This is a genomic window from Kitasatospora sp. NPDC085464 (genome assembly GCF_044541955.1).
Taxonomy (GTDB): Bacteria; Actinomycetota; Actinomycetes; order Streptomycetales; family Streptomycetaceae; genus Kitasatospora.
On sequence record NZ_JBITTM010000002.1, the window covers coordinates 1 to 111,257 of the forward strand.

Genomic DNA, 111,257 nt, shown 5'->3' on the forward strand with positions numbered 1-111,257 from the left:
CACCCACCCCCCCACGGCGCGCAGCCTGGGGGCGGGGCGGGGTTCGCCCGCGGGCCCCGGGGGGGCGGGTGGGTGGTATGGCGCCCCGCCCGACTCCCCCCCCACCGACGGCGCCCTCAGTGCGTCCGGCGCGTGACCAGCTCGGCGAGCGCCAGCAGTTCGTCCGCCGCGGACGGCTCCGGTACGGCGGCGGCCAGCTGCGCCATCGCCGCGGCCATCCGCTCGCAGGACTGCCCCTGCGCCCATCCGCGCCCACCGGCCCCCTCGACGGCCGCCGCACACTGCGCCAACTCCTCCTGGCTCAGCGGCCGTTCGAGCACGTACAGCTCGGCCAGCCGCGCACCGTCGACGGTCCCGGAACCCAACGCGGCGACCACCGGCAGCGACTTCTTCCGGGCGACCAGGTCCGCGCCGACCGGCTTGCCGGTCACCGCGGGGTCCCCCCAGATGCCGATCAGGTCGTCGATCAGCTGGAACGCCAGGCCGATCTCCCGGCCGAAGCCGTCCATCGCCTGCGCCGCCTCCTCGGAGGCGCCGCCGTACAGGGCGCCGATCGCGCAGGCGGCGCCGAGCAGGGCGCCGGTCTTGGCCTCCGCCATCGCCAGGCACTCGGGCAGCGAGACGTCGTTGCGCTGTTCGAAGGCGCAGTCGATCTGCTGGCCCTCGCAGAGCTCGACCACGCAGTCGGCGAGCCGGCGGATCGAGCCGTGGGCGGCGGGGTGGGTGTCCTCGGCGAGCAGCCGCAGGGCGAGGGAGTGCATGGCGTCCCCGGCCAGGATGGCCTCGGTGGTGCCGAACACCCGCCAGGCGGTGGGCCGGTGGCGCCGGGTGTCGTCCCGGTCGATGACGTCGTCGTGGAGCAGGGTGAAGTTGTGCACCAGCTCCACCGCGGCGGCCGCGGCGGCGGCCTCGCCGGGCGTACCGCCCAGGGCCTGGGTGGCGGCGAGGGCCATGGCCGGGCGGATCGCCTTGCCGGCGGAGGCGGTGGCGGGCGTGCCGTCCGCCTCCCACCAGCCGAAGTGGTAGCCGGCGACCTTGCGCATCGTGCCGGGCAGCGAGTCGACGGCGGCCCGCATGACCGGGTCGACCAGCGCGCGGGCGCGGGCCAGGATGTCGGCCGCCTCCTGTCCCTCTTTGTGGTCCCGCTCCAGCGTGGGACTCGTCATGGGTCTCCCCCTTCTTGGCGCCTGTCGTGGAATGGCCCGGCGCGGACGGGCCGGGGTCGCACTGCGGGTGTCGGCGGCGGCCGACTCGGTGGCCGCGCACGGCGCGGGCGGCGCGGGCCCGGGCATCCCCGGGCGCACCCGGACGTACGCGGGACGTCCCCGGACGCACGCGGACGTACGCGGGACGTCCCCGGACGCACGCGGGCGGCGCCGGGGCACGGCCGAACTGCGCCGGGACGCGCGAGGACACGCCGCCGGCCGGGGTGCAGCGGGCACCCCCGGCCGGACGGCGCGGATCCCCGATCGGGCCCGCCGGAGCCGTCAGTACTGCGCGATGTCCACGTTCTCCAGGACGCCGACCGCGTCCGGCACCAGGATCGCGGCGGAGTAGTAGGCGGTCACCAGGTAGGAAATGATGGCCTTGTCGTCGATTCCCATGAACCGCACCGAAAGGCTCGGCTGGTATTCGTCCGGAATTCCGGTCTGGTGCAGCCCGATGACACCCTGGTTGTCCTCGCCGATTCGCATCGCGATGATCGAGCTGGTGCTCCCGCCGACGATCGGGATCTTGTTGCACGGGAAGACCGGCACCCCGCGCCAGGACATGACGTGCCGGCCCTCGACCTCGACCGTGCCCGGGTTGATGCCGCGCTTGTTGAGCTCCCGGCCGAAGGCCGCGATGGCCCGTGGGTGGGCCAGGAACATCTTGGTGCTGCGCCGGCGGCTGAGCAGCTCGTCCATGTCGTCCGGGGTGGGCGGGCCGGAGTGGGTCTGGATCCGCTGGTCGTACGCGGCGTTCTCCAGCAGGCCGAACTCGGGGTTGTTGACGAGCTCGTGCTCCTGGCGCTCGCGTAGGGCCTCGATGGTCAGCCGGAGCTGGTGCTCGGTCTGGTTCATCGGCTGGTTGTAGAGGTCGGCGACGCGGCTGTGCACCTTGAGGATGGTCTGCGCGACGCTCAGCTCGTACTCGCGGGGCTTGAGCTCGTAGTCCACGAAGGCGCCGGGCAGCTCGTACTCGCCCTGGTGGCCGGCGGAGAGGTCGATCGCGGCCTCGCCGTGCTTGTTCTGCGCCTGCTGGAAGCCGTTCAGGTACTCGATGACCTGCAGCTGCAGCGCCTCGGAGCGGTCGTGCAGCTCCTGGAAGGAGGGCCAGGACAGCGCCATCACGGTGCCGGAGGTCGCGGCGCGGACGGTGTACGGCCAGGTGCCGCCGCCCTGCTGGACCGCCTCGTCACCGAGGTGGTCGCCGTCGGCGAGGGTGCCGACCACCGTCTCCTCGCCGTACTTGCCGGTGCCCATCCGGTCGAGCTTGCCGTGCGCGATCACGAACACCTCGGTGATCGGCGTGCCGGCCTCGACCAGGACGTCCCCCGGCTCGACCTCCCGCTGCACGAAGCGCGCGGCCAGCTCCTCCAGCACCGCGTCGTCCTGGAAGCCGCGCAGCACCGGCATCTCGCCGAGCGTCGGCGGGACGATCCGCACCTCGGCGCCGGTCTTGACGAAGCCCACCCGGCCGCGACCGACCGAGTAGCGCAGGCGGCGGTTGACCCGGTAGGTGCCGCCGGACACCTGCACCCAGGGCAGCTTCCTGAGCAGCCAGCGCGGGCTGATGCCCTGCATCTGCGGCGCGGACTTGGTGGTCGTCGCGAGGTTCCTCGCGCCCGCCGTGCTCAGACTCTGCTGCTGCCGGATCTCCGTCTGCGCGCCCGGCGCAGGAATACCGGCATTGGTTTCGGTCGACATGAGGGGAGCCCTTCGCATACCCGATACCCGATGAAGTGTCGCCTTGCACATTCGTGTTGCAGCTTCATGGTGGGCCCATTTGAGGGCAGCCCGCAATCACTCGTTCGAGTGGTTCGGAATAGCCAAACAAATAGTACGAATAGATCACCTGATCGATATTTGTTCGACTATTTATTCGAACATACCGGGATCCGGCACCCCATCTTCCCCCATCCACCCCCTCACCCGCCCCACCCCTTGACACTCGGAGCAGCGGCGTGGCTGCCCTTCCCCACACCCCCTCCCCCCGCTACTCCCGCTGCCCCCGCTACAACGGCCCGTTCCAGTCGAGCGTCGGCTCCAGCACCCCTTCCAGGGTGAGCAGCCAGCGCTTCACCTCGATCCCGACCCGGCCGCCGCCGAAACCGCCGATCCCGTCCGCCGCCACCACCCGGTGACAGGGCACCAGCAGGGGGACGGGGTTGGCGGCCATCATCTGCCCGACCGTCCGGGCGGCCAGACCGGGCTCGGTGACGTCCTCGAACACCCCGCTGCGGGCCGCCAGTTCGCCGTACGTCACGGTCCGGCCGTAGGGCACCTCGCGCCAGAGCGTCTGCAGGACGGCGCGGTGCGGGCCGGAACTCAGGCTCCAGTCGATCGGCAGGCCCAACTCGTGGGTGCGGCCCGCCAGGTAGGCGCCGATCCGCTCGGTGACGGCGGCGATCTTCGATTCGTCGGTGCACGGCGGCGCCTCGCCGTCGTGCCCGCCGTAGCCGGCTGCCGCCACGCCCCGCGGGGTCACCGCGACGTGCATCGGTCCGCTGGGCAGGGGCGTCGGCACGGTCAGCCAGGACATCGACCAGGACTGCGGCACGCTCGGGCCCCCACCCTCCGCCGGACCGGCCGCCGGCCACCCCGGCACCCGGGGGGCGTCCCCGCCCCGCGCGTCATCGTACGGCGGCCGGGCGCCCCCGCCCCGCGCGCCATCGGCCGGGCGGCCGGCCGGTCGGCGGTGGTCGGCTCCGGTCAGAGCCGTCCCTTCAGCTGGGTGGCGAGCGCCTGGGCCCAGTGCGCCAGCTCGGCGCGGTCGGGGGTGCGGCCCTCGCACAGCAGGGCGAGCTGCGCCTCGTTGATCCGGTTCGGCCCCGGGATCTCCAGCAGGTAGGCCATTTCGGCCAGTACGACGGCGAGCCGTTCGGCGTCCGTGTGGTCCAGGGTGACCGCGGACTCGTGGTGGCTGATGGTGAGCGATCCGGGCATTGGTCGACCTCCTCCGTCACCCCCCGCACCCTCCACGGTACGACCGGGTCGGCCGCCCCGCCCGCCGCGGAGGCGTGCGTGCGCGGGTGGGGCAGCCTGTTGCGCTCCGGGGCCGGCCGGGCGTGGTGCGCGGTGGGCCGCACCTGGGGCCGGGGGTGCGCCCCGGAGCCGTCCGAGGGGTTGGTCAGTACTCCGAGCCCTCCTCCCAGCGGCGGTTCCGTACGGCCGGTATGCCCAACACTACGGCTCCGGCCGCCAGTTGCCAGACTGATCCGAACACGAGTTGCGTGTCCACGCCAAATCGGCTCCCCAGCAGGCCCGCCAGCGCCAGGCCGAGCGGGCCGAGCGGGCCGAGCGCGAAAGGCCCGAGCACGCCGAACGAAGTCACCCGGCCGCCCGGTGCGGATGCTCCTCCGACTCCTCCTCCGACGGCTCCTCCGACTGCTCCTCCGGCGGCGGCACCGCGCGACGCCCGCGGTCGAGCAACTCGTCCAGGGAATCCGCCAGTTGCGGCAGGCTCGGCCGGTCCTCCGGGGCGAGGCGGAGGCAGCCGTCGATGGCGGCGGCGAGGGGGCGCGGGAGGCGGCGGCCACGGGTCACCGGGGGGACGGGGCCGTGCGGCGACGGTCCGGGGAAGGGCTCGGTGCCGGTGGCGGCCTCGTAGAGGGTGACGCCGATGCCCCAGACGTCGGTGGCCGCCGTGAGCAGACCCCCGGAGGCCTGCTCGGGGGCGAGGTAGCCGTCCGTGCCGATGCCGGGCGTGCCCGGTCCCGGGGGCCGGGCGATGCTGAGGTCGAGCACCTTGGCGTGGCGGCAGTCGATCACGATGTTGGAGGGCTTGAGGTCGAGGTGCAGCAGGCCCTGCCGGTGCAGGTAGCGGGTCGCCGAGCAGAGGTGCAGCCCGAGCACCGCCAGGTCGGTGGCGGCCGGCCGGCGCGGTCGGGTGTCCAGCAGGTGGGCGAGGGTCTCGCCGGTGAGGGTTTCGAGCACCGCGTACGGCTGCGGGCGCTCGCCCGTGCCGTAGCCGCGCACCAGGTGCGGGTGGGAGAACTCGGCCAGCCAGCGGCCCTCGCGGAGCAGGCGCTCGCGCAGCCGGCGTTCGCGGCGGCGGTCGGGCCGGAGCACCTTGACCACGCAGCGGCAGTCCCGCTCCTCGCTCCAGCAGTCGTACACGTCGAGCCAGCCGGTGCGGCACAGGTGCGCCAGGACCTGGTAGCCGGGGGCGATGGGCGCACCCGGGGGAAGCGGCTGACGGGTGCTCATCGGGGCACCTCCTGGAGTGGTGGGTGGTGCAGCCGGTCGAGCCGGGCGTAGCCGTCGTCGGTGGCCAGCAGCTCGCGGTGGGTGCCGCAGGCGGCGACGCAGCCGCCGCGGAGCAGCACGATCCGGTCCGCCTTCCGTACGGTCAGCAGGTCGTGCGAGATGATGATCGTGGTCCGACCGCTCATCAGCCGCCCGAGCGGCTCCAGGATCCGCCGGCCCGACTCCACGTCCAACCCGGTCGTCGGCTCGTCCAGCAGCAGGACGGGCGCGTCCCGGACCATCGCGCGGGCGATGGCGATCCGCTGCCGCTGCCCGCCGGAGAGCAGGCCGCCCTGCCGGCCCACCAGCGTGTCGTAGCCGTCCGGCAGCCGGCTGACGAACTCGTGGGCGTCCGCCGCCTTCGCGGCCGCGACGACCTGGGCGTCGGTCGCGCCCGGCCGCCCGTAGGCGATGTTCTCCCGGACGGTGCCGTGGATCACCAGGGTCTCCTGCAGCAGGACCCCGATGTGCTCCCGCAGGTCGGCCAGGGCGAATTCGCGCAGGTCGATGCCGTCGAGCCGGACGGCCCCGCGCTCCGGGTCGTAGAAGCGCAGCAGCAGCTTGGCGATCGTCGACTTGCCGGCCCCGCTCTCCCCCACCAGGGCCACCGTCTCGCCCGGTTCGGCGTGGAAGGACGCGTCGAACAGCGCCACCCTGGTCGTGCCCGGGTAGCGGAACCACACCCGGTCGAAGGCCACCGCGCCACGGATCCGGCGGGGGCGCAGCGGCGTCGGCGGGTCGGCCACCTGCGGCCGCTGGTCGAGCAGTTCGATGATCCGCTCGGCGGCGGCCGAGGCCGAGTAGAAACCGTTGCTGAGCCGCGAGATCCCCCGGATCGGGCCGTACAGCCGGCTCAACAGAGCGACGAAGACGAGGAGTTCGCCGAGCGTCAGGCGGCCGCTCGCGAGCTCCCAGGCGCCCAGCCCGAGCACGGTCAGCGCGCCGAACAGTTCCAGCAGCTCGACGATCGGTGCGAACAGCGCCCGCAGCCGGGTCGCGGCCATGGTCGCCCGGAACCGTGCCTGGCTCTCCCGGCGGAACCGCTCCTGCTCCCAGTCCTGCCGGTTGTACGCCTGCACCAGGGCGATGTTCTCCAGAGTCTCCTCGGCGAGCGCGCTCACCGAGCCGCTGCGCCGCCGCCGCTCCCGCGAGGCGGCCTTCACCCGCACCGAGAAGCGCCGCGCGGTGAACCAGAACACCGGCCCGACGACGAGGGCCGCGGCGGCGAGGTCCCACCGCAGGTAGAACAGCACGCCGAGGAAGACGGCGAGCTCGGCGACGTACGCGACCGCGTCGAGGATGCCCGAGAGGAGGAAGGTCTCGACCGCCTCGACGTCCCCGGTCAGCCGCGACAGGACGTCGCCGAGCCGCCGCCGCTCGAAGAAACCCAGCGAGAGGCCCTGCAGGTGTCGGAACACGTCCGTGCGCAGGGCGAGCAGGAAGCGCTCGCTGACCCAGGTGGAGGTCGTCTCGTCGGCGAAGCGCAGGCCCCCTGCCACCAGCGTCAGCCCGGCGTAGCCGAGCGCGACCGGCAGGAACAGCCCGAGCCTGCGCGGCACCAGCACCTCGTCGACGACGACCTTGAACAGCCAGATCGCGGCCGCGTCGACCACCGGCCCGAGCAGGACGAACCCCAGCAACAGGGCCAGCCAGCGCCGACCCCCGCGGGTGTAGGGCCAGAACCGTCCGAAGGTCCGCCGCAGCGGCACGACCGGGGCCTGGTCGACGACCGGGCCCGCCGGGCCGTCGCCGTCACCCGTGCCGACTGTGCCGACGGTGCCGGCGGTGCCCACGGCTGTCAGCCGCCGCAGTGACCACACGGGACGAGTCCAGCCCGAGGGAAGTGGCCGGGCCGTTGCCGGCCCGGCCCTGACAGGACGGCGGAGCCGTCAGTGCCGCGAGTTGCTTCCATGACGACGGCGACGACGGTCGTTGGTCTTCGAGGTCCTGGTCTCCTTGCCGGTACCGGTCCGCTTCCGCGGATGCCGCATCGCCGGCACCAGGTTGGCCAGCATGCTCATCACTGCCACCTCTCTGTAGGTCGTTCGATCCCCACCCAGGGATACGCGCCGGAGGGCGGGAGCACTCACCGGCCGTCGATGCGATTCGGCGGCCTTCGCGAACCGGACGTGACGGGACGCCCGGCGGCCGTTACACACCCGATGGGCCGCCGTGACACGACCGGCCGAGGACCGCGACACGGCCCTCCTACCGTCACTGTCGACGCCCCGGCCGAACAGGCCGACCGAACCAGCGGGGCCGGACCTGCCGGTCCCCGGCACCGGCACCCGGCCCACCGGCCGGAGGGCGTCCGCGACGAGGACGTGCGCGTCCGGCGCCGACCGCGAACGTCCTCGGCCACGAGCGCGACCGACGTACCCCACCGATGCAGATGGAGAACACCGCATGAGCAGGAGCCGTACCGACCGCACGCCCGCCCGCCGTGTCCTGGCGGCCTGCGCCCTGACCGGCGCCGCGCTGCTGGCCGCCGTCACCGGCGGCCAGGCCTGGGCCGACGGCGCGCCGAAGACCGCCACGCCCACCCCGGGCGTCGTCGCCTCGCCGGCTGCGGCCGCCGTGCCGACCGCCACCCCGGCACCGGCCGACCCGAAGGCTCCGGCGCCCGTCGCCACCCCCTCCGCGGCCCGCGGCGCCGAGTCCCCGAAGGCCGTGCCCGCTCCGCAGGCCCCCAACGGCACCCAGCCGCAGGTCCGCGAGGTGCCGAAGGGCGCCGCGCAGGCCGGCGACGGCTCCGGTGCGACCGACGGCTCCGGCCTGATGCTCGCCGGCGGCGGCGCCGTCGCGGCCATCGGTGCCGGGGCGCTGGGCTTCGCCGTCCTGCGCCGCCGCTCCGGTGCGCGCGGCTGACACCGGTCCCGAGTCCGCCGGGTACCCCGGCGCCGTCCCCCCGCATCCGGCCGGTCGGGGGGACGGCGCCGGGGCCGCCCCCGCGGCGGGGACCGGCAGCCGCGACCTCGCCGGAGCCGGGCAGCCCGCCTGCGGCGGAGCCGGGCACGGCCGCACACGCGGACACGGAGACCGACACGAAGACCCGCGCGAAGACCGGCACGCAGAGCAGCGTGCAGACCCGCGCGAAGACCCGCGCGACGGCCGGCACAGGCGCGCACGCGGGCGGCGCCGCGCCGCCCGACCCGCTCCGAGCGCCCTGCGCCGTACGGCCTTCGGCACGGCGGGACTGCTCTGCCTGGTGCTGGGCGCGTCGCTGGCCCTGTCCGGCCGGGAGACCCCGGTGGTGCGGATCGAGGCCTCCGGCCACGGCAGCACCGCCGACACCGCGCCGACGGCGCCCGCCACCGGGACCGCCGCGACGCCCGCCGCCACCGCCCCGAAGCCCCTCGCGCCCTCGCCCCCGACCCGCCTGCTGATCCCCACCGCCGGGGTGGACGCGCCGGTGGCCGACCTCGGTCTGAACGCCGACGGTACGGTCCAGGTGCCGCCGGCCGACCGCGGCGACGAGGTCGGCTGGTACCGCAACGGCCCGACCCCTGGCGAGACCGGGCCCGCCGTCCTGATCGGGCACTACGACACCGTGCACGGCCCGGCGGTCTTCCGGCAGCTGCCGAAGCTGCGGCCCGGCGACCCGATCCACGTCCGGCGGGCGGACGGCAGCACCGTGGACTTCAAGGTGCGGACGCTGCTCCAGGCCGCCAAGGACAGCTTCCCCACCGAGCAGGTCTACGGCGACACGACCGCTCCCGCGCTGCGGGTGATCACCTGCGGCGGGCGGATCGGTTCGGACGGCCACTGGACGGACAACATCATCGTGCTGGCGGACCCGGCCTGACCCGCGCCGGGGCCCGGCCACCCCGCCGGCCCGGCCGCCCCGGCCACCCCGGCCGCCCCGTCCATCCCGCCGAGGCCCGGCCATCCCGCCGGGGCCTTCCGCCCCGTCCGGAACCGCCGGCCGCCGTCCGGGCGACCTACCAGCAGGACGGCCACGGGGGCGACGAACGGCACCGCGCCGCAGACCAGGAGGACGAGCACCGACCGTGGCAGCAACACCCCCACCCCGCCGCCGGCCCGGCGCCGTCCCCGTGGCGGCCCTGGCCGGCCTGGCCCTCCTCCTCGCCCTCGCCGCCCTGGCGTTCGGCCGGGCCACCCCCGGTGACCTGCAGGACCACGGCCCGGCCCGGACCGTCACGCGGCCGCCCGTCCCCCGGCCGCTCTGGCCGAACCTCGCCGCCTCACCGGCGCCGGCTCCGTCCCCCACCGGGACCGGCGGCACCGCCCAGGCGCCGCAGCCCGTACCGGACCTGACCGTCCCCGGGCGCGACATCACCGCGGTCGACGTCCGCACCGTCCTCGCCAAGGACCCGTCGCTGAGCCGGGAGGAGCGCCAGGCGCTCGACTCCTGCACCGGGTGCGAGGTCCGCGCCCCCGAGTTCCGCGACCTCACCGGCGACGGCCGGCTCTCGATGATCACCACCGTCGTCACGCCCGGGCCGGTGGTGCTGCACGTCTACACCCTCGCCCTCGCCGAGGACCGCCTCCTGCCCGTCCTGCGGGTGCAGGTCCAGTCGGCCTTCAGGGCCGAGACCATCGGCTCCGACCTGTGGCTGTACGAGTCGACCAGCCTCTACGTCCGCACCAGCAGCCACTACCACTGGGACGGGCTCCGGCTCGTCCTGCAGGAGCGGAAGGACGTGGGGCTCGGCGTGCTGCCGCCCACCGGCGCCGACCCCGCCCCGCCCACCGCCACCCCCAAGTCCGCCGCGTCCCCGGCCGTCGGCCCCCGTCCGACCGGAACGCCGGAACCGGCCCCCGGCGCGGCCGTCCCGTCCCCGCGCGCACCCCGGACGACCGCCCAGCCCACCGCCCAGCCCTCCGCCCCCGCCGTGTCCCCGGAGCCGAAGCGATGATCCCCGCCGCCACCACGCCCGCGCACCCGCACATCCTCCTGGTCGAGGACGACGAGGTGATCCGGGAGGCCACCCGGATGGCCCTGGAGCGCTACGGCTTCCCGGTCACCACGGCCGCCGACGGCCTGGAGGGGCTGGAGGCCTTCCACGCCGTCCGGCCCGACCTGCTCCTGCTGGACGTCATGCTGCCGCTGCTCGACGGGGTCGGCCTCTGCCGCCGGATCCGCGAGGAGAGCCAGCTGCCGATCCTGATGATGTCGGCGCGCACCGACCCGGTGGACGTGGTCTCCGGCCTGGAGGCCGGCGCGGACGACTACGTCGTCAAGCCCTTCGAGAGCGCCGTCCTGGTAGCCCGGATCCGGACGGTGCTGCGCCGCATCCGCGTCGTCCCGGCGACCGACGCGCCACCCGCCCCGGCTGCGCCCTCCGCGGACGCACCGCCAGCCCCGCCCGCCGCCCACGCCCCGCTGCCGCCGGACGCCGCGGCGCCCGCGCCCTCCACCGCCGTCCGCAGCTTCGACGGGCTGCTGGTGGACACCGACAGCATGGAGGTACGGGTGGACGGCCGCCTCGTCCCGCTCACCCCCACCGAACTGCGGCTGCTGCTGGAGTTCACCGCCGCGCCCGGCATCGTGCTGGAGCGCTCCACCCTGCTCGAACGGGTCTGGGACTACGAGTGGGGCGCCGACACCCGGGTCGTGGACGTCCACGTGCAGCGGCTGCGCGCCAAGATCGGCTCCGGCCGGATCGAGACCGTCCGCGGTTTCGGCTACAAGCTGCGGCGCCCGGCATGACCCTGCGCCGCCAGATCGCCACCGCCGTCGCCGCCATCTCCGTCCTGGTCGCCGTGGCCGTCGGCCTGCTGGTCCACCAGGCGATGATCCGTCAGCACGTCGACCAGGCCCGCGCCGCCGCGCTCACCGCCCTCGACTCGACCCTGACCGGCTACGCCGACAACCGCGAGGTGGCCGGCCGGGCCACCGCGCCCGACGACCCCGCCCTCCCCGACCGGCTGCGCACCCTGGCCCGCAGCGGCCGGCAGGGCACGCTGCTCGCGGCCGACGGGACGGGCGAATCGATGTGGGCGGCCGGCCCGGTCCCGGACGGAGTGGTCTCCGTACGGGTGGACTTCACCCAGGACCGGCAGGCCATCGCCGACCTGGACCGGATCATCCTGCTCACCGTCGTCGCCGCGGTCTTCACCACCGTGCTGGCCGGCGTCCTCGTCGCGGACCGGATCAGCCGCCGCCTGCGCACGGCCGCCACCGCCGCCCGGGGCATCGCCGCCGGCGGGACGGACACCCGGATCGGCGAACTCGTCGACGGCAAGGACGAGGTCGCCGACCTCGCCGCCGCCGTCGACCTGATGTCCCGCACCCTGCACCGCCGCCTGGCCGACGAGCAGCGCTTCACCGCGGACGTCGCCCACGAGCTGCGCACCCCGCTCACCGGCCTGGTCACCGCCGCCGAACTGCTGCCGCCCGGCCGCCCCACCCAGCTCGTCCAGAACCGGGTCCAGGCCCTGCGCGTCCTGGTCGAGGACCTCCTGGAGGTCTCCCGCCTGGACGCCGACGCCGAGTCCCCCGACCTCGCCGCCGTCCCCCTGGAACGCGCCGTGCGCCGAACCGTCTCCCTCACCGGACTGGACGTCACCGTCGAGGTCGCCGCCGACCGGCAGGTCCGCACCGACCTGCGCCGGCTGGACCGCATCCTCGGCAACCTGCTCCTCAACGCCCACCGCCACGGCGGCGCCCCCGTCCACCTCCACGTCGAGGGCCCCCGCATCACCGTCCGCGACCACGGCCCCGGCTACCCCGACGACCTGCTCCGGCACGGCCCCCAGCGCTTCCGCACCAACGCCCCCGAGCGCGGCCGCGGCCACGGCCTCGGCCTCACCATCGCCACTGGCCACGCCCGCGTCATCGGCGCCACCCTCACCTTCACCAACCACCCCACCGGCGGCGCCCTCGCCACCCTCACCCTCCCGCCCGACTGACACCCCCTCCCCCGAACGCCGAAGGGCCGGCCCGACAACACGTCGGACCGGCCCTTCCCACACGGAGCCCCCTGTCGGGTTCGAACCGACGACCCCCGCTTTACAAGAGCGGTGCTCTGGCCAGCTGAGCTAAGGAGGCACGGTGGCCGTCCGCGAGGCATCACGGCGGCACCGGGGGCAGTCTACCGGGCCGGGGTGGCGGGGGGGTGGGATATCCGGGGGTTGGTGGGGCGGGGCGGGCGTGATGGAACCGATGCCGAAATCGGGCCGGTGGGGGCTGACAAGCCGCGGAACCGCAGGTAGCGTCGCCGGGAGTCGGCTTCGTGTGGTGGTTCAGACCACTGACGGGACGACGGACAACTACACCCCCCCTTTACTCGGATCGTCCGGCACGTTCCTGCCGGTGAAGGAGAGCAACAACCATGGCTTCTGTCACGTACGACCAGGCGACCCGCATCTACCCCGGGGCCGACAAGCCCTCGGTGGACGCGCTGGACCTGGAGATCGCGGACGGCGAGTTCCTCGTGCTGGTCGGCCCCTCGGGCTGCGGCAAGTCGACCAGCCTGCGCATGCTGGCCGGTCTGGAGGACGTCAACAGCGGCGCGATCCGGATCGGTGACCGGGACGTCACGCACCTGCCGCCGAAGGACCGGGACATCGCGATGGTGTTCCAGAACTACGCGCTCTACCCGCACATGACCGTCGCGGAGAACATGGGCTTCGCGCTCAAGATCGCCGGCGTGAACAAGTCGGAGATCCGCACCAAGGTCGAGGAGGCCGCGAAGATCCTCGACCTCACCGAGTACCTGGACCGCAAGCCGAAGGCGCTCTCCGGCGGTCAGCGCCAGCGCGTCGCGATGGGCCGCGCGATCGTCCGCCAGCCGCAGGTCTTCCTGATGGACGAGCCGCTGTCGAACCTGGACGCCAAGCTCCGCGTCTCGACCCGTACCCAGATCGCCGGCCTGCAGCGCCGCCTGGGCATCACCACGGTGTACGTCACCCACGACCAGACCGAGGCGCTCACCATGGGCGACCGGGTCGCGGTACTCAAGGACGGTCTGCTGCAGCAGGTCGACACCCCGCGCAACATGTACGACAAGCCCGCCAACCTGTTCGTGGCCGGCTTCATCGGCTCGCCGGCCATGAACCTGGTCGAGGTGCCGCTGGTGGACGGCGGCGTGAAGTTCGGCGGCTCGGTCGTCAACATCTCGCGCGAGAACCTGGCCGGCGCCGGCACCGACAAGACGGTGACCGTCGGCATCCGCCCCGAGCACTTCGAGATCGTCCCCTCGGGCGGCATCGAGGGCGTCGCGGTGACCGTGAACGTGGTCGAGGAGCTCGGCTCGGACGGCTTCGTCTACGGCACCACCAAGATCGGCGGCGAGGACAAGGAGCTGGTCGTCCGCGTCCCCGGCCGCCAGATCCCGGCCCGCGGCGAGACCATCCACGTGGTGCCGATCGCCAACGAGGTCCACGTCTTCGCGACCAGCACCGGCAAGCGCCTGAGCGTCTGCGACTGACGCAGCCCGCCCCGCGAGCGGACGCCACGCACGAACGCAACGAGCGGACGCAGCAAGCGAGCGATCAGCGAGCGGACCCCGCAAGCGAGCGATCAGCGAGCGGACCCCGCAAGCGAGCGATCAGCGAGCGAACCCACCGGAGCCCGTCGGACCCTCCCCGGTCCGGCGGGCTCCGCCCGTACCCCCGGCGTCAACACGGCGCGGGGACGAACCCGGACACCGTGTCACTCGATGGTGTAACGGAGGGCGATCCACCCCGTACCCACCGCTACTCTCCTGAGGGTGAAGCAGCTTGTGCGCCGTATCGGCCAGACCGTCGCCCTGACCCTGCCGGTCGTCCTGGTGACCACCGGCACCCTCGCCGTGACCCGGGTCCCGTGGGCCCCGCCGACCGGGCTCGACCAGCAGGTCGTGGCGGCGTCCAGCGGCGACGGCGCCGGGATCGGGCGCTCCGACAGCGCGGCCGCCACCGCGGCCAAGCCCGCCGACGGGCTCGCCCCGCAGGAGTCCCTGCGGGTGGTCCTGCTGGACGAACTGCGGGCGAAGAACCCGTCCGCCGCGCTGGACCTGCTGGAGCGCTCGATGCGCGAGCAGCCCTCGTTGACGCCGTACTGCACCTCGCTGGCCACCGAGTTGGGCAAGGCCGCGGTGCGCAAGTACCAGGGCGACGTCCAGCGGGCCCGCTCCTTCGCCCGTCCGGTCTGCGACGGGGCGTTCGCGGCGGGTGTGACGGGCTGACGCTCGCCGGTCCGTGGCCGGGGCGGCGGGCCTATCGTTCAGACATGACCGCTGACTCCGGCCCCACCGCCGACCCCGCGTCCCCCAACTCCCGGCTGTCCCAAGGCACCTCGCCCTCCGAGAGCTCCGCGGACGCCCCGGGCTCCGGGGGCTCCCCGGGCTCCCCGAGCGCTCCGCAGCCCCAGGGCTCCCCGCAGTCCCTCCCGCCCCGGCCGACCTCGACGCCGGTCACCCAGGCCGTCATCCTGGCCGGCGGCCAGGGCTCCCGGCTGCGCCCCTACACGGACGACCGCCCGAAGCCGCTGGTCGAGATCCCGGGCACCGGCACGCCGATCCTCGGCCACCAGCTGGCCTGGCTGGCCGAGGAGGGCGTCACCGACGTGGTGATCTCCTGCGGGCACCTCGCCGACGTGCTGGAGGAGTGGCTGGGCAAGGCGGACCTGCCGCTGCAAGTGCGTACGGTGGTCGAGGCGGAGCCGCTCGGGCGCGGCGGCGGGCTCAAGTACGCGGCCAGGGCGCTGCCCCGCCCGGACGAGCCCTGGTACGCCACCAACGGCGACATCTGGACCCGCTTCAGCCTGCGTGAGATGGCCGCCTTCCACCACGAGCGGGACGCCGTCGCGACGCTCGCGCTGGCCCGGCCGCGGATCCCGTGGGGCGCCGTGGAGACCGACCAGTTCGGCAACGTGCTGGACTTCATCGAGGCGCCGCCCTCGCCCTTCCTGATCAACGCCGGCCTGTACGTGTTCAGCCCGGAGTTCGCCGAGCTGCTGCCGGACGTGGGCGACCACGAGCGCACCACGTTCCCCCAACTCGCCCGCGGCAAGCGGCTGGCGGGCTACCAGCTGCCGCAGGGCGTGTACTGGCGCGCGATCGACACCGCCAAGGACCTCACCGAAGCGGCCAAGGAGCTCGCCGCCGGCGCCGGCCGCACTCCCCAGTAGCGACCGAAGCCCAGAGGCCGCCGCACCACCGGCAGCCACCGCACCGACGGCGACTGCAGCACCGACCACGGCGCCGGGAAACGCCGGTCGGCCGGGTGCTCCCCCGCGGAGCCCCCGGCCGACCGACGCGTCAGCAGCCTCAGGTCGCCGTCGGCGCCCCCGGACGGGAAGCGCGGCCGTCGCCCGACAGGTCGGCCAGCGGCGCGCTGCCCAGCACCCCGCCGAGCAGCCCGGGGCCGGAGCTCGGGCTGGACTTGGGCGCCGAGCCCGAGCCGCCGGGGCCCGGGGTGCTGCGCTGGGCGGGCGCGGAGCCGCCCGCCCCGGCGGACGGGGCGCCGGTCGCCGGGGAAGAGCCCCCGCCGGTCTCCGACTTGCCGGAGTGCCCCTTGCCGCTCGGCGTCGGGGTGGCCGGCTTGGAGGTCGGCGCGGTGGACGGGGTGGTCGCGCTCGGCGTCGGGGTGGCCGGGCGCGGGGCGGCGGGCGAGGGCGTGGTGGACGGCCCCTTGCCGGCCGGGGCACCGGACGGACTGCCGGACGGCCACACCGGGGTGCCGTAGTCGGTGGCCGGGCGGGTCGGTGCCTCGTGCGCGCGGGCGCCGGTGCGGACGGCGGCGCCGAGCATCGAGCCGAGCAGCAGGGTCAGGCCGACGACGACCGTGGTGACCATCGCGCCCCGGCGCAGCACCCGGCGGCGCAGCGCCCCGGAGGCGTCCGCGCCGAACCGCCGCCAGGCCTCCAGGTTGAGCCGGCCGTCCAGCGAGGCGAACGGGGCCCCGGCGATCAGCAGCGGGCTCCAGGCCGCGAGGAAGATCAGGTCGGGCGTGTCGTAGACCGGTACGGCCCGCCAGCTGACGGTGAACAGCAGCGCGGCGGAGAGCACCATCGCGGCCCCGGCCGCGAGCCGCTGCCAGAGGCCGAGGACGGTCAGCACGCCGACCACGATCTCGGTGAACGAGACGACCAGGCCGGCCCCCACCGGGTGCGCCATGGCGAAGGCCAGGAGCGGCTCGGCGACCTTCCAGGGGTGCAGCGAGGACAGCCAGCGCATCATCGAGCCGCGCTCGCCGCCGTCGAAGTACACCGGGTCGCACAGCTTGCTGAACCCGGCGTAGACCGAGAGCGAGCCGAGGACGGCGCGCAGCGGCAGCAGCACCAGGCCGAGGTCGACCCGGCGGCCCGGGTACCAGGGCTGCCGGCCCTCGGCGTCGGCGGCGGAGACCTCGGGCAGCTCGCCGCTCGGGGTCCAGCCGTGCGGCTCGCCGACCGGGCCGACGCCGGCGTCGGTGGCGGTGCCGTTGCCCTCCCGGGGCTGGCGCGGGACGGTCCGGGCGCCGGCCAGGGACGGGATCACCTGGGTGTCCGCCTCGGCCAGGCCGACGCCGCCGCGCCCCGGCGCTCCGCCGTGGCGCACGGCCTCCAGCAGTTGGGTGGCCGCGAGGTCCCCGGGGGGCGCCTGGCCGGTCCAGGTGACGGCGGTGACCCGGCCCTTGCGGCGCTGTGCGCCACCGGCCACGGCCCCGGCCAGCGCCGGGACGGCGGAGGCGGGCACGACGACCTGCGGGGTGACCAGCGGACGGCGGATCAGGCCCTGGTTGGCGTACGGGTCGCCGAACGCGGCGCCGGTGGACAGCAGTCCGACCGGTGCATCGATCAGCGGCGCCACCGGCGCGCCGAGCCGGAGCCGGAAGCTCGCCTGGGTGCTGCTGAGCCGCGCGGGGTCCGACTCCACCTTGACCGTGTTGAGACCGGGGCCCGCGTCTATCCCGGTACTGCCGCCGCCGAACAGGGGGCGCCGAGGTGTTCTGGTGTCCACGCCCGTCTAACCGGGTGACGGCCGCTTAGGACACTCTCCCGGGTGGATGTCCGGCGCACACTTGAAGTGATCATGAAAAAAGCGATCGGGCCCGGTCGGACCCGATCGCCTTCCATTCGGACTGCGGGCAATTCGGAAGATCGCCTGCGCCCCGGCCGTCACCCGTGCTCAGGGCCGCGCCCGCCACTCGCGCTCAGGGCCCGGCCCGTCACCCGTGCTCAGGGCCCGACGCGCACCGCCACCTTCCCGACCGCCTCCGCAGCCGCTCCGGCCGCCTCAGCGCTTGGCGCGCAGCCGAGCGGCCTCGTACAGCACGATGCCCGCCGCGACACCGGCGTTCAGCGACTCGGTCAGGCCCGACATCGGGATCCGCACCCGCATGTCGCAGGTCTCCGAGACCAGCCGGGACAGGCCCTTGCCCTCGCTGCCCGCGACGACCACCACGGGGCCGGTCAGCAGCTCCAGGTCGCCCAGCTCGGCCTCGCCGTCGGCGGCCAGGCCGACCACCATCAGGCCGGCCTTCTGGTAGGCCTCCAGGGTGCGGGTCAGGTTGGTGGCCCGGGCGACGGGCAGCCGGGCGGCGGCGCCGGAGGAGGTCTTCCAGGCACCGGCGGTCATGCCGGCCGCGCGGCGCTCGGGGATGACCACGCCGTGCGCGCCGAAGGCGGCGGCGGAGCGGACCACGGCGCCGAGGTTGCGGGAGTCGGTGACCCCGTCCAGGGCGATGATCAGCGCGTCCTGGCCGGCGTCGGCGGCGTCCGCCAGCAGGTCGTCGGGGTGCGCGTACTCGTACGGCGGGACCTGGAGCACCAGGCCCTGGTGGTTCATCCCGCCGGTCATCTGGTCCAGCTGGGCGCGCGGGGCCTCCATCAGCGGGATGCCGCGGTCGTTGGCGGCCTGGAAGGCGTCGCGGACGCGGTCGTCGGTGTCGATGAACTGCTGGACGTACAGCGCGTTGGCCGGCACGTCGCCCTGCAGGGCCTCGACGACGGAGTTGCGGCCGAAGACCAGCTCGGCGCTGCCCGCGCCGCCGCGGCCGCCCCGGCCGCCGGCACCGGCCCGGCGCATGCCGGCGCGGGCCTTGGCGTCCCGCTCGCGCTTGATCGCGGCGTTGGCGGCGCGCTGCTTCGGGTGGCCCTTGCGCTCCGCGCCGGGAGGGGTCGGGCCCTTGCCCTGGAGCGCCTTCCGGCTGTGCCCGCCGGTACCGACAGACGCGCCCTTCTTCGATCCGGGGTTGCGGCGGTTCCTGCGCTGGCTGTTGCCGGCCATGGCTGTACTTCCTGTCTGTCCGGCATGCCCGGCCGCCCCGCTTCTGTCCGGCGGCGGCCGACGGCATGCGCTACGTCATGCGGGAGGGCCGCACCGGTGCGGCACGGCCCACCCATCACCCCGATCGTCAGATGGGGTTACTGGCTGTTGATCGTCCAGCGCGGGCCGGACGGGGTGTCCTCGATGGCCAGCCCGGCCAGGCCGAGCTGGTCGCGGATGGCATCCGCGGTGGCGAAGTCCTTGCGCTGGCGCGCCGCCTGCCGCTGGTCCAGGACCAGGCGGACCAGCGAATCGACCACACCGTGCAGGTCCTCGCCGCGGTCCGTCCCGGCCCACTGCGGGTCGAGCGGGTCGAGGCCCAGCACTCCGAGCATCGCACGGACCTCGGCCAGTCGCGCCACCACGCTCTCCTTGTCGTCCGCGTTCAGGGCGCTGTTGCCCTGGCGGACGGCGGTGTGCACGACGGCCAACGCCTGCGGCACACCGAAGTCGTCGTCCATCGCCTCGGCGAAGGCCGGCGGCACCTCGGGCGCCGCGTCGACCGTGCCGCAGCGCTCGACGGCGCGCTGGACGAAGCCCTCGATCCGGCCGAAGCCGGCCTCGGCCTCGCGCAGCGACTCCTCGCTGTACTCGATCATCGAGCGGTAGTGCGGAGCCGCCAGGTAGTAGCGGAGCACGATCGGCCGCCAGGCACGGACCATCTCGGAGACCAGCACCGAGTTGCCCAGCGACTTGCTCATCTTCTCGCCGGCCATGGTGACCCAGGCGTTGTGCACCCAGAAGGCGGCGAAGTCGTCACCGTAGGCCTTGGACTGGGCGATCTCGTTCTCGTGGTGCGGGAAGATGAGGTCCAGCCCGCCGCCGTGGATGTCGAAGGCCGCGCCCAGGTACTTGTGGGCCATCGCCGAGCACTCCAGGTGCCAGCCCGGACGGCCGCGGCCCCACGGGGTCTCCCAGCTCGGCTCGCCGGGCTTGGTGGCCTTCCACATCGCGAAGTCGCGCTGGTCCCGCTTGCCGGTCTCGCCCTCGCCGCTCGGCTGGCGCAGGTCGTCCAGCTTCTGGTTGGAGAGCGCGAGGTAGTCCGGGTAGGACTTCACGTCGAAGTAGACGTTGCCGTCGGCCGCGTAGGCGTGGCCCTTCTCGATGAGGCCCTGCATCATCTCGATCATCTCGGGGATGTGCCCGGTGGCCCGCGGCTCGACGGTCGGCGCCAGGCAGCCGAGCGCGGTGTAGCCGTCGTTGAAGGCGCGCTCGTTCTCGTAGGCGATCTGCCACCACGGCGTGCCGAGCTCGCGCTCCTTGGCGATGATCTTGTCGTCGATGTCGGTGACGTTCCGGGCGAAGGTCACCTGGTAGCCGCGGTAGGCGAACCACCGCTGCATGATGTCGAAGTTGAGCCCGGAACGGATGTGCCCGATGTGAGGCGCCGACTGGACGGTAGCGCCGCACAGGTAGATCGAGACACAACCCGGTACAAGCGGGACGAAGTCGCGTACCTGGCGGGTGCTGGTGTCGTACAGACGAATGCTCACAGCGTCAAGCGTAGTGGGCAGCGGGGGGTGCCCCGCCACATTCCCCGGGACGGGGGTGCACGATCCCGGGGAACGGCAGGTCGCGGGCGGAACGGATCAGAGGCTGCCGACCACCTTGCGGGGGGTGAGCCGCACGATCACCCGGACGTCGTCCGGGCCGTCCCAGGTGTACTTGTCCACCCCGCGGTACTTGGCGGCCAGCTCGTCGATGAGGTCCCGGCCGCCCTCGGTGGTCATGGTGACCTCCCCGCGCGCCTCCAGGTACTCGTACGGGCTGTCCGCCGGGTTGAGCAGGATCGAGACGCGCGGGTCCCGCACCAGGTTGAGGTGCTTGCGACGGCCCTCGACGGTGGAGAACAGGATGTCGTCGCCGTCCCGCTTGACCCAGACCACCGAGGACTGGGGGCTGCCGTCGGGCTGGATGGTGGAGACCACGGCGAAGCTCTTGCCGTCGATCAACGCCTTGGCACGGTCGGAGAGTTGGGCGGTCATCTGGCGAACCTCATCTCGTCGGCGGCGGTAACGGCCCGAGGGGGAAGCCCCGCGCGGGCCCGAAGCCGAACAGTATCGACTCGGGCCCCCGCGCCAGCTGGTGAACACCCGTCAGGTGCGGATTTCCTCCGCGCCCCGCCCGCCCCACCGGTCCGCCCGACCACCGCCCCACCGGTCCGCCCCACCGGTCCGCCCGACCGGCCGGCCTCAACGCCGCTCGTACACCAGGGCGGTGGCGATCGCGGCCAGCCCCTCGGCCCGGCCCGTCAGGCCCAGGCCGTCGGTGGTGGTGCCGGAGACCGAGACCGGCGCACCGGCGGCCTCGGACAGCGCGGCCTGCGCCTCGGCCCGCCGCTTGCCGATCTTCGGCCGGACCCCGATCACCTGGACCGAGATGTTGCCGATCTCGAAGCCCGCCTCGCGGACCAGCCGGGCCGCCTCGCCGAGCAGCTTCACCCCGGAGGCGCCGGACCACTCCGGGCGGTCGGTGCCGAAGTGGGCACCCAGGTCGCCGATCCCGGCGGCCGAGAACAGCGCGTCGCAGGAGGCGTGCGCGGCCACGTCGGCGTCCGAGTGCCCGGCCAGCCCGACCCCGGCGTCCGGCCACTCCAGACCGGCGACCCACAGCGGGCGGCCGGCCTCGAAGGCGTGCACGTCGGTGCCGATCCCGACGCGGGGCATCACGACGGCGGGGGCGCCGGGGGCGGCGGGGGTCTGCGGGTCAGTAGGCATCAGCGGCCCTCCGGCGGGCGAGTACGGCCTCGGCGAGCACGAGGTCCAACGGACGGGTGACCTTGAACGCCTCCTCGTGGCCGGGCACCACGACGACCCGGTCGCCGTAGCGCTCGACCAGGCCGGCGTCGTCGGTGACCGGCGGTGCGCCGGCGGCGCCGGCGCTCTCCTCGGCCAGCGCCTTGGCGTGCACCTCGACCAGGGTGGCGCGGTCGAAGCCCTGCGGGGTCTGCACCGCGCGCAGGGTGGACCGCTCGGGCGTGTCGAGCACCGGCTCGGGGCCGCCCGGGTTCGGCTCGACCCGCTTCACGGTGTCGGCCAGCGGCACCGCGGGCACCACGGCCCGCGCCCCGGCCCGCACGGCGGCCGCGACGGCGTCCACCACCTCGACCGGCACCAGCGGACGGGCCGCGTCGTGCACCAGGACGATCTCCACGTCCTCCGGGATCGCGGCCAGGCCCAGCCGGACCGACTCCTGGCGGGTCGCGCCGCCGGCCACCACGCGGATGTCCTTGCCGTCCAGCCCGTGGCTGTCCAGCAGGGCGACCACCTCGGCCACCCCGTCGGCGGGTGCGGCGACCACGACCAGGCCGACCGCCCGGCTGCGGGCCAGTGCCCGGACGGCGTGCACCAGGAGCGGCACACCGCCCAGCTCCCGCAGGGCCTTCGGGGCCCCGGGGCCCAGGCGCTCACCGCGCCCGGCGGCGGGCACCACTGCTGCTGCGACTGCTGCTGACGCGTTCAGGTTTCACTCCTTCGGCGAAGTGGGTATGGCCATGGCGTGCCCGGCGGGCGCAAGGGCCCCTTCCGAAGAACCACGGTCCGCTGCCCGCCGCACAGCTCCGCAGGACCCGTGTCCGCGCTCCGCGGGAGATCCGCGAAAGGGCGGGTACGGGAACGGTCCCACAGGCCCCGGCCGGTTCGGTGGGCCCGGGCGGGAGGCGTCGTCCGGACACGCCTCAGCGCCCGGAGTGCCACTGCACCACTCCCGGACGGTTCGTCCGAGGAGCGGCGCGCCGGCACCGGGCGCTGTGAGCGTTGGGCGGCAGCCCGACCGCATGCGGTGACGCGTGCGCTACGAGGCGAGGACCTCGTCGAGCAGCGTTTCCGCCTTGTCCTCGTTGGTGTTCTCCGCCAGCGCGAGCTCGCTGACGAGGATCTGGCGCGCCTTCGCGAGCATCCGCTTCTCGCCGGCCGAGAGGCCGCGCTCGCGCTCGCGACGCCAGAGGTCGCGCACAACCTCGGCGACCTTGATAACGTCGCCCGAGGCGAGCTTCTCCAGGTTCGCCTTGTAGCGGCGGGACCAGTTGGTCGGCTCTTCCGTGTACGGTGCGCGCAGCACCTCGAAGACCCGGTCCAGACCCTCCTGGCCGACTACATCGCGCACGCCGACGAACTCCGCGTTCTCGGCGGGCACGCGGAGCGTCAGGTCTCCCTGCTGCACCTTGAGCACCAGGTAGGTCTTGTCCACACCTTTGATCTGGCGAGTTTCGATGGCCTCGATCAGCGCGGCCCCGTGATGGGGGTAGACCACCGTGTCGCCAACCTTGAACGTCATGTGACAGGACCCCTTCCGTGGCTTTCCAGAATAACACGCTTCTCGGCGCACCCGAAGGGCGTTTTCGCAGGTCAGGGCAGGTCTCGGGGCTTGACAAGCACCCCCATGACGTGCTGCGACCGGTGTTCGAGAGGGGCTTCCCGCAGGTCGGAGGCGGTTCCGGGGTTCGACGAAACCCTTGCGCAACACCCCCGCAACCATGATTGGATCTTGAGCTTTCACCCCTTTTCCGGTCGCGGCCCAATCGTTATTCGATTTTGGTCGAAGCTTGTCCGCGATGTGACCTGGACATGGCGGACGTACCGCCGGACGGCTCCCGGCGGCCCCCGGGAGTGCGACACGGGGACCACCCCGTGAGGAGCGCATAAGTGAGGTCGATAATCTGAGACCTGACCTACCGACACGTGACTTAGGAGAAGCCGCCGCCGTGAGCCGCAGCCTTCGACGCGGCAGCATCGCCGCCATCGCCGCCATCGCCATCGCCTCGCTGTCCTCCTGCGCCGCCGGCAACACGCCGGACACCCTGCAGGTCAAGCCCGACAACGCGGCGGCAACCATCGGGACGCACCTGAAGCTGAACAACATCGTGGTCGTCACCGGGGAGGGCACCTCCGGCGACTACACCGGGCCCGCCAACGTGGTCGTGAACATCGCGAACACCTCGGACGTCCCGGCCGAGCTGCAGTCCGTCACCGTCGACACCGCCGCTGCGACCCTGGCCGACGCCGCGGGCGCCCCGCTGACCGGCCTCGTCATCCCGGCCGGCGGCGCCGTCGCGATCGGTGGTCAGGGCAACCCGACCGCCACCGTCCCCAACGCCACCGTCCACGTCGGCGGCTTCGCCGCCACGACCTTCACCTTCAAGGACGGCCAGAAGGTCGACGTCCAGGCCGGCGTGAGCCCGGACGGCAAGGGCCTCTACAAGGGCTACGGCCCGACCCCCTCGCCGACCGTCGCGCCCGTCAAGACCACCCCCGGCGCGACCGCCCCGGCCGCCGGTGCCACCACCACCCCGGGCGCCACGACCACCCCCGGTGCCACCACCGCCCCGGGCACGGCCACCGGCACGGCCGTCCCGGCCGGCGCCACCACCCCGGCCGTCCCGGCCGCGCACTGACCCTGTGCACCGCCTCCGGCGGGCCCGCCCGGGCCCGCCGGAGCGACGCGAAGGCCCCCTCCGGCGACTGCCGGCGGGGGCCTTCCGCGTAGGACGCGCAGGAGGGGAGGCTACGGCTTACGGCTCGAACTTGTAGCCCAGGCCGCGCACGGTGACCAGGTAGCGCGGCGCGCCCGGGTCCGGCTCGATCTTGGCCCGCAGGCGCTTCACGTGGACGTCCAGGGTCTTGGTGTCGCCGACGTAGTCCGCGCCCCAGACCCGGTCGATCAGCTGCATGCGGGTGAGCACCCGGCCCGCGTTGCGCAGCAGCATCTCCAGCAGGTCGAACTCCTTGAGCGGCAGGTCGACCTTGGCGCCGTCCACGGTCACCACGTGCCGGTCCACGTCCATCCGGACCGGGCCCGCCTCCAGGGCGCCCGGGCCGCCGCCGTTGTCGCCCGCACCGCCGTCCTCGCCGCGGCGCCGCAGCACCGCGCGGATCCGGGCGACCAGCTCCCGGGTGGAGTACGGCTTGGTGACGTAGTCGTCAGCGCCTATCTCCAGCCCGACGACCTTGTCGATCTCGCTGTCCTTGGCGGTCACCATGATCACCGGGACGTTCGACCGCACCCGGAGCTGGCGGCAGACCTCGGTGCCGGGCAGGCCCGGCAGCATCAGGTCAAGCAGGACGAGGTCGGCACCGTTGCGTTCGAACTGCTCCAGGGCGTCGGGGCCGGTGGCGGCCACGGCCACCTCGAAGCCCTCCTTGCGGAGCATGTACGAGAGGGCGTCGCTGAACGACTCCTCGTCCTCGACCACCAGTACTCGGGTCACGATCAAGCCTCCGGGGCAAACTGCGGGGTTGTGTCTGACAGGTGTTGTTCCCGCTCCCCGGCGGGGAGCGAACGGCCGGTGCGGTCCGTGTGGGCCGTACGGTCCGTGGTGAGGGTCCGGGGTGCCGCGGCGGGCGCGGCGGCGTGCGGCTCGTGGTCGGGCTCGGCGTCCGTCCCGGCGGGCCGGTCGTGGTCGGCGGAACGGCCGTGGTCGGCGCGCTCCGCGGGCTCGTCGTGCTCGTCGTACTCGTCGGGCTCGTCGGCGGGCACCTGCGCGGCGGGCAGGCGGAGGGTGAAGGTCGACCCCTGGCCCTCGACGCTCCACACCGACACGGTTCCGCCGTGCGAGGCGGCGACGTGCTTCACGATGGAGAGGCCGAGGCCGGTGCCGCCGGTGGCCCGGGAGCGGGCCGGGTCGACGCGGTAGAAGCGTTCGAAGACCCGCTCGCGGTCCTTCTCGGAGATGCCGATGCCCTGGTCGGTGACCGAGATCTCGATGAGCTCGCCGTCAGCCTCCCCGAGCGCCGCGGCGCTGGAGATCCGGCGGGTGGCGATCGCCACCCGGGTGCGGGGCGGACTGTAGTTGACGGCGTTCTCGACCAGGTTGCCGAGCGCGGCGGCGAGCTGGCCGCGGTTGCCGTGCAGGTAGAGGCCGGCGATGCCGCCCGCCGCGATGAGGATCTGCTTGGCGGCCGCCTGCTGGCGGCAGCGGTCGATCGCCTCGGCGATCAGCTCGTCCACCGCGACCGGCTCGGGGTCGACCATCAGCCGGTCGTCCTGGACCCGGGAGAGGTCGATGATCTCCTGAACCAGGCTGGCCAGCCGAGCGGCCTCGACCTGCATGCGGCCGGCGAAGCGCTGCACCGCCTCCGGGTCGTCGGACGCGTCGACGACCGCTTCGGACAGCAGCGACAGGGCGCCGACGGGGGTCTTGAGCTCATGGCTGACGTTGGCGACGAAGTCCCGGCGGACCGCCTCCACCCGGCGCCGCTCGGTCTGGTCCTCGACCAGCACCAGCACCAGCCGGGAGCCCAGCGGGGCCACCCGGACGGAGACCGCGAGCGGCTCGGCCGCGCGGGCCGCGCCCGGTCGGGGCACCTCCAGCTCGACCTGGCGGATCTCGCCGTCCCGGCGGGTGCCGCGGGCCAGCGCGAGCATCTGGTCCACGGCGACCGCACCGCCGCGCACCAGGCCCATCGCGTACGCCGCCGAGCTGGCCTTGACCACCTCGTCGCCCTCGCCGAGCACGATCGCGCAGGAGCGCAGCACGGAGAGCACGGTGTCGACCCCTGGCGGCAGGGGCGGCTCGGGGTTGCCGGTGCCCAGTGCCTGGTACCGGCTGTGGTTCCTGCCGCTGGTGCCGCTGTACTTGCCCCTGGCCTGCTCGCGCTCGCTCCAGCGGAATGCGATGGAGGCGGTGAGGCCGACGCCGAGCCCGGCTATGGCGCAGGCAGCGGCGGCGGCCACGTTCACGTCCATGTGGCCAGCGTAAGCGCACGGCCAGGCCACTCCCCAAGGGCTGGATCAAGGCATCGATCACACGTTGCCGAGAATTCACCTTCATGTAGCTGTCGATTCACCGCACTGGCCGTGCTGCGTCGCCCTGGCGGCGGAAAGTTGGCCGGGCAGCCCGTGTGGGAGAGACCGGTGTGCCGTTCGACGGCCACCGGCTCAGGTGTGCGCGTACGATGCGCGCCACCAGCAGCGGTCGCCCGGACGCCGCAACGGCGGTCGGACGGGTCGACCGGTCGGCACCGCCACCGACACAGCTTCTGAGGAGAGAACATGCGCGACGCGTACCACGAGGAACTCGATGCGATCGGCGACAGCCTGGTCGAGATGGCCCGGCTGGCCGGCTCCGCCCTCGGCCGCGCCACCACCGCCCTCCTCGACGCGGACCTGGCGCTGGCGGAGAGCGTGATCGCCGCCGACGAGAACATCAACGAGTTGCACCACGAGCTGGAGAACCGGGCGATCGACCTGCTCGCCCGCCAGCAGCCGGTCGCCACCGACCTGCGGATAGTCGTCACCTCGCTGCGGATGAGCGCCGACCTGGAGCGCTGCGGCGACCTCGCCCGGCACGTCGCCAAGGTCGCGCGGATGCGCTACCCCGACACGGCCGTGCCGCGCGACCTGCACTCCACCGTCCTGGAGATGGGCCAGCTCGCCCAGCGCCTGGTGGCCAAGGCCGGCCTGGTGATCGCCACCAAGGACGTCGACAAGGCCCTGGAGATGGAGCAGGACGACGACGCCATCGACACCCTGCACCGCGAGCTGCTGTCGCACCTGATCGACGAGCGCTGGCACCACGGCATCGAGACCGCCGTCGACATCACCCTGGTCGGCCGCTACTACGAGCGCTTCGCGGACCACGCGGTGTCGGTCGCCAAGCGCGTGGTGTACCTGGTGACGGGCGAGCACGTGGCCGAGTTCGTGGCCGCCTCCGAGACCTCGGAGGCCGGCTCGGCGGAGTGAGCCCCGTTCCGAGGGCCACTCCCCGAGGGGCGGGTAAACCCGTGGCGGCGGTGGTGCGGGCGCACGGTCTTCCGTACGCCCCACCACCGCGCGCCCGTTGACGCTCCCTCCGTCCGGCGGTTTCACTCGACGTATCGGGCGCCGCAGTGCGCCCGCTTCACGGAGGGAACGCTCGATGAAGGCCAACCCGACCCGCCCGGCACCCGCCCGCGACACCGTCGAGCCGCCCGCCCCGAAACTGCTGCCCGTCCTCGCCGCCGGCTGCGGCTGCGGCCCGGGTTGCGGCTGCGGCTGCCAGTCCGGTGCGCCCTGCCAGTGCGGTGGCGCGGACGGCGGCTGCTGCGGCGGGCACTGACGGCCTCGGGTGCACGACCGCCGTGGGCGACGGCCGTGCACCCGGTGGCCCGCGCCCGGTCCGCACCGGACCCGCGCCTTACCCGCGTCAGGCGTCAGGCGTCAGGCGTCAGAACGTGACGTCGGTGCAGGAGTAGAAGGCGTTCCCGGTGTCGGCGATCTCCCAGACCGCGACGATCACCTGGTGGCCGGTGCGCCCGCCCGGGACGGTCGCGGTGTGGCTGAGCGTGCTCGGCACCTGCTTCCCGCCGTACGGGACGGTCAGGAAGGGCGTCAGCTCCAGGCTCGCCCGGGTGACCGGCCGGCTCGCGTCGTAGCCCGGCTTGGTCAGGTAGTACTTGAAGTTCGTGGTGGCGTGCCGGGCGGTGAACCGCCAGGTGAAGGTGAGCTGTCGGCCCGCCGTCACCGGTGTGGTCGGCCAGGCGCCGCCGTGCGGGTCGTCCAGCTCGGCGAAGCGCGCGTTGCCGCCGGCGCAGATGGTGCCGTCGGACGGGCCGGCCGACGGGAAGCCCTTCGGCCCCTCGACGCTCTGCGGCTCCCACTGGATATCGCCGCAGTCCCAGGCGACCGCGTCCGCGGCGCAGAGCGCGGCCCGGCTGGGCGGGGTCGAGATGTACCCGTGCGAGGACGCCGGGAGGGCGAAGGTGAGCGGGATCGCCAGTGCGGCGACCGCCGCCCCGACGATGTGACGTGTGCGCATGGTGCTCCTCCGTGGGGGTGGATGGAGAGTGCGCCGGGGCGCGGACGCGCACGTGGGGGTGCGGGCCCGGACGGGGAGGTCCATGGCATGCCCGCGCCGGCCCGGTGCCCTCACGGTAGGAGCCGCCGCCACCGCCCGTCAATGGTCTGAACCATTTTCGGATTCGCCCAACTCGCCTGCTGGACAAGCCCGTTGAACGCAAAGGCCCCGCCCCGGCGAACCGGGTGGCGGGGCCTGCTCGCCCTCTCGGGCGTGCTGCTCGGGCTTACTTCTTGCCCTGGTTCTTGACCGCCTCGATGGCCGCCGCGGCGGCGTCCGGGTCGAGGTAGCGGCCGCCCTTGGTGACGGGCTTGAAGTCGGCGTCCAGCTCGTAGACCAGCGGGATGCCGGTCGGGATGTTCAGGCCGGCGATGGCCTCGTCGGAGACGCCGTCGAGATGCTTGACCAGCGCGCGCAGGCTGTTGCCGTGGGCGGTGACCAGGACGGTCTTGCCGGAGGCGAGGTCCGGGACGATGGCGTCGTACCAGTACGGGAGCATCCGCTCGACGACGTCCTTCAGGCACTCGGTGCGCGGACGCAGCTCGCTCGGGATGTCGGCGTAGCGGGCGTCACCGGCCTGCGAGTACTCGGAGTCGTCGGCCAGCACCGGCGGCGGGGTGTCGTAGGAGCGGCGCCACAGCTGGAACTGCTCCTCTCCGAACTCGGCCAGGGTCTGGGCCTTGTCCTTGCCCTGCAGCGCACCGTAGTGCCGCTCGTTCAGGCGCCAGCTGCGGCTGACCGGGATCCAGTGGCGGTCGGCCTTGTCCAGGGCGATCTGCGAGGTGCGGATGGCGCGGCGCAGCAGCGAGGTGTGCAGCACGTCGGGGAGCAGACCCTCCGCGGCCAGGAGCTCGCCACCACGGGCGGCCTCCTTCTCACCCTTCTCGTTGAGGTCGACGTCGACCCAACCGGTGAACAGGTTCTTCTGGTTCCACTGGCTCTCGCCGTGACGGAGCAGGATGAGTCGGTACGTCGTGTCAGCCATGGGCCCCAGCTTAGTGGAGGGCCCGAAAACCCCTGGTGGGGACCTTACCGAGCTGTGTAACGTGTGCTCCGCGCATCTGCCACTTACATGCGTCGGCTGACCGGGCCTGCCCGCGCCGCTCAGCGGACGCCTGCCCTCGGGAGCCCCCACATGCTCGTCGCCGACCGGTTCCGACGAATGATCCAGGAGACGGCGGGCGGACTGCCGCGCCGGTTCTGGTGGCTCTGGGTCGCGACCCTGGTCAACCGGCTCGGCGCCTTCGTAGTCACCTTCCTGGCGCTCTACCTCACCAGCAGCCGCGGGTACTCCCCTGCCTACGCGGGCCTGGTCGCCTCCCTGTTCGGCCTGGGCTCGGCGGCCTCCTCGATCGTCGCCGGGGTGCTGACCGACCGGATCGGGCGCCGGCCCACCCTGCTCGCCGCCCAGCTCGGCACCGCACTGTTCACCGTCGTGCTCGGCTTCACCGACGGCCGGGTGGCGATCGCGGTGGTGGCCTTCCTGGTGGGGTTCTGCAACAACGCCACCCGGCCGGCCATCTCGGCGATCATCGCGGACATCGTCCCCGCCGCCGACCGGGTCCGCGCCTACTCGCTGAACTTCTGGGCGATCAACCTGGGCTTCGGCCTCTCCTCGGCGGTCGCCGGTCTGATCGCCACCCACGGCTACCTGATGCTCTTCCTGCTGGACGCGGTCTCCACGGTGCTGTGCGCCGTGGTGATCTTCCTCAGGATCCCGGAGACCAAGCCCGACACCCCGGCGGGCGCCAGGGCCGACGAGCCCACGGTCGGCCTCGTCACGGTGTTCCGCGACAGCCGCTTCATGGCCGTGGTCGGCCTCACCCTGCTGCTCGCCCTGGTGCTGCAGCAGGGCGCCACCACCCTCGCGGTGGACATGGACCGCCAGGGGATCACGTCCTCCGAGTACGGCCTGGTCATCGGACTGAACGGACTGCTGATCGTGCTGCTGCAGATCCCGCTCACCCGGTGGGTGGAGAGCCGCAGCCGCTCGGCCATGCTCGCGGCGGCCTCGCTGTTCATCGGCTGGGGATTCGGGATGACGGCCCTGGCCGGGTCGTCCGCGTGGTTCTACGCCTTCACGGTGGCGGTCTGGACGGTCGGCGAGATCCTCTACACCCCGACCCTGATGGGCCTGATCGCCGAGTTGTCGCCGACCCACGCCCGCGGGCGCTACCAGGGCGTCTACGGGCTCTCCTGGTCGCTCGCCTCGTTCCTCGGCCCGGCCGTGGGCGGTGTGCTGCTGGAACGGGCCGGCGGCGGGGCGCTGTGGGGCGCGTGCGGGGTCATCGGCACGGTCGCCGCGGTCGGCTACGTGACGCTGGGCGGGCGGACCGGTACCGCTGTCGCCGCCCGCTCCGGCGAGGTCGTCGCGGTCACGGCTCCCACGACGGAGGCCGTCCCGGCACCTGCCTCGGAGGCCGCCTCGGAGGCCGCGAAGGCCCCCGCGGGCGCCTGAGCCCCGGCGGCCGACCCGCCGTCAGCCGTCAGCCGGCGGCCGGGGCGGAGCCCGGAGCGCCGTCCCGAGCGTCGTCCGGGGCGGCGAGGTGGGCGAAGGCGGCCAGGTTGCGGGTGGACTCCCCGCGCTTGGTGCGCCACTCCCACTCGCGCCGGATCGCCGAGGCGAAGCCCAGCTCCAGCAGCGTGTTGAAGGGCTCGTCGGCGTTCTCCAGCACCGTCCCCAGCAGCCGGTCCACCACCACCGGGGTGAGCGCCTCCAGCGGCAGCCGGCCCGCCAGGTAGACGTCGCCGAGCGCGTCGACCGCGTAAGCGACGCCGTACAGCTTGGTGTTGCGCTCCAGGAGCCAGCGGTAGACGGCCTCGTGGTTCTCGTCCGGGCGGCGGACCACGAAGGCGTTCACCGACAGGGTGTGGTCACCCACCCGCAGGGCGCAGGTGGTGCTCAGCTTCCGGGTGCCCGGAAGGGTCGCCACCAGCGTGTACGGGTCGGTGGCGGCCGGCTCCCAGGCCACCCCGGCGTCGTCCAGGGCGGTGCGCAGGAGGGTCAGGGCCTCGTCCTTGGTGCGGATTGCCATGAAGGTGACGTTACTCGCCGGTACCGGGCGGGCGCAGCCTCAGGTGAGCCGGCGCCCGTCGGGCCCGGCCTCAGGTGAGCCGGCGCCGGGCGGCGGCCAGCCGACCGGCCGGGCGGGCCAGGCTGCCGGCGTACACCTCGGCGGTGGTCGCGGCGGCGGTGTCCCAGCCGAAGCCCGCCGCGTGCCGGGCCGCCGCCGCACCGCGCCGGGCCACCAGCGCCGGATCGGTGACGTACGGCTCCAGGGCGTGCGACCACTCCAGCGGGTCGTGGCCGCGCACCAGGCTGCCGGTCTCGCCCTCCCGCACGGCGACCGGCAGGCCGCCGACCGCGGCCGCCACCACCGGGGTGCCGCAGGCCTGGGCCTCCAGCGCCACCAGGCCGAAGGACTCGCTGTACGAGGGCATCACCAGGGCCGTCGCCGCGCGGTACCACTCGGCGAGCCGCTCCTGGCCGACCGGCGGGTGGAAGCGCACCACGTCGGAGATGCCGAGCTGGGCGGCGAGCTTGTGCAGGCTCTCCGGCCGGGCGAGCCCCGTGCCGGACGGCCCGCCGACGACCGGCACCACCAGGCGCTCGCGCAGTTCGGGGCGGCGGGCCAGCAGCGCGGCGACCGCCCGCAGCAGCACGTCCGGGGCCTTGAGCGGCTGGATCCGGCCGGCGAAGAGCAGCACGGCGGCGTCCTGCGGCAGGCCCAGTCGGGCGCGGGCGGCGGCCGGCGCCGCGGCACCGGCGGGGCGGAAGACGTCCAGGTTGACCCCGGGGTGGACGACGGCCAGCTGGTCCGGCCGGGCGGAGTAGTGCAGCGCCAGCTCGGCGGCCTCCTCGGTGGTGTTGGCGATCAGCCGGTCGGCCGCCTCCACCACCTGGGTCTCGCCGATCACCCGGGCCACGGGCTCGGGCGTGTCGCCCTCGGCCAGCGCGGCGTTCTTGACCTTCGCCATGGTGTGCATCGTGTGCACCAGCGGGACGCCCCAGCGCTGCGCGGCCAGCCAGCCGACCTGGCCGGAGAGCCAGTAGTGCGAGTGCACCAGGTCGTAGTGGCCGGGGCGGTGGCCCGCCTCCGTGCGCAGCACCCCGTGGGTGAAGGCGCAGAGCTGGGCCGGCAGGTCCTCCTTGACCAGGCCCTCGTACGGCCCGGCGGTGACGTGGCGGACCAGCACGCCCGGCGCCAGCTCGACCGTCGGGGCGTCGTCCGAGCAGATCGCCCGGGTGAACACCTCGACCTCGATGTTGAGGTCGGCCAGGCGCTTGGCCAGCTCGACGATGTAGACGTTCATCCCGCCGGCGTCCCCGGTGCCGGGCTGGTGCAGCGGCGAGGTGTGGACGCTGAGCATGGCTATCCGGCGCGGCCTGCGGCGGCCCGGGACGAGCGACTGGAGCCGGCCGCGCGCGGGCACGGCGGACTGGGCACGGCGTACCGAACGGACGGGGTGCTGGATCACCTGGCTGAAGCCTCCTCTGTGCGGCCCGTCTAGGCGGTCCGCGCCGGGCCGCCCGTTGTCCGGTGTGCGCTGCCCCGTCCGGGCACACATCACCACCAGTGTGCCAACCACGCGGGCGGCGCCCGGCATTCCCGCTTCGGCCCACGAGCATCACCGGACCGTCCGACCGGCCGAACGGACCGGCATCACCCCAGGTCAGCACGGTGCCGCCGGGCCCCGACTACCCTTCTGGGCATGGCTGCCTCCTTCGACCCCGCGACCGCCGCGCCCTCCCGCGGGCGGACCGGGCGCCCGGTGGGGACCGTCACCCGGGGCACCACCAACACCAACCGGCTGCGCCGGATGGACCGCTGGATCGCCCACACCCTGGGCCGCACGCTGCGCGCCGCCGCGCTCCCGCCGGTGGCGGTGGACCTCGGCTACGGCGCCGCGCCGTGGACGGCCGTCGAGCTGGCCGCCCGGCTGCGCGCGGTGCGGCCGGACGTCCGGGTGGTCGGGATCGAGATCGAGCCGGAGCGGGTCGCGGCCGCGCTGCCGTACGCCGAGCCGCCGCTGCTCACCTTCCGGCGCGGCGGCTTCGAGGTGCCGCTGGACGGCGGCGCGCCGGCCCGGCTGATCCGGGCGGCCAACGTGCTGCGGCAGTACGACGAGGCGGCGGTGGCCGGGGTCTGGGAGCGGCTGTGCGCGCGGCTCGCCCCGGACGGCCTGCTGGTCGAGGGCACCTGCGACGAGATCGGGCGGCGGCACGTCTGGGTCGCGCTCGGCCCCGAGGGGCCCCGGACGGTGACCTTCGCGGCCCGGCTCGGCGGCCTCGGGCAGCCCTCCGACCTCGCCGAGCGGCTGCCGAAGGCGCTGATCCACCACAACGTGCCGGGCCGGCCGGTGCACGCCTTCCTGGCCGACTTCGACCGGGCCTGGGCGGCGGCCGCGCCGTACGGGGCGTTCGGGGCCCGGCAGCGCTGGGTGGCGGCCTGCACGGCGCTCGCGGGCAGCTGGCCGCTGGTGGACGCGCGCGGGCGGTGGCGGCAGGGCGAGGTCACGGTGCCCTGGTCGGCGCTCGCCCCGTAGGCACCGCGGCTGCCCGTGGCGGTCGCGGTGGTGGCGGCCGCGGTCCCGGGTGTGGGCGTGGGCGTGGGGCCGCGGTGCCGGCGGGAGCTGGTGAGCGACCCGATACATTCACTCGAACGAGTTATCGAATATCTCTGGCGTGTTGACGCCTCGTCACGCCACGATGGACCCGACCGAGCGGCGACACCACACGCCGCCCGGTGCGCACCACGCCCCGCCGTCAGCCGTCAGTCGTCCCGCCCGAGCAGCTCCCGCCGGGCCCGCTCGAACACCTCGTACATGTCCGACCCGAACAGCACGAACCGCACCTCCACCGGCTGCGCGCCCGCCTCCGCGTCACCGCTGTCCAGCACCTCCGCGACGGCGCCCAGCGCGATCCGGGCCGCGTCCGCCGGCGGCCAGCCGTAGATCCCGGCCGACACGGCCGGGAAGGCCACCGTGCGCGCGCCCAGCTCCGCCGCGACGCGCAGCGACTCGCGATAGCAGGAGGCCAGCAGCTCCGCCCGCTCCTCGTACTCCTCCGCCCGGTACACCGGCCCGACGGTGTGCACCACCCACCGGGCGGGCAGCCGTCCGGCCGTCGTCGCCACCGCGCGCCCGGTGGGCAGCCCCTTGCCCCAGTGCGAGGCGCGCAGCCGGCGGCACTCCTCCAGGATCTGCGGCCCGCCCCGGCGGTGGATCGCACCGTCCACCCCGCCACCTCCCAGGAGGGACGAGTTCGCGGCGTTCACCACCGCGTCCACCTGCTGTTCCGTGATGTCACCCTCGACCAGGGTGATCCGTGTCACCACCGTCTGCCCCCTTCTCCGCCCCGCGCGGCAGCCGCCGCACCGGGCATCCGAGCCGTCGTCCGAGTCCGATCACCACACCGCCACCGGCGTGGCAATAACCACAACGGCGCCGGTCGGCCGAAGAAATCCCCGGAGATCACGTTATGGTCGCGAGAAGTTCCCCGACGCACGGTGCCAGCCGGGCACTGCGGACGGACGTCGACCGTTACGCAGTCGGGGAAAGGGAGGAACCACCGATGCCCGCAACGGGAGACGGGCGGGCACCTGGTGCCGCGGACCTGCCGGGCGCCCACGGCGCCCCCGTCGGCCATGCCCGCAAACGCCCGGCCACGACCGGCCCGGTGACGGCTCCCCCGATACCTCACCCCCGCTCGCAGGCGCTCCGGGCCGCGCACGCCGCCCACCCCTCCCACATCGCCGAGGTGGCCCCCGCACCGGGCCCGGAGGGCCCCGCCGACGGCGCCGCGCCGCTGCGGCTGCTGGTCATCGAGGACGACGCCTCGGACGCCCAGCTGATCAAGGCGGCGGCGGCCGACAGCGGCACCTCGATCGAGATCCACTGGGCCCGCGGGCTCGACCAGGCCATCGCCCAGCTGGCCCGGCCCGCGCTCGCGAACCGGCGCGGCCGCTCCCGCGGCCCCGAGTTCGGCTGCGTGCTGCTCGACCTCGCCGCACCGGCCGACCTGCCGCACCCGTCCGACTCCTCCGACGGACTGGAGGGCCTGCACGAACTGCTCCGCCGGGCCCCGCACATCCCCGTCGTGGTGCTCACCGACGCGGCCGGGGCCGAGCTCGGCGCGGCCGCCGTCGCCGCCGGCGCCCAGGACTTCCTGATCAAGCACGAGACGGACGGCCCGCTGCTGGCCCGCGCCCTGCGCTACGCCGTCGAGCGCAAGCGCGCCGACGAGTCGCAGCGACGCCTCGTCGAGGCCGAGCTGCGCGGCCAGGAGAACGCCCGCCTCCAGCGCCACCTGCTGCCCACCCCGCTGCTGGACGGCGCCGGCCTCTCCTTCACCCGGCGCTACCGCCCCGGCCGCCGCCGCGCCCTGCTCGGCGGCGACTTCTACGACGCCGTGCGCACCGACGACGGCACCGTCCACGTCGTGATCGGCGACGTCTGCGGGCACGGCCCGGACGAGGCCGCGCTCGGCGTCGCCCTCCGGATAGCGTGGCGCACCCTGGTCTTCGCCGGCCTCACCGGCGAGACCCTGCTCACCACCCTCCAGCACGTGCTGGAGCACGAGCGGCGCAGCGACGAGATCTTCGCGACGCTCTGCATGCTCGTCATCGCACCGGGCGGCTCCGACAGCGCGCTCGACTCGCTCGGCACCGGCGAGACGGCCCGGCTCTACCTCGCCGGGCATCCGGCCCCGCTGCTCCTCGGCCGCGACCACGAGCCGGTCACCCTGCCCGCCGACCTCGCCGGGCCCGCGCTCGGCCTGCTGCCGTGCCACGACGGGCAGGCCGCCTGGCCCGCCCACGAGATCGAACTCCGGCCCGGCTGGCGGCTGTTGCTCTACACCGACGGCCTGATCGAGGGCCGGGTCGGGGCCGGCTCCCGCCGCCTGGGACAGGACGGGCTCGCCGGGCTGGTCGGCGACCACCAGGCCGCCGGGCTGACCAGGGGGCGGCTGGTCGACAGCGCCATCGCCGAGGTCGAGGAGCTGAACGGCGGCGCACTGACCGACGACGTCGCGGTGCTGCTGCTGGAGCGCAACCCGGTGCAGCTGATCCTCGGCTGACGGGCCGGCAGCTCGACAGACCGGCAGCTCGACGGACCGGCGGACCGACGGACCGACGGGGCGCCGGACACGCAGCGGCCCGGGCGGGTGAACTCCCCGCCCGGGCCGCTGCGTTGTCGCTTTCCGGCCTACCAGGGGCCGTACGGGCCGGTGTTGCTCCGGCCGCCCCGGCCGCCGCCTCCGGTCAGCGCCCGGATCGCGGGGCGGACGTCCACCACGTAGACGATCGAGGCGACCAGACCGGCCAGCGTGCCGATGCCGGTGAAGAAGTTCACCCCGAACAGGAAGTCCCAGCCGAAGGAGATCGCGAGGATCGCGACCCAGAACCCCTTGGTCTTCTTGTCCGCCGCCCGGTACGCGTCCTCCCGGCGGGTGGCCGCGTCGACCAGGGCGAACAACTTGTAGGCCAGGATGGCGATCGTGGCCCACCAGATCGGGTTCAGGTAGGAAAAGGCCAGAATCTGGAGCACTCCGACCATCACGATCTCCTCAGTCTCTCGATTCCGGCGTCACGACCGCCGTCCATCCTGGCACGGCGGCCACCCGCACGGGTGTCAACGTTCCGTGGCCACCGGATGTGCCCTCCGTGGAGGGCCGTGCTCACTCCGCGTCGGCGGCGGCGGACTTGCGAGCCCGGGCGGACTTCTTCGGCGCCGGCTCGGCGGCCCCGTCCGCCACCGGTTCGGCCTCGACGACCGGCTCGTCCTGCACCGGCTGCGCGGCCGGTTCGGCGGCCTCGGCCGGCGCGGCCGGCGCGGCCGGGCGGGCCTTCTCCACCACGACCTTGCCGCGCTCGGCCAGCTCGTCGTACGTCTCCTTGGCCTTCACCGCCAGCTCGACCGCGCGGCCCACCTGCTGCAGGGCGAAGCCCTGGGCGCGCTCCTGCAGGGCCTTGAGGTCGGTGGGCAGGGCGTTGACGGCTTCGCCGACCTTGGCCGGAGCCCCGATCAGCAGCGACTGCGCCTCCTGGAGCCTGGCGCCGGCCTTCTCCTGGGTGCCCTTGCGGTCCGCCGCCAGCGCCTCGACCTTGCCCGGCACCTCGCGCAGCTTCTCGTACGCGAGGTCCCCGGCGCCGGCCAGGGCGTACAGCGGGGTCGGGTCGCTGAGGGTCTTCTTGATCTCGTCGGTGATCGGCATGGTTACCGGTCCTCCCGGTGGGTGTTCTGGGTGGCTGAGCCGTCGGTCGTCGCACCGGGGACCGGAGCGGCGTTCTCCTTGAGGAAGGCGTCGTAGACCGCGAGCAGCGCCTGCTTCTGCTGCTCGTTGATCAGCGGATCGGCCAGGATCGAGGCCCTCAGTTCCAGGCCCTCACCCCGCCGCTCCTCCAGGATCCCGGCCTGGACGTACAGCGTCTCCGCCGAGATCCGCAGCGCCTTGGCGATCTGCTGCAGGATCTCCGCGCTCGGTTTGCGCAGCCCGCGCTCGATCTGGCTGAGGTACGGGTTGGACACGCCGGCGGCCTCCGCCAGCTGCCGCAGCGAGTACTGCGCGCTGCGGCGCTGCTCCCGGATGTACTCGCCGAGCGAGCCGACGTTGAGTGAGGCCATGCGGACAGCGTGCAGCACCCTGCTTGCAAATGCAAGCAGGGTGCTAGCGCGAGCAAACGTGTCGGGCCGGCGGGCCGGTCAGGACAGGTGGGCGAGCAGCAGCTCGGTGAGCCGTTCGGGGGTGCGCAGCGGGAGGTAGTGGTCGGCGGCCGGGACGAGGTGGCCCCGGGCGCCCGGGATGTCGGCGGCGAGCCGCTCGGCGATCGCCGAGATCTCGGGGTGGTCCCGGTCCCCGTGGAGGACCAGGGTGGGGGCGCCGACCTCGCCGAGGCGGGACTCCGCGGACCGCTCGGGCGCGCCGGCCAGGTAGCGCTCGCTGACGATGCGGCGCGCCGTGTTCTCCTCGACCATCGCCGCGATCAGCTCGCCGCCCGGCGCCGTCCGGCCCATGGCGGCCCAGACGGACAGCTCCAGTTCGGCCAGGGCCGCCGCGTCGCCCCGCCGGCGGGCCTCGGCGTAGGCGGTGGTCCCGGGGGACGCCGGCCAGTCGTGGCCGCTGACCGAGGCGCCGACCAGCGCCAGGGCGGTCACCCGGCCCGGATGGGCGAGGGCGAAGTCCAGCGCCGTCTCCCCGCCCATGCTGAGGCCGACCAGCGCGGCGCTCGCCAGGGCGAAGTGGTCCAGGACGGCGCGCAGGTCCTCGACGTCGTCGAACGGCCGCTCCGGCTCGGTCGAGCGGCCCAGCCCCCGGGCGTCGTAGCGGATCACGTCGTGGTGACGGGCGAGCTCCGGGAGGACTGCGTCCCACAGCCGGGAATCCATGCCGGAGCCGTGCAGCAGCACCACCGGGCTGCCGGAGCCGTCGCGCGCCGCCCACAGCCGGCCTCCGCCGGGGGCGGGGACGTGGACCTCGGACCCGGGGCGACCGGTGCGCTGGCTCATGCGGCGATCCTCTCAGAGCCCCCGCGCGGCCGGACCGGTCCGGCCGGGCACCGTCGGCCGGGCGGGCACCGTCGGCCGGGCGGGCAGACAGGCAAACAGGCAGACAGGCAGGCAGTGCCTGACCGGTGCGGTCAGGCGGGCTCGGGAAGTCGGATGGGCATCAGGACGGAGAAGGTGCCCTCCCGGCCTGGGGTGCGGATCGCCAGCGGGGCGATGGGGCCGCCGAGTTCGAGCCGGAGCTGTTCGGGGCGCCCGGCGTCCAGTGCATCGAGGAGGAAGTCCCGGTTGACGGCCACCCGGAACCCCTCGGGGGCGTCGTCGTCGGCGACGGCCAGCCGGCCGTCACCGGTCAGGGTGAGGACGGTGACCTCGCACTCGGCGCCGTGCGGGCCCGAGGGCAGGGTCCGCGTGGCCCCGGCCTCGACGGCGGCGCGCAGGTCGGCGGCGGGGAGGGTGATCCGGTGTTCCGGTTCGAACCTGGTGACGGCCCGGTGGTCGGGATAGTCGAGGTCCGGGGCGGCGCCCTCGATGCGGTGCCCGCCCGTCTCGGCGCGGACCAGGCCACCGCCGAGGGTGAGCGCGACCTCGCCGTTCCCCGGGCCCAGCAGGGCGCGGAGCGCGTCCACCAACGGGGTGGGGACGATCGTGCCGGCCACGGGCTCCTCCGGCACGTCGCCGGAGGCGGGCACCTCGGCGAAGGCCATCCGGTAACGGTCGGTGGCGACCAGGCGCAGCACCGGGCCGTCCGGCTCGAACAGCACCCCGGCGAGGGAGGGCAGCTCGGGATCGCCGCCGACCGCGAAGCGGACCGCGTCCAGGGCGGCGGCCAGCGCACCGGCCGGGACGGTGAGGCACGGGGCGGCGGGGCACGAGGCGGCGGGGCCGAGGACGGTGGAACTCGGGGCGGCGTGGCCCGGGGCGGTGGAGCGGTGGTCGGCGGGGTCGGTGGTCATCGGCTGCTCCCTCTGGTCGATCATCGCGCGGATCAGGGAGAGCTCGCGGCGGGCGTCGGCGAGGCCGTCCTCCAGCCGCCGCAGGTGCGCGTCGAGCACCCGGCGGCCGTCGCCACTGCCGGGTGCGGCGCCGAGCACGGCGCGGATGCCGGCCAGCGGCAGGCCGACCCGGCGCAGCCGGGCCAGCAGCCGGGCGTCGGCGAGCTGGCCCGGCCGGTACCAGCGGTAGCCGGTCTGCGGATCGACCCAGGCGGGCGCGAGCACCTCGGCACCGTCGTAGTAGCGCAGGGTGCCGACGCCGAGGCCGCTGGCTCGGGCCAGCTCGCCGATGCTGTGCAGCTCGCTCTCCATGCCGGTGACTCTGCGGGCTCGACCTGGTCGAGGGTCAAGCCCGCTCGGCGCCGGCCCCGGGGACGGCCAGGTGGGTCAGCTTCTGCGGGTTGCGGACGGCGCGGATCGCGGAGATCAGGAGCGTGCCGTCCGTCCCCGCGACGAAGTCGAACACCGAGACGGAGTCGACCGCGCCGTCCACGGTGACCAGCAGGCCGGGCTCGCCGTTGACCAGGACCGGGTGCACGGCGGCGTCCTCGCCCAGCTGGCGGAGCACGCCGAGGGTGAAGCGGGCCACGTTCTCGGCACCGGTGACCGGGCGCAGCGCGGCGCGGATGACGCCGCCGCCGTCGCTCCAGGTGGTGACGTCCGGGGCGAGCAGTTCCAGCATCCGGTTGAGGTCGCCGCCGACACAGGCCGCCAGGAACCGGTCGGTGGCGCGCCGGCGCAGCTCGGGCGGGGCGTCGTAGCGGGGCCGGCGGGCGCGGACGTGCGCCCGGGCCCGGCTGCCGACCTGCCGGCAGGCGGTCTCGGTGCGGTCCAGGGCCTCGCCGATCTCCTGGTAGGAGAAGCCGAAGGCCTCCTTGAGGACGAACACCGCCCGCTCCAGCGGGGACAGGCTCTCCAGCACCACCAGCAGGGCGAGCGACACGGTCTCGGCCCGCTCGACGCCGTCGGTCGCGTCCGGCTCGGCGACCAGCGGCTCGGGCAGCCACGGGCCGACGTAGGACTCGCGGCGGACGACGGCCGAGTCCAGCCGGTTGAGGGCGAGGTTGGTGACCGTACGGGCCAGGAAGCCGCCGGGGCTCGCGACCTCGCCGGTGACCCGGCTCCAGCGCAGCCAGGTGTCCTGGACGAGGTCCTCGGCGTCGGCGACGCTGCCGAGCATCCGGTAGGCGATGCCGAAGACCATCCGCCGGTGCCGCTCGAAGTCGGCCAGCCGGGTGTCGGCCGGCCGGCCGCCGGACGGCCGGGTGTCGTTGCTGTCGGTCATCCCCGGGACGTTACCGCACGGTAGTGGCGGCCCTCAGTCCCGGAAGGCCTCGTACGCGGGGGCGAGCAGGACGGCGAGGTCCCGCCCGTGGACGGTGATGCCGGAGCGGCCGAGCCGGCTCGGCGAGGGCTCGTCCGGCCGGTCCGGGCCGTCCTCGGGCGGGGCCGGGTTCAGGGTGAAGTCGCCGCGCCAGTAGGCGGCGACGTTGACCACGGGGGCCGGCTGCTCGGTCACGCGTCCTCCTCCGTCATGGAACCCCGGGCTGCGCTGTCCCGAGCTGCGGCTCCCCGGGCTGCGGCGCCCCGGGCCGGAACGTCGAGGGCCGGGGCGTCGTCCTCGGCCACGGCGTCCTCCCGGGCGAGGGCGACCAGTTCGCGCAGCGCGTCGGTCGGCAGGTCGGTGAGCCAGTGCTCCCCCTCCCCCACCACCGTCTCGGCCAGCGACCTTTTGGCGGTGAGGAGTTCGTCGATCCGCTCCTCGACGGTGCCGACGCAGACCAGTCGGCGGACCTGGACGTCCCGGCGCTGGCCGATCCGGAATGCGCGGTCGGTGGCCTGCTCCTCGACCGCCGGGTTCCACCAGCGGTCCAGGTGGATCACCTGGTTGGCGGCGGTCAGGTTGAGGCCGGTGCCGCCGGCCCGCAGCGAGAGCAGGAACACCCGCGGCCCGTCCGGGGATTGGAAGCGCTCGACCAGCTCCTCGCGACGCGCCCGGGGCACACCGCCGTGCAGGTAGAGCACCTCCTCGCCGAGCCTGCGCTCCAGGTACGGGCGGAGCATCGCACCGAACTCGGCGTACTGGGTGAAGACCAGCGTCCGGTCGCCCTCGGCCGACGCCTCCTCCAGCAGCTCGGCAAGCCGGGCGACCTTGCCCGATCGCTCGCCCAACGCCGAGCCGTCGTGCAGCAGTTGGGCCGGATGGTTGCAGACCTGCTTGAGCTTGCCGATCGCCGCCAGCACCGTGCCGCGCCGCTCCACGCCCCGGATCCCCTCGACCCGGCGCAGCAGGTCGGCGACCACGGCCTGGTAGAGGCCGGCCTGCTCGGCGGTGAGGTTGCACCAGACGGTCATCTCCTGCTTCGCGGGCAGCTCGGCCGCCACCGCCGGGTCGGACTTGAGTCGCCGCAGCACGAACGGCGCGGTGCGGCGCCGGAGTTCGGCGGTGCGCTCGGGGCTGCGGTGCAGCTCGACCGGGATCGCGTAGCGCTCCTTGAAGCGCTCGGCCGGGCCGAGCAGGCCGGGGTTGGCGAAGTCCAGGACGGCGTGCAGTTCGGAGAGCCGGTTCTCCACCGGGGTGCCGGTGAGCGCGATCCGGTGGCGGGTGACGGGCAGGGCGCGGATCGCCCGGGACTGCGCGGTGCCGGTGTTCTTGATGTGCTGGGCCTCGTCGGCGACCACCCGGCGCCAGCGGATCGCCCGCAGGGCGGCGAGGTCGCGCTGGACCAGCCCGTAGGTGGTGATGACGAGGTCCGCGGACCGTACGGCGTCGGCGAGCTGCCCGGCGCCCAGGCGGCCGGCGCCGTGGTGGACGTACCGCCGCAGGGAGGGGGCGAAGCGCTCGGCCTCGCGCTGCCAGTTGCCGACCAGGGACATCGGGCAGACCAGCAGGGTGGGGCCGGCACTGCCCCCGGACGGCTCGGCCTGATCGGCCCGCTCGGCCCGCTCGGCCCGCTCGGCCCGCTCGGCCTGCTCGGCCTGCTCGGCCTGCTCTACGGCCAGCAGGGCGAGGGTCTGGACGGTCTTGCCGAGCCCCATGTCGTCGGCCAGGACGGCGCCGAGGCCGAGCCCGGACATCGTTCGCAGCCAGGCCAGCCCGCGCTCCTGGTACGGGCGCAGCACGGCCCGGAAGTCCGGCGGCAGCACCGGTGCGGGCGCGGCGTCGGCGCGCCCGGCGAGCAGGTCGCCGAGCGGGCCGTCGAGTTGCACGGCCACGACCGGCAGCCCGGCGACCGAGGCCTGCGGGTCGAGGGCGAGCCGCAGGACGTCGGCGGTGGCGGGCACGCCGTCGCGCCGGTCGGCGAGGAAGGCGAGCGCGGCGGCGATCTGGGCCGGGTCGGCCTCCAGCCAGGTGCCGCGCACCCTCACCAGCCCCTGCTTGGCGGCGGCCAGTTCGGCCAGCTCCTGCTCGGTGAGCGGGGCGCCGTCCGGGCCGAGCGCGGCCTGCCAGCGGAAGGCGACCACGGTGTCCCGGTCGACCTGGGCGGAGACCGCGAGCGAGCCGGGCGCGGGTGGGGTGGTGGCGCGCAGGGCGAGCCCGAGCCGGGGGCGGCGGCGCCACCAGGCGGGCAGCAGCACGCCGAAGCCGCCCTCGGCGAGTTCGGGCGCGCCGGTGCGCAGGAAGTCCAGTGCGCCCGCCCGGTCCAGCGGCAGCACGGACGGCCGGGAGCGGTGGCGCAGGGCGTCCAGGGCGGGCCAGCGGTGGGCGGCGCGGGCGAGTTCGGCGACCAGGACGTCGGCCGGGTCGTCGGCCTTGCGGGCGAGGGCGGCGTGCGCGGCCCCGCCCTCGTGCAGGTCCGCGGCGCGGACCAGCAGGGACGGCTCGTCCACCGCCTGGAGCAGGAACTCCAGCCGCCAGGCGTCGTCGGAGGGGCTGCCCGCGGGGTCGTCGGGGTCGGGGCCGAGCGGCTCGACCAGGCGGAAGCAGAGCCGCAGCGCGGGGTCGGTGGGCTCGGCGGCGGCGTACCAGGTGGCGACCCGGCGGCGCAGCTCGGCGAAGCCCTCGGCCGGGACGTCGCCGAGGAGGCCGTCGGGGGTGGTGAGGGCGTGCAGCCAGCGCTCGGCGACGGCTTCCCGGGGGGCCGACCCGCCCTTGCCCGGGAGGAGGGGCGGCGCGGAGGCCAGGGCGGCGCGGGCCTCGGCGTCCACCAGCGCACCCAGCGCGGCACCCAGCAGTGCCTCTCCGGTGCCGGCGCCGTGCGGCCACTCCCCCAGCAGGACTGGCGGGCAGCCGGCGGCGAGCGCGGCGGCCTCGCGGCGCCCGGCCGGGGTGGGGTCGGGCCGCCAGCGGGCCTGCGGGCGGCTGTCGGCCAGGACGGGCAGCGGCAGCACCCGGCCCCGGCCGACCGCCCGCCAGGCGAGGTCGTGCACCCCGGTGAGCCAGCGCAGTGAGGGGCCGTGGACGACCTCGACGCGCCCGGCACCGGGCAGGTCGGTGCTGGTGACGGCCCAGTGCGGGTCGAAGACCTCGCCGAGCAGCTGGGCGGCGGCGCCGGCGTCGAAGAGCAGGGCCGGCACCCGCCAGGGGGCGAGCACCGCGCCGCCGCGCGGCGGGGTGACGGGCAGGTCGGGCGAGGGCGCGGGGGCCGAGCCGACGGTGGGCAGCAGCAGGGTGGCCCAGCGCTCGGGGGCCTGTCCGGCGAGCCAGCCGAGGCCGGGGCCGATGCCGCCGAGCACGGCGGCCAGTTCGCCGGGCGGGCAGGCGTACGGGTGAGCGCGCGGGAGGCGCCGGTCGGGCGGCGACTCGGCGGTGCCGGGGTGGGCGGCGGCACCGGGGTGGGCGCGGGCGTCCTCGGCCCAGAGCGCCAGCTGCCCGTCCGTCCGCCAGAGCGCGTGCAGGACGAACATCGGGGGCCTTCCGGGCGGGTGGGGACCGTCCTTCGCAGCCTAGTCGGGAGGGCTGACAGAGCCGGTCCGCTGGGCCGTTCGGATGAAGTCCGGGACTCGCCCGAGACTCATGGTTGAAAGTTGAACGAAACTGCCCTACGCTGGAGCCAACAAGTTGAAGCCTAAACAAATGGCTTCGGACCCGAGGAGGAGCCATGGGCCTTTTCAACCGCACCAAGACCGCCGTTCCCGCCGCCGCCGCTGTCCAGACCCCGGCCGGCGCCGACCTCGCCCACCTCACCGGCGACTGGGCGGTCGACACCACGCACAGCGAGATCGGCTTCTCGGTGCGCCACGCCATGGTGACCAACGTCAAGGGCCGCTTCACCGAGTACGACGGCAAGCTGCACCTGGACGGCACCACGCCGCACAACTCCTCGGCCGACCTGGTGATCAAGGTCGCTAGCATCGACACCAACCAGACCCAGCGCGACGAGCACCTGCGCACCGGCGACTTCTTCGCCGCCGACGCCCACCCGGAGATCCGCTTCCGCAGCACCTCCGCCGAGCCGCTCGGCGACCACGCCTACCGGATGACCGGCGAGCTCACCATCAAGGGCACCACCCGCCCGGTCGTCCTGGACCTGGAGTACACCGGCAGCGCCACCGACGCCTACGGCGCCGAGCGGGTCGGCTTCGAGGGCAAGGCCGTCGTCGACCGCACCGAGTTCGGGCTGACCTACAACGCGGCGCTGGAGACCGGCGGCGTGCTGATCGGCGAGAAGGTCAAGCTCAACTTCGACATCTCCGCCGTCAAGGCCGCCTGACCCGGGCCCCCACCGGCGGGCCCAGCCCGCCCCCGTACGCCGCCCCTGCCCCTCCCCCCGAGGCAGGGGCGGTTCCCTTGTCCCGGTCGGGGCCCGTGCCCCCGTGCCCCCGTCGGCTCCCTCGTCCCCGCCGGCCCCCGCGTCCCGGTCGGGCCCGGCGCGGGCCGGCTCCCCGCGACAGGCCGAGCCGCGTCACCCGGCCGGGAGCAGCGCCGCGTCAGCGTCCGGCAGCCAGCTGCCCGGCGGGCGGCGCAGCCAGCCCTCGACCGCGCCCAGTCGGGCGGCCGCGTCGGCCAGCGCGCGCAGCCCCGGGTGGTGCTCGTCGGGCCGGTGCACCAGGCTGACCAGGCTCAGCGGCACCGGGTCCACCAGCGGCACGTTCACCGTGCCGGGGATCCTCGGCCCGCCGACCGTGGTCAGCATCGGATCGCCGTGCCGGGCGAGGTAGCGGGCGGTCTCGTCCACGCCGACCGGTGGGACGTACGGGTCCGCCGCCGTCAGGCCGTGTTCGCGCAGCAGCCGGGCGCCGAGGTCGGCCCACTCGGTGGTGGCCGGGTTGCCCGCGCAGATGTCGACGGGGTGCCCGACCAGGTCGGCCGGGCGCAGTGCCGGGCGGTCGGCCAGCGGATGGGTGTCCGCCATCATCACCGAGACCCGTTCCAACCGGACCGGCAGTTGGACGAGTCGGCCGCGCACCGGGGCGGGCAGCCCGGCGAACCGGCCGAACGAGGCGTCCAGCCGGTGGGCCAGCAGTTCGGCGGCGGCCGCGGCCAGGCCGCCGTGGAAGCGGGCCAGCAACTCGCCCTCGGGCCAGGCGGCGCGGGCCCGTTCGAGCACCCGGTCGGCGGTGAGGTCCGGGCCGGTGACGTCGCTGTTGAGGTCGAGCAGCAGCGGCCGGGCCGCGGTGCCTCCGCCGGCGTCGGCGAGGATCTCGTCGTGCAGGGCGAGGAGCCGGCGGACCCGGGGCAGCAGTCGCTGTCCGGCCGGGGTGAGGTCGACGCTGCGGGTGGTCCGGGTGAACAGCGCGGTGCCGAGCAGCCCCTCCAGGGCGCGGATGTCCCGGCTGAGCGCCTGCTGGGCGATGTGCAGCCGCTCGGCGGCCCGGCCGAAGTGCAGGGCCTCGGCGGTCGCGACGAAGCCGCGGAGCAGACGGGGGTGCAGGTCACGGGGCATGGGCGGCAGATTAACAACAGCGTGTTGTCAGTGCGGCGGAACAGGTGTTGGACGGCGCCCGTCCGCTGCCGCGAGGCTGTGGGGCATCCCCCTTCTTCCTGTTCAGGAGCCCGATTGCCCCCGCGCGCCGTCCCCGCCGGTCCCCGCCCCGCTCGTACCTCCTACCGGCGGCTGTTCGCGGCCCCCGGCGCCGCCGCCTTCACCCTGGCCGGGCTGTTCGGCCGGGTCGCACTGTCGATGACCGGCGTCTCGCTGGTGGTGCTGCTCTCCGAGCGGCGCGGCTCGTACGGGCTGGCCGGGACGGTCTCCGCGGCCGGACTGGTCACCGGCGCGATCGGGATGCCGCTGATCGGACGGCTCGTGGACCGGTACGGGCAGGCGCGGGTCACGGTGCCGGCCGCGCTGTACAACGCCGTCCCGCTCACCGGGCTGCTGCTCTGCGTCCGGTTCGGCGCGCCGGACTGGACGCTGTACCTCTGCTCCGCGGCCTGCGCCGCCACACCCAACCTCGGCGGCATGGCCCGCTCCCGGTGGGCGCACCTGTACCGGGACGACCCGGCCGCCCGGCACCTGGCCAACTCCTTCGAACAGGCGCTGGACGAACTCTGCTTCATGGCCGGGCCGGTGCTCGCGATGCTGCTCTGCACCACGCTCGCCCCGGAGGCCGGGCTGGTCACCGCCGGCACGCTCGGCACCGCCGGCGCCCTGCTGTTCGCCGCCCAGCGGCGCACCGAACCGCCGCTGCCCCCCGCCACGACCGCGCGGCGGACGCCCGCCGGGCAGCGGCACGGCTCCCCGCTGCGGGTGCCCGGGCTGCGCGTCCTGGTGCTGACCTTCCTGGCGACCGGCATGGTCTTCGGCGCGACCGAGATCACCACCGTGGCGTACGCCGACGCGCTGGGGCACAAGGCGGCGGCCGGCGCGCTGCTGGGCCTGGTCGCGGCCGGATCCTGTGTGGCGGGGCTGCTGTTCGGGTTGCTGACGCCGCGCCGGGCACCGGGCACGCGCTTCCTGGCGGGGGCGTCGGCGATGGTCGGGGTGCTGCTGCTGCCGCTCGCCGCCGGGCTGGGCGGGGCCGGGCTCGGCGTGCTCGGGGTGGTGCTGTTCGCGGCCGGCACGGCCACCGCGCCGACCATGGTGACCGGGATGACGCTGGTCCAGGAGCTGCTGCCGCAACGGCAGTTCAACGAGGGGATGGCGATGGCGGTGTCCGGCATCGTGGTCGGCATCTCGGCCGGCGCGGCGCTCGCCGGAACGATCGCCGAGCACGCCGCCCCCGGCACCGGCTACGCGCTGCCTGCCTCGGCCGCCGGGCTCGCGCTGCTGATCGCGCTCGCCGGTCGGCGACACCTGCGGACAGCCCGGCCGTCGACGGCGGTTCCGGAGGACTCGACTCCGGAGGACTCGACTCCGGAGGACTCGACTCCGGAGGACTCGACTCCGGAGGACCCGGCTCCGGAGGGCGCGACTCCGGGTCGCACGGCTGACGCCGCGGCGAAAAATCCCGAGCGGGTTGTCAGTGCCTCCGTCTAACTTCGAGTCATGGCGGAAATCACCTACGTCCGAGGCGATGCCACCACGCCCCTCGGCAAGGGCGTGAAGGTGATCGCGCACGTCTGCAACGATCTCGGCGGCTGGGGCAAGGGCTTCGTGCTCGCGCTCTCCAGACGCTGGCCCGAGCCCGAGGCCGCGTTCCGACGCTGGCACCGGGAGCGGGCGAAGAACGACTTCGGCCTCGGCGCCCTGCAGTTGGTGCAGGTCGAGCCGTACGTCTGGGTGGCCAACCTGGTCGGCCAACGCGGCATCCGGACGGGGCGCTCCTCCGGGGTGCCGGTCCGGTACGAGGCGATCGACACCGGGCTGGCCGCCCTGGCCGAGCACGCGCTCGGGCTCGGCGCCTCCGTCCACATGCCGCGGATCGGCTGCGGACTGGCGGGCGGGCGCTGGGCGAAGGTCGAGCCGCTGGTCACGGCCCGGCTGACGGCGCGCGGCGTGCCCGTGACGGTCTACGACCTCGACTGACCACCCCGCTCGGGGCCCTTCCCGGCCCTGAGCCCCGTCCCTGGACTCCCGAACTCCGCCCCTGTCCCCGTCGGCCCGGCTACGACTCCGACCGACCCGGCCAGGCGTACACGTACTCGGGCAGCAGGAAGCCGCCCGGGAAGACACCCTCCTGCGCCCGGACCCGCACGGCGCCCTCGCGCTCGTAGAAGGCGATCGCGCGGGTGTTGTCGCGCAGCACCTCCAGGAACAGCTCCGCCCCGGGGTGCCGCTCGGCGACGAAGGCACGGGCCGCAGCCAGCAGCACGCGGCCGATGCCGCCACCGGTCAGACCGGGGCGCACGTGCAGGTTGTCGATCAGCACCCGGCCGTCCGGCTGCGGGACGAGGTAGACGAACCCGGCCGGCTCCCCGTCCCGTTCGGCCACCAGCAGTTCGGGCGTGTTCTCCGGCTCGCCGTAGTCCGCGTCCAGGCGCAGCTCCCACAGTTCGCGCCGCTGGCCGACCAGCCCGTCGCCGAGCGCCTCCTCCGGGACGATCCCCAGGTAGGCGGTACGCCAACTGTGGGCGTGGAGCTCGGCGATCGACTCCGAGTCCTGCGTCCCGCCTCGCCGGATGAGGACCTCTCCTGCCCTGATCATGTGACCACCCTCCCACACAGATGGAGTTGAACATGTTCAACCGAAGCGTCTACAGTTCTGCCAGCCTTTTGAACGTGTTCGAATCACGGGGGGTGGTGGTCGTGGCACCGGGTACGGAGGGGACATCCGGTGCCACGAACACCGACACCGGCTGGAACCTGGTCTCCGGCTAGGCTCGTTCCCGTGGACGACCTGGCAGCGACGAACCGAACGGACGGCGAGAACGGTACGGCCGAGGATTCGGCCGCGCCCGGCACGGAGGGCGGGCCCATGCCCGGCGGCCGGGCGCAGCCGAAGACCGACAAGAGTGAGGCGACCCGGGCGCTGATCCTGGAGACGGCCATGCGGCTGTTCCAGGAGCGGGGCTACGAGAAGACCACCATGCGCGCGATCGCCACCGAGGCGGGCGTGTCGGTGGGCAACGCCTACTACTACTTCTCGGCGAAGGAATTCCTGATCCAGGGGTTCTACGACCGGATGACCTACGACCACGCCGAGGACGCCAGGCGTCGCATGGCCCACACCCGGGACTTCTCCGAGCGGCTGCAGATCGCGCTCACCTCCTGGCTCGACACCGCCGCGCCGTACCACGAGTTCTCCGCGCAGTTCTTCCGCACCGCCGCCGACCCGACCAGTTCACTGAGCCCGTTCTCCAACGAGTCCCACCCGGCCCGGGCCACGGCGGTCGCACTGTTCCGCGAGGTCCTGCAGGGCTCGGAACTGGCGCCCAAGCTGGACGCCGAACTGGTCGAGCTGCTGCCCGACGTGCTGTGGCTGCACCTGATGATCGTGGTGCTCTACTGGGTCTTCGACCGCACCCCGGACACCGAGCGGACCAGGGAGTTCGTCCGGCGCTCCACGCCGCTGGCGGCCCGGGTGATCAACCTGTCGCGCTACCGGGTCTTCCGACCGATCGTCCGGGACGCCAAGGGCCTGATCCAGGACTTCATCCTGCCGACCATCGGCAAGACGGCCGTCAAGTAGCGGCCGACGGAGGCGAATCGGAGACGACGGAGGCCGGCCCCACGGCGGGGCCGGCCTCCGTCGCGTCCCGCCTGATCGCCGGGGATGTCGCGTCCCGGGGATGTCGCGTCCCCGCGGATCGGGGCCGATCGATGCGGCTCAGAAGTTGTCCGGGTTCCAGGCCTGCAGCGGAGTGCGCAGCAGCAGGTCCGCTGCGGCGGCCGCCCCCGGGCGCAACTCGGTGACCAGCGCGGCCGCGGCCAGCCGCGGGGCCGTCTCCGCGCCGAGGTAGAGCGAGCCCAACTCCGTTGCCCCGAGGGCGAGGTCGGCGTCGTCCGTGGTGCGGGTGCAGCGGCCGGTGCCGTCCGCGGCGGCCTCCAGCGCCCAACGGCCGGACGCGAAGCCGAGCTTGTCGTCGACCTCCAGCACCACCCGGCCGGGGGCGGCGTACGTCCGGGCGGCGAAGGCGGCCTCGACGTCCAGCACGCGCAGCCACAGGTAGTCCGAGCTCTCCTCGTGCGGGGTGGCCGCGCGCCGGTCCCGGAGCAGCAGCGGCAGCGGGTCGTCCGGGGAGGCGTTGGCCACCGCGATCCGGGCCACCCAGTCGACGGAGAACAGGAAGCGCCAGAGCTCGACCGTGGTGGGCAGGTCGAGGGCGGTGAACTCCTCGACGGTGAGCGTGCAGTCGGGGTAGTCGCCGTCCCACTTGTCGTCGACCCGGTAGACCACCAGACCGGTGACCGCGCCGTCGGCGTCCCGGTGGACGGCCGCGAACGGCTCCTTGAAGTCGAAGCCGGGCACCCGGAGCTCGCCGGTGCTGCGCTGCCACCACAGCTCGTCGCGGTCGATCGCGCCCGGCTGGGTGCGCCGCCAGCGGTCGTGCAGGCCGGGGCCCAGTTCGCGCAGCTCCGCCATGGTGACGAAGTCGATCCGGCCGCCGGGGACGCCCGGCAGGCCCTCGCGCAGGCCGCGGGCGCGGCGCAGGTCGACCCGGAAGCCGGCGCCCCGGGTGGCCGGGCCGAAGCCGAACCGGCCGTAGATGCCGTACTCCGCGGCGATCAGGATGGCGACGGCCGTACCGCGCCCGGCGGCGGCCGCGAGGTCCCGGCGCATCATGGTGCTGAGCAGGCCCCGGCGGCGGTGGGTGGCGCTGACCGTGACGTGGCTGATGGCGTCGGCCGTGATGACGGCCCCGCCGGGGACGGTCAACTCGGCGTCGAAGCTGCGGAAGGTGGCGATCTGACGGTCGCCGTCGAAGCCGGCCAGCAGCCGGCCCGGCTGCCACTGCCGACGGCGCACGTCCGCCGCGCTCGCCACGTGCGGGCGCAGGAATCCGAGGGCCAGCGCGCGGTCCCAGGCCGGCACCTCGTCCTCGGAGACGGGCCGAACCCGGAGCCCGTCCACGGTGTCGACGGTCGCGTGATCGATGCTGTTGCCCATGGGGCCACGGTACGGCGGCCCCCCGGCGGCAGCACCCGATTTATTCCGTGTCCGACCCGACGTGCTCCCCCGGCACCACCACCCAGTGGCTGGTCCGCAGGATCCGGTCCGCGAAGCCCAGGTCCCGCTCGCCGAGCAGCCGGAAGCCCAGCGCCCGGCAGATCTCGTTGGACGGGCCGTTGGCCACCCCGGGGTTGGCGTGCACCTCGCCCCAGCGTCCGTCCTCGGCCGCGGCGTCCAGCACCCGGCGGACGGCCCGCTTGGCGAGCCCGCGGCCCTGGTAGGCGGGCAGCACCATCCAGCCGATCTCGGAGACCGTCCCGCCGTCCTCCTCGTCCGACCAGAGGTTGACCGTGCCCGCGGCCTCGCCGTCCCCGGAGCCGTCCGGGACGATCATCTTGACCCAGCAGCGGTCCGCCGCCGCCTCGACCACGTCCTTGCGCAGCCGCTCCTCCACCCTTTCCCGGGGCAACGGCCCGCCCAGCTCGGCCATCATCACCGGGTCGCAGCGCATCCGGATGTAGGCCTCGACATCCTCCGCCCGAACATCGCGCAGCAGCATGACGCCTCCTCAGAACGGTCGAGCGACCACGCTAACCCCGACCACCGACATTGGTGGCGGGGATCGCCTTCCTGCCATCCTCGTGCCCTCATCCACGTGACGGACGGACGATCTCCCGAGGGGGAGCCATGGACGACGAGTACCTCCGCAGGCTGAAGGAGTACGAGGGCCGGAGCGCCACCGTGAAGGCGCTGGGCGCGCTGACGCTCGCCGGCTGGCTCTGGGCGGCCTGGCTGCTCCTCTCCTCGGCCGGCGGGGACTGCGGGTCCCCGGCCTTCTACGCGCCGGGCAGCTTCCACCTGCAGGAGGTCTGCGACTCCGAGGTCATCGGCCGGATCGGCGGGGCGGTCGCGGTCGTCCTGCTGACGCTCCCGCTCTGCGCGGCCTGGATCTGGACCGGCCTCGGGCTGCGCGCCCGCCGGGAGGAACTGGGCGTCCTGCTCGACCGATGACGCGACCGACGACGCGACCGGTGATCACGGCCGATGCTCGCGGCCGGTGCTCACGGCCGGGCGTAGAAGTCCGGGGTGCCCATGATCCAGAGGCTGGCCTGCTTGATCGGCATGCCCGCCCGCGGGGCCTCGATCATCTGGTCGTCGCCGATGTAGAGCCCCACGTGGTAGATGTCGGCGGCCTGCCCGGTGTCCGTCCAGAAGACCAGGTCCCCGGGGCGCAGCTGGCGGTAGCCGATCCGGGTGCTCTGGGCGTACTGGTCGGCCGCGAAGTGGTTGAGCTGCCGACCGCCCTCGCGCCAGGCCATCATGGTCAGCCCGGAGCAGTCGTAGCCGCCCGGCCCCTCGCCGCCCCAGACGTAGGGCAGGCCGATCTTGGACTTGGCGAAGGCGACCGCCGCGGCCGCGCCCTCGGCGGACCACGGCCGCTCGGCCGGCGGTTCGGCGGACGGCATCGCGGACGGCTCGGCGGAGAGCTCGGCGGACGCCGGTGCGGGCGGAACGGCGGGCGCCGGTGCGGGCGGGAGTGCGGGCGCCGGTGCGGGCGGCTCGACCGGCGGCACGGCGGAGGCCTTGGCGGCGGCTGCCGCGGCGTCGGCGGCCTCCGCCTCCCGGGCGGCCTGCTCGGCGGCGGCTCGGGCGGCGGCCTCGGCCTCGCGGGCGGCGATCGCCTCCAGCGCCTCGCGGCGCCTGCGTTCCAGCTCGACGGTGGTGTTCCGGGCGCCGGCCAGCTCGGTGAGCAGCTGCTCGCGGTGCCGGGTGGCGGCGGCCACCTCGCCCTGCTGGGCGGCCAGCCGTTCCTCGGCCCGGGCCCGGGCCGCGCCGACCTCGGCGGCGGCCTTCTCGGCTGCCGCGGTGGCGGTGCGGGCGGCGGCGGAGGCGCTCCGGGCGGCGGCGGCCGTGGAGGTGGCGGCGTCCAGGACCTGCCGGGTGCGCTCGCTGGCCTGGCGGACCGCGGCGGCGCGGTCACCGGCCTCGCGCGCGCCGTGGGAGCCGAGCAGCGCGTTGAGCGCGGACAGTTCGGCGCCCGCGCCCTGACGGTACGTCTCGGCGGCGAGCCGGGCGGCGTCCTCGGCGGCGGCCGACCGTTCGGCCTCGGCGACGGCGGCGCGCCGCGCGGCGGCGCTCTCCTCTACCCGGGCCCGGGTGAGGGCGAGCCGGGCGCCGTTGTAGGCCTCGACGGCGTGTCCGGCGCTGCGCCCGGCCCGGTCCAGGTCGGTCCGGGCGGCGGTGAGCGCCGTCTCCAGGGCGGCGACCGAGGAGGCCTTGCCGTCGGCCTCGGCCCGGGCGCGGTCGATCGCCTCGGTGCTCGGGTACGGCTCCTCGCCCCGGGCCCGGCCGGCCGCCGGATCGCCGTCGGCCGCGACGGCCTGGGCGGTGGGGAGCAGACCGAACAGGGCGGTGAGCGACAACAGGAGGGTCGACAGGAGCCTGCGCGCCACGCGACGTCCCTTCTCACGGGTCCGGAGGGGACGGCGGCGGACGGCGCACGGCGCACGGGCGGCGGGCGGCCGGGAGTCCGGGAGTCCGGGAGTCCGACGAATCATCCCCTCATGTGACAGAACGGTCACACGACGTCATGTTCTCAATTCCGGCGGCCTGCGCACCGGCAAAGCGCTCCGCCGGTCGAGTGACCATCAGATGATCCGACCCGAACACGACTCCGACCGGACGCCCGCGGTGCACGAACTACCGGCGGACCCGGCGGGTGTGCGTCCGCAGCCGGGGGTGTCGCTCGGGACGGCGCTCCAGCCCGGTCGGAGCGACGGCGTAGGTCCGGCTGCGCCCGGCCCGGACCGTACGGCGGCGCTGCTGCGCCCGGTGGGTGCGGACCGGACCGGCCGCGGACGTCTGGCCGTCGCCGGTCGGCGGCTTGGCCGTGGCGCCGGCGGCGGCCGCCGAGCGGCGGTCGGCCAGCCTGGCCCGGCGGCGGGCCAGCCCCCGCGCGGCGTGCGCGTCGAGGTGGGCGGTGGCCCGGGCGGCCATCCGCTCGGCGACGCGGTGGGCGGCGGGGTGGTTGGCGGGCACCTTGTCGGGGGCGCCGGCGATCAGGTCGAAGAGCCAGGTGCGCGCCCGGTCGGCGCGCCGGTGCAGCAGGCGCTCGCGCCGCAGCGCGCGCGCCCGGCGGCGGGGGCGCGCGGAGTACCGCCAGCGGGCCCAGGGACTGCTCGGCCGGGCCAGCCGGATCGCGCCGATCCAGGACAGACCGGGGACCATGATCCCGAGCAGGCCGGTCCACATCTTCCCCTTGATCAGGGTGATCACCGAAGCCAGCGCGTTCACCGAGATGACCGCGATCAGGCCCCACCTGGTGTCCTCGCCGGGCAGCGCGCCGAACGGCACGTACCCGATCAGCAGCAGGGCGGTGAACAGGATCCCGAAGATCACCGCGTCCACCGACTTGCGGCCCTGCTCGCTCCAGTACACGTCGTCCAGGTGCAGGATCAGCGCGAACTCGTCCAGCACCAGGCCGCAGCCGATGCCGAAGGCCAGCCCGAACCAGTCCATCCACGGCTGCCCGCCGTAGGTCGCGAACACCCCGATGCCGCCGAGCAGCAGGAAGCCCAGGCCGAACACCATGTGGTGGATGTGCAGGCCGCCGGGGGTCACGTTGCCGGGCCACCAGCGCACCTGGGCGCGGATCATCCGGACGCTGAACCGGATGAAGACGAACGACGTGATGAAGCCGACCAGCAGCAGGAACAGCGGTTGCTTGTGCGCGTTGACGATGTGCTCGCGGTAGCTGTCCAACAGTGTGGTCATGCGACTTACCTTCGTTCCTGGTCCTGCGTCCTGCCTGCGGTGACATGGCCCGGGGCCCAACGGGCCTCCAACACGGGTCAACGCACGGTCAGAACCCCCGGGTGCGCTTGGCCGCCCGGCGGGGCACCGCCGGGTAGAGCGACGGGAGCTCGGCACCCACCGGCAGCTTCAGGAACAGCCGGGCTATCTCCCCGCCGAGGTTCACCCCGACCGCCAGCGCCATCGCGATCGCCGCCGCCCGGAAGACCGACACCAGACCGGCGCTGGAGTGGCCCTGCGCGAAGGCGAGCATCCCGAGGTAGAGCGCCGAACCCGGCATCAGCGGGCCGATCGCGGCGGTCACGTACGGCAGCGCCGAGCCGTTGCGGTAGCGCGCCATCAGCTGCCCGAAGAGACCGACCAGGCCGGCCGCCACGCCGGTCGCCGCGATCGGGTTGACGCCCGCGTTGTAGACCAGCGCGCCGTAGCTGGCCCAGCCGATGCCGCTGTTGGCCGTGACCAGGGCGAGCGTGCGGCGGTCGGTCTGCAGCAGCATCGCGAAGGCCAGGGTCAGCACCATCGCGGCGACCATCTGCACCGGCGGGTAGCTGATCCCGACCAGGCTCTCGTCCGGCCGGAGCTTCGCCTCGAAGCCGACGCCCAGGTAGAGGATCACCATGACGCCGATCACGATGCCCGCGACCAGGTAGATCACTTCCAGCAGGCGGGCCGCGGCGGTGATGTAGAAGCCGGTCAGGCCGTCCTGCACGGCGGCCACCAGGGCGCGCCCGGGCAGCAGGGCGAACAGGCCACCGGTGATCACGACCGAGCCGCGCAGGCCCCAGTCGTTGAAGGACAGGATGATCCCGGAGGCGGCGGCCGGCATCGCGGCCGCCACGAACTGGTAGAACTCCGGCAGCCGGCGCCGGGCCAGCCCGGAGGCCATCCGGTCGCCCAGGACGGCCGCGATGAAGGCGCTGGCGAAGACCAGCCAGGCCTTGTCGTCGAGCCGGCCGCCGACCAGGAAGGTCGCCGCACCGGCCAGCAGACCGGTGGTCAGGGCGAGCAGCCAGGCCGGGTACGGGTGCCGGTTGCGGCGGATCAGGGCGAGCCGGCGGTAGGCGTCGTTGACCGACGTCTTCTCCGCGGTGATGTCCGCGACCAGCTCGTACACCGCGTTCAGCCGGGTGTAGTCGGAGGTGCGCCGACGCACCACGCGGTCGGCGGTGACCGGCGGCTCGACCAGCGAGGGCTGGTGCGAGATGCCGATCAGGGTGAAGGTCACCTGCGGCTCGCAGCGGTCCAGCCGGTAGGCGTGCGCGATGCCGAGCATCGCCGCCTCGACGTCCTCGGCGGCCTCACCGCTGGCCAGCAGCAGCTCGCCGAGGCGCAGGGTCAGGTCGAGGATGCGGGGGACGTTGCGGGCGGTGCCCGCCGAGGGGTGCAGCTCGCGGGCGGTCCGCTCGAAGGACGGGCGCTCGGACATCGGGGTGCGCAGCAGCGTGCGCATCCGGTCCGGCCAGGGCGCCTCGCCGGGCGCGCCGGCGGTCAGGTCGGGGATCGGGATGCCGGTCGGCGGGGTGTACCCGGCCGCCCGCCACTCCTCGGGCGTGAGGGTGTCCTCGGCGACCGAGCGGCGGCGGGCCGGGCGGGCCGCGCCCCCCGGGGCGGCCTCCCCGGGAGCCGCGGCCCGGTGGGCCGCCTCCCGGGGGCGCACGTCGACGGTGAGTTCCGGGTGCGGCCCGGCGGACGCCGGGGGCCCGGGGAGCGGCGCGGGCTCGACGGGCGGCGCGGGCTCGACGGGCGGGGCGGGCTCGACGGGCGGGGCGGGCTCGGGCGCCAGCAGGCCCTTGGTCTCCGGGACGGGCGGGAGGAGCGGGACGACGGTGGTGTGCTCGACGGGCGGGGCGGGGTGGCCGAGCAGGCCCTCGGTGGGCGGGGCGTCGGCGGGGTGCACCGGATTCGGGGGTGTCTGCCGCGCTTGGCGGACCGCCCGGCCTCCCCTCGCCCGCTTGCCCGCACCCGGTCGGCCCCGCTTAGGCACTTCCGCTCCTTGCCGCCCCTGGGGGCCACCGGCCACCCACCGCTCGATCTCGGGTTACACCTTGCCTGATCGAACAGCCGGACGCACATGTACGCGACGTCCCGTGGCCCGGGCCACGGGCGCCTACCCGGCGCGCTGGCGGGTGGCGGGTGCCGTGCCGGACCGGCGGGCCCGCAGCAGCTCGATCGCCACCGGGACCACAGAGAGCAGCACGATGCCCACCAGGATCGCCTCGATGTTGTCCCGGACGAACGGGATCTGCCCCAGGAAGTAGCCGAGCACGGTGACCCCGCCGCCCCACAGCACGCCACCGACCAGGTTGAACACGACGAAGCCGCGGTAGTTCATCCTGCTCACCCCGGCGACGATCGGGGTGAAGGTGCGGACGACCGGCACGAAGCGGGCCAGCACGATCGCCTTGGGCCCGTGCCGGTCGAAGAAGGCGGCGGCCTTCTCGACGTTCTCCTGCTTGAAGACCCGCGAGTCGGGGCGGCGGAACAGGCTCGGGCCGACCTTGCGGCCGAAGAGGTAGCCGACCTGGTCCCCGGCCACGGCCGCGGCCACGATCAGCACGCAGACCAGCCAGAGCGGCTGGTGCAGGTAGGTGCCGCCGGCCACCAGCAGGCCGGTGGTGAACAGCAGCGAGTCGCCGGGCAGGAAGAACCCGATCAGCAGGCCGGACTCGGCGAAGACGATGGCCAGGATGCCGAGCAGGCCGAAGGTGGAGATCAGGGTGGTCGGATCGAGCCAGGACGGGCCGAGGGCGAGGCTGGTCACGGTGCGGGCACTCCCGGAGGTCGAGTCTTGGCAATGCAACGGTAAAGCATTGACAATGACTCGGGTGGGGGCCGGATAGTTCCCGGCAACCGCCGAGGCCAGGACCGCACGACCGAGCCCGGCGCCGGAACCGCCCGGCGAAGGCCGGAGCCGGGAATGCCCGCGGCCCCGGCGGGCCCCGGAGGGCCGGCCCGCCGGGGCCGGGTGGTCGTACGGAGTCGTACGGAGTCGAGTGGAGTCGTGCGAAGTCGGTACGACGGGTCAGAGGCCGTAGCGCTCGACGATCTCCTCGTGCCGGGCGACGTCCGCGCCGGCCGCCTCGGCCAGGGTCGGCCAGGCGAGCGGGTGCGGCCAGTCGCCGGTCAGCCGGTGCAGCAGGGCGTCGGCCTCGGCGGCCGAGGCGGTCGGCGGCACACCGACGGCCGCGTAGATCCCGGGCAGCGTCGCGTCCTCGTCCCCGTCCGCCGGGTCGGTGATCCGGTAGTGGTCCCCGCTGTACGCCCACAGCGCGTAGCCGGACTCCTGCAGCCGCTCGCGCAGGGCGCCCCACGGTTCGTCGCCGGGCCAGCCGCCGTCGATCCAGTAGGTGGTGTACCCCGCCGGGTCGAGTATGGTGAGCAGTTCGAACACCGGGCGCCAGCGCCGCTGCTCCTCCTCCGGGGCGTCCTCGGCCGGCGGGCGCTCCAGCAGGGCCGGGGCGAAGACCACCACGTCGCCGTGGTTGAGCGTCAGGTCGTCACCGAGCACCGGCAGGATGCGGGCGGTGGCCGGTCCGGTCCGCACCGCGGGCAGGTCGACCGTCGCACCGTTGGTCCGGGCCGCCCGGACGGTGACCAGCTGCCACTCCTCGTCCACCGGGCCCTCGGGCTCGTCGAACTCGATGTCGAGCAACGCCCCGGCGGAGCGCACCACGGCCCAGTCCCGGTTGGCACTGGCCGCGGTGATCAGGTGCCAGAGGTCGGGCTCCCGGACCACCCGGTGGTCCTCGTCGTCCGGGGCGCCCTCGGCGGGCAGCGCCCGCTCCAGCAGTTCCTGGTAGAGCCGCTGCGCACCGGCGTGGTCCCCCAGCTCGGTGGCGGCCCGGGCGGCGAGGCGCCGGGTGTTGAGCACCTCGTCGTCCAGCGCCAGGATCGCCTCGCACCGCTCCAGCACCTCCGTCCACCGGCTCTCGGCGGCGGCCCAGCGGGCGCGTATCCAGTGCCCGTCGGCCGGTGCCGTGGCGGCCAGCCGGTCGGCGAGGCGAAGCACGCCCTCGGCGTCCCGGGCGGCGATCAGCAGCTCGCCGAGCGTACCGGTCAGCTCCCGGTCCTCCGGGTCCGTCTCCAGCCGCTGCCACAGCAGGTCGGCCGCGGCCCGGGCGTGGCCGAGGCCGCCCAGCACGGTGGCCAGGAGCACCGTCAGCCCGGTGGCGCCGGCCTGCTCACCCCGGTACCGGTCCAGGGCGACGGAGAGCAGGTCGGCGCCGGTCTCGAACGGCACCTCGGCCTCGGCCAGGTACGCCGTCAGCTCGCCCGGCGGGACGGGCAGCCCGGGCTCCGGCAGCGCCTCGGCGGCCGCGCGCAGGGCGGCGACCTCCGCGGACACGCCGTCGGTGCGACGCAACCGGGTGAGCTTACGCTCTCCGGTCGTGGCCAGCGTCAGCGCCACCGTGCGGGCGCCGCGCGCGACGGCGAGCCGACCCGCCGCCAGCAGCAGGTCCACGCACGGGCGGTGCGCACCGGCGTCGTCCAGGTACCCGACCCAGCCGGCCAGCACGGCACCCAGCTCGGCGTCGTTCTCCCACGCGCCGGCCGCGACCAGCAGCTCGACCGTCTGCGTCCAGGTGGGCCGCAGGTCGGCGTGCTGCTCGGCCTCGGCCCGCTCGGGGAGCAGGGCGAGCGCCTCGTCCGTGCGACCGAGCGCGGCGAGCGCGCGGGCCCGCAGCAGGGCGCCCCAGCGCTGGTCGCGCTCGTCCAGCTGCTGCCCCGGCTGCTGCTCGGCCCGCTCGGCGGTGTCCAGCAGCTCCAGCACCTCCTCGTACCGGCCGAGCAGGTGCAGGGTGCCGGCCCGGGCCTGGTGGAAGCGGAGCGAGACCCGCTGGCCGGCCGCGCGCATGCGGTTGGCGGCGCCGTCCAGGTGGTCGAGCGCCTCGGCGGCCCGGCCGTCGTCCTCCAGGGCGTCGGAGTACTCGCGGGAGAGGCAGTCGTAGCAGGCCCGGCCGGGCTCGATCCGCTCCAGCGTCTCGCCGACCACCTCCAGCCGCTCGGTCACGTACCCGGGCCCGTCGACCCGAGCGTGGCAGATCGCGAAGTCCTGCACCACGCAGACGGACTGCGGACAGCCGGCCGTCTCGTCCCGGTGGGCGAACTCCAGCAGGTCGATCACCTCGGGCATGACCGCCTCGCCCTGCTGGCGCTTGTTCAGCAGGTTCTGCATCCGCCAGTGCCGCAGGTAGACCTCGACCCAGGGCAGGTCGAGCGACCGTGCGGCGGCGACCGCCTCCGGGTACAGCGCGTCCAGCTGGTCGTTGCGGCCCTCGGTGGCGTGCTCGGGCAGCTCGACGATGGCGTCGGCCAGCCGGTGGTGGCCGGCCTCGACCAGCTGCCGGTGGGCGTCCCGCACCCAGGACCAGATGTCGGTGGTCATGCTCGTTCCCCCTGCGTCGTGCTGATGAGTTGTCTACCGCGGACCACTGACAATCCGTCCGTCACGCTTCGTCCGACAGCGCGCCGGGGCTGTCCGGGACGTCCGGCAGCCCGGCCGGGACGACGGCGGTGAGTGCGGAGACCGCCGTGCCGATACCGGTCAGCGCGGCGGTGAGGTCACCCTCGGCGGGGCCGGAGGAGGCCGCGGCCATGATCACCTTGAGCGAGCGGAGCAGCCCGGCCGCGGTGGCGCTGCCGGTGTGCCCGCCGCGGTAGGCGGCGAGCAGGTCCTCGACCGCCGGGCAGGCCAGGTTGAGGTAGAGCCGGGCCTTGACCTCGCCGTCGGTGCGGGCGGTGAAGGCGCGGGCCAGCCGCAGCGCGGCGGACGGGATCCGGGCGTCGGCCTGGTCGTCCTCGATCCGGGCCTTCAGCTCGGCCTCGCGGTCCGGGACGACCACCAGCGGCAGGCCGGGCGGGTCGAAGCGGGCCGGGACGAGCTGCTCGCCCGGGTCGGCGAGGGCGGCGGCCAGCCAGGCCTCCTCGCCCTCCGGCAGCGGCCGCTCCGGGTCGCGGAACAGCTCGCGGTTGCCCTGCTCGCTGCCCAGCTCGACCAGTCGGCAGCCGCGCAGCCCGGCGTAGCGGCGCAGGAAGGGCAGCACGGCGTAGCGGTCGCCGCGGGCGATCGGCACCCGCATCGCCCGGTAGAGCATCTCCTCGAAGCCGCCGCCGGTGCCGAGCGCGACGTGCACCGCTCCGCCTCCCGCCGCGCGCAGCGCGCCCGCGGTGAGGTCGCCCTGCGAGGTGGGCACCGGGACGTCGTCGGCGAGCAGGGTGAACAGCCGGTCGTCGCAGAGCGCGGCGCCGAGCAGGTCCTGGCCGTGCCGGGTGAGGATGCGGCGCCAGGCGGCGGGCCGCAGCCGGGCCGTCTCGTAGAGGCCGTCCACGATGGCGTCGGTCAGGGCCTTCTGGAGCGCGCGGTAGTGCTCGTCGCGCTGGAGGTCCTCGCGGCTGGCGGTGGGGGTGAGCCGGCCGGACTCGACCACGCCGCCGATGAAGCCGGCCCAGCCGGGCAGCAGGTCGCGGGCGTCCTCGGCGAGCAGCATGCCGCGCAGGTACACCGCGAGGTCGCGGTTGTCGCTGCTGCCGTAGGTGCCGCCGTCCTGGACCCACAGCAGGCCGATCGCGTCGGTGGCGCCGTCGACCGGCTGCACCGGGAAGGCGGTGAGCGGCTCGAAGCGGCGGCCGAAGGCGGTGGCGAAGCGCATCCGGGCGGCGTGCTGGTCGCCCCCCACCGCCTGGCGCCAGGGCACCTCGACGGAGTTGACGGGCTGTTCGTCGTCACCGACGTGGACCGGGATCGGGAGCAGCACGCAGTACCGGGCGAGGACCTCGCGCAGGGTGTCCTCGTCGGCGAGGTGGGAGTGCTCGGCCTTGAGCGCCAGCTCGACCACCGTGCCGGGGCGGGGCCGGGCGGGCACCGGCTCGACCCGGTACTGCTCGCCGCCGCGGCTGCGGTAGCGGTGGCCGAGCTGCGGCTCGCGGTGCGAGGTGGTGGTGACGGTCACCTCGTCGGCGATCGAGAACGCGGACAGGAAGCCCAGCCCGAAGGCGCCGATCAGCTCCTGGTTGCCGGTCAGTTCGCGCAGCATGCGGGTGTAGCCGGTGCCGACGGTGGCGAGGTAGGAGTGGATCTCGGGCTCGGTCAGGCCGGCCCCGGTGTCCTCGATGGCGACGGTGCGCCGGGCGGCGTCCGCGCGCACCCGGATCAGCGGGCGGTGCTCGCCCTCCGGGTCCTCCAGGAGCCGTCGGGTGTGCGAGTCGTGCGCGTTCTGGACGAGTTCGCGCAGGGCGACCAGCGGGGTGGAGTAGAGGTGGGTGGCGAGGACGTTCACCAGGCCGCCGAGATCGACCTCGGTCGTCCGCAGTTCCTCGACGGGGGTGGGCTCGGACTGGGCACCTTCAGACATGGGTCCTCAGTGTGCCAGTGCGACAATCTGCCCACCATTTCTTTCTTCTCGACGGAATGACGGATTGCGGTCAACTCGCAATTGACCGGGCCTCCACCATCGGAGGAATTGCCACCCGTTCGGTGGAGTTCGCGCGATCACTGGTGAATGCTGACCGGGCGACGTCAGGCAACGGCGCTCCGGAGCGGCCACTCCGGAACGCGCCACAATTCGCACGTCCAGTCAGGGAGATCAGCGTGTCCCGTATTCGCGCAGCCGCCGCCGTCACCGCCCTCGGCGCGTTCCTCCTCGTCGGCTTCGGTGCCGCCACCGCGCACGCCGACAACGGCGCCGGCGCGATCGACCACTCCAACGGCAGCGTGGTGAGCAACGTCGGCTCCGGCAACGTCATCGGCACCGTCCACGGCAACGTGGTCAACACCCAGCAGACGGCCACCGGTTCGGGCGCCTCCAACCAGAACAACGGTCTCGCCGTGGCCGGGAACGGCGGGAACGTCGACGCGCTGCAGGGCAACGGCAACGTCGACGCCCGGGTGTACTACCCGCACGTCCTGTACTAGGGCCCGCAGCTCCGGCACCAGGGCCTGCCCGCCGGGCCGGGTGCCCGTCCCGTCACCGCGGGGCGGGCACCCGGCCCGTTCCGCGTCTCAGGACAGCCCCAGCACCGCCCGGCCGAGGCGCAGCAGGCAGTCCTCAAGGTCCGGCCGGGCGCTGTGCGGGCGGTTCCGCACCCCGTCGTTGACCAGCGCGAACAGGGCGTGCACCCGGATCCGGGCGGTGGCCGCGTCGCACTCCGGGCGCACCTGCCGCAGCAGACCGACCCAGGTGCGCAGGAAGTCCCGCCGGAAGTCCACTGCGGCCCGCCGGTCCGGCGGCGCCAGCCTCTCCGTCTCGCTGAGCATCGCTCCCAGGTAGTCGCCGTTGCGCAGCGCGAAGCCGACGTACGCGCCCAGCCCGGCCGCCAGCGCCGCACCGGGCCCGGCCGCGGCGGTGATCGCGCCGTCCACCTCGTGCCAGAGCCGCTCGCGGCTGCGCACCAGCGAGGCGGCGAGCAGGTGGGCCTTGCTGTCGAAGTGCCGGTACACGCTGGGGCCGGAGATGCCCACGGCGGCGCCGAGTTGGTCGGTGCTGACGTTGTCGAAGCCGCGCTGGTGGAACAGCCGGACGGCGGCCGCGAGCAGTTCCTCCCGGCGCGCCTGCGGCCTCGGCCCCGACACCGGTCCGGCTGCGGGCACGGACTCGGGCTCGGCCTGGGACTCGGGCCGGGGCACGGTGGCCGTGCCGGCCGGCGTGACCGCGAGGACGGCCGCGACCAGCTCGCGCAGCAGCGCCTCGGCGCGACGGGGCTGCGGCGCCGCCGACTGGTAGGAGAGCCCGGCGCAGGCCGAGAGCGCCGCCCAGCAGAGCAGCTCGGCATCGGCTGCCGGGAGTTCGGGGCGCTCCGCGCGCAGTACGGCGGTCATCAGCGCGACGTCGGCGCGCAGCTCGCGGCGCAGCGCGGCGCGCCGGGCCGGCGGCAGCAGCCGGGCGTCGCGCTGCACCAGGGTGCCGAGCGGGCGGTGGCCGACCGCGACGGCGGCCAGCACGGCTCCGACCTCCTCCGCGGTGCCGGCCGCACGCAGTCCGCCGGCGAGCTCGTCGAGCCCCAACCGGACGGCACGGTCGAGCAGTTCGGGCTTGCCGCGGAAGTGCCGGTAGAGCGCGGGCGCGGTGATGCCGACCCCGGCGGCGACCTCGGTCATCGACACCTGGTGGTAGCCGCTGCGGTGGAATCGGTCGGCGGCCACGGCGAGGATCTGGGCACGCCGCCCGGGCGGCCGTCGGACCACCATGGCGCACCTCCCTCCCGTCCGGCCGGGTACCCGCCGCCCGGTACCGGCCGAGCGCCGATCCGGGCGCCGATCCGGGCGTCGAGCGGTCGCCGAACGGGCATCGGAACCGGTGTGTCACCGCCCGCGAAGCGGCGTCGAAGCGGCGTCGAACGAAGGCTAGCAAGGATTCACTCCGCACCGCCGCCGACCGTGTCCCCCATGCCCGTCGACTCTGGACAGCCGAAGCTACCCGGGATTAACTTGTGGGGCCATCACCTGGCACGTTCCGCCCCGCCGGCAGCTCCGGCCGGCACCGTCGAAGGGAGCGCCGCCGTGCGCCGCACCGTGTTCAACGAGGACCACGAGGCCTTCCGGGAGACCATCCGGGACTTCATCGCCAACGAGGTCGTCCCGGTCTACGAGGGCTGGGAGGCCGAGGGCCACCCGCCGCGCGACTTCTACCGGCAGCTCGGTGCGCTCGGCGTGTACGGCATCGAGGTCCCGGAGGAGTACGGCGGCGCGGGCGAGAGCGGCTTCAAGTACCAGGCGGTGATCGCCGAGGAGACCGCCCGGGCGGGTGTCAGCTTCGGCTCCTCCGGCGTGCACACCGGGCTGGTGCTGCCGTACCTGCTGGAGTACACGAACGACGAGCAGAAGCGGCGCTGGCTGCCCGGCTTCGTCTCCGGCGACATCATGACCGCGATCGCGATGACCGAGCCGGGCGCCGGCTCCGACCTCGCGGGCATCACCACCACCGCGCGGCTCTCCGAGGACGGCACCCACTACGTCCTGAACGGCGCCAAGACCTTCATCACCGGCGGCGTGCTGGCCGACCTGGTCCTGGTGGTCTGCCGCACCGCCCCGTACGACCCGGCCGACCGCCGGGCCGGCCTGTCCATCCTGTGCGTGGACACCGCCTCCCCGGGCTACACCGTCGGCCGCAAGCTGCAGAAGATCGGCCTGCGCACCTCGGACACCGCCGAGCTGGCGTTCAGCGACGTCAAGGTGCCGGTGGAGAACCTGCTCGGCGAGGAGGGCAGGGCCTTCGCCTACCTGACCCACAACCTGGTGCAGGAGCGCCTGGCGATCGCCGTCGGCGCGTACGCGGCGGCCGCGGCGGCGGTCCGGTTCGCGGTGCAGTACGTCAAGGACCGCAAGGTGTTCGGCAAGGCCGTGGCCGAGTTCCAGAACACCAAGTTCACCCTGGCCGACTGCGAGGCCCAGGTGGTCGCGCAGCAGTCGATGGTGGACCGCGCGCTGGAGCTGTACCAGCGCGGCGAGCTGACCGTGGCCGACGCGGCCGCGGCGAAGCTCTTCTGCACCGAGTCGGCCTCCACCGTGATCGACAAGTGCCTCCAGCTGCACGGCGGTTACGGCTACATCCTGGAGTACCCGATCGCCCGGCTCTACACCGACAACCGGGTGTTCCGGATCTACGGCGGCACCAGCGAGGTCATGCGCAGCATCATCGCCAAGTCGATGGGCCTGTAGGCCCGTCCGGGCAGGACGGCGCGGCGGGCCGCACCCCCATGGCGGCCCGCCGCGCCCTTCCCGGTCCGGTCAGTTCGGCGATGCCTGCTCGGCTCGCCAGGCATCCCAGCCCGCGGCGGACGCCACCTTCGCCCCGTGGAACGCCCGGTGGGCGATCGCGGTCGGCGGCGCGTCCATGTTCCGCATCCAGTTGCGGCCGGCCGTGGCCAGCGCCGCACACACCATCACGGTCCCGGCCGCACCGAGCGCCGCACCGATGCCGGTGAGCACCACGCCACCGGCCAGCAGCGAGCGGTTGACCTGGAACCCGCTGAAGAAATTCTCGTTGGTCGCCATGCCTCCACGATGAGCGCAGTGGGCGCAGGCTGCACGTCGAGCGCCTCCGGGTGCGCGACCCGGGTGCGTCCGCGACCCTGGCAGCAAGGGTCAGGAGGACGCGCGATGTCCGATCTCGAACAGCTCGCCGTGGAGCACGCCGCCCTCGCGGCCGAGAGCCCGCACGGGCGCAGCGCCCACCTGGTGCTGCACGACGGCGTCCTGCGGCAGACCGTGATCGCGCTGACCGCCGGGACCGCGCTGGACGAGCACAACCCGCCCACCGCCGGGAGCGTCCAGGTGCTGCGCGGCCGGGTCTCGCTGACCATCGCCGGCCGCCGGCTGGAGCTGTCGGCCGGGCGCCTGGAGCCCGTACCGCAGGAGCGGCACGGGCTGCTGGCGCACGTCGACTCGGTGGTGCTGCTCACCGCCGTCACCACCTGACCCCCCGGCGGGCGGCTCAGCCGGGGTTGAGCACGCTGCCGCTGACCAGCCGCAGCCCGCGCAGGAAGTCCTGCCCGCTGGGCGCGAGGTCGGGCGCGGCCAGCCACTGGGCGGCGTAGCCGGCCAGCAGGGTCTGGTAGAAGGCGCCGCGGACCTCCTCCTCCTCGGAGTCCACCACCTCGGGCAGCCCCTGGAACAGGGCGGAGAGCCCCAGCCGGCCTTCCTTCTGCGCCCCCGCGAAGGCCTGCGCCAGTTCGGGGGCGTGCGCGGCCTGCGCGAGGGCCTCGAACTGGGCCGCCCAGAGTCCGCGGTGCTCGACGAAGACGTCGCGGAGGCCTTCCCAGACGGCGGCGAAGCGCTCCTCCGGGTCCTCCGACACCTGGTTGGCGGCCACCACCACCTCGCCCAGGGACGCCCCCATCTCGCCGATCGCCTCGATCATCGCCGCGTTGAGCAGCGCGTCCTTGGAGCCGAAGTGGTAGCCGATGGCGGCCAGGCTGACACCGGAGGCGGTGGCGATGTCGCGGGCGGTGGTGCGCCCGTAGCCCTTCTCGTACAGGCAGCGCTTGGCGCCGGCCATCAGGTCTTCGCGGTTTCCCATGCCCCAGATCCTACGGAAGGACTGGACAGATGTCTTGCACGATCGTCTTGCACGAGCGATTTACACATCTGTACTAGACAAGTGTCTGACACGCTCGTACTGTCTTCCTCATGACCGCAACCACCGGCCGCGCAGGCCGTCGCGAATGGATCGGCCTGGCCGTCCTCCTGCTCCCGACCCTCGTCCTCTCCATGGACATGGGCGTGCTCTTCTTCGCCGTCCCGTTCATCTCCACCACGCTGGCGCCCAGCGGCACCCAGCAGCTGTGGATCATGGACATGTACTCGTTCCTGCTGGCCGGACTGCTCATCACAATGGGCTCGCTGGGCGACCGGATCGGCCGCCGCCGGCTGCTGGTGATCGGCGCCACCGGCTTCATCGGCGCCTCGCTGCTGGCCGCCTGGTCGCACGACGCCGACCAGCTGATCGCGGCCCGCGCCCTGCTCGGCGCCGCCGGGGCCACCGTGATGCCCTCGACCCTCGCGCTGATCCGCAACATGTTCCACGACCCCAAGCAGCGGCAGGTCGCCCTCGGCGCCTGGGGCGGCGTCCTCACCGCCGGGGCCACCCTCGGCCCGGTCGTCGGCGGCCTGCTGCTCGAACACTTCTGGTGGGGCTCGGCCTTCCTGCCCGCCGTCCCGGTGATGGCCCTGGTGCTGCTGTCCGCGCCCGTCCTGCTCCCCGAGTACCGCTCCACCGCCCGCACCGGCCGCTTCGACCTGCTCGGCGCCGCACTCTCGCTGGGCGCGATCCTGCCGCTCGTCTACGGGGTCAAGACCATCGCCGTCGACGGCTGGAGCCCGCTGCCCGCGCTGGCCGTCGCGGCCGGCCTGCTGCTCGCCGCCGCCTTCGTGTGGCGCCAGCGCACCGCCGCGAACCCGCTGCTCGACCTGAGCCTGTTCAAGATCCGCACCTTCAGCGGCGCGATCAGCGTCAACACGATCGCGATGTTCGCGATGATGGGCTTCTCCCTCTTCACCTCGCAGTACCTGCAGCTGGTCAAGGGCATGAGCCCGCTGACCGCCTCGCTGTGGTCCCTGGTGCCGAGCGTCGGCGTCGGCGCGGCCGTCGGGATCAGCTCCGCGCTGGCCGGCAAGGTCCGCCCGGCGGCCCTGATGGGCGGCGGGTTCCTGATCGGCGCGGCGGGCTTCGCGATGATGACGCAGGTCGGCGCGCACTCCCCGCTGGCGCTCATCCTCACCGCGGCCGGCGTGCTGGCCGCCGGGACCGTCGGCACCATGACGATGACCGCCGAGATGGTCGTCTCCGCCGCCCCCGTCGAGCAGGCCGGCGCCGCCTCCGCCACCTCGGAGACCGCGGTCGAGCTCGGCAGCTCGCTCGGCATCGCCCTGCTCGGCGCGGCCGGTGCCGCGGTCTACCGCCACCAGCTCGACGGTGCCGCCCTCCCGGCGGGCGTCCAGGGCGAGGCCGCCCACGCGGCCCAGGACACCCTCGGCGGCGCGGTCGCCGTCGCCGCCCAGCTGCCCGGCCGGCTCGGCGCCGACCTGCTGGAGACCGCCCGCACCGCCTTCACCGACGGCCTGCACGTCGCCGCGGGGGTCGGTGTGGTCCTCGCCCTCGGTGCCGCGCTGCTGGCCTACCGCCTGATGCGCCACCTCCCGGCCGCCGCTCCCGCCCCGGCCCCCGAAGCCGAACCCGCCACCGTCTGACCCCGTCCCGGCCCGATCCACGCGAGTCATCGAGAGCCCCCGCCCATCCCGGGCGGGGGCTCTCCGCCGTTCGGGGCACTCCGGTCCCCGAGGCACCGCAGCAGAGCCCTGCGACGGTCGCGGGGCACGGCGGCCACCCGGCACTCGCCCGCGACGACGCGCCCCGGTCCGGCCGGCCTTCTTCCGTCGACTCGCACCCGTCGCGGGCCCGGCGTGCCAGGGTGGGCACATGGGTGCTGATCGGGCGCGGGTGCGCGGGAGTTACGACACGGTGGCCGAGGAGTACGCGGGGCGGATCGGGGGTGAGCTGGCGCACAAGGCGGTGGACCGCGCGCTGCTGGGGGTGGTCCTGGAGGAGGCGGCCGGCGGGGTGGTGGCCGACCTGGGGTGCGGGCCCGGGCACGTGGCGGGGTGGCTGGCCGGGCACGGGGCCGAGGTGGTCGGGGTCGACATCTCGCCGCGGATGGTCGAACTGGCCCGGCGCGCGCAGCCGAAGGCCACGTTCCGCACCGGCGACCTGCTGGCGCTGCCCGCCGCCGACGGGGAGTTCGCCGCCGCCGTCGCGCTGTACTCGGTGATCCACCTGGAGCCGGACGAGCTGGCGCCCGCGTTCGCCGAGGTGCGGCGGGTGCTGCGGCCCAGCGGGGTGCTGCTGGTCTCCTTCCACCTCGGCACCGAGGTGCGGCGGATGGCGGAGTGGTGGGGCCACCGGGTGGACGTGGACTTCCACTTCCTGGAGACCGGGGCCGTCGCCGACCACCTCGCCCGCGCCGGATTCGGCGTCGAGGTGCGGATGGAACGCGAGGGCCTGCCCGAGGAGGCCCCGACCCGGCGCGGCTACCTGCTGGCGCGACGGACGGAGTGACCGTCCACCCGGGGGTGGACGGGGCCGCGTCCACCCCCGGGTGCGTGCCCCGGTGGCCCCGGGGGAGGACCGTGAAGGGGTCCCTCCGACCGACGGGAGCCGCCCCGTGTCCCTGCCCGCCCTCCTCTCCCTCCTCGGCGTCCTGTGCTGGGTCGCCTACGAGCTGCTGCTGCGCCGACGCGAGGACGCCGCCGCCGGCACCTGGCGAGCGGACCGCCGCGACCGCGGCTCGACCCGGCTGCTGCTCGGCTGCTACCTGGCGTCGGCCCTGGTCGTGGTGGTGTTCGACCGCGGCTCGATCGGCCGACTGCCGCTCCGGGCAAGCTGGTTCGGTGTCCCGCTGGTCGCCGCCGGGCTGGCCCTGCGGGCCTGGGGCATGCACACCCTGGGCGCGTACTACACCCGTACGCTGCGCACCGTGGACACCCAGCACGTCGTGCGCACCGGCCCGTACCGGCTGATCCGCCACCCCGGCTACGCCGGCAGCCTGCTGGTCTGGATCGGCTACGCCCTCGGCACCGGCAGCTGGGCGGCCGCCCTGGTGGTCGCCGGGCTGCTGTTCGCCGCGTACGGCTGGCGGATCACCGCGGAGGAGCGGCTGCTGCTGGCGGCGCTCGGGAACGAGTACGCCGAGTACCGCCGGGTGACCAGGCGACTCGTGCCGTTCGTCCACTGATCGCACCGGGGCGGGCCGCGGAGGCCGACTCCGTCCCGCCCCGGGCCGCCGACCGTCCTCGATCTCGCGGCCCGCTTGAGCGGCACCTGGTTTTTGGCCAGCGTTTCCCGGCCGGTGTATCCGTTCGCCGTGAGGGCCAGGCATACTGGCCAACACGGGCGCGCGCGCCCCCCGTGACTCTAGACAAGAAGGGACCGGTGGCCAGGGATGCTGCGGAACGGTCTTGAGCCCTGGCACATCTTCGTGGTGCTGGCGGTCGTAATCCTGCTGTTCGGATCGAAGAAGCTGCCGGAGATGGCTCGCGGCCTGGGCAAGTCCATGCGCATCCTGAAGGCCGAGACCAAGGCCATGCGCGAGGACGAGACCCCGGCGGACGCCGGCACCGCCCAGAGCACCGCCGCTCCCCAGCAGAGCGCGGACCGTCCGGCCGTCACGCCGACCAACGTGACCAAGGCCACCGAGAACAAGCGGCCCGAGACGACCGCCTGATTCTCCCCCGTCTTTCGGAACGCCCCCGGTGAACCCACCGGGGGCGTTCCGCTGTCCGGGGGTTCCTCCGTCGTCCGGGCCCTCGCGTTCCGACGGCTCCCGCGGTCCGACGGATCCGCGCCCCGTCGGCCGCCGGGCCGGTTCGTCCGGTCGGCGTAGGCGGGCGGGCGCCCGGGGCTCCGTCGGCACACGCTGGGCGGGATGTCCGACAACTCGCCACCGTCCGCCGACGTACGGGCCTGGTGCTGGCTGCTGCTGGCATTCACGCTGCTGATGGTCGGGTACTTCACGCTGCCGCTCGGGTGGTTGGGCGATCGCCACCCGGTCGTCAGCTGGACGGCCTTCACCTGCGCGCTGGCCGGACTGACCTGGCTGATGCTGGCCAAGATCATCGGGGTGATGCAGGGGACGGCGAAGCGGCCGGTGGTCTGGCTGGTGTTCCTGATCGGACTGACGGCGACCATCTTCTCCGCCACGTACTACGCGATGGGCGCCAACAAGTCGGAGTTCGCCGGGCTGGAGACACGCCTGGACGCGCTGTACTTCACCGTCGTGACGATGTCGACGGTCGGGTACGGGGACATCACCCCGGCGGGGCAGTCGGCACGGCTCGTGGTGATCCTGCAGATCCTGTACAACTTCGTGATCCTGGCGGCGGCCGCCGGGACGGCGTCCCGGGCGGTCCGCAGCAACGTGGAGCGACGGATCAAGCGCCAGGACTGAACCCGCGCGGGCACACAGGATTCTCCACAGGCTGTGGACGACGCCGCCCCGCCGACGGACCGGCCGGAGGCCCGACGCGATCGGACCGGGAGTCAGCAGGCCGCCGCTGCCGCCGTCCGGGCGCCGCCGCCGGGCCCGGGAACGCACCGGCCCCCGCCCGGAACGGACGGGGGACCGGGTGGAGCGTCAGGGAACCGGTCGGTCCCGTGTTGCAGCCGACGACCGTGGTGCCGGACCGCGGCACGGGCCCGTCCCGGACGGTGCCGACGGATGTCGCCCCCCGGGGGAACGGCGGCCGTCAGCCGTCCTGGAGGTCGGCGGCGGTGTGCAGGGTGGCGAACAGGGCGGAGAGCCGGGCGTTCCAGTTGGCGTAGGTCGGCGGGTTGATGGCATGCCGCTTGGCCATGTCCTTGACCACCTTCTGGGCGCTCTTGAGCTCCTGCGCGGCGGCGTCCGGGTCCCCCGCGTCGAGGCGGGTGGAGGCGGTGTCGAGGATCCTGAGCAGTTCCGCCTGCTTGTCCCGGTCCTTGCCCACGTCGGCCTGGGCCACGGCCTGCCGGAACGACTGGAGCTGCAGCTCCGCCGGCTGGTTGCGCGGGACGGCCTGGGTGGGTGTCGGGGGCGCCGACGGGGTGGCGGGGGCGGCGGAGGTGGCGGTCGCGGCGGGCTTCGGGCCGGTGGCGGGCGTCGTGACGGGCGCCGTGGCCGGGCCGGAGGACACGGCCGGTCTGGCGGCCGACGGGTTGCCCGCCGGGCCGTCGAAGGCGGTGAGGGCCAGTGCGGCGACGCCCGCCAGGCCCGCCACGCCCAGCGCGCCGAGCACGAGGGGCTTGCGGCGGCCGGTCCGGGCCGGCGCCTCCGGCCCGGGCCCGGCCGGCGGGGCCGCGGGAACGGGCGCCATCACGGAGGTCGCGGCCGGGGGCTGCGGCGGGAGCAGGGTGGTGTGCTGGTGGTCCGAGGACGCCGGGGGCACGGCCCGCGGGAGCGCCTGGGTGGCCGCCGCGGTGGTCGCGAGGAGTTCGGCCGTCGGATCGCCGACGATCAACCCCGGTACGGTGGCGAGCAGTTCGGCCCGGGCGGCGGAAGCGTCGGCGGGCCGCCCGGCCGGGGCCTTGGCGAGCAGGCGCAGCACCACCGCGTCCAGGGCGGGCGGCAGGCCGGGGCGCCGCGCGGACGGCGGCAGGGGCTGCTCGTTGACGTGCTTGAAGGCGATCGCCACCGGGGTCTCGGCAGTGAACGGGGCCGCGCCGGTGAGCATCTCGGTCAGCACGCAGCCGACCGCGTACAGGTCGGTCCGCCCGTCCAGGGCCGAGGCCGTGGCCTGCTCGGGCGAGAGGTAGGCGGCCGTGCCGAGCACGCTCGCGGTCCGGGTCAGGTTGTCGGAGGAGGCGGCCCGGGCGATGCCGAAGTCGACGACCTTCACCCCGCCGTCGTCGGTGATCATGATGTTCCCGGGCTTGATGTCCCGGTGCACCAGCCCCGCGGCGTGCGCCACCGCCAGCGCCTCGCAGACCGCCGCCGCGATGCCGACGGCCCGTTCGACGGGCAGGGCGGGCTGCTGCGCCAGCACGGCGGCCAGCGAACGTCCGATGACCAGCTCCATGACGATGAACGGGGTGCCCTCGTCCACGCCCGAGTCGAAGACCATGGCGATCCTCGGGTGCACCAGCATGGCCGCGTGCTGCGCCTCGCGGCCGAAGCGCTCGGCGAAGCGCGGGTCGTCGGCGAGGCCCCCGTTGAGGACCTTCACGGCCACCTGGCGGCCCAGCACGCGGTCCACGGCACGCCAGACGGTGGCCATGCCGCCGACGCCGAGCATCTCGACGAGTTCGTAACGCCCGTTCAGCGCCCGTCCGATCACCTGGAGCTCCCCTCACGTGCCCTGCCCGGGGTTCCGGGCCGCCTCGTGCACCTGTGCACGATAGCCGTACGGCCGTGCGACCCGGCCGGGGGCGGAGGGGTGGCGGTCGGGGGACCGGGCAGCGGTCCCCCGGCCGCCGGCGCGGGGGTGCGGCCCGCCCTGACTGCGGGAGGGCGGGCCGCACGTTTCCGGGCCGGCCGGGCCGGCGGCGCGTCCGGGGTGACGCCTTGCCGGTCCGGCCGGGGCCGGCCGGGTGGACGGTGGGCACGGGGGAGCCGACCGGCCACCCGGGGTCTTCGGGTGGTACTGCTTCCTGCTGTCCCGCGGGTGGTGGTGCGTCCCGCGGGTGGTGCGATCCGGGTGGGCGGCGAGCCCGGGGGGAGTCGCTCGCCGCTCACCCGGAGTTCTCGGGGTTACCTCTCGGTGTTCTGGTCGTCGGCGTGACCGGGCTTGCTCGCCCGGACGTCGGGTACCAGGGGTGTGGCGGGCACGGCCGGTACGGGCACCCCGCCCTTGCCGGGCTTGACGACGCCGCCGGTGTCCTCACCGTTGCTGCCGCCGTTGGCGTTGCCGCCTCCGCCGTTCCTGCCGTCGGTGTTGCCCTTGCCGGGGCCGGTGCCGGGCGCGGCACCGGTCCTGGCGGGGTCGCGCGGCTGCGCGCCGGTGCCCTGGTGGTCGTCGTCCCCCGCGCCGGCGGCGCCGGCGCAGAAGTCCGCCACCCGGTCCGCGCCCCCGGCCGCCGCGACCAGCGGGCCGTAGACCGGATCGGTGACCAGCCGGGCCTGGCGCTCGCCCTTGGCCGTCCGGTCGGCGAAGCTCCGGCACAGGCCGAGCAGCGCGGGCGGGACGACGGGACGGTCGCCGCGACCCTCGGCCGACGGGGTGCCGGGGGTCGGGCTGCCGGACGGGGCGACCATCTGCGGGCCCGCGGAGGCACCACCGGACGGACGGGCCGACCCGGACCCCGGGGCGAACGGGGCAGCGCCGTGCGAACCGGCGGCCGACGCGCCCGGCGAGCTGCCGGAGGCGCCCTGGGCCCCGAGCGTGTGCTCCGGCTCGGCGAGTCCGCCGCCCAGCGCGGACGACAGGTTGCCGGTGCCGGCGGCGACCGCGACCCCGCACAGCGCGGTGGCGCCGAGCACGACGGCAGCGGCCTTCGTGCTGAAGGCCCTGGCCAGCGCGGCGGTTGCCATCGATCGTCTCCGGACGGGGGTCACTACGGGTGCGGGCGTGAGACTCGCCTCCCGGAACGCGGCCAGCGCGGCCTCCTCCCCGGCCAGTTCGCCGACCGTCGCGGGAGCGGCGGCCGCGGCGAGCACCCGGGCGAGCTGCCCGGGACCTCCGTCCGGTCCGGTGAGCGAGGCGCCCTGCCCGGCCGACGGGGCGGCCACGGCACCGCCGAGCAGCTGCTCGGCGGTATCACGGTCGATCCGACGGGATCGGTTGGTGCTCATCTCATGTCCTTCAGCGTCGCGGCCCGGCGTTCTGTCACACCCTGCGGAGAAATCTTTTTCGGCGGTTTCCCCGCGGGTTGTCCGGAGGCCTTCCCGACGCTCCCTCCGGCGGTCCCGCCGGGGGCCGGATCCCGGCCCCCCGGCCGCGCGGCCGGGATCCCGCCCCCGGACGCGAAGGGCTGCTCCAGCAGCTTGGCCAGCCGGCGCAGCCCCCGGTGGGCGGCCATCCGGACGCTGCCGGCCCGCTTGCCGAGCACCCGGGCGGCGCTCTCCGCATCCAGCTCCATGACCACCCGCAGCAGGACCGCCTCGGCCTGGTCGCGCGGCAGCCGGGAGATCAGTGCCAGCGCGTCGGCGGTGCCGACCGTGGCCAGCGCGGCGCCCGCGGTGTCGTCCCCGGCCGCCAGCTCGACGAGGTACTCGAAGGGCAGGTCGGCGACCGGACGGCGGCGGCGGGCGCGCAGGTGGTCGAGCGCCCGGTGGCGGGCGATCGTCGCGGCCCAGCCGCGGAAGCCGTCCCCGTCGCCGGAGAAGCCGCGCAGGTCGCGGGCGATCTGCAGCCAGGCCTCCGAGGCGATGTCCTCGGCGTCCTGCATGTCCTCCGGCCGGCCGCCGACCAGCACCCGCAGGTAGCGCAGCAGGCCGGGCTGGACGGTCCGGAACAGCAGCCGGAACGCCTCCTCGTCCCCGCCCTGCGCGGCTCGGACCGCCTCGGTCAGATCGACGGGAGCGGCGACCGGTCCCGGGGGTGGGCCGGTGGTCGGTACTGGTCCGGACCGGCCGACGTGGCTGCCGGTGCCCGCTCCGGGGCGCTCTGCACTCTGCACCCGCCACATGATGCGCCATTCGGACGATCAGGTCGGCTCCGACCGAAGGACCGGACCACCCCGGGGCCGGGCTCCCGCGTGCTGCCGCCCCTCGTCCGCAGCCCCTGTGGGCATGCCCTGACCGTGCCGTCCGTGGACGAATCAGTCCGGGCCGCCGCCTCGGCCGGGGGCGGGACGCCGGAAGCCCGGTCCGGCCACGCGCCCCCGCGTGCTGCGACCCGCCCGCAGCGCCCTGCCCGCCGGGGTCCGCCCGCCTGGATCCGACGCTCCCCGCCGCCGGCCGGGTGCCGCCCGCCTTCGCTCCCAGCCCGGTCCGGTCCGCCGCTGCCGACCCGACGGCCGCCGCCCTGGCCGCCGGGGACGAGCGGTTCGACACCGTCCGCCGCCCGGCCCCGTGCGCCACGAGCAGTGGACCTCCCCCGGGGGTCGGCCGGAAAACCGCAGGTGGGGCGGGGTGTCACGGCGGGCGCCATGACAACTGTCATGCGGATCCCGCAACGGACGGCACTGCTCCGGCGGAGGGTCGGACGGAAAGACTGGAGGCACGACGCGGGCAGCAGCCCGCGGCCACCAGCCGGGGAGGAACCCACCGTGAGCCAGACCGTCAGCGCCGCCGCCGTCACCGTCGCCGCTCCCGCGCAGGCCGCCACCGCTGGCGCCGCCCACGCCAAGGCCCCCAACCCGCTGGCCTCCGGCCTCCGTCCGCTGGCGCTCGACGTCGCCGCACCGCTGGCCGGCTACTACCTGCTGCACTCGGCCTGCGGCCTGAGCGAGTTCGCCGCACTGGCCTGGAGCAGCGCCTTCCCGGCCGCCCGCACCGTCGTCGGCCTGCTGCGCGAGCGCAAGCTCAACCTGTGGGCCACGCTGATGCTGACCGTCAACCTGGCGGGCCTGGCACTGACCTTCGTCACCGGCGACGCCCGGCTGATGATCGCCAAGGACGGCGGACTGAGCGGCACCGTGGCGCTCGCGATCCTGGTCTCCGCGCTGATCGGCAGGCCGGTGATGAGCCCGATGCTGATGCCCTTCGTCACCAAGGGCAAGCGGGACCGCGCCGCCGCCTGGCAGCGGCTGGCCGAGGGCCGGGCGGCCGCGTCGCGGTCCTTCCGCCGCCATGAGCGCCTGTTCTCGGGCATCTGGGGCACCGCCCTGCTGGCCGAGTGCGTGGCCCGGGTGGTCGGCGCCTTCACCCTGCCGGTGTCGACCATGGCCTGGCTGTCCACCGTGTTCCTGATCGGCGCGATCGTGGCCGGTTCGATGCTCGGCCGGATCGCCGTCGAGCCGATGGAGAAGCTGGTCGGCGCCGAGGCCGAGACCCCGACCGCCGCCTGAGCACAGCCCCGGCCGGCACGTGAACAAACGGTTCCGGGCGCTCGAACGGCCAGGAACCATCCGGATCTCCCGGGAGTCCTTACATAACGAGGGGGTAACGGGACCCCCGGCGAGGAAACGGGGAGCCCCATGCACCGGACGACGGACGCGCTGACCACCATCGAGGACCGCACCCTCGTCTGGGACGGCTGCCTGAACGTCCGCGACCTGGGCGGGCTGCCCACCGCCTCCGGCCGGCTCACCGCCCGCCGCGCGATCGTCCGGGCGGACAACCTGGACCGCCTCACCGCCGAGGGCTGGGACGCCCTCCTCGACCACGGCGTCCGCACCGTGATCGACCTGCGCAACACCGAGGAGTACAAGCCGCTCCTCCCGCTCCCCGACGGCGTCGACCTGGTCCGCGTCCCGCTGGACGAGCTCGCCGGCCCCGCCTGGTGGGAGGCCCACGGCCGGCTGGACGGCACCCCGCTCGCGCTCCGCCCGTACCTGGACCACTGCCCGCACGCCGCCGCCGCGCTGATCGCCGCGATCGCCGGCGCCCGCCCCGGAGGCGTGGTCGTGCACTGCGGCGCCGGCCGTGACCGCACCGGCCTCGCCGCCCTGCTGCTGCTCGCCCTGGCTGGGGTCGACCGGGCCGCGATCGCCGAGGACTACCTGCAGAGCGCCCCCAACGTCCGCCCGCTGTACGGGATGCTGGGCCTGCCCGACCCGTACCGCAGGATCGACGCGGTGCTCGCCGAGGCCGGGACCACCGCCGAGGCCGCCCTGGAGGCCGCACTCGACGGGTTCGACCCGGCCGGCTACCTGCTCGCCGCGGGCGTCACGCCCGCCCGGATCGCCGCCGCTCGCGGCCGGCTGCTGCCCGCCGCCTAGGACGGTCGCCGGACGCCGCCCGAGCGGACCGCCGGGAACTCCACGACAATCGTCAACCGATGGTTGACGGCCTCCGGGTCGACAACCTACGGTTGACGCATGGAGAATCCCGTTGTTCCCAACACCACTCCGCTGCGCCTCGACGACCTGATCGCGGCGATCAAGCAGGTCCACACCGACGCGCTGGACCAGCTCTCCGACGCGGTCATCGCCGCGGACCACCTCGGCGAACTCGCCGACCACCTGATCGGCCACTTCGTCGACCAGGCCCGCCGCTCCGGCGCCTCCTGGACCGACATCGGCCGCAGCATGGGCGTCAGCAAGCAGGCCGCCCAGAAGCGCTTCGTCCCCAAGGACCCGGCCACCCCCAACGACCTCGACCCCAGTCAGGGCTTCAGTCGCTTCACCCCCCGGGCCCGCAGCGTCGTGGTCGCCTCCCAGGAGGAGGCCCGGAAGGCGGCCAACGCCGAGATCACCACGGCCCACCTTCTGCTCGGCCTGCTCGCTGAGCCCGAGGGCATCGGGATGAAGGCGCTCGCCGCCCAGGGCGTCACCTCCGAGGCCCTGCGGGCGGCGGCCACCGCCGCCCTGCCGGCCGCCGCCGACGAGCTGCCCGCACTGATCCCGTTCGACGCGGGGAGCAAGAAGGTGCTGGAGCTGACCTTCCGCGAGGCGCTCAGGCTCGGCCACAACTACGTCGGCACCGAGCACGTCCTGCTGGCACTGCTGGAGCAGGACAACGGGCAGGACGTCCTCACCTCGCTCGACGTGGACAAGTCCGAGGCGGAGACCTTCGTCTCGGAGGCCATCGCCGCCCTCGTCGCCGCCCGGAACACCGAGTCCGAGCAGCAGGGCTGAGGACCCGGCGCCGCGCCCCGGACGGAACTCCCGACCGGGGCGCGGCACTTCCTCCCGAAAACCGGATCCGGCCGGAAACCGGATCGGATCAGAAACCGGAGACGTTGGTGGTGACGATCCGGACCCGGCCGTCCTCGGCCGCCTCCAGGGCCGCCCGCAGCCGGGCCGAGCGGGCGGGGCCGAGCAGCTCCAACGCCTCCTCGACCGGGGCCCAGCGGTGGTCGTCCAGCTCACCGGCCGGGACGGTCACGGGGGTGCCGTCCGGGACGGTGCCGAAGTCGAACATGAAGTGCTCGGCGGGGTGGTCGAGTTCGCCCGACGGGTGGGTCCAGGAGATGGCCAGCAGCTCGCCGGCCTCCCCGACGATCCCGGTCTCCTCCTCCAACTCCCGTACGGCGCACTCGACCGGGCCCTCGCCGAGGTCGATCGTGCCGCCCGGGAACTGCCAGTGCTCGCGGTACCCGGCCTTCACGATCAGGACCCGGCCGGACTCGTCCCGCAGCAGGCAGCCCGCCGCCGCGTAGATCCTGGGCAGGGACGCCAGCCATTCCTCGCGGGACTTCAAGGGCTCTGTCGTCACGGTGGTCCTCCTGGGGCGCGTGGGTTCGACGACCCCACTCTGCCACCGGATTTCGGGCCGGACCGATGAGTCGGCGCCCTCACGCCGGTCCAACCCGCATGACGACCGCCACCGGGACGACACCCGGCACGACACCCGGCCCCACACCCGCCGCGACCGTACTGACCTGCGACCTGGGCGCGCTGAGCGCCCCCGACCTCGCCGTCGTCGACGCGCTCGCCAGGCTGAGGCTCGCCGCCGCCCGGCACGGGGTGGGCGTGGTGCTGCTGAACGCGAGCGGCCAGCTGCGCGAACTGCTCGCCTTCAGCGGGCTCACGGCGCTGCTGCCGGACGCGGCCGATCCGCTCGGCCCGACCGATCCGCTCGACCCGGACGGACTACGCGACCCCGCCGGACTACTCGGTGTCGCCCTCCTCGGCGTCCAGCCGGGGCGGCATGCCGAACAGCGGGAAGAGCACGTCGGTGTCCAGGAAGTTGGTGAACCCGGTGATCCGGCCCCCTGACACCTCCGGCACGATCAGCGCCCACGGCTCGTGCCCGCCCGCCGGGCTCGGCCGGTACTGGGCGAAGGCCGGCCCGCCGTTGGCCGTGACCGGGAGCAGCCGGGAGCCGCGGCAACCGTTCCCGGGGCCCAGCATCCAGGCCCTGATCTCGTCCTGCCCCTGCAGCCACATCGCGAACGGCGGCATGTTGAGCGTGACGTCCTCGTGCAGCAGCGCGGCCAGGCCGTCCATGTCGTAGGCCTCGAAGGCGCGGACGTAGCGGTCCAGCAGCGCGCGGTGGTCCTCGTCCAGCGCGGGGGCGGGCCGGGCGGCCGGGGCGTCCGAGGCGAGCACCGCACGGGCCCGCTGCAGTGCGCTGTTGACCGAGGCCACCGTGACGCCGAGGAGTTCGGCCACCTCGGCGGCCTTCCAGCCGAGCACCTCGCGCAGGATCAGCACCGCGCGCTGCCGGGGCGCGAGCCGCTGCAGCACGGCCACGAAGGCCAGCTTCACCGATTCGCGCTGGGCGGCCACCTCGGCCGGGTCCCCCGTCTCGGGCAGCACCCGGCCGTCCGGGGCGGGGCCGATCCACGTCACCTCGGGCAGCTGCGTGCCGTGCGCCGCGGCCACCGTGACCGGGCCCGCCAGGTCCATCGGACGGGCCCTGGCGTTGCGGCCGTTCAACGCGTCCAGGCAGACGTTGGTGGCGATGCGGTACAGCCAGGAGCGCAGCGCCGCCCGGCCCTCGAAGCCCCGGTGCCCGCGCCAGGCCCGGACCATGGTCTCCTGCACCGCGTCCTCGGCCTCGAAGACCGAGCCGAGCATGCGGTAGCAGTAGCCGGTGAGTTCGGTCCGGTACCGCTCCAGCTGGAGCTCGACCGGCTCCTCCGTGATCACGTCGGCCATGGTGTGCCCCCGTCGTCCTGCCGTGCGTACTGAACGGGACGAACCTAGCGCAGGGCACCGACAGTCCGGTCCGCCGCGCTCCGGCCGCCCCCGCAACGCCCCTGACCGCGCATCAGGGGCGGGCGCCGACGGCCCGGCACCCGCCCCTCGGCGGAACGGCGCGCCGGGCGGCCGCTCAGTGCGCGGAGTGCTTCTCCGCGCCGCGGTGCCGGTGGCCCTTGAGCTCGCCGTGCATCGCGGGGGCGGCGTGGACGGCGGTGGTCGGCGCGTCGCGCCCACCGTGGCGGAACGCGTCGCCGCTGCCGTAGCCGGTGCCGGCCGCGGACGTCGCACCGGTGCGCAGCTTCGGCGCGATCCGGGTGGGTGGGCTCGCCATGCCGCGGCGTTCGAGCAGTTCCTGGGTGCCCTGACGGAGCTGGGCGGTGCTGCCCGGGGCTCGCTTGGTCATCGTCGGCCTCCCTTCGGCGGTCACCGGCCGGACGGCTGTCGACCGGAGGGGCCGCGCGGTCGCTATGTCCGGATTTTATCCGGCTTGCGCGCCCGTGCCACCGGGGGCGGCCCGCAGCCCGCGACCCGTGCGAGGGCCCGCCCCGGCCCACGGCCTCCCCCGACCCACGGCCTCCCCCGACCCACGGTCTCCCTCAGCCCATGACCTCGTGGACGAAGCACCAGCGCCAGTCCTCCCCCGGCTCGTACGAGCGGATCACCGGGTGGGAGGTGTTGTGGAAGTGCGCGGCGGCGTGCCGTTGCGGCGAGAAGTCGCAGCACCCGACGTGGCCGCAGTCCAGGCAGATCCGCAGGTGCACCCAGTCCCTGCGGCCCTGCGCCAGGCACTCGGCGCAGCCGCCGGCGGGCGGGAGCGGCTCGATGTCCTGAGGGGCCAGAGCGAGGTCTTCGCAGGCACTCATGAGTGCAGGCTAAGCCGCTCGGGGCCGCTCCGCCCGCTCAGGGACGGGCCGCTCAGGACGCCTCCGACACCCCGGAGGGGCCGGCCGCCTCGGACACCCCGGCCGGGGCCGTCCAACTCGCCAGCAGGGCCAGCTTCTGCGCGGTCGGCGACCCCACCGGGGCGGTGTAGACGACCAGCAGTTGGTCCGGCGAACCGTTGACGCCCAGGGTCTCGTAGCCGAAGTCCAGGTCGCCGACCAGCGGGTGCCGGACCAGCTTGACGCCGTGGGTCTTCTCCCGGACCAGGTGGTCCGCCCAGAGTCGGCCGAACTCCTCGCTGCGCACCGACAGTTCGCCGACCAGCGCGCTCAGCACCGGGTCGTCGGGGTGCAGTCCGGCGTCCCGGCGCAGGTAGGAGACGGTCTCCGCGGCGACCGCGTCCCACTGCCGGTAGTACTCCCGGGCCGCCGGGTCGAGGAAGGCGTGCCGGGCCTGGTTGGGCGGGCCGTCCGCGCCGCCGTCCGGACGCGTGGAGAAACCGTTCACCGCCTCGCCCAGCGCGTTCCACGCCAGGACCTCCATCCGGCGGCCCAGGACGAAGGCGGGGACCTCGGTCATCAGGTCCAGCATCAGCCTCGTCCCCGGCCGGACCTGCTGCCGCGCCCGTCCCCGGCCGGCTGCCGTCCCGGCCGGGGCCTTGGGCGGTCGGGCGAGCGAGCGCAGGTGCGCCGTCTCCACCTCGTCCAGCCGCAGCACCCGGGCCACCGCGTCCAGCACCGCGTCCGAGGCGCTGCCGCCCCGGCCCTGCTCCAGCCGGACGTAGTAGTCCACGCTGACGCCCGCGAGCTGCGCCACCTCCTCCCGGCGCAGGCCCTGCACCCGGCGGCGGCCGTGCGAGGGCAGGCCGACCTCCTCGGGCAGGATCCGGGCCCGGCGCGAACGGAGGAAGTCCCCCAAGGTGTTCTCCATGCCCGGCAGGTTAGTCGCGTGCGGCGGAGCGAGGGTGGTACTGCCGTTCCCAGGAAAGGCCGTCCCCGGAAGGGAGTTCCCAGGACGGCGGTACCCGGGAAGCACACGGCCCTGGGTCGGCCGTCACGGTCCGCGCAGAGTGGTCGGCGTCAGCCCGACCGCACCAGGAATCCGGAGCCCCCGATGAGCCTCGCTCCCCTCACCGCCCCCCTCGCCGCTCGCACCGCCGTCGTCACCGGAGCCGCCAGCGGCATGGGCGCCGCCACCGCCCGGACGCTCGCCGCCCAGGGCGCCCGGGTCGCCCTGCTCGCCCGCCGCACCGAGCGTCTGGACGCCCTCGCCGCCGAGATCGCCGCGGCGGGCGGCCAGGCGCTCGCCGTCACCGCCGACATCACCGACCAGGCCTCCGTGGACGCCGCCGCGAAGGCCGTCCACGACGCCTACGGGCAGGTCGACCTGGTGGTCAACAACGCCGGGGTGATGCTGCCCAACCCCCTGGCCGACGGCCGGATCGACGAGTGGACCCGCATGGTCGACACCAACCTCACCGGCGCGCTGCGGATCGTCCGCGCCTTCACCGCCGACCTCACCGCGGCCGCCGCCGAGGGCCGCACCGCCGACCTGGTCAACGTCTCCTCGATCGCCTCGCACGTGGTCTTCCCCGACTACGCCGTGTACGGCGCCACCAAGGCCGCGCTCACCCAGCTGTCGGCCGCCCTGCGCAGCGAGCTCGGGCCGCGCGACGTCCGGGTCAGCGCCGTCGAGCCCGGCCTGACCGACACCGAACTCGGCGGGCACATCGACAACCCGGTGCTGCGCGACCAGCTCGGCGGCATGTTCGCCGCCATCCCGGCGCTCGCGGCCGAGGACATCGCCGACCTCGTCGCGTACACCGTCAGCCGCCCCCGGCACGTCAACCTGCGCCACCTGGTCGTGCTGCCGACCCGGCAGGCGTGACCGGCCCACCGGCGTCCCCGCTCCGCGTCCACGGGTGGCATGGGAGCATGCCACCCGTGGCGATCGTGACGGGGAGAACGAACGGCGACACCGACGGTGGCGACACCGGAGGTGTGCCTGCGCAGCGCAACGGCGGCGCGGGGGCGCCGGACAGCCGGGCTGCGGGCAGTGGCGCTGCAGGTGGTGGCGCTGCAGGTGGTGGCAAGGCGGGCGGTGGCGCTGCGAGCGGTGGCGCTCCGGGCAGTGGCCCGAGAGGCGCCGACGCGAGAGGTGCCGGCGCGAGTGGCACCGGCGCGAGTGGCACCGGCGCGAGGGGTGCCGACGGCATACCCGGGCAGCCCGGACCGGCCCGGTTCCTGGCCCGGACGATGCCCGCCACCGGTCGGCTGCGGCAACCCGTCGCCCTGATCCGGCTGCTCGGCGGCCTGCTCGCCATCGCGCTGACCCTGCTGCTCGCCGACTACGCCCGCGCCACCACCGGCGGCATCGCCGCCGACGTCGCCGAGGCCGCCGGCCTGGTGCCGCGACCGCTGGCGGGCCTGGCCGGCGGTCTCACCACCGCCGCCGTCCTGCTGCTGCCGGTCGGCCTCGCCGTCCGGCGCCTGTTCGGCCCCGACCGGCGGCGGGCCCTCCAGCAGGTCTCCGACGGACTGCTCGCCGCCGTCCTCGCGTACGGCGCCACCCTCGGCGTGGACCTGTGGGCCGACAGCCTCGCCCCGCACTCGCTGCTCACCGCGCTCACCCAGCCGCTGCCCGGCAACGTCCTCGGGCGCACCGAGCCGGTCTACGGCTACCTCGCCCCTGTCCTCGCCTTCATGACCGCCTCCGGCAGCCGCGAACGCCGCCTGCCCTGGACCGTCCTCGCCCTCTCCGGCCTCGCCGGACTCGCCTGCGGCTTCGCCACCCCCACCGCGCTGCTGCTCGGCCTGCTCATCGGCTGGACCGGCGCCCACGGCACCCTGTACGCGGTCGGCAGCCCCGACCCCTGCCCCCGGCCCGGCGAGATCCTGCGCGCCCTGCGCGAGAGCGGCCTGCGCCCGGTCGAGGCCCAGCCGACCGGGCCCGACCGCTACCGGGTCCGGCAGACCGACGGCCGCCCCGACCTCGACGTCCAGCTCCTCGACCGGCAGGCAGTCACCGCCGCCGCCGTCCAGCGGGCCTGGCGCCGGCTGCGCCTGCGCACCGCCCCCGACCCCCGGGCCCTGCGCTCCCCGCGCACCGGGCTGGAGCACGAGGCCCTGGTCACGTACGCGGCCCTGGCGGCCGGCGTCCGCACCCGCGACATCGCCGCCACCGCCGGCCTCGGCCAGGACACCGCCCTCATCGCGTACGAGCGGCTGGACGGCCGCACCCTGGACCAGCTCGCCGACGAGGAGATCACCGACGAGCTGCTCGTCGACGCCTGGGGCCAGCTCGCCCTCCTCCAGCGCCGCGAGATCGCCCACCGCGCCCTCGTCCCCTCCTCCCTGCTGGTGGACGGCTCGGGCGCGGTGCACCTGGTCGACTTCGCCGACGGCGACATCGCCGCCACCGAACTCGTGCTGCGCTGCGACGTCGCCCAGCTCCTCACCACGCTCGCCCTGCGCACCGGCGCCGCCCGCTCGGTCCGCACCGCCACCGCCGTCCTCGGCCCCGACCCGATCGACGCCGTCCTCCCCCTCCTCCAACCCATGGCGCTCACCCACACCACCCGCCGCGCCCTCAAACGCCACGGGAAGCCCGCCGAACCGGCCCCGGCCCACCCGGAGCCGTCACCCGCCGGCGCGGGCTCCCGCCCCAGCGCCGGCAACCGTGCGAAGACCGTCACCGCCACACTCACCGCCACATCCGCCACCACGTCCACCGCCCCGGCCGCCGGCCCCGGCCACCCGACCGCCGGCTCCGGCAGCGACGGCGCGCAGGCCGAGCACGCCCCCGCGCCCGGTGGGCTGCTGGAGGAGATCCGGGCCGAGGTGCTGCGGGCACGCCCGCAGGTGGTGGGCCGGCCGGTGCGCCTGGAGCGGCTGCGGCCGCGGACGCTGCTGGCCGTCGTGGGCGGCGTGGTGGCCGGGTGGCTGCTCATCCCGCAGCTGTTCGCGGCGGAGGACAATCCGGTCTCCGCCCTGGCCGACGCCGATCCGTGGTGGCTGCTCCTGGCACTGGCGGCAGCGGCGACCAGCCACGTCACGGCGGCGATGGGCTTCGTCGGCTTCGTGCCGGAGCGCCTGGACTTCCGCAACGCGGTGCTGGCGCAGGTGGCCGGGTCGTTCGTGAAGCTGGTGTCACCCGGCGGGGTCGGCGGGGTGGCGCTGAACACCCGGCTGCTGCAGAAGGCGGGCATCCCGACGGCGCAGGCGCTGTCCAGCGTCGGCGTGGGGACGATGATCGGGCTCGTGCTGCACCTCCTGCAGCTGGGCGCCTTCGTCTACCTGCTGGACCTGCAGCCGGGCGGCTCCGAGCTGGACGCGCTGCCCGCGGTGGTGGGCGGACTGGCGGGCGCCGCGGCCCTGCTGGCGGTGGTGTCGGCGATCCCGGTGGCCCGGCGGTGGCTGGCCGCGCGGCTGCGACCGCTGACGACCGAGGTGCTGCCCCGACTGCTGGACCTGCTGCGCAGCCCGACCCGCCTGGCGGTGGGCGTGACCGGCCAGCTGCTGGTGTCGATCTGCCTGATCTCCTGCCTCTACTGCTGCGCCCGGGCGATCGGCCGCGAGCCGTCCTTCGCCTCGGTCGCGGTGGTGTTCCTGGTGGGCAACGCGGCGGGCAGCGCGGCGCCGACCCCGGGCGGGGCCGGCGCGGTGGACGGGGCACTGATCACGCTGCTGCAGCAGACCGCGTCGATGGAGAAGGGCGGCGCACTGGCGGCCGTGGCGCTGTACCGGCTGCTGACGCTGATCCTGCCGGTGCTCCCGGGGTGGGCCGCGATGGCCTGGCTGCAGCGCCGCCGCGCGCTGTAGACCCCGGGGGCCACCGCCCCGGGGACCACCGGCCCGGTGGCTACTCCCGGTACTCGTCCTCGTCGAGCTGGACCACCCGGGACTGCTCCGCGGCGTCCGCGACGTCGGTGGCCGGGTCGGCGCCGAGGGCGCGGCGCTCGGCGACCTCGTCGTACTCGTCGACCTGCGGCGCCTCCTCGTCCGGCTCGACGGTCTCGACGGTCTCGTCGATCAGGTACTCCTCGTGATCCTGCGGCATGGCGTCCGTCCTCACTGTTCGGAGGCTCCCACGGGCTCGGGTGGCGTACTGGAAGTATCCGCCGCCCGGCGCCCCGACGCGAAGCGCCGGGTCCGCCCCGGCGTGTTGCCGGAGGCCGCGCGACGCCCGGCCCGGACGCGGCCCGGACGTGGCCCGGACGTGGCCCGGACGTGGCGCGAACGTGGCCCGGACGCGGCGCGAACGTGGCCCGGACGCGGCCCGGGCCCGGCGCGCGAACCCCCTGATTGGCCCGCGGATCATGCGCCCGAATGACCCTGATGACGGGTGCACTCCGTCCCTAGGGTCGTGGCCATGACGACGAACGAGACCACCGGATCCCCCGCCCGCCTCGACTACGCCCGCACCGTCCCGAAGGTGTTCCGCGCGATGATCGCCCTGGACGCCGCCGCCCGCGAGGGCCTGGACCCGGCGCTGGTCGAGCTCGTCCAGATGCGAACCTCGCAGCTGAACAAGTGCGCGTACTGCCTGGACATGCACACCAAGGACGCCCGCAAGGCCGGCGAGAGCGACGAGCGGATCTACCTGCTGCCGGTCTGGCCGGAGGCCCCGGCCGGGGTGTACGGCGAGCGGGAGCGGGCCGCCCTGGCGCTCGCCGAGGCGATCGCGCGGGTCGGCGACGGGGTGACGGACGCGGTGTACGCCCGGGCCGCCGAGCACTTCGCCGAGGCCGAGCTGGCGCAGCTGATCTCGGTCTGCTTCACCATCAACGCCTGGAACCGCCTCAACGTGGCCACCCGCAACCTCCCCGGCGCCGCCTGAGCGGAGGACCCGCGGTCCGATCCGCCCCGGGGCCCGCCGCAGCGCCTGCCGACCCGCCCGCCCGGAACGCCGCCGAGGCCGCCAGGGGTACGATCGGTGCCGTACAAAGGGCTTACCCACACCCACCCGGTGGCCCCGAGGCCCATACGAACGACGGGGAAAGCATGTCCGGCTCGCACTACTTCACCGGTGCACCCGAGGTCGCCAGCGACCGCCGGCCGATCACGGTCTCCCTGCCGGACCTCACCCTGGAACTGACCACCGACACCGGGGTGTTCTCCCGCAGCCGGCTCGACCCGTGCACCCGGATCCTGCTGGAGCACGCACCCGCGCCGCGGGTGCGCGGCCCGATCCTGGACATCGGCTGCGGGTACGGTCCGATCGCGCTCACCTGGGCGAGCCGGCGCAAGCGCCTCCCGGTCTGGGCGGTGGACGTCAACGAGCGCGCCCTGGAGCTGGTCCGGCTGAACGCCGAGGCGCTGGGGCTCGGGAACGTCCACGCCGCCCTGCCCGACGACGTCCCCGAGGACGTCCGCTTCGCCACCATCTACTCCAACCCGCCGATCCGGATCGGCAAGGCCGCGCTGCGCCGCCTGCTCACGCACTGGCTCGGCCGGCTGACCCCGGACGGCTCGGCGTTCCTGGTGGTGCAGAAGCACCTGGGCTCGGACTCGCTCCAGAAGTGGCTGAACGAGCAGGGCTACCCGACCAGCCGGGTCACGTCGGTCAACGGGAGCCGGATTCTGGAAGTGCGGCCCCGCCCCGAGGCGGGCGAGGGCTCCGAGAGCGGACGAGGGACGACGACGTGAAGCAGCTGCGCGGGACCGAACTGAAGCGACTGCACCGATCCTGGCGGCGCAGCAACGCGTTCCGGCTCGCGATGATCCTGGAGAACCTGCAGTCGCCGTTCAACGTCGGCTCGGTGGTCCGGACCGGTGCGGCGATGGGTGCCGAGAAGCTGTACCTGACCGGGGACACCCCGTCGGTGCGCTCGTCCGGCGCGCAGAAGGCCGCGATGGGCACCGACAAGTACCTGAAGGTGGAGCACTTCCCGACCGTCGCCGAGGCGGTGGCGGCGGCGAAGGCCGACGGTTTCAAGGTGGTCGGCCTGGAGCTGGCGGACGAGGCCGTGCCGATGTTCGCCGCCGAGCTGACCCCGGCGGTGGCCTTCGTGCTCGGGCACGAGGACCGCGGGATCACGCCCGAGGCGCTGGCGCTCTGCGACCAGGTGGTGTTCGTGCCGCAGCTGGGCCGGGTCGGCTCGCTGAACGTGTCGGCGGCCGCGACGGTGGCCTGCTACGAGGCGCGCCGACAGGGGTACGCGATCAGCGGCACCCCGGACGGCGACCTCGCGGGCGACCTCGGCGACTTCGGCGGCGACGAGGACTGAGTCGTGTGAACGGCGGGAGGGGTGTGCCGAAAGGCCCACCCCTCCCGCCCTTTCCGCCCGGAAACCCCGCGCATCTCTGCCGAACGGCAGATGTGCGAACGGGCCCCGCCCGGAAGCATTCCGGTCGTGACCGAACTCCGGATCCTCGACCTGACCAAGGAGTACCGCGGCGGCAAGCGCGCGGTGGACTCCTTCTCGCTGACGCTACGGCCCGGCGTGCTCGGCCTGCTCGGCGCCAACGGCGCCGGCAAGTCGAGCCTGATGCGCATCCTGGCCACGGTCACCCGGCCCACCTCGGGCCGGGTGCTCTGGGAGGGCGTCGACACCGCCCGCCGCCCCGGGCCGCTGCGCCGTGCCGTCGGCTACCTCCCGCAGGACTTCGGCGTGTACCCGCAGCTCACCGCCCGCGAGTTCCTCGGGTACCTGGCCGCCGCCAAGGGGATGCGGCGCCGCCCCGCGAAGGCCCGGATCGACGAACTGCTCGACCTGGTCAACCTGTCGGGCGCGGCCGGGCAGCGGCTCGGGGCGATGTCCGGCGGGATGCGCCAGCGGGTCGGTATCGCCCAGGCGCTGCTCAACGACCCGGCACTGCTGATCGTGGACGAGCCGACGGTCGGGCTGGATCCGGAGGAGCGCCTGCGCTTCGGCAGCCTGCTGAGCGCGCTCGGCGCCGACCGGATCGTCGTGCTGTCCACCCACATCGTCCCGGACGTCGCCGCCACGGCGGACCGGATCGCCGTCATGGGGCACGGCCGGCTGCTGCACCACGGCACTCCGGAGGAGCTCCTGGGCCGTGCGGAGGGCTCGGTGTGGGAGCTGACCGTCGCCGCCGACCGACTCCCGTCGCTGCGTTCGCGGTTCCTGCTCGGCGGCACCACCCGCACCCCGGACGGCGTCCGGGTGCGGGTGCTGTCCGGGGGCCGGCCCGCACCGGAGGCGCAGCCCGTCACGCCCCGGCTGGAGGACGCGTACCTGCTGCTCACCGCCGCGCCGGCCGGGGCGTCGGCCTCGGCTTCGGCTTCGGCCTCGGCCGAGGAGGTGGCGACGTGGTGACGCGCGTCGGGGCGCTCGCGCTGGCCGACTTCCGGGAGCGCCGGCGGCGGCCCGGGTACCTGGTCGTGCTGCTCGGCACGCTCGCCCTCGGGCTGCTGGCCGCGCCGGTCGGCGACTCCCGGTGGGAGGTGTTCCAGGTGACCGACCTGCACGGCCGTTACACCAGTGGCTACGTGGGAACGGTGACCGCGCTCGGCGGCGCGGTCTGGCTCTCGCTGGCGGGCTTCGGCATCGCGCGGGGGGCGATCCCCCGGGACGAGCAGAGCGGCGTGGGCCGACTGCTCGCCGCCACGCCGACGGGCCGGATCGCCTACCTGGCGGGCAAGTTCGGCAGCAACCTGCTGCTCTTCGGCTCGATGCTGCTCGCCCTGGCCGGGACGGCCCTCGGGGTGCAGCTGCTCAAGGGGGACTCGGACCGGGTGGACGTGGTGCGGCTGCTGCTGCCGTACGTCCTGATCACGCTGCCGCTGCTGGCGGCGGTGGCCGGGTGCGCGGTGCTCTTCGACACCGTGCCCGGGCTGCGCGGCGGGCTGGGGTCGATGGTCTGGTTCGCGGTCTGGCTGGTGTTCGTCCTGGGCGCGCAGACCACCGGCGGGCTGGACCTGCTGGGCATGCGCCGGATCACCGCGTCGATCCGGGAGGTGCTCGCGGCGGGCGGACGGCCGGTCGACGGCGTGGAGTTCGGGGTCGGGCTGACGGCGGACAACCGGGTGCTCGGCACCTTCGACTGGCCCGGTCTCAGGCCGGGCGAGGCGGGCGGGCCGGCCGCGACGGGGCTGCTGCTGATCGCGGCGGCGCTCGGGCTCGCGCTGCTCGGGGCGCTGTGGTTCCGGCGCTTCGACGGGCCGGAGGCCCGCCCGGCCCCGACGGGGCTCCGCCCGGGCGCGACGGGGGTGCGTCCGGGCGGATGGGGCCGCAGCGGGGCGCGGGACGGCGAACGGGCCGGCACGGCACCGGAGCCCGGAGCGGCCGCCTTCGCCCTGGCTCCGGCCCGGCTGACCCCGGCCCGCCAGGGCCGCACGGTGGCCGCCGCGCTCACCGGCGAGCTGCGGATCCTGGTGCAGGGGCAGCAGTGGTGGTGGGCCGGGGCCGCCGTCATCGCCGCGGCGGCACTGAGCGTCGCACCGGACGGTCCGAGCCACGCGGTGCTGCCGTTCGCGATGCTCTGGCCGGTGCTGCTCTGGTCCCGGATGGGCCACCGGGCAGACGGCGGCAGCACCGCCGAACTGCTCGGTGCCTGCCCGTCCCCGCTCCGCCGGGGGCTGGCCGCCCTGCTCGCGGGGATCGTCCCGGCACTCGCGGCGGTGGTCGGATCGGTCGTCCGGCTGTTCGGCGCCGGGGAGCCCCGCGCCGCCGCGGGCGCCCTGGCCGGCGCACTGCTGATCCCCGCCCTGGCCATGCTCTGCGGCACCGTCACCCGCGGCCCCCGACTGTTCCAGACCGTCTACCCGCTGCTCTGGTACGGAATGATCAACCACGTCGGCGGGCTGGACTTCCTCGGCGTCTCCGGGGATCGCGCCCCGGCACCCGCAGCCGTCGCCGGCCTCGCCGCCGCGCTGGCGCTGGGCGTGCTCGCGGTGGACGCGATACGCCACGCCACCCGCTGAGCCGCCGGGCGGGTGCACAAAGCTGCCGGTCAACCGGCAGATTGGGGCCGGACCGGGGCCGGAGCGCCGGAGTACGATGGCCCGGTCCCGGAGGCGCCGAACACCCGAGCGCCCTGGCAGGCCCGCCCCTCGCCGAAGCGATCCTCCCGGCACACGGTGAGCCAGGGCCGCGCGCGCCCAGGACCGTCAACCGCACCACAGCACCAGGCAAGGCCCAGAACGACGGCCCGTCGTGCTGCGCAGGCAGGGCGACGGGCCGCGCCACGCCCCGATGCCCGTCTGTGAGGACGCACCCATGACCCCTGCCCTGTCCAGCACGAGCCCGGACACCGGCGGACGCCCGACCGGGATCACCGACTCCTCCGACTCCTCCGGCTGCTCCGACCCCACCGCCCCCTTCGACCCCGCCGAACTCTCGACCTACAGAAGACTGTTGGGCCTCCTGGCGACCAACCCCGCCGCCTACCGCACGATCTGCCACGAGCCGGAGGGGAACACCGCCCTCGCCAGCGAACTACGCGGCCACCCACTGGCACAGGCCGCCAAGTCCATCGTCCTCCGAGCCAAGCGAACCAAGCAGGACGGCGGCGGCCGCTACGCGCTCGCCGTGGTGCCCGGCGACCGCCGGGTCGACCTGGACGCCGTCGGCCACGCCCTGGGATCCGACCGGGTCGGCTTCGCGGACCGCACCACCGCCGAACGACTGAGCGGCTGCACGAGCGGCTCGATCATCCCCTTCTCGTTCCACCCCGACCTCGAACTCCTCGTGGACCACGACCTCTTGACCCACAGCCACCTCTACTTCAACGCAGCACGACTCGACCGCTCGATCGCCCTGTGCACCGCCGCCTACCGAACCCTGGCCCACCCCCACATCCTCGCCATCGCCGCCTGACCCACCCATCCGTCGGCCGCCCACACCCCCACCGACCCACTCCCCCGCCCGCGGACGCAAAAGGCCCAGGCCGGACGACCCCCGACCTGGGCCCCACCCGATCAGCCCCGGCCGGGGCCCCCGAACAGCAGGTTGTCGGGCCAGTGCGGCTTCGGCAGTCCCAGCTCCTGCAGGTAGCCGATCCGCGCGTTGATGGCGGCGGAGAAGTGCCTCCAGTCCAGGCTGGCGACCGGCTCGTTCGGCTTCGGATCGGTCGCGGACGACGTGACGTAGCAGACCGCGTCGTACAGCTGCTCGACCATCAGTCGCTGGCAGAAGATGCCGAACCGTGCCTGGTAGGACTTGCCGTGCCAGATCTCCTCGACGGGGAGCGCTCCCGCGGCCGGCCTCACCGGCCGCCTCGATCCCTCCTCGTCCTGCATGATGAAGAAGTAGCCGAGCCAGGGCTTCTCGCCGGGGTAGAGGTCGGCCAGCGCGGCCCTCCGGAGGTCGACGGCGCTGCCGAGGGCCTCCTCCACCCGGTTGTTGTAGTTGTTGCCGAACGACGGCCCACCCAGGGCCTTCAGCTCGAAGGCGGCCACCAGCGTGTTCTCGTACGCGACGACGACGTCCCACTGCTTCTGGGGCCTGTAGTAGCCCGGGAGTTCCAGCCCCTGGGACTTGGCGATCCGGATGCTCCCGGGCGGGTAGCCGGCTTCGAGGAAGAACTTCGCCAGGAGGGTCGCGATGGAGTCGAAGTGCTTGCCGCCCCGCACGGAACCGGCGGTGCCGGCACCGACCGCCGCCTTGATCGCGGACTGTTCGTTCTGGGCCTGCTTGACACCCCAGTACGCCGCGACGGCGTCCTCGAAGTCCTGGCGGCTGACCGTCAAGGTCGGTTCCTCCTAATCGGGAAGCTCGGTGAGCCCGTAGACACGCAGCGCTGCCTCGGTTGCCGCCTCCACGTCCCGCTCGTCGAAGGCGCGCGCCAGGGCGGTCCGGTCCTCCTCGGCGATGGCCGCCGGGTCCGGCACGCGGATCCTGCGGAGGTACTGCGCCTGGAAACGGAGCGTGCCCCCACGCATCTTGACCGCGTACGCCTCCACGAACGCCTCAGCCACCTTGGAGAGGAGCAGGCCCCCGAGCACCCGCATGTTCCAGACGTCCGAGACGATGAAGTACAGGTTGTGGTGAGGGTACAACCTGCCCTTGTCGAGGACCGGATGGATGGTCAGTTTCATGTCCGGGAACAGGAGTTTCTGCCGACTCGTCAGTCCGTGGTCGACCTTGTCGATGGTCTTGTACCAGCGCTCCGGCTGCTTGACCGCCACGTACCGCTTGCGCAGGACCCCGCTGTGCCGACGGAAGTGGGCAGCGAGCTTCGGATAGGCGGCGAGGTCGACGAGTCGGCCCTCGGAGTCCCACGGATTGACCAGACGGGAGCCGCTCCAGTCGATGGAGCCGCTGGTGGTGTCCCGCACCATGGCCAGGGGCAGGAGACGGTCCGCCTCCACCAGTTGGGGATCGTCGGTGATGAAGACCTTGTCCGCACCGGTGGCGATGCCGATGCCGACGCGCGTGCCCGTGACGCTGTCCTCCAACGGCCGGAACCGGTCGCTGAGGTCCTCGAGAACGGCCAGCCTCGCGGGTGAGCCCGCCGGCCAGGAGTCCTCGCCGGGGAACCAGTGCGGCAGCGGAGCGGCCTGGTACGCGGCCGTGGCGATCGGCTCCCGCTCCTCAGCCTCGTACCAGGCGAGGAAATCGCGGGCCTCCGGCTCCCCGAACGCCCGGGTCGTGTCGGCGGCAACCGCTCCGCCCTGCTCCCGGCGGGAGACGACCGTGATCGCGGGGTAGGCCGAGACCTGTTCCTGGAAAGCGTCCACGTCGTGCATCACCAGCGCCAGGTCCATGCTGAACTCCCGCGTCACCAGCTGCCGGAGCTTGCGGCCGTACTGGTTCCGCATCCAGCGGTCCGCGCAGATGAACCCGAGCCGGCCGCCCGGCGCCAGGCTCCGGAGTGCCACCTCGTAGAAGCCGATGTAGATGTCGGCACGGCCGCCCATCGTGGCGCAGGCACTGCGGTAGGCGTCCATCCGCCCCTCGGGGACGTCCTCCAGCCTGATGTAGGGGGGATTGCCCACGACGAAGTCCGCGCGCTGCCCGGAATCGGCCCGGAGCAGGTAGTCGTCCTGCCTCACCCAGCTCGAAGCGACCTTCCGGGCGTCACCCCGCTCCCAGCCGTCATCCTTGAGCCGCTGCTCGACGAGCCCCCGGCTCTCGGCCACGTTCCGCCCGAGCAGGTCGAACGCACGCACGGCGCCCACCGCATCGGTGATCGACCGACCGTGGGCCCGGCACGAGGCGCTGATCCGGGAAGCGATCACACCGAGGAACGCTCCCCCGCCGCACGCCGGCTCGACGACCGTCAGCCGCGCGAGGTCCTTGTCCGCCGTGTACCCGAGCAGATCGAGGATGAGCTCGACGACCCAGCGCCTCGTGAACACCTCGCCGTGCTCGACCGCCTCTTCAGGGACCTCGGGCAGAGCCTGCTTGTCGATGCCGAAGGGCGGGAGAGTTGCCACCGCTCGACCATACAGCGACCCCGCCACGTCCGAGCGCGCCCACGAACGACAAAAGGCCCAGGTCACGGGCTATGTGACCTGGGCCTTCACTGAGCCGCCTGCGGGATTCGAACCCGCGACCTACGCATTACGAGTTTGCCCAATTACTGTCCGTGATTGTCCGCCTCCGTCCGCACCGCAGGTCAGCGGACGGCGCGGGACGGTCGTGGGCCACCACGGACAGGATGGACTGAGACCAGAACTGAGACTGAAGGTCCGGCCGACCGTTGCGCCGGTAGTGTCGCCAGCATGGGCACGATGAGCACCAAGCCGATCATCGGCATCCTCCATCCCGGAAGCATGGGCGCCGCCGTGGCGGCCTGCGCTCGGCCGAATGCCGAGCGCGTTCTCTGGTGTCCGGCGGGTCGGAGCCCGGCCACGGCCGGGCGAGCCGAGGCGGCGGGCCTGGAGCCCGTCGGCAGCCTTGAAGATCTGCTCATGCAAGCCGATGTCGTCCTCAGCATTTGCCCGCCGGCTGCTGCTGAGGACGTCGCCCGCGTCGTAGCCGAGCATCACTTCGGCGGCGTCTACGTGGAGGCCAACGCCATCAACCCGGAGCGGGCGCGGCGTATCGCCGACCTGGTGGGCTCCGATGCCCGCGCGGTCGTGGATGGTGCCGTCATCGGCTCGCCACCGGTCGGGACCAAGCGGACCCGCTTGTATCTGTCCGGGGCCGAGAGTGCCGTTTCCCTGGTGGAGCAGCTGTTCATCGGCAGTGCGGTGACCACTCCCGCTCTAGGGCCGGAGATTGGGCAGGCGTCGGCCCTGAAGCTGGCATACAGCTCCTATCAGAAGGCGTCCCGCGTGCTCGCGGCGGTTGCCTTCGGCGCGGCACGCGCGCACGGTGTGGACGATGCGCTGCTCGACGTCGCCAGCAAGCGGCAGAGCAGCTACCTCCCGGAGACCGGGTACATAGCCAAGACCGCCGCCCGGGCGTGGCGTTGGGGCCCGGAGATGGACGAGGCCGCCGACATGCTGTCCGGCGTCGGGTTGCCCGACGAGGTGCTGCGGGCCGTGTCGCAAACCCTCGTTCGGTGGGAGAACAGCAAGGACCTCGCCGAGCTGACGCCCGACGAGGCCCTTGACCGTCTGTCCCGGCCGCAGTGAGCGCAGGCCGCTACCGGTTTCCGCAGGCATGGTCGCGCGACAAGAGGTCGTTGATCAGTCGTGCTGCTTCAGCCGGTTCGACGTTGCCGGTGTCCACAGTGAGGTCCCATGTCTGCCCGGGGTGAGCGTCGACATCGGCCTGTGTGGCATCCCATGCGGACAGTCGATCCGCGGTGTCGGCGTCGCCCCGCCCGGCTGACCGGGACGCCGTCGACTCACGCGAGCACCAAAGCAGGACGACGGACCAGTCGGCCGGGTAGCCCTTGGTGAGCGCGTTGATGCCCTCGACCTGGCCCAGGTGGACGACCGGGATGCCCATCATGAACGCCTCGTCCATCCCCGGACGGTCGATCACGTACGTGTTGCCGTACCGGCGGTTCAGGTAGATGACATCGCCGGCGGCCTCCAGCTCGGCCAGTTGCTCAGCAGTGCCCATCCGGTAGCCGGCGGACTTCCCGGAGCCGACCTTGAGTCGAGAGAAGAGCCGGTATTCCGGACTGATGTCCCTGAGGGCCCGGGTGACGGTGTCCTTCCCGGCGGCCGGCGGGCCGTACAGGATGAGGCCATGCGACGTCACAGCCCGCCTCCGCTCAGTACGTCGCGGGCCTGGTCGGCGGCAGCGATCGCCGCACCGAGGCGGTTGTCCACCACGAAGTGCGGGCCTTGAGGCCGGAGCTTGAGGTCAATCGTGGCCAGGTACTCATCCCACGACTCCATCTTCCAGATGTCCCGGGCCGCGCCTCGGAACTCGATGTACTCCCTCATCGAGTCAGGGTCGCACTCGACCCAGATAGCGGCCACGGTGGCTCGCTTCGCCTTGCAGCGGTTGTAGAAGCGCTGCATCCAGTCGGCCTGCGAGAACTCCGCCAGGAACGGCGCGTCGAGGATCACGGACGTACCGCAGTCGACGTTGTCCCATGCGGCCTCCATGAGGCATCGGTATTCGAGCGGCCGGACCTTTTCGCGGTAGAGCGCAGAACTCCGGTCGTTCACCTCTCCGCCGAGCGCCATCAAGAGCTGATCGACCAGCGGGCGCGTCAAGGAATCCTTGTCGAGCACCGGCCACCCGGTGAGACGGCCGATGAATTTGGCGAACTCACTTTTCCCGGAACCGGCATATCCGCCGACGAGGAGAACCATCGGGCCGGAATTCTCACCGCCATTCCGACGCTTCCACTCGTTAATGACCCGACTGCGGAACGCTTCGGCGTCGACGTTGTCCGCGCCCTCGCGGATGCTGCCGAGAGCCTCGCGGATCGCCTGGTCCAGGTCGGGGACAGTTTCTGCTGCTGGACGCTGGTTGGGCACCGTGGTGACCTCTCCGGGGAGCGGTCGGCGAAAGCCCAGTTCGGCCTCGTTCATGCGGTAGAGAAGGCAGTAGGCCCGGCGGTAGTCGGGGCGCGGGTACGAGGAGCCCGCCTCGTGTGCCCAGACCGTCTGAAAGTTGGCAGCAAGGTTGAACTTGTGCCGCTCGCCGATTTCCCGAAGCTTCTCGCCGACTTCCTCAAGGGTAAGTTCGTGGGATTCCCTGACCTTCTTGAGAATTGCCGGATTCCATCCTGGGCGTTGCCGAGCCATATTCCCCTCCTAGGAAACTGCTCGTGCCGCGAGTGTAGCGGCTCGTTGAGTCACCCGAAAATCGCGATAGAAGTCGTGATAGTAGTCGTGTAAGGATCCGCTGCCGAATACCGGTAAGGCTCCGTGATACAGATGCCGCCCCGATGGGTGTGAACTGATTCCTGTCCACCCCAGGAGGCATCAGTGAAGCGTCACCCGCCCCGATATGCAGTCAGGGGACCGCAGCACAGCCGCGATCCCCTGATCCCCCCATCCGCCCGTCACCGGGCCTCAAGCTCCGCGACCCGGGCTTGCAGATCGCGAAGTTCCCCGCGAACCTCCGCAAGCTCACGTCGGAGCTGTCCGGCCTCGCTGCCGGCGACGGCAGCAGCCTTCGACTCCGCACCTTCGGTCAGGAACGCCGCCTTGCCCTGGTGGCTCACGACGAGCCCGGTTTCCCGCAGGTGGCCGACGGCGGCGCGCGCAACGGTTGGGCTCACGTCGTAGTAGGCCTGGAGCTTCGCCAATGACGGGATCTTCCCGTCGGCAGCGAACTCACCCTTCGCGATCCGTACGCAAAGGTCATCGGCCACCTGCCGGTAGGCAGACTTCTCGCCGGTCCACTCGACCATCACCACTCCACATCCCTCTGCGTCTCTGCCTCATAGTGCCGCACCCTCCGGCCGGAACCAATGCTTCCGCATGTCGCCCGGCCGATGGACTTGCCAACTCTGCTTCTCTGCCCCACAGTGTTCTGTGTGGCAGAGAGAACAAAGCTCTCTCAGGCCTAGCTATTCCTGCACGTCAACGGCCGCTATGGGGCTGGGAACCGTCGCGCACTCGCTGTCGCGACAGGCCCGGCGTCTGCGGAACCGGGGCTCTGTCCACACAGAGCACAGCCCCTTGAGAACTCAACAGTGTGTTGATCAAGAACGAGTGTCTTTGGTCCCCGATCCGTGCCGCCTGTGGCGGGTCGGGGGTCATGGCTGCTCGTGACATGACGAGTGGCTGGGCCTGAAAAACGGGCCGCCGCGCTCCCGGCCAAGGAACGCGCGGCGGCCCTCGGGCCCACTCACCAACTACGAAGAGGTGAACCCGTGAAGACCATCATTGCAGGCCAGCAGGCCTGCACCGCCCTGGAGTTCGCTGAGCTGGCGCTCGGCGTCGACAACGAGCCGTTTGACCCGCTGTTCGACGCGTTGTTCGGCGGCGTGGCCGGTGAGGGTGCGGACGAGTACCAGGCGCGCACGGACGTGGCCCGTGAGGTGCTGGCGGAGCTGCGGGAGACGGACCCGGAGTCGGCCGAGGTCGCGGCGGAGCTGCTGCGGACCGCTCCCGTCCCACTGCACCGCATCCGCCCCGCCGTCCGCCGGCCGCGTACGGGGAAGGCGGCGTGATGGGGATCCTGCGCAAGGCCGCCGACCGCGTGGCGCTGGCGATGCCCGACGATCGCAAGCTCTCCACCGCGATCGGGCTCGCGTCCTCGATCGCGCACGACGCCGACCTGACGACGACCGCCACCGTGGCCTCCGGTCTCGGGGCGGCCGCGATCGTCGCCCAGACCCTCTACAGCCCGGCCGAGCCGCCGGAGGGCGGATACGCCAGCTTCACCACCGACGGCGAGTCTCCGAAGCGGAGGTGGCGCAGGTGAGCCGGGCCGGGAAGTTCTGGCTGGTCTCCGGCCTCTTGGCCGTGGCCGCCATGGCGTTCCGGGTCTCGTGGAACGCGCTGCGGGACATTGCGTCGGCGATCGGGGCCGACCCGACCGCCGCAACCGTCTACCCGCTGGTGGTCGACGGGCTGATGGCGCTCGCGCTGGTCGTCGCGCTGGTGCTGACGGATGCCGACCGCAAGTTCGCTCTGCGGGTGCTGGCCGGGTACACCGCCGCCTCGCTGGTGCTCAACTACGTGCACGGCCTGGTGCCGACTCTGCACGGTGGCGGTCGGACCCGACTGGCCGAGTGGGCGCCCGCGCACTGGGCCTTGGTCCTGCTCGCGTCGTCGCTGCCGGTCGGGTCGATCTACTTCGGGTCGGATCTGGTGGCCAAGGTCTTGCACGCTCGACCCAAGGCCGACAAAACAGCACAGACCATGATGAATCGGTCGGTTCCTGACCAGCGCGAACCTGGGGCCGACGAACCGGACTGGTCGCTGGGGCAGTCGCCCGACCAGACGCCCGAACCGGCGCCGACTGAACCAGTTGTCGCGCCGACCGAGCCTCCGGCCGAGCAGGCGCCCGCTGCGCCGACCCGCAAGCCGACCGCACCGACGGCGGCCCGGCCCCGTCGGGCGACCGGCACCGTCCCCAAGTCGGCCCGGACCACCCGACCCAAGCGCACGGCGGACGACCTGCTCGCCGAGGCGCGGTCGGCCACGGCCGACTGGTCGGACGCCGAGCTGACCGCCGACCGGATCCGCGAAGCGGTCCGCACGTCGGCCGCGAAAGCCCGCGTCCTGCGCGACACCCTCACCGCCGAGCGCTCCGTCCCGGCTGACGCCGAGTCGGAGCGCCCCGCGCTGCACGCCGTTCCCGACCCCGCCCCGGCCGACGTCGACGGCCCGGCGGACGAGACCACCGACTCTCCCGAGGAGAAGGCATCGTGACCACTCTCGACAGCACGACCACCAGCGGCGAGCAGATCGGCGCCGCCGGCGCGCTGATGGCCATCCTCACCACCCACGCCGACCTGCCCGCACCGAGGTTCGAGCTCTGGGAGACCCACGCGCCCGACAGCCCCTCCCCGACCTGGGGCCTGCGGGCCACCCTCCACGACAACCTCGCCGGGTTCGAGCAGTGGCGCTCCGCCCTCGACCTGGACCCCGCCGCCGTCAAGCACAAGCACAACTACGGCAGCACCCTGGCCTGGCTCGTCGTCACCGGCACCGCCTACGGCGCCCCCATCGAGCTGGCCGGCTTCTACACCCTGCCCGAACCCGCCACCACCTGGGCCTGATTGTGGCCCGGCCCCGGTTCTGGGACCCGGAGGGCCGCCGGTCCGGGGGCATCCCCACCTACCCGTGGAGGATGGCCCCGGCCGGCTACCTCACCCGCCGTCAGCTCCGTGATCGTGGTCTGCGGCCCGGCGGTCAGCCGGTCGCCGCGCAGATCCTCTGGCGCTCCCGCCGCAGCAGCACCGGCGTGCGCGCGGCCTACCTCTACCGGCTCGCCCTGGCCAAGCCCGTCCGCCCCATGACCGAGGGGCGGTGGCGGGCGCTGGCCGCCGCGAACGCCGCCCGCCGCACCTGCCCCGTCTGCGGCATGGATGCCGGCTATGTCCTGCCCGCGCACCTGGGCACCTGCCTGCGGTGCGCGGACGGCACACCCCTCGCGGCCTGAAACCCGCCAACTCGCCCTCCAGGCAACCTACCTCGTTCCGCGAAAGGAACGCCGTGACCACCACGCGCACCTTCCTCGCCACCCACGCCCAGCAGCTGGCGATGGTCATGCCGACCGGCCACATCCGCGTCAGCATCGACCCCGCTGCCACCGCCATCACGGTCCTGCTCAGCACGCCCGACGACGACGGCCCGTCCGCCGACGCCGTGCGCCGCTCCCGCAGCTGGGAGGACCACAACCGGCTGAGCATCGACGTCCCCGCGCCGGACAACGGCTTCACCCACATCGGCGGGAACACCGTCTACCAGTCCTTCGGCACGGTCACCGGCAACGTCACCGGGATCACGATCGTCAACGGCCGCGTCATCGTCGGCGGCCAGCAGCCGACCAGCGCGATCACCGCCACCATCACCCTGCCGCCGACCGCACTCGGCGTGGCCCTGCAGAGCGTTTCCGCCGACCTCACCGTCACCGGGCACCTGCCGGTGCTGGCGTTCTCCTCCACTTCCGGCGACGTGCGGGTGCAGTCGGTGAACGTGCTGTCGGCCACGACGGTCTCCGGCGACGTCGTCGCCGAGCGCACCGGCGGCGACGTCGAGATCCGCTCCACCTCCGGCGACGTGCGCATCGGCGTCCACGAGGGCCACATCGCCGACATCCGCACCGTCTCCGGCGACGTCCGCCTGACCGCCGGCACCCGCGCCACCGGAACCCTCAACGCCCGCACCGTCTCCGGCGACATCGAGCTGCACGGCACCGGCCGCCTCGACGTCCGCACCCGCACCGTCTCCGGCCGCGCCCGCCGCCACTGAACGAGGAGCCCAACATGGCCTTCACCTCCGGTGACGAGGTGCTGATCCTCTCCTGCGAGGACGACCCCCGGGCCGCCGGCCGGACCGGCCAGATCGCCGACGAGGTCCCGCCGGGCCCGCTCACGGGCGGCCGGTGGACCGGCCGCTGACACCCAACGCAACACCCCCGGGACGGCCGCTCAGCCTGCCAGCATCCGGCCGCCCCGGGCCCCTTTCCGCACCACACAGCAGTGAGAAAGGAACCCCCAGTGAACCACCACACCCCCGGCTCCGGCTCTGGCGACGACGCCGAGAACGAGCTGTTCGAGCGCCTGGCCGCGGAGATGGCCGAAGACGGCGTGGTCGACCTCGCCAAGGCCCGCGCCGAACGCCGCCCCACCACCGCGACCGCCGTGGACGACGACGGCGACGACGAGCCGTCCGTCTACGTCGACCAGCCCGTCACCGTGCCGCTGCCGGTGCCGGAGGGCACCCGCCGCCCGATCCTCCCCGCCTGGCTGCTGTCCACGGCCGAGCTGAAGGCCCAACTCGCCTACACCGCAGGCCGGATCGGCCACACCGCCGCGTACCACGCGATCCGCACCCCGCTCTACGCCGCCCGTCTCGCCGGGCGCGCGCCGCGCGGCACCGCCCGGGCCCTGAACTTCCTGGGCCGGTGGGCCTCCGACGCCGAGGGACAGCCGCTGCGCGCGGCGGCCGCCCGGCGCGAGGACGCGGAGCTGTACCTCAAGCTCTCGCGGCAGCGCGACAACCGGGTGCGCCTGCGCTCCCTGATCTCCCTGCTCGGCTCCGTCTTCGGCCTCACCGCGGTCGTGGTGTTGTGGGTGCTGACCAGCACCGCGACCCTGCTCGCGCTGGCCTCGGCCGTGGTGCTCGCGCTCGGCGTCGCCGGGGCGCCGGCGGATGAGCCGCTGATCGGCCGGGCGGTGGTCAAGGCGAAGGCGCCCAAGCTCACCTCGGACATGGTGGTGCGGGCGCTGGAGTCGCTGGGCATCGGCGGGATCACCTCCGCCAAGTCCAAGGGCTCCGGCATCACCTTCCCTGCCCCGATCATGCGCGACGGCCCGGGGTGGCGCGCGGACGTCGAGCTGCCGCACGGCGTGGAGGTCGCGGACGTGATGGGCAAGCGCGGTCAGCTCGCCTCGGGCCTGCGCCGCCCGCTGGGGACCGTATGGCCGGAGCAGGCCCCGGGCGAGCACCCGGGCCGCATGGTGCTCTGGGTCGGGGACCAGGACATGGCCACCGCCAAGCAGCCCGCCTGGCCGCTCGCACGCAAGGGCACCGTCGACCTGTTCGACCCGGTCGCGTTCGCCACCGACCAGCGCGGCGCCTGGGTGAACGTCACCCTGATGTTCATCGCCGGCGTCATCGGCGCCGTCCCCCGCATGGGCAAGACCTTCCTGCTCCGCCTGCTCCTGCTCATCGCTGCCCTCGACCCCCGGGCCGAGCTGCACACCTACGACCTCAAGGGCACCGGCGACCTCGACCCGGTCGGCGAGAAGGTCTCCCACCGCCACCGTGCCGGGGACGACGACGAGGACATCGAATACGCCATCGCCGACATGCGGGAGCTGCGCGCCGAGCTGCGGCGCCGCACCAAGGTGATCCGCTCTCTGCCCCGGGACGTGTGCCCGGAGTCGAAGGTGACCAGCAAGCTCGCCGACAACAAGAGCCTGCGCCTGCACCCGATCGTCGTCGGTGTGGACGAGTGCCAGGTGTGGTTCGAGCACCCCAAGTACGGGGCGGAGTTCGAGGAGATCTGCACCGACCTCGTGAAGCGCGGCCCTGCCACCGGGATCGTGCTGCTGCTGGCCACCCAGCGCCCCGACGCCAAGTCCCTGCCCACCGGCATCAGCGCGAACGCGATCCTGCGGCTGTGCCTGAAGGTGATGGGGCAGACGGAGAACGACATGGTGCTCGGCACCTCCGCCTACAAGCGCGGGGTGCGGGCCACGACGTTCACCCGCTCCGACCGGGGCATCGCCTACTACATCGGCGGTGAGGGCGCCGACGCCCAGATCATCCGGTCGGTGTTCGTGGACGCCCCCAGCGCGGAGGCCATCGCCCAGCGCGGCCGAGAAGCCCGCGAGAGCGCCGGGATGCTGACCGGCCACGCCGCCGGCGGCACCGACACCGCCCCCGCGACGGCCCCGCGGTTCGACCTGCTCGCCGACATCCTCGCCGTCATGGGCCCCGACGAGCCGAAGCTGTGGTCGGAGACGATCGTCGCCCGCCTCGCCGAGCTGCGGCCGGACGCGTACGGGCCGTGGGGAGAGCTGGAGGGCCGCGCGAAGGCCGATCAGATCGCCACCGCGCTCAAGCCCTACGGCATCGCGACCGGCCAGGTGTGGGGCACCACCGAGGGCGGCAAGGGCGCCAACCGGCGCGGCGTCGAGCGCGACCACATCACCAAGGCCGTCACCGAGCGCGACAAGAAGCGTGACGCCGGATAGCCCCGGACCACCCGCGAACGGTCGCTAGGCCTAGCAAGCACCCTCGCTAGACCTAGCGACCCCGCTAGCGACCCAAACATGCCCTGATCAGGGGCCTAGCGCCTAGCGAACACCCCGCTAGAGCCCCGGAAACCGCCCCGGAGGCACCCATGACCCCTCTGATACTCGCCGCGCTCGCCGCCGCCCTGCTCGCCGCGCTCTGTTACGCAGCGTTGTGCGCCGCCAGTCCCTTCGGTGACTGCCGCCGCTGCGACGGCCTCGGCTTCCAACTCGCCCACGACCGGCGCGGCAAGCCCAAGCGCGGCAAGCACTGCCGCCGCTGCCGGGGCGTCGGCAAGCGCATCCGCGTCGGCCGCCACCTCTACAACGTCGCCCACCGCACCTGGACCGCCGGCACCAACTAGCACCACTCCGCAGACCACCGCCCATCGCACCGTCCGGGAGAACCGCATGAACGTCACCGTGTCCCTCGCCCTGCTCACCGGCACCGTCACCGTCGTCCTCGTGTGGACCAAGCGCGTCGGCGTCGGAACCGCCCTGATCGTCTGGCTCTCCGGCCTCACCGCCGCCTCCACCGGCCTTGCGGGGCCCGTGAACAACATGCTCGGCGCGCTCGTCAACGCCCTCAGCAGCCACTGACCGGCCGCCCGCGATGACCGCCCCCGCCGCGATCCGGCCGCTCGCCGCCGTCCACCTGCGCGAAGCCCTCACCGCCGCCGCCAACGACCGGCCCGCGGCGGCCCTGGCCGCGCTCATGCACATCGACTCCGAGTCCTGGACCGCCATCGAACAGCGCGCCCGCCTGCTCGGCACCGACCTGATCGACCTGCTCGCCCACGCCGCCCGCACCGGAGGTACCCCGTGAGCACCACCACCGACGCCATCGCCGTAGCCCTGCTGATGACCCCCGGTGCCGTCCTCGGGGCCGCCGCCCTCATCTCCCAGCGCGGCGCCCGCGCCGACAGCGCGGCCGTCCTGCAGGTCCTCGCCGAGTCCGCCGCCGAACGCGCCGCCCGCGCGGCCACGACGGACACCGCCCCGCCCGACGGCGGCGAGGGCGCCCCCGCCCCGGTCGTCGATGCCCCGGCCCGGCTCGCCACCGTCCACCAGTTCCCCAGCACCCGCGCCCGCCGCGCCGCCTGAGGGGAGGACCTACATGCACAGCGACTACGACCACTCCCGGACGCTGCTGGCGATCGACCTGTTCGCCGGGGTCGGTGGACTCGACCTTCCCGCGAGGGAGTTGGGCCTGGCGGTGATCGGGGTCGAGCGGAGCCCGGATGCGTGCGTCACCCGCCGTGCGGCCGGCCTCCAGACGATCGAGGGCGACGTGCGCCACTACGGGCCCGCCGACTTCCCCACCGCCACGCTCTTGCTCGGTGGCCCGCCCTGTCAGCCGTTCAGCGCGGCAGGCACCGGGGCCGGACGCCGGGCGCTCGGCGACATCGTCGCGCTCGCCCACCGGCTGTCCGAGCGACAGACCGTCGCCCGGCACGGCCACAACGAGGTGGACGACCTGATCCGCTTGGTCCTCGAACCGCTTCGGTGGGCGCTGGACGCCCTCGACGCCGGGCGGCCGTACGAGGCGATCCTGTTGGAGCAGGTCCCGGCCGTCCTGCCCGTCTGGCAGACCTACGCGGCGATCCTGCGGGCCGAGGGCTACAGCGCCGTCGCGGGCACGGTGCGGGCCGAGCAGTACGGCGTCCCGCAGACCCGCCGGCGGGCCGTCCTCATCGCCCGTCGCACCGGCACCGCCACCCTGCCCGCGCCCACCCACCGGCCCTACACCAAGGGCACACCCCGCACGGCCGGTGATCCGGGCCTGCTGCCTTGGACCGTGATGGGCGACGTCCTTCCCGAACGCGGGCCGTTCACCGTCGTCTCCAACTACGGCACCGGCGGCGACCCCAAGGCCCGAGGACGGCGCACCAGCGGTGAGCCGTCCGCCACCGTCACCGGCAAGGTCTCCCGCGTCCGGGTGCTGGCCGCCGACGGCACCGAAAGCCGCTTCTCCTGGGCCGAGGCGGGCACCCTGCAGTCCTTCCCCGTCGACCACCCGTGGTCCGGCCGCGACATCGGCCAGCAGATCGGCAACGCCGTCCCGCCGCTGCTGGCCCACCACCTGCTCACCGCCGCCCTCGACGGCTAGACGTGCCGTGTCCGCCCTCGATTGGCGCGACGCCCGCCACTACGACCGCACCGGCGACCGCCCGTGCCGCTGGTGCGGTCGCCCCACCCCGCTACGCGACGACCAGCGCAGGCCATCGCACAAGGTCTGCGCCGAGAACGCGATCAACGACAACGGCGGCCCCCTCCCTCCAAGAAGCAGGGCCGCCGTCGATCCAGCAGAGAACTGGAGGCATCCAGCATGACCCAACCGACCATGATCCGGGGAGAGCACCTGTCCACCGCGCTCTCCCTGGCGGCCGACGGCGTGCCCGTGCTGCCGCTGCGAGCCGGGAAGCTGCCGTTCGGCAACTGCCGCAACTGCGCGGACAACGCCTGCGGCGGCCGGCCGAACATGAAGACCCCCGGCCCCTGCAACTGCTTCGCCCCCTGCCACGGCTGGGCCGCCGCCACCACCAGCCCCAGCGCCATCACCTCCCGGGATTGGATGCGGGCGTGGCGCGAGGGAGCGGCGGTGGCCTACCACCCCGGCGGCGCCGGGCTGACCGTCGTGGACCTCGACAACCCGGCGGCCATCGCCTGGGCCAGGGCCCACCTGCCCGTCACCCGGACCGTCCCGACGACCCGAGGCGAGCACTGGATCTACAGGGGTGCCATGCCCTCCGCCAACAAGGTGCGGCCCGGCGTGGACATCAAGTCCACCATGGCCTACGCCCGCTGGCTCGGCCCCGGCACCGGCCCCCTCACCCCCCTGCCGGACGCCGTCCGCGCCCTGGTCGTCAAGGCGCCCGCCCCGGTCCGGCCGACCACCGTCACAGTGCCGGCACCGGCCGGGGGCGGCACGTGCCCCCACCGCACCCCGGCGTACCTGAACCGCGGAATCGCCATGGCCGAGCAGCGCATCACTGAGGCGTCCAGCGCCGTGCACAACACGGTGTTCGCGACGTTCCTCGCGGTGCTGTCCACCCACGGGCGGTGCGGGTGCCTGACCGAGGCGCACACCGCGCGCCTGTTCGCCGCCGCGCAGGCCAAGGGCGAATCGCCCCGGCACTGCGCCGACGCGTGGGCCAACGCCCTGACCCGGCTGGGGATGTGACCGTGGCCGAGGACGAGAAGACCCCCGCGCGCGAGGTCATCGCCGACTACGCCCAGGCGCACTTCCGGTACTTCCGCACCGCCGACGGCACCGTGTACGCCCAGCGCATGGGCCACCCGGTGGCCCGGCCGATCCGCTCCCAGGGCACCACCGGCAGCCACCGCCAGGAACTCATGGTCGGCCTCTACCGGGACGGGGTCGGCGTGTTCAACGGAACCGCGATCAAGGAGGCGCTGGACCTGATCGAGGCGCTGGCCCTGTCCGAGGAGGTGCAGGCGGTCCACATCCGCGTGGCGCCCGGGTTCGACGGGGCGACCTGGTTGGACCTGGGGCGGGCGGACGGCCTGTCGGTGCGCATCCACCCCAGCGGGTGGGACGTCACCACGCCCGACCCGCGCGAGGTGTGTTGGCGGCGCACGCAGCTCACCGGGGAACTCCCCGTGCCGGTCAAGGACACCGACGGCAAGGGGTTCGACCTGCTGTTCGGACTGTGCAACTTCGCCAACGCCGGGTCCGAAGCCTTGGCCATGGCATGGCTGGTCGGCTGTCTGGGGCCGTCCGTACCGGTCCCGGCGCCGTTCCTGACCGGGCCGCAGGGCGCGGGCAAGTCCACCGCCGGTCGGATGCTTCTGCGGGTCATCGAGGGCATGACCAGCGATTTGCGTCGCGCGCCGAAGGATGAAGCGAACCTGATCGCCGCCGTCGCGGCCGGCTGGGTCACCGCCCTGGACAACCTGAGCCACATGACCCCGGACATGTCCGACGCCATGTGCTGCATCGTCACCGGCGCGGAGGACGTCAAGCGGGCCTTGTTCACCGACGGGGACGTGCACCGATCCAGCTACCGCCGTCCCCTGCTGCTGACCGGCATCGACGTCGGCGTCATCCGCCCCGACCTGGCCGAGCGCCTGCTACCGCTGCGGCTGGAGCGGCCCACCGTCCGCCGCACCGAAGCCGAACTGTGGGCGGAGTACGAACCCGTGCTCCCCGTCATCCTCGGCTCCCTGCTCGACCTGACCGTGAAGGTCCGCGCGGCCGAAGCCGAGACGCCCACCGAGACGCGCATGGCGGACTTCGCTCACCTGTGCGCGCAGTTCGACGCCGCCGAGCACCTCGGCGCGCTGGCCGCCTACCGGGCCAGCCTGGACGACCTGAACGACGACGTCATCGAGGGCGACCTCCTCGCGCAGACCGTCCTCAAGCACGCCGACACCATCGACCCCGGCGCCGCGCAGCGCATGACCTCCACCGAGTGGCTGAGCCACCTCAGCCGCCTCTACAGCGGCGACGAACTGCGCTCCCTGCCCAAGGGATGGCCGACCACCGGCAAAGTCCTCTCCGACCGCCTCAAGCGCCTCCAACCCACCCTCGCGGCCCGGGGCGTCCTCATCGACACCGGCCGTGCCCACGAGGGCCGCTACCTCGAAATGGCCCGCCCGGCCACCACAGACCCGCACAAACAGCAGCAGGCGTTCTGACCGCGCCCACGTCGCCCCGGACAAGCAAGAAGAGCACCGCGGGCCCGGGTGCTCTTCTTCCTGGTCGGCGAAGCCGACCGAAGGTCGCGCCGCGCAGCGGCTCCTTCTTCACGCTCTGAGGAGCACCGACCTACAAGCAACAGCCCCTCTTTCGTCCTAAGAGGGAAGACGCTGCGTCACCTGCGTCACACGGGCTGAAAAACCACCCCTGAGCTGCAGTTACGGCCGTGACGCAGACGGCAGCCTCTGCGTCATCCTGCGTCACCTGCGTCACGGGCTGCGTCATGCGGTGACGCAGCCCGTGACGCACACCCCGACCGCTGCGTCACGCAAACCCCCAGGTCAAAAGCTCACGTGACGCTGATGACGCAGTGACGCAGAAATCCACACCTAGGACAAACACGCACACCCGGAAGCCCAGGAAGGAACCACCGTGACCGTGCCCGCCACCACGATTCGCCCGGTTCTGTTGACCGCCGAAGAGGCCGCGAAGATGCTGCGCATCGGGCGGTCGACGCTCTACCAGCTGCTGGCGGAGAAGGAGTTGACGTCAATCAAGATCGGACGCTCCCGCCGCATCCGGCCCGCCGACGTCGAGGCCTACATCGAACGCCAGGCCGCCAACGCCGCCTGACCACCATCACCGACCGCCCGCGAGGGCGCCGGGCAGCACCATGCCCGGCGCCCTCGCCACTTCAGGAGCACCAAAGTGAGCGAGCGCAAGACCCGCCTGCCCAACATGGAGTCGACCATCTACCAGGGCGCGGACGGCCGTTGGCACGGCCGCGTGACTATGGGCGTCAAGGCGGACGGCAGCCCCGACCGACGCCACCGCAGCGCTAAGACCGAACCCGAAGTACGGCGCAAGGTCAAGAAGTTGGAGGCCGACCGCGATGCGGGCCAGGTGGCGGCGGCTGGCCGGGCGCCGACGGTCGAGCAGTGGATGACCACCTACCTGACCACCATCGCGAACCAGAGGCTGAAGCCGCGCAGCCTGGACGACTACTGGTCGAAGACCCGGAACCACATCATCCCGGGCATCGGCAAGCACCGACTGGACCGGTTGCTGCCGGAGCACCTGGACGAGCTGTACGGGCAGCTCCGTGCCGAGGGCCGGGCCGGATCGCACATCCTCAAGGTGCACCGGATCATCTCCCGTGCGCTGAAGATCGCCCACCGCCGGGGGAAGGTGGCGCGCAACGTCGCCACGCTGGTGGACTCCCCCACGGTGGAGGAAACGGACGCGAACCCGTTCACCCAGGAGGAGGCCCGGCGCTTCCTGCTCGCCGCGATGAAGCGCCCGACCCGGGTCCGGTGGGTGATCGGCGTCGGTCAGGGCCTGCGCCAGGGTGAGGCATTGGGCCTGCGCTGGAAGTACGTCGATGAGGACGCCGGGCAGATGGACACGTCCTGGCAGCTCCAGCGGCTGAAGTGGCGCCACGGGTGCGACGACCCGCACGCGTGCGGCGAACGGCTGCACCGGGACGCGTGCGAGCCCGGGTGCACCAAGCACCGCGGCTACAAGCGCGGGTGCCCGAAGCCCTGCCCCCCGAAGTGCGACCGCCACGCCAGCACCTGCCCGAAGCGACACGGCGGCGGACTCGCATTCACCCGGCCGAAGACCAAGGGCAGCCGTCGCACGACTCCCCTGCTTCCGCCGCTGATCCCGCTGCTGCGCGAGCAGCGCCAGCAGCAGGAAGAGTGGAAGGCGGCGGCCGGCGAGGAGTGGCAGGACTACGACCTCGTAACCTGCCGACCCGA

The 111,257-nt window shown here is 74.0% G+C and carries 112 protein-coding genes, 1 tRNA gene and 2 pseudogenes (1 of these 115 running past the window's edge); 58 read left to right on the forward strand and 57 right to left on the reverse strand.

The window, feature by feature from the left end:
• Positions 1–116 precede the first annotated feature (116 nt).
• From ACIGG8_RS01660 to ACIGG8_RS01690, 7 genes are all read right to left on the reverse strand, one after another.
• Positions 117–1,166, reverse strand: a complete 1,050-nt coding sequence (locus tag ACIGG8_RS01660) for a family 2 encapsulin nanocompartment cargo protein polyprenyl transferase (protein WP_396544765.1) — start codon at positions 1,164–1,166, stop codon at positions 117–119.
• Positions 1,167–1,487: 321 nt separating this feature from the next.
• Entirely contained in the window at positions 1,488–2,909 is a 1,422-nt protein-coding gene (locus ACIGG8_RS01665; RefSeq protein ID WP_396544767.1) for a family 2B encapsulin nanocompartment shell protein, read from the reverse strand.
• A 307-nt stretch (positions 2,910–3,216) separates the two neighbouring features.
• A complete protein-coding gene (locus ACIGG8_RS01670; protein ID WP_396544769.1) occupies positions 3,217–3,762 on the reverse strand; it encodes a methylated-DNA--[protein]-cysteine S-methyltransferase in 546 nt (181 codons plus the stop codon).
• A gap of 152 nt (positions 3,763–3,914) precedes the next feature.
• Entirely contained in the window at positions 3,915–4,148 is a 234-nt protein-coding gene (locus tag ACIGG8_RS01675) for a hypothetical protein (protein WP_350521661.1), read from the reverse strand.
• Between the two features lie 384 nt (positions 4,149–4,532).
• Positions 4,533–5,411, reverse strand: a complete 879-nt coding sequence (locus ACIGG8_RS01680) for a serine/threonine-protein kinase (protein WP_396544772.1) — start codon at positions 5,409–5,411, stop codon at positions 4,533–4,535.
• Positions 5,408–7,243 (reverse strand): ABC transporter ATP-binding protein, encoded by a 1,836-nt coding sequence (locus tag ACIGG8_RS01685; protein WP_396544774.1) that lies wholly within the window; start codon positions 7,241–7,243, stop codon positions 5,408–5,410. Before ACIGG8_RS01685 ends, ACIGG8_RS01680 begins: the two co-directional genes overlap by 4 nt.
• Before the next feature lie 96 nt (positions 7,244–7,339).
• On the reverse strand, positions 7,340–7,471 hold the full coding sequence (locus ACIGG8_RS01690; protein WP_396544776.1) for a hypothetical protein: 132 nt from the start codon (positions 7,469–7,471) through the stop codon (positions 7,340–7,342).
• 385 nt (positions 7,472–7,856) lie between these two features.
• On the opposite strand from ACIGG8_RS01690, the gene ACIGG8_RS01695 reads away from it, so the two are divergent.
• From ACIGG8_RS01695 to ACIGG8_RS01715, 5 genes are all read left to right on the forward strand, one after another.
• Complete coding sequence (locus ACIGG8_RS01695) at positions 7,857–8,318, forward strand: sortase-dependent protein (RefSeq protein ID WP_396544778.1); 462 nt, start codon at positions 7,857–7,859, stop codon at positions 8,316–8,318.
• A 340-nt stretch (positions 8,319–8,658) separates the two neighbouring features.
• Positions 8,659–9,255 (forward strand): class F sortase, encoded by a 597-nt coding sequence (locus ACIGG8_RS01700; protein ID WP_396544780.1) that lies wholly within the window; start codon positions 8,659–8,661, stop codon positions 9,253–9,255.
• A 205-nt stretch (positions 9,256–9,460) separates the two neighbouring features.
• On the forward strand, positions 9,461–10,330 hold the full coding sequence (locus tag ACIGG8_RS01705) for a hypothetical protein (RefSeq protein ID WP_396544782.1): 870 nt from the start codon (positions 9,461–9,463) through the stop codon (positions 10,328–10,330).
• Positions 10,327–11,124 (forward strand): response regulator, encoded by a 798-nt coding sequence (locus ACIGG8_RS01710; RefSeq protein ID WP_396544784.1) that lies wholly within the window; start codon positions 10,327–10,329, stop codon positions 11,122–11,124. Before ACIGG8_RS01705 ends, ACIGG8_RS01710 begins: the two co-directional genes overlap by 4 nt.
• A complete protein-coding gene (locus ACIGG8_RS01715) occupies positions 11,121–12,326 on the forward strand; it encodes a sensor histidine kinase (protein ID WP_396544786.1) in 1,206 nt (401 codons plus the stop codon). The genes ACIGG8_RS01710 and ACIGG8_RS01715 overlap by 4 nt, the downstream gene beginning before the upstream one ends.
• Before the next feature lie 65 nt (positions 12,327–12,391).
• On the opposite strand, the gene ACIGG8_RS01720 is transcribed toward ACIGG8_RS01715, so the two are convergent.
• Positions 12,392–12,465, reverse strand: a tRNA-Thr gene (locus tag ACIGG8_RS01720).
• 283 nt (positions 12,466–12,748) lie between these two features.
• Between ACIGG8_RS01720 and ACIGG8_RS01725 the strand changes: the two genes are divergently transcribed.
• The 3 genes from ACIGG8_RS01725 (at position 12,749) to ACIGG8_RS01735 (ending at position 15,528) form a co-directional block, all read left to right on the forward strand.
• On the forward strand, positions 12,749–13,846 hold the full coding sequence (locus tag ACIGG8_RS01725; RefSeq protein WP_396544788.1) for an ABC transporter ATP-binding protein: 1,098 nt from the start codon (positions 12,749–12,751) through the stop codon (positions 13,844–13,846).
• Between the two features lie 282 nt (positions 13,847–14,128).
• Entirely contained in the window at positions 14,129–14,584 is a 456-nt protein-coding gene (locus ACIGG8_RS01730) for a hypothetical protein (protein ID WP_396544790.1), read from the forward strand.
• Positions 14,585–14,628: 44 nt separating this feature from the next.
• On the forward strand, positions 14,629–15,528 hold the full coding sequence (locus ACIGG8_RS01735; protein ID WP_396544792.1) for an NDP-sugar synthase: 900 nt from the start codon (positions 14,629–14,631) through the stop codon (positions 15,526–15,528).
• A gap of 139 nt (positions 15,529–15,667) precedes the next feature.
• Here the strand turns inward: ACIGG8_RS01735 and ACIGG8_RS01740 are convergent, their stop codons facing one another.
• The 7 genes from ACIGG8_RS01740 to ACIGG8_RS01770 all read right to left on the reverse strand — a co-directional run bounded on the left by ACIGG8_RS01740 (position 15,668) and on the right by ACIGG8_RS01770 (position 22,924).
• Positions 15,668–17,257 carry a DoxX family membrane protein gene (locus tag ACIGG8_RS01740; RefSeq protein WP_396544794.1) on the reverse strand — a complete coding sequence of 530 codons (1,590 nt, stop codon included), beginning with the start codon at positions 17,255–17,257 and terminating at the stop codon, positions 15,668–15,670.
• Positions 17,258–17,617: 360 nt separating this feature from the next.
• Positions 17,618–18,610: a 23S rRNA (guanosine(2251)-2'-O)-methyltransferase RlmB gene (gene rlmB / locus ACIGG8_RS01745; protein ID WP_350521675.1), complete on the reverse strand. Its 993-nt coding sequence runs from the start codon at positions 18,608–18,610 to the stop codon at positions 17,618–17,620.
• A 137-nt stretch (positions 18,611–18,747) separates the two neighbouring features.
• The gene (gene cysS, locus ACIGG8_RS01750) at positions 18,748–20,142 is read right to left on the reverse strand and encodes a cysteine--tRNA ligase (RefSeq protein ID WP_350521676.1); all 1,395 of its coding nucleotides are present in this window, start codon (positions 20,140–20,142) and stop codon (positions 18,748–18,750) included.
• A 96-nt stretch (positions 20,143–20,238) separates the two neighbouring features.
• Positions 20,239–20,634 (reverse strand): PPOX class F420-dependent oxidoreductase, encoded by a 396-nt coding sequence (locus ACIGG8_RS01755; RefSeq protein ID WP_350521677.1) that lies wholly within the window; start codon positions 20,632–20,634, stop codon positions 20,239–20,241.
• Between the two features lie 207 nt (positions 20,635–20,841).
• Positions 20,842–21,366 carry a 2-C-methyl-D-erythritol 2,4-cyclodiphosphate synthase gene (gene ispF / locus ACIGG8_RS01760; protein WP_396544796.1) on the reverse strand — a complete coding sequence of 175 codons (525 nt, stop codon included), beginning with the start codon at positions 21,364–21,366 and terminating at the stop codon, positions 20,842–20,844.
• Positions 21,356–22,111 (reverse strand): 2-C-methyl-D-erythritol 4-phosphate cytidylyltransferase, encoded by a 756-nt coding sequence (gene ispD / locus ACIGG8_RS01765; RefSeq protein WP_396545223.1) that lies wholly within the window; start codon positions 22,109–22,111, stop codon positions 21,356–21,358. Before ispD ends, ispF begins: the two co-directional genes overlap by 11 nt.
• Positions 22,112–22,441: 330 nt before the next feature.
• Positions 22,442–22,924 carry a CarD family transcriptional regulator gene (locus ACIGG8_RS01770; RefSeq protein ID WP_014136563.1) on the reverse strand — a complete coding sequence of 161 codons (483 nt, stop codon included), beginning with the start codon at positions 22,922–22,924 and terminating at the stop codon, positions 22,442–22,444.
• Between the two features lie 427 nt (positions 22,925–23,351).
• On the opposite strand from ACIGG8_RS01770, the gene ACIGG8_RS01775 reads away from it, so the two are divergent.
• Positions 23,352–24,041, forward strand: a complete 690-nt coding sequence (locus ACIGG8_RS01775) for a DUF461 domain-containing protein (RefSeq protein WP_396544799.1) — start codon at positions 23,352–23,354, stop codon at positions 24,039–24,041.
• Between the two features lie 117 nt (positions 24,042–24,158).
• On the opposite strand, the gene ACIGG8_RS01780 is transcribed toward ACIGG8_RS01775, so the two are convergent.
• Positions 24,159–24,854: a response regulator transcription factor gene (locus ACIGG8_RS01780; RefSeq protein WP_031069385.1), complete on the reverse strand. Its 696-nt coding sequence runs from the start codon at positions 24,852–24,854 to the stop codon at positions 24,159–24,161.
• A 2-nt stretch (positions 24,855–24,856) separates the two neighbouring features.
• Positions 24,857–26,332: a sensor histidine kinase gene (locus tag ACIGG8_RS01785; protein WP_396544801.1), complete on the reverse strand. Its 1,476-nt coding sequence runs from the start codon at positions 26,330–26,332 to the stop codon at positions 24,857–24,859.
• A 306-nt stretch (positions 26,333–26,638) separates the two neighbouring features.
• On the opposite strand from ACIGG8_RS01785, the gene phoU reads away from it, so the two are divergent.
• Entirely contained in the window at positions 26,639–27,328 is a 690-nt protein-coding gene (gene phoU / locus ACIGG8_RS01790; protein ID WP_350521681.1) for a phosphate signaling complex protein PhoU, read from the forward strand.
• 175 nt (positions 27,329–27,503) lie between these two features.
• Complete coding sequence (locus tag ACIGG8_RS01795) at positions 27,504–27,683, forward strand: hypothetical protein (RefSeq protein ID WP_350521682.1); 180 nt, start codon at positions 27,504–27,506, stop codon at positions 27,681–27,683.
• Between the two features lie 108 nt (positions 27,684–27,791).
• On the opposite strand, the gene ACIGG8_RS01800 is transcribed toward ACIGG8_RS01795, so the two are convergent.
• Positions 27,792–28,382 (reverse strand): lytic polysaccharide monooxygenase, encoded by a 591-nt coding sequence (locus ACIGG8_RS01800; protein WP_396544804.1) that lies wholly within the window; start codon positions 28,380–28,382, stop codon positions 27,792–27,794.
• Between the two features lie 265 nt (positions 28,383–28,647).
• Positions 28,648–29,406: a phosphoglyceromutase gene (locus ACIGG8_RS01805; protein ID WP_350521684.1), complete on the reverse strand. Its 759-nt coding sequence runs from the start codon at positions 29,404–29,406 to the stop codon at positions 28,648–28,650.
• Between the two features lie 150 nt (positions 29,407–29,556).
• Here ACIGG8_RS01805 and ACIGG8_RS01810 point away from each other — a divergent pair, with 150 nt between their 5' ends.
• Positions 29,557–30,879 carry an MDR family MFS transporter gene (locus tag ACIGG8_RS01810; protein WP_396544806.1) on the forward strand — a complete coding sequence of 441 codons (1,323 nt, stop codon included), beginning with the start codon at positions 29,557–29,559 and terminating at the stop codon, positions 30,877–30,879.
• A gap of 28 nt (positions 30,880–30,907) precedes the next feature.
• Here the strand turns inward: ACIGG8_RS01810 and ACIGG8_RS01815 are convergent, their stop codons facing one another.
• On the reverse strand, positions 30,908–31,456 hold the full coding sequence (locus tag ACIGG8_RS01815) for a YbjN domain-containing protein (protein WP_396544808.1): 549 nt from the start codon (positions 31,454–31,456) through the stop codon (positions 30,908–30,910).
• A 70-nt stretch (positions 31,457–31,526) separates the two neighbouring features.
• Positions 31,527–32,897: a D-inositol-3-phosphate glycosyltransferase gene (gene mshA / locus ACIGG8_RS01820; RefSeq protein ID WP_396545225.1), complete on the reverse strand. Its 1,371-nt coding sequence runs from the start codon at positions 32,895–32,897 to the stop codon at positions 31,527–31,529.
• Between the two features lie 237 nt (positions 32,898–33,134).
• On the opposite strand from mshA, the gene ACIGG8_RS01825 reads away from it, so the two are divergent.
• The gene (locus ACIGG8_RS01825; protein WP_350521687.1) at positions 33,135–33,968 is read left to right on the forward strand and encodes a class I SAM-dependent methyltransferase; all 834 of its coding nucleotides are present in this window, start codon (positions 33,135–33,137) and stop codon (positions 33,966–33,968) included.
• 227 nt (positions 33,969–34,195) lie between these two features.
• Here the strand turns inward: ACIGG8_RS01825 and ACIGG8_RS01830 are convergent, their stop codons facing one another.
• On the reverse strand, positions 34,196–34,756 hold the full coding sequence (locus ACIGG8_RS01830) for an O-acetyl-ADP-ribose deacetylase (RefSeq protein ID WP_396544810.1): 561 nt from the start codon (positions 34,754–34,756) through the stop codon (positions 34,196–34,198).
• Between the two features lie 239 nt (positions 34,757–34,995).
• On the opposite strand from ACIGG8_RS01830, the gene ACIGG8_RS01835 reads away from it, so the two are divergent.
• Positions 34,996–36,501, forward strand: a complete 1,506-nt coding sequence (locus ACIGG8_RS01835; protein WP_396544812.1) for a SpoIIE family protein phosphatase — start codon at positions 34,996–34,998, stop codon at positions 36,499–36,501.
• A 128-nt stretch (positions 36,502–36,629) separates the two neighbouring features.
• On the opposite strand, the gene ACIGG8_RS01840 is transcribed toward ACIGG8_RS01835, so the two are convergent.
• The 8 genes from ACIGG8_RS01840 to ACIGG8_RS01875 form a co-directional block, all read right to left on the reverse strand.
• Entirely contained in the window at positions 36,630–36,980 is a 351-nt protein-coding gene (locus ACIGG8_RS01840) for a DUF2516 family protein (protein WP_350521690.1), read from the reverse strand.
• Positions 36,981–37,101: 121 nt separating this feature from the next.
• Positions 37,102–37,638 (reverse strand): hypothetical protein, encoded by a 537-nt coding sequence (locus tag ACIGG8_RS01845; protein ID WP_396544815.1) that lies wholly within the window; start codon positions 37,636–37,638, stop codon positions 37,102–37,104.
• Positions 37,639–37,640: 2 nt separating this feature from the next.
• A complete protein-coding gene (locus tag ACIGG8_RS01850; RefSeq protein ID WP_396544817.1) occupies positions 37,641–38,048 on the reverse strand; it encodes a helix-turn-helix domain-containing protein in 408 nt (135 codons plus the stop codon).
• Between the two features lie 78 nt (positions 38,049–38,126).
• On the reverse strand, positions 38,127–38,930 hold the full coding sequence (locus ACIGG8_RS01855; RefSeq protein ID WP_396544819.1) for an alpha/beta fold hydrolase: 804 nt from the start codon (positions 38,928–38,930) through the stop codon (positions 38,127–38,129).
• A gap of 131 nt (positions 38,931–39,061) precedes the next feature.
• The gene (locus ACIGG8_RS01860; protein ID WP_396544821.1) at positions 39,062–40,234 is read right to left on the reverse strand and encodes a MerR family transcriptional regulator; all 1,173 of its coding nucleotides are present in this window, start codon (positions 40,232–40,234) and stop codon (positions 39,062–39,064) included.
• A gap of 34 nt (positions 40,235–40,268) precedes the next feature.
• Positions 40,269–41,207: an RNA polymerase sigma-70 factor gene (locus tag ACIGG8_RS01865; RefSeq protein WP_396544823.1), complete on the reverse strand. Its 939-nt coding sequence runs from the start codon at positions 41,205–41,207 to the stop codon at positions 40,269–40,271.
• A gap of 33 nt (positions 41,208–41,240) precedes the next feature.
• A complete protein-coding gene (locus ACIGG8_RS01870; protein WP_396544825.1) occupies positions 41,241–41,441 on the reverse strand; it encodes a hypothetical protein in 201 nt (66 codons plus the stop codon).
• A complete protein-coding gene (locus ACIGG8_RS01875; RefSeq protein WP_396544827.1) occupies positions 41,438–44,770 on the reverse strand; it encodes an SNF2-related protein in 3,333 nt (1,110 codons plus the stop codon). Before ACIGG8_RS01875 ends, ACIGG8_RS01870 begins: the two co-directional genes overlap by 4 nt.
• 194 nt (positions 44,771–44,964) lie before the next feature.
• Here ACIGG8_RS01875 and ACIGG8_RS01880 point away from each other — a divergent pair, with 194 nt between their 5' ends.
• A complete protein-coding gene (locus ACIGG8_RS01880) occupies positions 44,965–45,576 on the forward strand; it encodes a YceI family protein (protein WP_396544829.1) in 612 nt (203 codons plus the stop codon).
• Positions 45,577–45,768: 192 nt separating this feature from the next.
• Here ACIGG8_RS01880 and ACIGG8_RS01885 read toward each other — a convergent pair whose 3' ends face one another.
• Complete coding sequence (locus ACIGG8_RS01885; RefSeq protein ID WP_350521698.1) at positions 45,769–46,749, reverse strand: LysR family transcriptional regulator; 981 nt, start codon at positions 46,747–46,749, stop codon at positions 45,769–45,771.
• A gap of 237 nt (positions 46,750–46,986) precedes the next feature.
• Here ACIGG8_RS01885 and ACIGG8_RS01890 point away from each other — a divergent pair.
• The 3 genes and pseudogenes from ACIGG8_RS01890 to ACIGG8_RS01900 form a co-directional block, all read left to right on the forward strand.
• Positions 46,987–47,868: pseudogene (locus ACIGG8_RS01890) on the forward strand (MFS transporter); the annotation flags it as partial.
• Positions 47,869–48,178: 310 nt separating this feature from the next.
• Positions 48,179–48,349: pseudogene (locus tag ACIGG8_RS01895) on the forward strand (hypothetical protein); the annotation flags it as partial.
• Positions 48,292–48,771: a macro domain-containing protein gene (locus ACIGG8_RS01900; RefSeq protein ID WP_396544832.1), complete on the forward strand. Its 480-nt coding sequence runs from the start codon at positions 48,292–48,294 to the stop codon at positions 48,769–48,771. The pseudogene ACIGG8_RS01895 and the gene ACIGG8_RS01900, both read left to right, overlap by 58 nt.
• Positions 48,772–48,850: 79 nt before the next feature.
• Here the strand turns inward: ACIGG8_RS01900 and ACIGG8_RS01905 are convergent, their stop codons facing one another.
• Positions 48,851–49,390 carry a GNAT family N-acetyltransferase gene (locus tag ACIGG8_RS01905; protein WP_396544834.1) on the reverse strand — a complete coding sequence of 180 codons (540 nt, stop codon included), beginning with the start codon at positions 49,388–49,390 and terminating at the stop codon, positions 48,851–48,853.
• A 183-nt stretch (positions 49,391–49,573) separates the two neighbouring features.
• Between ACIGG8_RS01905 and ACIGG8_RS01910 the strand changes: the two genes are divergently transcribed.
• Positions 49,574–50,374, forward strand: a complete 801-nt coding sequence (locus ACIGG8_RS01910) for a TetR family transcriptional regulator (protein WP_350521702.1) — start codon at positions 49,574–49,576, stop codon at positions 50,372–50,374.
• A 138-nt stretch (positions 50,375–50,512) separates the two neighbouring features.
• Here ACIGG8_RS01910 and ACIGG8_RS01915 read toward each other — a convergent pair whose 3' ends face one another.
• Positions 50,513–51,793 (reverse strand): GNAT family N-acetyltransferase, encoded by a 1,281-nt coding sequence (locus tag ACIGG8_RS01915; protein ID WP_396544836.1) that lies wholly within the window; start codon positions 51,791–51,793, stop codon positions 50,513–50,515.
• A gap of 40 nt (positions 51,794–51,833) precedes the next feature.
• Entirely contained in the window at positions 51,834–52,355 is a 522-nt protein-coding gene (locus ACIGG8_RS01920) for a GNAT family N-acetyltransferase (RefSeq protein ID WP_396544838.1), read from the reverse strand.
• A gap of 128 nt (positions 52,356–52,483) precedes the next feature.
• Here ACIGG8_RS01920 and ACIGG8_RS01925 point away from each other — a divergent pair, with 128 nt between their 5' ends.
• Positions 52,484–52,807 carry a hypothetical protein gene (locus tag ACIGG8_RS01925; protein WP_396544840.1) on the forward strand — a complete coding sequence of 108 codons (324 nt, stop codon included), beginning with the start codon at positions 52,484–52,486 and terminating at the stop codon, positions 52,805–52,807.
• 50 nt (positions 52,808–52,857) lie between these two features.
• On the opposite strand, the gene ACIGG8_RS01930 is transcribed toward ACIGG8_RS01925, so the two are convergent.
• The 6 genes from ACIGG8_RS01930 to ACIGG8_RS01955 form a co-directional block, all read right to left on the reverse strand.
• Complete coding sequence (locus tag ACIGG8_RS01930; protein ID WP_396544842.1) at positions 52,858–54,249, reverse strand: C40 family peptidase; 1,392 nt, start codon at positions 54,247–54,249, stop codon at positions 52,858–52,860.
• Positions 54,250–54,496: 247 nt separating this feature from the next.
• A complete protein-coding gene (locus tag ACIGG8_RS01935) occupies positions 54,497–55,570 on the reverse strand; it encodes a hypothetical protein (protein ID WP_396544844.1) in 1,074 nt (357 codons plus the stop codon).
• A gap of 88 nt (positions 55,571–55,658) precedes the next feature.
• On the reverse strand, positions 55,659–57,392 hold the full coding sequence (locus ACIGG8_RS01940) for a threonine/serine exporter ThrE family protein (RefSeq protein WP_396545227.1): 1,734 nt from the start codon (positions 57,390–57,392) through the stop codon (positions 55,659–55,661).
• A gap of 324 nt (positions 57,393–57,716) precedes the next feature.
• Positions 57,717–58,370, reverse strand: coding sequence for a DedA family protein (locus ACIGG8_RS01945; RefSeq protein ID WP_396544846.1), 654 nt, complete (start codon positions 58,368–58,370; stop codon positions 57,717–57,719).
• A 261-nt stretch (positions 58,371–58,631) separates the two neighbouring features.
• Entirely contained in the window at positions 58,632–60,995 is a 2,364-nt protein-coding gene (locus ACIGG8_RS01950) for a hypothetical protein (RefSeq protein WP_396544848.1), read from the reverse strand.
• A gap of 61 nt (positions 60,996–61,056) precedes the next feature.
• Positions 61,057–62,961 carry an ATP-binding protein gene (locus ACIGG8_RS01955; protein WP_396544850.1) on the reverse strand — a complete coding sequence of 635 codons (1,905 nt, stop codon included), beginning with the start codon at positions 62,959–62,961 and terminating at the stop codon, positions 61,057–61,059.
• A 236-nt stretch (positions 62,962–63,197) separates the two neighbouring features.
• Between ACIGG8_RS01955 and ACIGG8_RS01960 the strand changes: the two genes are divergently transcribed.
• Positions 63,198–63,521, forward strand: a complete 324-nt coding sequence (locus ACIGG8_RS01960) for a hypothetical protein (protein ID WP_396544852.1) — start codon at positions 63,198–63,200, stop codon at positions 63,519–63,521.
• An 87-nt stretch (positions 63,522–63,608) separates the two neighbouring features.
• Here the strand turns inward: ACIGG8_RS01960 and ACIGG8_RS01965 are convergent, their stop codons facing one another.
• Entirely contained in the window at positions 63,609–64,793 is a 1,185-nt protein-coding gene (locus tag ACIGG8_RS01965) for a TetR/AcrR family transcriptional regulator (RefSeq protein ID WP_396544854.1), read from the reverse strand.
• A gap of 312 nt (positions 64,794–65,105) precedes the next feature.
• On the opposite strand from ACIGG8_RS01965, the gene ACIGG8_RS01970 reads away from it, so the two are divergent.
• Positions 65,106–66,263, forward strand: a complete 1,158-nt coding sequence (locus ACIGG8_RS01970; RefSeq protein WP_396544856.1) for an acyl-CoA dehydrogenase family protein — start codon at positions 65,106–65,108, stop codon at positions 66,261–66,263.
• Positions 66,264–66,332: 69 nt separating this feature from the next.
• On the opposite strand, the gene ACIGG8_RS01975 is transcribed toward ACIGG8_RS01970, so the two are convergent.
• Positions 66,333–66,599 (reverse strand): hypothetical protein, encoded by a 267-nt coding sequence (locus tag ACIGG8_RS01975; RefSeq protein ID WP_396544858.1) that lies wholly within the window; start codon positions 66,597–66,599, stop codon positions 66,333–66,335.
• 105 nt (positions 66,600–66,704) lie between these two features.
• Between ACIGG8_RS01975 and ACIGG8_RS01980 the strand changes: the two genes are divergently transcribed.
• The gene (locus ACIGG8_RS01980; RefSeq protein WP_350521716.1) at positions 66,705–67,022 is read left to right on the forward strand and encodes a cupin; all 318 of its coding nucleotides are present in this window, start codon (positions 66,705–66,707) and stop codon (positions 67,020–67,022) included.
• A 16-nt stretch (positions 67,023–67,038) separates the two neighbouring features.
• Here ACIGG8_RS01980 and ACIGG8_RS01985 read toward each other — a convergent pair whose 3' ends face one another.
• The gene (locus ACIGG8_RS01985; protein WP_396544860.1) at positions 67,039–67,623 is read right to left on the reverse strand and encodes a TetR/AcrR family transcriptional regulator; all 585 of its coding nucleotides are present in this window, start codon (positions 67,621–67,623) and stop codon (positions 67,039–67,041) included.
• Between the two features lie 110 nt (positions 67,624–67,733).
• On the opposite strand from ACIGG8_RS01985, the gene ACIGG8_RS01990 reads away from it, so the two are divergent.
• From ACIGG8_RS01990 to ACIGG8_RS02010, 5 genes are all read left to right on the forward strand, one after another.
• Complete coding sequence (locus ACIGG8_RS01990) at positions 67,734–69,293, forward strand: MFS transporter (protein WP_396544862.1); 1,560 nt, start codon at positions 67,734–67,736, stop codon at positions 69,291–69,293.
• 229 nt (positions 69,294–69,522) lie between these two features.
• Positions 69,523–70,158, forward strand: coding sequence for a class I SAM-dependent methyltransferase (locus ACIGG8_RS01995; protein ID WP_396544864.1), 636 nt, complete (start codon positions 69,523–69,525; stop codon positions 70,156–70,158).
• A 106-nt stretch (positions 70,159–70,264) separates the two neighbouring features.
• Complete coding sequence (locus tag ACIGG8_RS02000; RefSeq protein WP_396544866.1) at positions 70,265–70,834, forward strand: methyltransferase family protein; 570 nt, start codon at positions 70,265–70,267, stop codon at positions 70,832–70,834.
• A 207-nt stretch (positions 70,835–71,041) separates the two neighbouring features.
• The gene (gene tatA / locus ACIGG8_RS02005) at positions 71,042–71,323 is read left to right on the forward strand and encodes a Sec-independent protein translocase subunit TatA (RefSeq protein ID WP_350521721.1); all 282 of its coding nucleotides are present in this window, start codon (positions 71,042–71,044) and stop codon (positions 71,321–71,323) included.
• A 201-nt stretch (positions 71,324–71,524) separates the two neighbouring features.
• Positions 71,525–72,046 (forward strand): ion channel, encoded by a 522-nt coding sequence (locus tag ACIGG8_RS02010; RefSeq protein WP_396544868.1) that lies wholly within the window; start codon positions 71,525–71,527, stop codon positions 72,044–72,046.
• 298 nt (positions 72,047–72,344) lie between these two features.
• Here the strand turns inward: ACIGG8_RS02010 and ACIGG8_RS02015 are convergent, their stop codons facing one another.
• The 3 genes from ACIGG8_RS02015 to ACIGG8_RS02025 all read right to left on the reverse strand — a co-directional run bounded on the left by ACIGG8_RS02015 (position 72,345) and on the right by ACIGG8_RS02025 (position 76,197).
• On the reverse strand, positions 72,345–73,907 hold the full coding sequence (locus tag ACIGG8_RS02015) for a protein kinase (RefSeq protein ID WP_396544870.1): 1,563 nt from the start codon (positions 73,905–73,907) through the stop codon (positions 72,345–72,347).
• A 413-nt stretch (positions 73,908–74,320) separates the two neighbouring features.
• On the reverse strand, positions 74,321–75,361 hold the full coding sequence (locus ACIGG8_RS02020) for a hypothetical protein (protein ID WP_396544872.1): 1,041 nt from the start codon (positions 75,359–75,361) through the stop codon (positions 74,321–74,323).
• Positions 75,358–76,197: an RNA polymerase sigma factor gene (locus ACIGG8_RS02025; protein WP_396544874.1), complete on the reverse strand. Its 840-nt coding sequence runs from the start codon at positions 76,195–76,197 to the stop codon at positions 75,358–75,360. Before ACIGG8_RS02025 ends, ACIGG8_RS02020 begins: the two co-directional genes overlap by 4 nt.
• Before the next feature lie 582 nt (positions 76,198–76,779).
• On the opposite strand from ACIGG8_RS02025, the gene ACIGG8_RS02030 reads away from it, so the two are divergent.
• The 3 genes from ACIGG8_RS02030 to ACIGG8_RS02040 all read left to right on the forward strand — a co-directional run bounded on the left by ACIGG8_RS02030 (position 76,780) and on the right by ACIGG8_RS02040 (position 79,251).
• On the forward strand, positions 76,780–77,520 hold the full coding sequence (locus ACIGG8_RS02030) for a VC0807 family protein (RefSeq protein ID WP_396544876.1): 741 nt from the start codon (positions 76,780–76,782) through the stop codon (positions 77,518–77,520).
• 129 nt (positions 77,521–77,649) lie between these two features.
• A complete protein-coding gene (locus tag ACIGG8_RS02035; protein ID WP_396544878.1) occupies positions 77,650–78,393 on the forward strand; it encodes a tyrosine-protein phosphatase in 744 nt (247 codons plus the stop codon).
• 99 nt (positions 78,394–78,492) lie between these two features.
• On the forward strand, positions 78,493–79,251 hold the full coding sequence (locus ACIGG8_RS02040; RefSeq protein WP_350519846.1) for a Clp protease N-terminal domain-containing protein: 759 nt from the start codon (positions 78,493–78,495) through the stop codon (positions 79,249–79,251).
• Between the two features lie 88 nt (positions 79,252–79,339).
• Here the strand turns inward: ACIGG8_RS02040 and ACIGG8_RS02045 are convergent, their stop codons facing one another.
• The gene (locus ACIGG8_RS02045) at positions 79,340–79,831 is read right to left on the reverse strand and encodes an NUDIX hydrolase (RefSeq protein ID WP_350519845.1); all 492 of its coding nucleotides are present in this window, start codon (positions 79,829–79,831) and stop codon (positions 79,340–79,342) included.
• 98 nt (positions 79,832–79,929) lie between these two features.
• Between ACIGG8_RS02045 and ACIGG8_RS02050 the strand changes: the two genes are divergently transcribed.
• On the forward strand, positions 79,930–80,334 hold the full coding sequence (locus ACIGG8_RS02050; protein WP_396544881.1) for an STAS domain-containing protein: 405 nt from the start codon (positions 79,930–79,932) through the stop codon (positions 80,332–80,334).
• Here the strand turns inward: ACIGG8_RS02050 and ACIGG8_RS02055 are convergent.
• The 4 genes from ACIGG8_RS02055 to ACIGG8_RS02070 all read right to left on the reverse strand — a co-directional run bounded on the left by ACIGG8_RS02055 (position 80,227) and on the right by ACIGG8_RS02070 (position 83,076).
• Positions 80,227–81,219 (reverse strand): sigma-70 family RNA polymerase sigma factor, encoded by a 993-nt coding sequence (locus ACIGG8_RS02055; protein WP_396544883.1) that lies wholly within the window; start codon positions 81,217–81,219, stop codon positions 80,227–80,229. The two genes, ACIGG8_RS02050 and ACIGG8_RS02055, sit on opposite strands and share 108 nt — an antisense overlap.
• Before the next feature lie 175 nt (positions 81,220–81,394).
• Positions 81,395–81,667, reverse strand: a complete 273-nt coding sequence (locus ACIGG8_RS02060) for a hypothetical protein (protein WP_350519842.1) — start codon at positions 81,665–81,667, stop codon at positions 81,395–81,397.
• 193 nt (positions 81,668–81,860) lie between these two features.
• On the reverse strand, positions 81,861–82,127 hold the full coding sequence (locus ACIGG8_RS02065) for a UBP-type zinc finger domain-containing protein (protein ID WP_350519841.1): 267 nt from the start codon (positions 82,125–82,127) through the stop codon (positions 81,861–81,863).
• 52 nt (positions 82,128–82,179) lie between these two features.
• Positions 82,180–83,076 (reverse strand): helix-turn-helix transcriptional regulator, encoded by an 897-nt coding sequence (locus ACIGG8_RS02070; RefSeq protein WP_396544885.1) that lies wholly within the window; start codon positions 83,074–83,076, stop codon positions 82,180–82,182.
• 183 nt (positions 83,077–83,259) lie between these two features.
• On the opposite strand from ACIGG8_RS02070, the gene ACIGG8_RS02075 reads away from it, so the two are divergent.
• Both ACIGG8_RS02075 and ACIGG8_RS02080 read left to right on the forward strand, forming a co-directional pair.
• Entirely contained in the window at positions 83,260–84,033 is a 774-nt protein-coding gene (locus ACIGG8_RS02075; protein ID WP_396544887.1) for an SDR family oxidoreductase, read from the forward strand.
• A gap of 368 nt (positions 84,034–84,401) precedes the next feature.
• A complete protein-coding gene (locus tag ACIGG8_RS02080; RefSeq protein WP_396544889.1) occupies positions 84,402–86,966 on the forward strand; it encodes a YbhN family protein in 2,565 nt (854 codons plus the stop codon).
• A 40-nt stretch (positions 86,967–87,006) separates the two neighbouring features.
• Here the strand turns inward: ACIGG8_RS02080 and ACIGG8_RS02085 are convergent, their stop codons facing one another.
• Entirely contained in the window at positions 87,007–87,204 is a 198-nt protein-coding gene (locus ACIGG8_RS02085; protein ID WP_350519837.1) for a hypothetical protein, read from the reverse strand.
• 312 nt (positions 87,205–87,516) lie between these two features.
• Here ACIGG8_RS02085 and ACIGG8_RS02090 point away from each other — a divergent pair, with 312 nt between their 5' ends.
• The 6 genes from ACIGG8_RS02090 (at position 87,517) to ACIGG8_RS02115 (ending at position 92,929) form a co-directional block, all read left to right on the forward strand.
• Complete coding sequence (locus ACIGG8_RS02090) at positions 87,517–87,984, forward strand: carboxymuconolactone decarboxylase family protein (RefSeq protein WP_396544891.1); 468 nt, start codon at positions 87,517–87,519, stop codon at positions 87,982–87,984.
• A 164-nt stretch (positions 87,985–88,148) separates the two neighbouring features.
• The gene (locus ACIGG8_RS02095) at positions 88,149–88,793 is read left to right on the forward strand and encodes a methyltransferase (RefSeq protein WP_350519835.1); all 645 of its coding nucleotides are present in this window, start codon (positions 88,149–88,151) and stop codon (positions 88,791–88,793) included.
• A complete protein-coding gene (locus tag ACIGG8_RS02100) occupies positions 88,790–89,374 on the forward strand; it encodes a TrmH family RNA methyltransferase (RefSeq protein WP_396544894.1) in 585 nt (194 codons plus the stop codon). The genes ACIGG8_RS02095 and ACIGG8_RS02100 overlap by 4 nt, the downstream gene beginning before the upstream one ends.
• Before the next feature lie 126 nt (positions 89,375–89,500).
• The gene (locus tag ACIGG8_RS02105; protein WP_396544896.1) at positions 89,501–90,427 is read left to right on the forward strand and encodes an ABC transporter ATP-binding protein; all 927 of its coding nucleotides are present in this window, start codon (positions 89,501–89,503) and stop codon (positions 90,425–90,427) included.
• Positions 90,421–92,034, forward strand: coding sequence for an ABC transporter permease (locus tag ACIGG8_RS02110; protein WP_396544898.1), 1,614 nt, complete (start codon positions 90,421–90,423; stop codon positions 92,032–92,034). Before ACIGG8_RS02105 ends, ACIGG8_RS02110 begins: the two co-directional genes overlap by 7 nt.
• Before the next feature lie 295 nt (positions 92,035–92,329).
• Positions 92,330–92,929 (forward strand): YbaK/EbsC family protein, encoded by a 600-nt coding sequence (locus tag ACIGG8_RS02115; RefSeq protein ID WP_396544900.1) that lies wholly within the window; start codon positions 92,330–92,332, stop codon positions 92,927–92,929.
• A 101-nt stretch (positions 92,930–93,030) separates the two neighbouring features.
• Here the strand turns inward: ACIGG8_RS02115 and ACIGG8_RS02120 are convergent, their stop codons facing one another.
• Positions 93,031–93,801, reverse strand: a complete 771-nt coding sequence (locus ACIGG8_RS02120; RefSeq protein ID WP_396544902.1) for a PaeR7I family type II restriction endonuclease — start codon at positions 93,799–93,801, stop codon at positions 93,031–93,033.
• A 12-nt stretch (positions 93,802–93,813) separates the two neighbouring features.
• Positions 93,814–95,490, reverse strand: a complete 1,677-nt coding sequence (locus ACIGG8_RS02125; RefSeq protein ID WP_396544904.1) for an Eco57I restriction-modification methylase domain-containing protein — start codon at positions 95,488–95,490, stop codon at positions 93,814–93,816.
• Between the two features lie 288 nt (positions 95,491–95,778).
• On the opposite strand from ACIGG8_RS02125, the gene ACIGG8_RS02130 reads away from it, so the two are divergent.
• Positions 95,779–96,636: a DUF1932 domain-containing protein gene (locus ACIGG8_RS02130; protein ID WP_396544906.1), complete on the forward strand. Its 858-nt coding sequence runs from the start codon at positions 95,779–95,781 to the stop codon at positions 96,634–96,636.
• Positions 96,637–96,646: 10 nt separating this feature from the next.
• On the opposite strand, the gene ACIGG8_RS02135 is transcribed toward ACIGG8_RS02130, so the two are convergent.
• The 3 genes from ACIGG8_RS02135 to ACIGG8_RS02145 form a co-directional block, all read right to left on the reverse strand.
• Positions 96,647–97,213, reverse strand: a complete 567-nt coding sequence (locus tag ACIGG8_RS02135; RefSeq protein WP_396544908.1) for a guanylate kinase — start codon at positions 97,211–97,213, stop codon at positions 96,647–96,649.
• Positions 97,210–98,214: an AAA family ATPase gene (locus ACIGG8_RS02140; RefSeq protein WP_396544910.1), complete on the reverse strand. Its 1,005-nt coding sequence runs from the start codon at positions 98,212–98,214 to the stop codon at positions 97,210–97,212. Before ACIGG8_RS02140 ends, ACIGG8_RS02135 begins: the two co-directional genes overlap by 4 nt.
• Positions 98,215–98,474: 260 nt before the next feature.
• On the reverse strand, positions 98,475–98,825 hold the full coding sequence (locus ACIGG8_RS02145) for a GntR family transcriptional regulator (RefSeq protein ID WP_396545229.1): 351 nt from the start codon (positions 98,823–98,825) through the stop codon (positions 98,475–98,477).
• Positions 98,826–99,290: 465 nt separating this feature from the next.
• Here ACIGG8_RS02145 and ACIGG8_RS02150 point away from each other — a divergent pair, with 465 nt between their 5' ends.
• From ACIGG8_RS02150 to ACIGG8_RS02230, 17 genes are all read left to right on the forward strand, one after another.
• Positions 99,291–99,590 (forward strand): hypothetical protein, encoded by a 300-nt coding sequence (locus ACIGG8_RS02150; protein ID WP_396544912.1) that lies wholly within the window; start codon positions 99,291–99,293, stop codon positions 99,588–99,590.
• Positions 99,587–99,844 carry a hypothetical protein gene (locus ACIGG8_RS02155; RefSeq protein WP_396544914.1) on the forward strand — a complete coding sequence of 86 codons (258 nt, stop codon included), beginning with the start codon at positions 99,587–99,589 and terminating at the stop codon, positions 99,842–99,844. The genes ACIGG8_RS02150 and ACIGG8_RS02155 overlap by 4 nt, the downstream gene beginning before the upstream one ends.
• The gene (locus tag ACIGG8_RS02160) at positions 99,841–100,797 is read left to right on the forward strand and encodes a DUF2637 domain-containing protein (RefSeq protein ID WP_396544916.1); all 957 of its coding nucleotides are present in this window, start codon (positions 99,841–99,843) and stop codon (positions 100,795–100,797) included. Before ACIGG8_RS02155 ends, ACIGG8_RS02160 begins: the two co-directional genes overlap by 4 nt.
• Positions 100,794–101,147: a hypothetical protein gene (locus ACIGG8_RS02165; protein ID WP_396544918.1), complete on the forward strand. Its 354-nt coding sequence runs from the start codon at positions 100,794–100,796 to the stop codon at positions 101,145–101,147. Before ACIGG8_RS02160 ends, ACIGG8_RS02165 begins: the two co-directional genes overlap by 4 nt.
• Before the next feature lie 2 nt (positions 101,148–101,149).
• Positions 101,150–101,530, forward strand: a complete 381-nt coding sequence (locus ACIGG8_RS02170) for an RRQRL motif-containing zinc-binding protein (protein WP_396544920.1) — start codon at positions 101,150–101,152, stop codon at positions 101,528–101,530.
• Positions 101,531–101,583: 53 nt separating this feature from the next.
• Complete coding sequence (locus tag ACIGG8_RS02175; RefSeq protein ID WP_396544922.1) at positions 101,584–102,342, forward strand: DUF4097 family beta strand repeat-containing protein; 759 nt, start codon at positions 101,584–101,586, stop codon at positions 102,340–102,342.
• A gap of 14 nt (positions 102,343–102,356) precedes the next feature.
• Positions 102,357–102,491: a hypothetical protein gene (locus tag ACIGG8_RS02180; RefSeq protein WP_396544924.1), complete on the forward strand. Its 135-nt coding sequence runs from the start codon at positions 102,357–102,359 to the stop codon at positions 102,489–102,491.
• A gap of 174 nt (positions 102,492–102,665) precedes the next feature.
• Entirely contained in the window at positions 102,666–104,795 is a 2,130-nt protein-coding gene (locus ACIGG8_RS02185; RefSeq protein WP_396545231.1) for a cell division protein FtsK, read from the forward strand.
• Positions 104,796–104,944: 149 nt separating this feature from the next.
• A complete protein-coding gene (locus tag ACIGG8_RS02190; RefSeq protein WP_396544926.1) occupies positions 104,945–105,199 on the forward strand; it encodes a hypothetical protein in 255 nt (84 codons plus the stop codon).
• 46 nt (positions 105,200–105,245) lie between these two features.
• A complete protein-coding gene (locus ACIGG8_RS02195) occupies positions 105,246–105,434 on the forward strand; it encodes a hypothetical protein (protein ID WP_396544928.1) in 189 nt (62 codons plus the stop codon).
• 13 nt (positions 105,435–105,447) lie between these two features.
• On the forward strand, positions 105,448–105,660 hold the full coding sequence (locus tag ACIGG8_RS02200; RefSeq protein ID WP_396544930.1) for a hypothetical protein: 213 nt from the start codon (positions 105,448–105,450) through the stop codon (positions 105,658–105,660).
• Positions 105,657–105,938: a hypothetical protein gene (locus ACIGG8_RS02205; RefSeq protein ID WP_396544932.1), complete on the forward strand. Its 282-nt coding sequence runs from the start codon at positions 105,657–105,659 to the stop codon at positions 105,936–105,938. The genes ACIGG8_RS02200 and ACIGG8_RS02205 overlap by 4 nt, the downstream gene beginning before the upstream one ends.
• A gap of 13 nt (positions 105,939–105,951) precedes the next feature.
• A complete protein-coding gene (locus ACIGG8_RS02210) occupies positions 105,952–106,944 on the forward strand; it encodes a DNA cytosine methyltransferase (protein WP_396544934.1) in 993 nt (330 codons plus the stop codon).
• Between the two features lie 219 nt (positions 106,945–107,163).
• Positions 107,164–108,018: a bifunctional DNA primase/polymerase gene (locus ACIGG8_RS02215; protein ID WP_396544936.1), complete on the forward strand. Its 855-nt coding sequence runs from the start codon at positions 107,164–107,166 to the stop codon at positions 108,016–108,018.
• 2 nt (positions 108,019–108,020) lie between these two features.
• Positions 108,021–109,496, forward strand: coding sequence for an ATP-binding protein (locus ACIGG8_RS02220; protein ID WP_396544938.1), 1,476 nt, complete (start codon positions 108,021–108,023; stop codon positions 109,494–109,496).
• A gap of 433 nt (positions 109,497–109,929) precedes the next feature.
• The gene (locus ACIGG8_RS02225) at positions 109,930–110,130 is read left to right on the forward strand and encodes a helix-turn-helix domain-containing protein (RefSeq protein WP_396544940.1); all 201 of its coding nucleotides are present in this window, start codon (positions 109,930–109,932) and stop codon (positions 110,128–110,130) included.
• A 105-nt stretch (positions 110,131–110,235) separates the two neighbouring features.
• Positions 110,236–111,257, forward strand: the 5' portion of a protein-coding gene (locus tag ACIGG8_RS02230; protein WP_396545233.1) for a tyrosine-type recombinase/integrase. The gene runs 337 nt beyond the window's last position; 1,022 of the gene's 1,359 nt are visible here — the first part of the coding sequence; its start codon is at positions 110,236–110,238; its stop codon lies off the right edge, out of view.

Coding starts and splice junctions, on each gene's coding strand:
- ACIGG8_RS01805 (WP_350521684.1), bottom strand. CDS start 29,406: ATGGCTGACACGACGTACCGACTCATCCTGCTCCGTCACGGCGAGAGC.
- ACIGG8_RS02080 (WP_396544889.1), top strand. CDS start 84,402: ATGCCCGCCACCGGTCGGCTGCGGCAACCCGTCGCCCTGATCCGGCTG.
- ACIGG8_RS02075 (WP_396544887.1), top strand. CDS start 83,260: ATGAGCCTCGCTCCCCTCACCGCCCCCCTCGCCGCTCGCACCGCCGTC.
- ACIGG8_RS01840 (WP_350521690.1), bottom strand. CDS start 36,980: ATGGTCGGAGTGCTCCAGATTCTGGCCTTTTCCTACCTGAACCCGATC.
- ACIGG8_RS01735 (WP_396544792.1), top strand. CDS start 14,629: ATGACCGCTGACTCCGGCCCCACCGCCGACCCCGCGTCCCCCAACTCC.
- ACIGG8_RS01835 (WP_396544812.1), top strand. CDS start 34,996: ATGCCCGCAACGGGAGACGGGCGGGCACCTGGTGCCGCGGACCTGCCG.
- ACIGG8_RS01875 (WP_396544827.1), bottom strand. CDS start 44,770: ATGTTCGTCCTGCACGCGCTCTGGCGGACGGACGGGCAGCTGGCGCTC.
- ACIGG8_RS01680 (WP_396544772.1), bottom strand. CDS start 5,411: ATGAGCACCCGTCAGCCGCTTCCCCCGGGTGCGCCCATCGCCCCCGGC.
- ACIGG8_RS02210 (WP_396544934.1), top strand. CDS start 105,952: ATGCACAGCGACTACGACCACTCCCGGACGCTGCTGGCGATCGACCTG.
- ACIGG8_RS01855 (WP_396544819.1), bottom strand. CDS start 38,930: ATGAGCCAGCGCACCGGTCGCCCCGGGTCCGAGGTCCACGTCCCCGCC.
- ACIGG8_RS01795 (WP_350521682.1), top strand. CDS start 27,504: ATGAAGGCCAACCCGACCCGCCCGGCACCCGCCCGCGACACCGTCGAG.
- ACIGG8_RS01770 (WP_014136563.1), bottom strand. CDS start 22,924: ATGACGTTCAAGGTTGGCGACACGGTGGTCTACCCCCATCACGGGGCC.
- ACIGG8_RS02115 (WP_396544900.1), top strand. CDS start 92,330: ATGACCCCTGCCCTGTCCAGCACGAGCCCGGACACCGGCGGACGCCCG.
- ACIGG8_RS01755 (WP_350521677.1), bottom strand. CDS start 20,634: ATGACCGCCCAACTCTCCGACCGTGCCAAGGCGTTGATCGACGGCAAG.
- ACIGG8_RS01980 (WP_350521716.1), top strand. CDS start 66,705: ATGTCCGATCTCGAACAGCTCGCCGTGGAGCACGCCGCCCTCGCGGCC.
- ACIGG8_RS01850 (WP_396544817.1), bottom strand. CDS start 38,048: ATGGCCTCACTCAACGTCGGCTCGCTCGGCGAGTACATCCGGGAGCAG.
- ACIGG8_RS02055 (WP_396544883.1), bottom strand. CDS start 81,219: ATGGCCGACGTGATCACGGAGGAGCCGGTCGAGCTCCAGCTGGAGCGG.
- ACIGG8_RS02085 (WP_350519837.1), bottom strand. CDS start 87,204: ATGCCGCAGGATCACGAGGAGTACCTGATCGACGAGACCGTCGAGACC.
- ACIGG8_RS02035 (WP_396544878.1), top strand. CDS start 77,650: ATGCACCGGACGACGGACGCGCTGACCACCATCGAGGACCGCACCCTC.
- ACIGG8_RS01665 (WP_396544767.1), bottom strand. CDS start 2,909: ATGTCGACCGAAACCAATGCCGGTATTCCTGCGCCGGGCGCGCAGACG.
- ACIGG8_RS01880 (WP_396544829.1), top strand. CDS start 44,965: ATGGGCCTTTTCAACCGCACCAAGACCGCCGTTCCCGCCGCCGCCGCT.
- phoU (WP_350521681.1), top strand. CDS start 26,639: ATGCGCGACGCGTACCACGAGGAACTCGATGCGATCGGCGACAGCCTG.
- ACIGG8_RS02145 (WP_396545229.1), bottom strand. CDS start 98,825: ATGGTCGAGTGGACCGGCGAGAAGTCTGCCTACCGGCAGGTGGCCGAT.
- ACIGG8_RS01675 (WP_350521661.1), bottom strand. CDS start 4,148: ATGCCCGGATCGCTCACCATCAGCCACCACGAGTCCGCGGTCACCCTG.
- tatA (WP_350521721.1), top strand. CDS start 71,042: ATGCTGCGGAACGGTCTTGAGCCCTGGCACATCTTCGTGGTGCTGGCG.
- ispF (WP_396544796.1), bottom strand. CDS start 21,366: ATGCCTACTGACCCGCAGACCCCCGCCGCCCCCGGCGCCCCCGCCGTC.
- ACIGG8_RS01965 (WP_396544854.1), bottom strand. CDS start 64,793: ATGGTGGTCCGACGGCCGCCCGGGCGGCGTGCCCAGATCCTCGCCGTG.
- ACIGG8_RS01995 (WP_396544864.1), top strand. CDS start 69,523: ATGGGTGCTGATCGGGCGCGGGTGCGCGGGAGTTACGACACGGTGGCC.
- ACIGG8_RS02180 (WP_396544924.1), top strand. CDS start 102,357: ATGGCCTTCACCTCCGGTGACGAGGTGCTGATCCTCTCCTGCGAGGAC.
- ACIGG8_RS02215 (WP_396544936.1), top strand. CDS start 107,164: ATGACCCAACCGACCATGATCCGGGGAGAGCACCTGTCCACCGCGCTC.
- ACIGG8_RS02040 (WP_350519846.1), top strand. CDS start 78,493: ATGGAGAATCCCGTTGTTCCCAACACCACTCCGCTGCGCCTCGACGAC.
- ACIGG8_RS01955 (WP_396544850.1), bottom strand. CDS start 62,961: ATGTCTGAAGGTGCCCAGTCCGAGCCCACCCCCGTCGAGGAACTGCGG.
- ACIGG8_RS01990 (WP_396544862.1), top strand. CDS start 67,734: ATGACCGCAACCACCGGCCGCGCAGGCCGTCGCGAATGGATCGGCCTG.
- ACIGG8_RS01695 (WP_396544778.1), top strand. CDS start 7,857: ATGAGCAGGAGCCGTACCGACCGCACGCCCGCCCGCCGTGTCCTGGCG.
- ACIGG8_RS02140 (WP_396544910.1), bottom strand. CDS start 98,214: ATGGCTCGGCAACGCCCAGGATGGAATCCGGCAATTCTCAAGAAGGTC.
- ACIGG8_RS02020 (WP_396544872.1), bottom strand. CDS start 75,361: ATGAGCACCAACCGATCCCGTCGGATCGACCGTGATACCGCCGAGCAG.
- ACIGG8_RS01950 (WP_396544848.1), bottom strand. CDS start 60,995: ATGACCACCGACATCTGGTCCTGGGTGCGGGACGCCCACCGGCAGCTG.
- ACIGG8_RS01825 (WP_350521687.1), top strand. CDS start 33,135: ATGGCTGCCTCCTTCGACCCCGCGACCGCCGCGCCCTCCCGCGGGCGG.
- ACIGG8_RS01905 (WP_396544834.1), bottom strand. CDS start 49,390: ATGATCAGGGCAGGAGAGGTCCTCATCCGGCGAGGCGGGACGCAGGAC.
- ACIGG8_RS02200 (WP_396544930.1), top strand. CDS start 105,448: ATGACCGCCCCCGCCGCGATCCGGCCGCTCGCCGCCGTCCACCTGCGC.
- ACIGG8_RS02130 (WP_396544906.1), top strand. CDS start 95,779: ATGGGCACGATGAGCACCAAGCCGATCATCGGCATCCTCCATCCCGGA.
- ACIGG8_RS02050 (WP_396544881.1), top strand. CDS start 79,930: ATGACGACCGCCACCGGGACGACACCCGGCACGACACCCGGCCCCACA.
- ACIGG8_RS02010 (WP_396544868.1), top strand. CDS start 71,525: ATGTCCGACAACTCGCCACCGTCCGCCGACGTACGGGCCTGGTGCTGG.
- ACIGG8_RS01845 (WP_396544815.1), bottom strand. CDS start 37,638: ATGCCGATCACCGACGAGATCAAGAAGACCCTCAGCGACCCGACCCCG.
- ACIGG8_RS02070 (WP_396544885.1), bottom strand. CDS start 83,076: ATGGAGAACACCTTGGGGGACTTCCTCCGTTCGCGCCGGGCCCGGATC.
- ACIGG8_RS01865 (WP_396544823.1), bottom strand. CDS start 41,207: ATGACCGACAGCAACGACACCCGGCCGTCCGGCGGCCGGCCGGCCGAC.
- ACIGG8_RS01985 (WP_396544860.1), bottom strand. CDS start 67,623: ATGGGAAACCGCGAAGACCTGATGGCCGGCGCCAAGCGCTGCCTGTAC.
- ACIGG8_RS01915 (WP_396544836.1), bottom strand. CDS start 51,793: ATGGGCAACAGCATCGATCACGCGACCGTCGACACCGTGGACGGGCTC.
- ACIGG8_RS02185 (WP_396545231.1), top strand. CDS start 102,666: ATGGCCGAAGACGGCGTGGTCGACCTCGCCAAGGCCCGCGCCGAACGC.
- ACIGG8_RS02190 (WP_396544926.1), top strand. CDS start 104,945: ATGACCCCTCTGATACTCGCCGCGCTCGCCGCCGCCCTGCTCGCCGCG.
- ACIGG8_RS01900 (WP_396544832.1), top strand. CDS start 48,292: ATGGCGGAAATCACCTACGTCCGAGGCGATGCCACCACGCCCCTCGGC.
- ACIGG8_RS01860 (WP_396544821.1), bottom strand. CDS start 40,234: ATGGAGAGCGAGCTGCACAGCATCGGCGAGCTGGCCCGAGCCAGCGGC.
- ACIGG8_RS01690 (WP_396544776.1), bottom strand. CDS start 7,471: ATGAGCATGCTGGCCAACCTGGTGCCGGCGATGCGGCATCCGCGGAAG.
- ACIGG8_RS01810 (WP_396544806.1), top strand. CDS start 29,557: ATGCTCGTCGCCGACCGGTTCCGACGAATGATCCAGGAGACGGCGGGC.
- ACIGG8_RS01785 (WP_396544801.1), bottom strand. CDS start 26,332: ATGGACGTGAACGTGGCCGCCGCCGCTGCCTGCGCCATAGCCGGGCTC.
- ACIGG8_RS01710 (WP_396544784.1), top strand. CDS start 10,327: ATGATCCCCGCCGCCACCACGCCCGCGCACCCGCACATCCTCCTGGTC.
- ACIGG8_RS01660 (WP_396544765.1), bottom strand. CDS start 1,166: ATGACGAGTCCCACGCTGGAGCGGGACCACAAAGAGGGACAGGAGGCG.
- ACIGG8_RS02090 (WP_396544891.1), top strand. CDS start 87,517: ATGACGACGAACGAGACCACCGGATCCCCCGCCCGCCTCGACTACGCC.
- ACIGG8_RS01975 (WP_396544858.1), bottom strand. CDS start 66,599: ATGGCGACCAACGAGAATTTCTTCAGCGGGTTCCAGGTCAACCGCTCG.
- ACIGG8_RS02095 (WP_350519835.1), top strand. CDS start 88,149: ATGTCCGGCTCGCACTACTTCACCGGTGCACCCGAGGTCGCCAGCGAC.
- rlmB (WP_350521675.1), bottom strand. CDS start 18,610: ATGGCCGGCAACAGCCAGCGCAGGAACCGCCGCAACCCCGGATCGAAG.
- ACIGG8_RS01920 (WP_396544838.1), bottom strand. CDS start 52,355: ATGCTGCTGCGCGATGTTCGGGCGGAGGATGTCGAGGCCTACATCCGG.
- ACIGG8_RS02025 (WP_396544874.1), bottom strand. CDS start 76,197: ATGTGGCGGGTGCAGAGTGCAGAGCGCCCCGGAGCGGGCACCGGCAGC.
- ACIGG8_RS01935 (WP_396544844.1), bottom strand. CDS start 55,570: ATGACCACACTGTTGGACAGCTACCGCGAGCACATCGTCAACGCGCAC.
- ACIGG8_RS01925 (WP_396544840.1), top strand. CDS start 52,484: ATGGACGACGAGTACCTCCGCAGGCTGAAGGAGTACGAGGGCCGGAGC.
- ACIGG8_RS02195 (WP_396544928.1), top strand. CDS start 105,246: ATGAACGTCACCGTGTCCCTCGCCCTGCTCACCGGCACCGTCACCGTC.
- ACIGG8_RS02060 (WP_350519842.1), bottom strand. CDS start 81,667: ATGACCAAGCGAGCCCCGGGCAGCACCGCCCAGCTCCGTCAGGGCACC.
- ACIGG8_RS02065 (WP_350519841.1), bottom strand. CDS start 82,127: ATGAGTGCCTGCGAAGACCTCGCTCTGGCCCCTCAGGACATCGAGCCG.
- ACIGG8_RS01885 (WP_350521698.1), bottom strand. CDS start 46,749: ATGCCCCGTGACCTGCACCCCCGTCTGCTCCGCGGCTTCGTCGCGACC.
- ACIGG8_RS01800 (WP_396544804.1), bottom strand. CDS start 28,382: ATGCGCACACGTCACATCGTCGGGGCGGCGGTCGCCGCACTGGCGATC.
- ACIGG8_RS01815 (WP_396544808.1), bottom strand. CDS start 31,456: ATGGCAATCCGCACCAAGGACGAGGCCCTGACCCTCCTGCGCACCGCC.
- ACIGG8_RS01725 (WP_396544788.1), top strand. CDS start 12,749: ATGGCTTCTGTCACGTACGACCAGGCGACCCGCATCTACCCCGGGGCC.
- ACIGG8_RS01715 (WP_396544786.1), top strand. CDS start 11,121: ATGACCCTGCGCCGCCAGATCGCCACCGCCGTCGCCGCCATCTCCGTC.